The organism is Vibrio penaeicida (genome assembly GCF_030689305.1).
Taxonomy (GTDB): Bacteria; Pseudomonadota; Gammaproteobacteria; order Enterobacterales; family Vibrionaceae; genus Vibrio; species Vibrio penaeicida_B.
Window position 1 is genome coordinate 173,014 of the sequence record NZ_JAUYVM010000003.1, and the last position, 115,343, is coordinate 288,356.

Annotated in this window: 96 protein-coding genes and 2 pseudogenes (2 of these 98 only partly in view); 42 read left to right on the forward strand and 56 right to left on the reverse strand. The window is 45.0% G+C overall.

Features of this window, described 5'->3' with window-relative positions; all coding sequences use genetic code 11:
• The 3 genes from Q8W40_RS06755 to Q8W40_RS06765 form a co-directional block, all read left to right on the forward strand.
• Positions 1–833, forward strand: the 3' portion of a protein-coding gene (locus tag Q8W40_RS06755) for a hypothetical protein (protein WP_305396446.1). The gene continues 487 nt to the left of window position 1, outside the view; only the last 833 of its 1,320 coding nucleotides appear in the window; its start codon lies off the left edge, out of view; it ends in the stop codon at positions 831–833.
• Between the two features lie 288 nt (positions 834–1,121).
• Entirely contained in the window at positions 1,122–2,495 is a 1,374-nt protein-coding gene (locus Q8W40_RS06760) for an MATE family efflux transporter (protein ID WP_305396447.1), read from the forward strand.
• Positions 2,485–3,495, forward strand: a complete 1,011-nt coding sequence (locus tag Q8W40_RS06765) for an AraC family transcriptional regulator (protein ID WP_305396448.1) — start codon at positions 2,485–2,487, stop codon at positions 3,493–3,495. Before Q8W40_RS06760 ends, Q8W40_RS06765 begins: the two co-directional genes overlap by 11 nt.
• Positions 3,496–3,498: 3 nt before the next feature.
• Here Q8W40_RS06765 and Q8W40_RS06770 read toward each other — a convergent pair whose 3' ends face one another.
• From Q8W40_RS06770 to Q8W40_RS06785, 4 genes are all read right to left on the reverse strand, one after another.
• Positions 3,499–4,782 carry a patatin-like phospholipase family protein gene (locus Q8W40_RS06770; protein WP_305396449.1) on the reverse strand — a complete coding sequence of 428 codons (1,284 nt, stop codon included), beginning with the start codon at positions 4,780–4,782 and terminating at the stop codon, positions 3,499–3,501.
• Between the two features lie 3 nt (positions 4,783–4,785).
• Positions 4,786–7,911, reverse strand: a complete 3,126-nt coding sequence (locus tag Q8W40_RS06775; RefSeq protein WP_305396450.1) for a hypothetical protein — start codon at positions 7,909–7,911, stop codon at positions 4,786–4,788.
• Between the two features lie 402 nt (positions 7,912–8,313).
• The gene (locus Q8W40_RS06780) at positions 8,314–8,637 is read right to left on the reverse strand and encodes a membrane lipoprotein lipid attachment site-containing protein (protein WP_305396451.1); all 324 of its coding nucleotides are present in this window, start codon (positions 8,635–8,637) and stop codon (positions 8,314–8,316) included.
• A gap of 72 nt (positions 8,638–8,709) precedes the next feature.
• Positions 8,710–10,095, reverse strand: coding sequence for a multicopper oxidase family protein (locus Q8W40_RS06785; protein WP_305396452.1), 1,386 nt, complete (start codon positions 10,093–10,095; stop codon positions 8,710–8,712).
• Positions 10,096–10,235: 140 nt separating this feature from the next.
• On the opposite strand from Q8W40_RS06785, the gene Q8W40_RS06790 reads away from it, so the two are divergent.
• The gene (locus Q8W40_RS06790) at positions 10,236–10,757 is read left to right on the forward strand and encodes a DUF2058 domain-containing protein (RefSeq protein ID WP_126608572.1); all 522 of its coding nucleotides are present in this window, start codon (positions 10,236–10,238) and stop codon (positions 10,755–10,757) included.
• Positions 10,758–10,844: 87 nt separating this feature from the next.
• Here Q8W40_RS06790 and Q8W40_RS06795 read toward each other — a convergent pair whose 3' ends face one another.
• Together Q8W40_RS06795 and Q8W40_RS06800 are read right to left on the reverse strand one after the other, a co-directional pair.
• On the reverse strand, positions 10,845–11,042 hold the full coding sequence (locus Q8W40_RS06795) for a hypothetical protein (protein WP_305396453.1): 198 nt from the start codon (positions 11,040–11,042) through the stop codon (positions 10,845–10,847).
• A 353-nt stretch (positions 11,043–11,395) separates the two neighbouring features.
• Positions 11,396–12,286 (reverse strand): LysR family transcriptional regulator, encoded by an 891-nt coding sequence (locus Q8W40_RS06800; RefSeq protein ID WP_305396454.1) that lies wholly within the window; start codon positions 12,284–12,286, stop codon positions 11,396–11,398.
• A 160-nt stretch (positions 12,287–12,446) separates the two neighbouring features.
• On the opposite strand from Q8W40_RS06800, the gene Q8W40_RS06805 reads away from it, so the two are divergent.
• Together Q8W40_RS06805 and Q8W40_RS06810 are read left to right on the forward strand one after the other, a co-directional pair.
• Positions 12,447–12,854 carry a hypothetical protein gene (locus Q8W40_RS06805; RefSeq protein ID WP_305396455.1) on the forward strand — a complete coding sequence of 136 codons (408 nt, stop codon included), beginning with the start codon at positions 12,447–12,449 and terminating at the stop codon, positions 12,852–12,854.
• Positions 12,818–13,591: an amidohydrolase family protein gene (locus Q8W40_RS06810; RefSeq protein WP_305396456.1), complete on the forward strand. Its 774-nt coding sequence runs from the start codon at positions 12,818–12,820 to the stop codon at positions 13,589–13,591. The genes Q8W40_RS06805 and Q8W40_RS06810 overlap by 37 nt, the downstream gene beginning before the upstream one ends.
• A gap of 58 nt (positions 13,592–13,649) precedes the next feature.
• Here Q8W40_RS06810 and Q8W40_RS06815 read toward each other — a convergent pair whose 3' ends face one another.
• Complete coding sequence (locus tag Q8W40_RS06815; protein WP_305396457.1) at positions 13,650–14,855, reverse strand: acyltransferase family protein; 1,206 nt, start codon at positions 14,853–14,855, stop codon at positions 13,650–13,652.
• A 388-nt stretch (positions 14,856–15,243) separates the two neighbouring features.
• Between Q8W40_RS06815 and Q8W40_RS06820 the strand changes: the two genes are divergently transcribed.
• Entirely contained in the window at positions 15,244–15,804 is a 561-nt protein-coding gene (locus Q8W40_RS06820; RefSeq protein ID WP_305396680.1) for a sugar O-acetyltransferase, read from the forward strand.
• A gap of 95 nt (positions 15,805–15,899) precedes the next feature.
• Positions 15,900–16,856, forward strand: a complete 957-nt coding sequence (locus Q8W40_RS06825) for an alpha/beta fold hydrolase (RefSeq protein ID WP_305396458.1) — start codon at positions 15,900–15,902, stop codon at positions 16,854–16,856.
• Positions 16,857–16,936: 80 nt separating this feature from the next.
• Here Q8W40_RS06825 and Q8W40_RS06830 read toward each other — a convergent pair whose 3' ends face one another.
• Complete coding sequence (locus Q8W40_RS06830) at positions 16,937–17,488, reverse strand: TetR/AcrR family transcriptional regulator (protein WP_305396459.1); 552 nt, start codon at positions 17,486–17,488, stop codon at positions 16,937–16,939.
• A 115-nt stretch (positions 17,489–17,603) separates the two neighbouring features.
• Here Q8W40_RS06830 and Q8W40_RS06835 point away from each other — a divergent pair, with 115 nt between their 5' ends.
• Entirely contained in the window at positions 17,604–18,059 is a 456-nt protein-coding gene (locus Q8W40_RS06835) for an HPP family protein (RefSeq protein WP_126608588.1), read from the forward strand.
• Here Q8W40_RS06835 and Q8W40_RS06840 read toward each other — a convergent pair.
• Complete coding sequence (locus Q8W40_RS06840; RefSeq protein WP_305396460.1) at positions 18,056–19,261, reverse strand: MFS transporter; 1,206 nt, start codon at positions 19,259–19,261, stop codon at positions 18,056–18,058. The two genes, Q8W40_RS06835 and Q8W40_RS06840, sit on opposite strands and share 4 nt — an antisense overlap.
• 42 nt (positions 19,262–19,303) lie before the next feature.
• Positions 19,304–20,194 carry a dihydrodipicolinate synthase family protein gene (locus Q8W40_RS06845; protein ID WP_305396461.1) on the reverse strand — a complete coding sequence of 297 codons (891 nt, stop codon included), beginning with the start codon at positions 20,192–20,194 and terminating at the stop codon, positions 19,304–19,306.
• A gap of 166 nt (positions 20,195–20,360) precedes the next feature.
• Here Q8W40_RS06845 and Q8W40_RS06850 point away from each other — a divergent pair, with 166 nt between their 5' ends.
• Complete coding sequence (locus Q8W40_RS06850) at positions 20,361–21,659, forward strand: aminotransferase class I/II-fold pyridoxal phosphate-dependent enzyme (RefSeq protein ID WP_305396462.1); 1,299 nt, start codon at positions 20,361–20,363, stop codon at positions 21,657–21,659.
• 154 nt (positions 21,660–21,813) lie between these two features.
• Here Q8W40_RS06850 and Q8W40_RS06855 read toward each other — a convergent pair whose 3' ends face one another.
• From Q8W40_RS06855 to Q8W40_RS06870, 4 genes are all read right to left on the reverse strand, one after another.
• Positions 21,814–23,304, reverse strand: a complete 1,491-nt coding sequence (locus Q8W40_RS06855) for a serine hydrolase domain-containing protein (protein WP_305396463.1) — start codon at positions 23,302–23,304, stop codon at positions 21,814–21,816.
• Positions 23,305–23,677: 373 nt separating this feature from the next.
• The gene (ileS, locus tag Q8W40_RS06860; protein WP_305396464.1) at positions 23,678–26,848 is read right to left on the reverse strand and encodes an isoleucine--tRNA ligase; all 3,171 of its coding nucleotides are present in this window, start codon (positions 26,846–26,848) and stop codon (positions 23,678–23,680) included.
• A 275-nt stretch (positions 26,849–27,123) separates the two neighbouring features.
• A complete protein-coding gene (locus Q8W40_RS06865; protein WP_305396465.1) occupies positions 27,124–28,449 on the reverse strand; it encodes a trypsin-like serine protease in 1,326 nt (441 codons plus the stop codon).
• A gap of 291 nt (positions 28,450–28,740) precedes the next feature.
• Positions 28,741–29,622 (reverse strand): alpha/beta fold hydrolase, encoded by an 882-nt coding sequence (locus Q8W40_RS06870; protein ID WP_305396466.1) that lies wholly within the window; start codon positions 29,620–29,622, stop codon positions 28,741–28,743.
• A 329-nt stretch (positions 29,623–29,951) separates the two neighbouring features.
• On the opposite strand from Q8W40_RS06870, the gene Q8W40_RS06875 reads away from it, so the two are divergent.
• Positions 29,952–32,840: a cellulose-binding domain-containing protein gene (locus Q8W40_RS06875; protein WP_305396467.1), complete on the forward strand. Its 2,889-nt coding sequence runs from the start codon at positions 29,952–29,954 to the stop codon at positions 32,838–32,840.
• A 155-nt stretch (positions 32,841–32,995) separates the two neighbouring features.
• Here Q8W40_RS06875 and Q8W40_RS06880 read toward each other — a convergent pair whose 3' ends face one another.
• Complete coding sequence (locus Q8W40_RS06880; protein WP_305396468.1) at positions 32,996–33,847, reverse strand: SIS domain-containing protein; 852 nt, start codon at positions 33,845–33,847, stop codon at positions 32,996–32,998.
• 228 nt (positions 33,848–34,075) lie between these two features.
• Between Q8W40_RS06880 and murQ the strand changes: the two genes are divergently transcribed.
• The gene (gene murQ, locus Q8W40_RS06885; RefSeq protein ID WP_305396469.1) at positions 34,076–34,990 is read left to right on the forward strand and encodes an N-acetylmuramic acid 6-phosphate etherase; all 915 of its coding nucleotides are present in this window, start codon (positions 34,076–34,078) and stop codon (positions 34,988–34,990) included.
• A gap of 174 nt (positions 34,991–35,164) precedes the next feature.
• Here murQ and Q8W40_RS06890 read toward each other — a convergent pair whose 3' ends face one another.
• The 4 genes from Q8W40_RS06890 to Q8W40_RS06905 all read right to left on the reverse strand — a co-directional run bounded on the left by Q8W40_RS06890 (position 35,165) and on the right by Q8W40_RS06905 (position 39,431).
• Positions 35,165–35,998, reverse strand: coding sequence for a carbohydrate ABC transporter permease (locus Q8W40_RS06890; RefSeq protein ID WP_305396470.1), 834 nt, complete (start codon positions 35,996–35,998; stop codon positions 35,165–35,167).
• Positions 35,999–36,007: 9 nt separating this feature from the next.
• Entirely contained in the window at positions 36,008–36,961 is a 954-nt protein-coding gene (locus tag Q8W40_RS06895; RefSeq protein ID WP_305396471.1) for a carbohydrate ABC transporter permease, read from the reverse strand.
• Between the two features lie 9 nt (positions 36,962–36,970).
• Positions 36,971–38,059: an ABC transporter ATP-binding protein gene (locus Q8W40_RS06900; protein ID WP_305396472.1), complete on the reverse strand. Its 1,089-nt coding sequence runs from the start codon at positions 38,057–38,059 to the stop codon at positions 36,971–36,973.
• Between the two features lie 151 nt (positions 38,060–38,210).
• Entirely contained in the window at positions 38,211–39,431 is a 1,221-nt protein-coding gene (locus Q8W40_RS06905) for an extracellular solute-binding protein (protein ID WP_305396473.1), read from the reverse strand.
• A gap of 246 nt (positions 39,432–39,677) precedes the next feature.
• Here Q8W40_RS06905 and Q8W40_RS06910 point away from each other — a divergent pair, with 246 nt between their 5' ends.
• Both Q8W40_RS06910 and Q8W40_RS06915 read left to right on the forward strand, forming a co-directional pair.
• The gene (locus tag Q8W40_RS06910) at positions 39,678–40,562 is read left to right on the forward strand and encodes a BadF/BadG/BcrA/BcrD ATPase family protein (protein ID WP_305396474.1); all 885 of its coding nucleotides are present in this window, start codon (positions 39,678–39,680) and stop codon (positions 40,560–40,562) included.
• Entirely contained in the window at positions 40,563–41,321 is a 759-nt protein-coding gene (locus tag Q8W40_RS06915) for a GntR family transcriptional regulator (RefSeq protein ID WP_305396475.1), read from the forward strand.
• A gap of 177 nt (positions 41,322–41,498) precedes the next feature.
• Here Q8W40_RS06915 and Q8W40_RS06920 read toward each other — a convergent pair whose 3' ends face one another.
• Both Q8W40_RS06920 and Q8W40_RS06925 read right to left on the reverse strand, forming a co-directional pair.
• The gene (locus Q8W40_RS06920) at positions 41,499–42,008 is read right to left on the reverse strand and encodes a hypothetical protein (RefSeq protein WP_305396476.1); all 510 of its coding nucleotides are present in this window, start codon (positions 42,006–42,008) and stop codon (positions 41,499–41,501) included.
• Positions 42,009–42,176: 168 nt separating this feature from the next.
• Complete coding sequence (locus Q8W40_RS06925; protein WP_305396477.1) at positions 42,177–43,022, reverse strand: LysR family transcriptional regulator; 846 nt, start codon at positions 43,020–43,022, stop codon at positions 42,177–42,179.
• A gap of 197 nt (positions 43,023–43,219) precedes the next feature.
• On the opposite strand from Q8W40_RS06925, the gene Q8W40_RS06930 reads away from it, so the two are divergent.
• Positions 43,220–44,011 (forward strand): DUF1338 domain-containing protein, encoded by a 792-nt coding sequence (locus Q8W40_RS06930; RefSeq protein ID WP_305396478.1) that lies wholly within the window; start codon positions 43,220–43,222, stop codon positions 44,009–44,011.
• 140 nt (positions 44,012–44,151) lie between these two features.
• Here Q8W40_RS06930 and Q8W40_RS06935 read toward each other — a convergent pair whose 3' ends face one another.
• Entirely contained in the window at positions 44,152–44,508 is a 357-nt protein-coding gene (locus Q8W40_RS06935) for a RidA family protein (RefSeq protein ID WP_305396479.1), read from the reverse strand.
• Between the two features lie 140 nt (positions 44,509–44,648).
• Here Q8W40_RS06935 and Q8W40_RS06940 point away from each other — a divergent pair, with 140 nt between their 5' ends.
• Positions 44,649–45,593, forward strand: a complete 945-nt coding sequence (locus Q8W40_RS06940) for a LysR family transcriptional regulator (protein WP_305396480.1) — start codon at positions 44,649–44,651, stop codon at positions 45,591–45,593.
• 103 nt (positions 45,594–45,696) lie between these two features.
• Here the strand turns inward: Q8W40_RS06940 and Q8W40_RS06945 are convergent, their stop codons facing one another.
• The 5 genes and pseudogenes from Q8W40_RS06945 to Q8W40_RS06965 form a co-directional block, all read right to left on the reverse strand.
• A complete protein-coding gene (locus Q8W40_RS06945; RefSeq protein WP_305396481.1) occupies positions 45,697–46,050 on the reverse strand; it encodes a nuclear transport factor 2 family protein in 354 nt (117 codons plus the stop codon).
• A 15-nt stretch (positions 46,051–46,065) separates the two neighbouring features.
• Positions 46,066–46,525 (reverse strand): annotated as a pseudogene (locus tag Q8W40_RS06950) (VOC family protein).
• Between the two features lie 453 nt (positions 46,526–46,978).
• Positions 46,979–47,866: a DMT family transporter gene (locus Q8W40_RS06955; RefSeq protein ID WP_305396482.1), complete on the reverse strand. Its 888-nt coding sequence runs from the start codon at positions 47,864–47,866 to the stop codon at positions 46,979–46,981.
• On the reverse strand, positions 47,847–48,998 hold the full coding sequence (locus Q8W40_RS06960) for a cysteine desulfurase family protein (protein WP_305396483.1): 1,152 nt from the start codon (positions 48,996–48,998) through the stop codon (positions 47,847–47,849). The genes Q8W40_RS06955 and Q8W40_RS06960 overlap by 20 nt, the downstream gene beginning before the upstream one ends.
• Positions 48,998–49,753, reverse strand: a complete 756-nt coding sequence (locus Q8W40_RS06965; RefSeq protein ID WP_305396484.1) for a hypothetical protein — start codon at positions 49,751–49,753, stop codon at positions 48,998–49,000. Before Q8W40_RS06965 ends, Q8W40_RS06960 begins: the two co-directional genes overlap by 1 nt.
• 801 nt (positions 49,754–50,554) lie before the next feature.
• Here Q8W40_RS06965 and Q8W40_RS06970 point away from each other — a divergent pair.
• The 4 genes from Q8W40_RS06970 to Q8W40_RS06985 all read left to right on the forward strand — a co-directional run bounded on the left by Q8W40_RS06970 (position 50,555) and on the right by Q8W40_RS06985 (position 55,333).
• Positions 50,555–52,729, forward strand: coding sequence for a LodA/GoxA family CTQ-dependent oxidase (locus Q8W40_RS06970; protein WP_305396485.1), 2,175 nt, complete (start codon positions 50,555–50,557; stop codon positions 52,727–52,729).
• Positions 52,730–52,731: 2 nt separating this feature from the next.
• Complete coding sequence (locus tag Q8W40_RS06975) at positions 52,732–53,853, forward strand: NAD(P)/FAD-dependent oxidoreductase (RefSeq protein WP_305396486.1); 1,122 nt, start codon at positions 52,732–52,734, stop codon at positions 53,851–53,853.
• Positions 53,854–53,857: 4 nt separating this feature from the next.
• Positions 53,858–54,349 carry a hypothetical protein gene (locus tag Q8W40_RS06980; protein WP_305396487.1) on the forward strand — a complete coding sequence of 164 codons (492 nt, stop codon included), beginning with the start codon at positions 53,858–53,860 and terminating at the stop codon, positions 54,347–54,349.
• 441 nt (positions 54,350–54,790) lie between these two features.
• Entirely contained in the window at positions 54,791–55,333 is a 543-nt protein-coding gene (locus tag Q8W40_RS06985; RefSeq protein ID WP_101110177.1) for an outer membrane beta-barrel protein, read from the forward strand.
• Between the two features lie 638 nt (positions 55,334–55,971).
• Here Q8W40_RS06985 and Q8W40_RS06990 read toward each other — a convergent pair.
• The 7 genes from Q8W40_RS06990 to Q8W40_RS07020 form a co-directional block, all read right to left on the reverse strand.
• Positions 55,972–56,550, reverse strand: a complete 579-nt coding sequence (locus tag Q8W40_RS06990; RefSeq protein WP_305396488.1) for a hypothetical protein — start codon at positions 56,548–56,550, stop codon at positions 55,972–55,974.
• Between the two features lie 424 nt (positions 56,551–56,974).
• On the reverse strand, positions 56,975–57,373 hold the full coding sequence (locus tag Q8W40_RS06995) for an SMI1/KNR4 family protein (protein ID WP_305396489.1): 399 nt from the start codon (positions 57,371–57,373) through the stop codon (positions 56,975–56,977).
• Positions 57,373–57,945, reverse strand: coding sequence for a hypothetical protein (locus Q8W40_RS07000; protein WP_305396490.1), 573 nt, complete (start codon positions 57,943–57,945; stop codon positions 57,373–57,375). The genes Q8W40_RS06995 and Q8W40_RS07000 overlap by 1 nt, the downstream gene beginning before the upstream one ends.
• A gap of 116 nt (positions 57,946–58,061) precedes the next feature.
• Positions 58,062–58,370, reverse strand: coding sequence for a DUF7716 domain-containing protein (locus tag Q8W40_RS07005; RefSeq protein ID WP_305396491.1), 309 nt, complete (start codon positions 58,368–58,370; stop codon positions 58,062–58,064).
• A gap of 98 nt (positions 58,371–58,468) precedes the next feature.
• A complete protein-coding gene (gene comJ, locus Q8W40_RS07010) occupies positions 58,469–58,948 on the reverse strand; it encodes a competence protein ComJ (protein WP_305396492.1) in 480 nt (159 codons plus the stop codon).
• 352 nt (positions 58,949–59,300) lie between these two features.
• Positions 59,301–59,672 carry a hypothetical protein gene (locus Q8W40_RS07015; protein ID WP_305396493.1) on the reverse strand — a complete coding sequence of 124 codons (372 nt, stop codon included), beginning with the start codon at positions 59,670–59,672 and terminating at the stop codon, positions 59,301–59,303.
• Positions 59,673–59,682: 10 nt separating this feature from the next.
• Positions 59,683–60,414 (reverse strand): RHS repeat-associated core domain-containing protein, encoded by a 732-nt coding sequence (locus Q8W40_RS07020; protein ID WP_305396494.1) that lies wholly within the window; start codon positions 60,412–60,414, stop codon positions 59,683–59,685.
• A 195-nt stretch (positions 60,415–60,609) separates the two neighbouring features.
• Here Q8W40_RS07020 and Q8W40_RS07025 point away from each other — a divergent pair, with 195 nt between their 5' ends.
• A complete protein-coding gene (locus tag Q8W40_RS07025) occupies positions 60,610–61,572 on the forward strand; it encodes a transposase (protein WP_305396681.1) in 963 nt (320 codons plus the stop codon).
• Positions 61,573–61,860: 288 nt separating this feature from the next.
• On the opposite strand, the gene Q8W40_RS07030 is transcribed toward Q8W40_RS07025, so the two are convergent.
• On the reverse strand, positions 61,861–62,469 hold the full coding sequence (locus Q8W40_RS07030) for a hypothetical protein (RefSeq protein ID WP_305396495.1): 609 nt from the start codon (positions 62,467–62,469) through the stop codon (positions 61,861–61,863).
• Between the two features lie 71 nt (positions 62,470–62,540).
• Positions 62,541–64,718: an RHS repeat-associated core domain-containing protein gene (locus tag Q8W40_RS07035; protein WP_305396496.1), complete on the reverse strand. Its 2,178-nt coding sequence runs from the start codon at positions 64,716–64,718 to the stop codon at positions 62,541–62,543.
• On the opposite strand from Q8W40_RS07035, the gene Q8W40_RS07040 reads away from it, so the two are divergent.
• The gene (locus tag Q8W40_RS07040; RefSeq protein ID WP_305396497.1) at positions 64,673–65,470 is read left to right on the forward strand and encodes a Mobile element protein; all 798 of its coding nucleotides are present in this window, start codon (positions 64,673–64,675) and stop codon (positions 65,468–65,470) included. The genes Q8W40_RS07035 and Q8W40_RS07040 overlap by 46 nt on opposite strands.
• Positions 65,471–65,696: 226 nt before the next feature.
• On the opposite strand, the gene Q8W40_RS07045 is transcribed toward Q8W40_RS07040, so the two are convergent.
• The 4 genes from Q8W40_RS07045 to Q8W40_RS07060 form a co-directional block, all read right to left on the reverse strand.
• Complete coding sequence (locus tag Q8W40_RS07045) at positions 65,697–65,849, reverse strand: hypothetical protein (RefSeq protein WP_305396498.1); 153 nt, start codon at positions 65,847–65,849, stop codon at positions 65,697–65,699.
• A 96-nt stretch (positions 65,850–65,945) separates the two neighbouring features.
• Positions 65,946–66,536 (reverse strand): hypothetical protein, encoded by a 591-nt coding sequence (locus tag Q8W40_RS07050; RefSeq protein WP_305396499.1) that lies wholly within the window; start codon positions 66,534–66,536, stop codon positions 65,946–65,948.
• Between the two features lie 147 nt (positions 66,537–66,683).
• Positions 66,684–67,097, reverse strand: a complete 414-nt coding sequence (locus tag Q8W40_RS07055) for a hypothetical protein (protein WP_305396500.1) — start codon at positions 67,095–67,097, stop codon at positions 66,684–66,686.
• Between the two features lie 11 nt (positions 67,098–67,108).
• Positions 67,109–67,495 carry a hypothetical protein gene (locus Q8W40_RS07060; RefSeq protein ID WP_305396501.1) on the reverse strand — a complete coding sequence of 129 codons (387 nt, stop codon included), beginning with the start codon at positions 67,493–67,495 and terminating at the stop codon, positions 67,109–67,111.
• A 138-nt stretch (positions 67,496–67,633) separates the two neighbouring features.
• Between Q8W40_RS07060 and Q8W40_RS07065 the strand changes: the two are divergent.
• Positions 67,634–68,595, forward strand: a pseudogene (locus Q8W40_RS07065) (transposase).
• A 499-nt stretch (positions 68,596–69,094) separates the two neighbouring features.
• Here Q8W40_RS07065 and Q8W40_RS07070 read toward each other — a convergent pair.
• The 11 genes from Q8W40_RS07070 to Q8W40_RS07120 form a co-directional block, all read right to left on the reverse strand.
• Positions 69,095–69,736, reverse strand: a complete 642-nt coding sequence (locus Q8W40_RS07070) for a DUF1963 domain-containing protein (RefSeq protein WP_305396502.1) — start codon at positions 69,734–69,736, stop codon at positions 69,095–69,097.
• Positions 69,708–74,582: an RHS repeat-associated core domain-containing protein gene (locus tag Q8W40_RS07075; protein WP_305396503.1), complete on the reverse strand. Its 4,875-nt coding sequence runs from the start codon at positions 74,580–74,582 to the stop codon at positions 69,708–69,710. Before Q8W40_RS07075 ends, Q8W40_RS07070 begins: the two co-directional genes overlap by 29 nt.
• A complete protein-coding gene (locus tag Q8W40_RS07080) occupies positions 74,579–75,517 on the reverse strand; it encodes a DUF4123 domain-containing protein (protein WP_305396504.1) in 939 nt (312 codons plus the stop codon). Before Q8W40_RS07080 ends, Q8W40_RS07075 begins: the two co-directional genes overlap by 4 nt.
• Entirely contained in the window at positions 75,510–76,511 is a 1,002-nt protein-coding gene (locus Q8W40_RS07085; protein ID WP_305396505.1) for a DUF4123 domain-containing protein, read from the reverse strand. The genes Q8W40_RS07080 and Q8W40_RS07085 overlap by 8 nt, the downstream gene beginning before the upstream one ends.
• On the reverse strand, positions 76,511–77,104 hold the full coding sequence (locus Q8W40_RS07090; protein WP_305396506.1) for a hypothetical protein: 594 nt from the start codon (positions 77,102–77,104) through the stop codon (positions 76,511–76,513). Before Q8W40_RS07090 ends, Q8W40_RS07085 begins: the two co-directional genes overlap by 1 nt.
• Complete coding sequence (locus Q8W40_RS07095) at positions 77,101–77,958, reverse strand: ankyrin repeat domain-containing protein (protein WP_305396507.1); 858 nt, start codon at positions 77,956–77,958, stop codon at positions 77,101–77,103. The genes Q8W40_RS07090 and Q8W40_RS07095 overlap by 4 nt, the downstream gene beginning before the upstream one ends.
• A gap of 120 nt (positions 77,959–78,078) precedes the next feature.
• Entirely contained in the window at positions 78,079–78,999 is a 921-nt protein-coding gene (locus Q8W40_RS07100; protein ID WP_305396508.1) for an ankyrin repeat domain-containing protein, read from the reverse strand.
• Positions 78,999–80,540: a PAAR domain-containing protein gene (locus Q8W40_RS07105; protein ID WP_305396509.1), complete on the reverse strand. Its 1,542-nt coding sequence runs from the start codon at positions 80,538–80,540 to the stop codon at positions 78,999–79,001. Before Q8W40_RS07105 ends, Q8W40_RS07100 begins: the two co-directional genes overlap by 1 nt.
• A complete protein-coding gene (locus Q8W40_RS07110) occupies positions 80,540–82,588 on the reverse strand; it encodes a type VI secretion system Vgr family protein (protein ID WP_305396682.1) in 2,049 nt (682 codons plus the stop codon). The genes Q8W40_RS07105 and Q8W40_RS07110 overlap by 1 nt, the downstream gene beginning before the upstream one ends.
• 34 nt (positions 82,589–82,622) lie before the next feature.
• The gene (locus Q8W40_RS07115; protein WP_305396688.1) at positions 82,623–82,790 is read right to left on the reverse strand and encodes a hypothetical protein; all 168 of its coding nucleotides are present in this window, start codon (positions 82,788–82,790) and stop codon (positions 82,623–82,625) included.
• Positions 82,762–83,280: an Hcp family type VI secretion system effector gene (locus Q8W40_RS07120; protein WP_104401603.1), complete on the reverse strand. Its 519-nt coding sequence runs from the start codon at positions 83,278–83,280 to the stop codon at positions 82,762–82,764. Before Q8W40_RS07120 ends, Q8W40_RS07115 begins: the two co-directional genes overlap by 29 nt.
• A gap of 1,295 nt (positions 83,281–84,575) precedes the next feature.
• Here Q8W40_RS07120 and tssB point away from each other — a divergent pair.
• The 17 genes from tssB (at position 84,576) to Q8W40_RS07205 (ending at position 108,260) form a co-directional block, all read left to right on the forward strand.
• Positions 84,576–85,097, forward strand: a complete 522-nt coding sequence (gene tssB / locus Q8W40_RS07125) for a type VI secretion system contractile sheath small subunit (protein ID WP_101110157.1) — start codon at positions 84,576–84,578, stop codon at positions 85,095–85,097.
• A gap of 35 nt (positions 85,098–85,132) precedes the next feature.
• Positions 85,133–86,611, forward strand: a complete 1,479-nt coding sequence (tssC, locus tag Q8W40_RS07130; protein ID WP_101110156.1) for a type VI secretion system contractile sheath large subunit — start codon at positions 85,133–85,135, stop codon at positions 86,609–86,611.
• Positions 86,611–87,051 (forward strand): type VI secretion system baseplate subunit TssE, encoded by a 441-nt coding sequence (tssE, locus tag Q8W40_RS07135; RefSeq protein ID WP_101110155.1) that lies wholly within the window; start codon positions 86,611–86,613, stop codon positions 87,049–87,051. The genes tssC and tssE overlap by 1 nt, the downstream gene beginning before the upstream one ends.
• Positions 87,051–88,814, forward strand: coding sequence for a type VI secretion system baseplate subunit TssF (gene tssF, locus Q8W40_RS07140; protein WP_305396510.1), 1,764 nt, complete (start codon positions 87,051–87,053; stop codon positions 88,812–88,814). The genes tssE and tssF overlap by 1 nt, the downstream gene beginning before the upstream one ends.
• A 32-nt stretch (positions 88,815–88,846) precedes the next feature.
• Positions 88,847–89,830 carry a type VI secretion system baseplate subunit TssG gene (tssG, locus tag Q8W40_RS07145; protein WP_305396683.1) on the forward strand — a complete coding sequence of 328 codons (984 nt, stop codon included), beginning with the start codon at positions 88,847–88,849 and terminating at the stop codon, positions 89,828–89,830.
• Positions 89,831–89,879: 49 nt separating this feature from the next.
• Positions 89,880–91,475: a type VI secretion system-associated FHA domain protein TagH gene (gene tagH, locus Q8W40_RS07150; protein WP_305396511.1), complete on the forward strand. Its 1,596-nt coding sequence runs from the start codon at positions 89,880–89,882 to the stop codon at positions 91,473–91,475.
• Positions 91,476–91,486: 11 nt separating this feature from the next.
• On the forward strand, positions 91,487–91,948 hold the full coding sequence (tssJ, locus tag Q8W40_RS07155) for a type VI secretion system lipoprotein TssJ (protein ID WP_370693370.1): 462 nt from the start codon (positions 91,487–91,489) through the stop codon (positions 91,946–91,948).
• Between the two features lie 2 nt (positions 91,949–91,950).
• Positions 91,951–93,285, forward strand: coding sequence for a type VI secretion system baseplate subunit TssK (gene tssK / locus Q8W40_RS07160; RefSeq protein ID WP_305396512.1), 1,335 nt, complete (start codon positions 91,951–91,953; stop codon positions 93,283–93,285).
• Between the two features lie 2 nt (positions 93,286–93,287).
• Complete coding sequence (gene icmH, locus Q8W40_RS07165) at positions 93,288–94,067, forward strand: type IVB secretion system protein IcmH/DotU (RefSeq protein ID WP_101110150.1); 780 nt, start codon at positions 93,288–93,290, stop codon at positions 94,065–94,067.
• 95 nt (positions 94,068–94,162) lie between these two features.
• Positions 94,163–96,760 (forward strand): type VI secretion system ATPase TssH, encoded by a 2,598-nt coding sequence (gene tssH / locus Q8W40_RS07170; protein ID WP_305396513.1) that lies wholly within the window; start codon positions 94,163–94,165, stop codon positions 96,758–96,760.
• Position 96,761: 1 nt separating this feature from the next.
• A complete protein-coding gene (locus tag Q8W40_RS07175) occupies positions 96,762–98,312 on the forward strand; it encodes a sigma-54 interaction domain-containing protein (RefSeq protein ID WP_305396514.1) in 1,551 nt (516 codons plus the stop codon).
• On the forward strand, positions 98,312–99,004 hold the full coding sequence (gene vasI / locus Q8W40_RS07180) for a type VI secretion system-associated protein VasI (protein ID WP_305396515.1): 693 nt from the start codon (positions 98,312–98,314) through the stop codon (positions 99,002–99,004). Before Q8W40_RS07175 ends, vasI begins: the two co-directional genes overlap by 1 nt.
• Positions 98,998–100,473 carry a type VI secretion system protein TssA gene (gene tssA, locus Q8W40_RS07185; protein WP_305396516.1) on the forward strand — a complete coding sequence of 492 codons (1,476 nt, stop codon included), beginning with the start codon at positions 98,998–99,000 and terminating at the stop codon, positions 100,471–100,473. The genes vasI and tssA overlap by 7 nt, the downstream gene beginning before the upstream one ends.
• A 15-nt stretch (positions 100,474–100,488) precedes the next feature.
• A complete protein-coding gene (tssM, locus tag Q8W40_RS07190; RefSeq protein WP_305396517.1) occupies positions 100,489–104,034 on the forward strand; it encodes a type VI secretion system membrane subunit TssM in 3,546 nt (1,181 codons plus the stop codon).
• Between the two features lie 100 nt (positions 104,035–104,134).
• Positions 104,135–105,445, forward strand: coding sequence for a type VI secretion system ImpA family N-terminal domain-containing protein (locus Q8W40_RS07195; RefSeq protein ID WP_101110144.1), 1,311 nt, complete (start codon positions 104,135–104,137; stop codon positions 105,443–105,445).
• Positions 105,442–106,443 carry a hypothetical protein gene (locus Q8W40_RS07200; RefSeq protein ID WP_305396518.1) on the forward strand — a complete coding sequence of 334 codons (1,002 nt, stop codon included), beginning with the start codon at positions 105,442–105,444 and terminating at the stop codon, positions 106,441–106,443. Before Q8W40_RS07195 ends, Q8W40_RS07200 begins: the two co-directional genes overlap by 4 nt.
• 260 nt (positions 106,444–106,703) lie before the next feature.
• Positions 106,704–108,260 (forward strand): EAL domain-containing protein, encoded by a 1,557-nt coding sequence (locus tag Q8W40_RS07205; protein WP_305396519.1) that lies wholly within the window; start codon positions 106,704–106,706, stop codon positions 108,258–108,260.
• A gap of 44 nt (positions 108,261–108,304) precedes the next feature.
• Here the strand turns inward: Q8W40_RS07205 and Q8W40_RS07210 are convergent, their stop codons facing one another.
• The gene (locus tag Q8W40_RS07210; protein ID WP_305396520.1) at positions 108,305–108,949 is read right to left on the reverse strand and encodes a hypothetical protein; all 645 of its coding nucleotides are present in this window, start codon (positions 108,947–108,949) and stop codon (positions 108,305–108,307) included.
• A gap of 1,114 nt (positions 108,950–110,063) precedes the next feature.
• Here Q8W40_RS07210 and Q8W40_RS07215 point away from each other — a divergent pair.
• Positions 110,064–111,044, forward strand: coding sequence for a S1 family peptidase (locus tag Q8W40_RS07215; protein ID WP_305396521.1), 981 nt, complete (start codon positions 110,064–110,066; stop codon positions 111,042–111,044).
• A gap of 93 nt (positions 111,045–111,137) precedes the next feature.
• Positions 111,138–112,160: a S1 family peptidase gene (locus Q8W40_RS07220; RefSeq protein ID WP_305396522.1), complete on the forward strand. Its 1,023-nt coding sequence runs from the start codon at positions 111,138–111,140 to the stop codon at positions 112,158–112,160.
• An 86-nt stretch (positions 112,161–112,246) separates the two neighbouring features.
• Here Q8W40_RS07220 and Q8W40_RS07225 read toward each other — a convergent pair whose 3' ends face one another.
• The 4 genes in view from Q8W40_RS07225 to Q8W40_RS07240 are tightly spaced (at most 8 nt apart) and all read right to left on the reverse strand, a layout consistent with a single transcriptional unit that may run on beyond the window.
• Entirely contained in the window at positions 112,247–113,230 is a 984-nt protein-coding gene (locus Q8W40_RS07225; protein WP_305396523.1) for a phosphotransferase, read from the reverse strand.
• Complete coding sequence (locus Q8W40_RS07230; protein WP_305396524.1) at positions 113,227–114,117, reverse strand: hypothetical protein; 891 nt, start codon at positions 114,115–114,117, stop codon at positions 113,227–113,229. The genes Q8W40_RS07225 and Q8W40_RS07230 overlap by 4 nt, the downstream gene beginning before the upstream one ends.
• Positions 114,104–115,162, reverse strand: coding sequence for a radical SAM protein (locus tag Q8W40_RS07235; RefSeq protein ID WP_305396525.1), 1,059 nt, complete (start codon positions 115,160–115,162; stop codon positions 114,104–114,106). The genes Q8W40_RS07230 and Q8W40_RS07235 overlap by 14 nt, the downstream gene beginning before the upstream one ends.
• Positions 115,163–115,170: 8 nt before the next feature.
• On the reverse strand, positions 115,171–115,343 hold the final stretch of the coding sequence (locus Q8W40_RS07240) for a hypothetical protein (protein WP_305396526.1). Its footprint extends 445 nt past the window's final position; only the last 173 of its 618 coding nucleotides appear in the window; the start codon falls outside the window, past its right edge; the stop codon is at positions 115,171–115,173.

Below are 115,343 nucleotides of genomic sequence, written 5' to 3' on the forward strand. Positions count from 1 at the left end.
TCGATACTTACTGGGTAAGAGGAAATGACTCTGCATCCGGCAGCCAATCCGATGAGAAGCCTTCTGTGGACCTTTACTTGGAGCGAGTTCAACAAGCGGCAACAGACTTCCCATATTTTGTGGTTCACAATCACGCATTACGTATCTTTGAAAGCGATAAAACAGACACCGGAATTGCAGCAGAAACTTATGTAGGCGGTATATTTGGCGGTTTCAATATCACAAATGGTATGAGCAGCGAGTCGATAGTTGGAAATCAAGGAACGACATTTGGGTTTGACCACACACACGCAAATGGCTACGACTTAACTCAAGGGTCTATTAAGTTTGGTCAGTTTCATTGGTTGGAGCGGATACATTTGGATTGGCCTGCGAAGTTGAGCTCTAAAAATCGTTTTCAAGTTAATGGCGATTCGCTAACGCTGTCTTCCGATATTTCTGAGGAAACCATTAAGTATGATCGTTTGGTTAAATCCGCCAAAATTGAAGATCTTAAAAATACAGAGTGGGTGGGGAACATCGCAAGCGAGAATGTGACGGCGAAGTTTGCGAGCCACTCGCTGGAAGAGATGCTCGTGAGTTTTGAAGGGATTGGTTCTAGAGCTTTAGTTAAATTGAGCGCAAACGACAGCGGTTCATTTAGCAAAGCACAAGTTGTGGGTGCAACCCACCAACATGCTTTGGTATCAACGCTGAGCAACGCATTACCGGAAGTAAAGTCGGTTGTTTTGGATTACTCTGACGCGAATAGCCGTAAGCTTCATATCATTACAGAAAGTGAAATATTCTCGCTAACAGAGAAACGCGCGGCGATTGCTATCACTTTTAATTAAGATCGCTTTTTAGATTAATACTACCCCCCGATAGCCCGGCCGAATCAACGGTTGGGCTTTTTTGTTTTTCTAGTTTTGATTCTTTCAGCGTGTTTATCCAAAGCTGAGTATATGTGGATAACATTTGTAACATCAGTTGCATTCACGCTCTACAACCTCAAGATGCTAACTCCGATACCCACAGTTTTAAGCTACATAATCTGGCAATCGAATCATCGCAAGAATTGAAAATTCTTTTAGTCAGTTAACACCTAGAATGGCGACCAAGCTTAATAAAAAGGAATCAACATGTCCGCAAGGAACACCAGTAAAGAAGCATCGACTCAACAATTAGCGAATACGCCCATTTTCCCTCTGTTTATGCAAACTGCCATTCCCATTTGTATCGGGATGTTGGTGATTGGCTTGTACAATTTGGTGGATGGTATTTTCATTGCGCGATGGGTAGGGGCTGATGCGATTGGCGCGGTTTCGATGGTGTTTCCAATGCAAATGCTGATCGCCTCCGTGGGTGCGATGATTTCCTCGGGCACGGCAGCGATACTTACGCGGCTTATCGGAGAAGGGAAACTGTCGGATGCAGGAAACGTGGCTGGGAACGCCGTTTTTCTTACTGCTACCCTTAGCGTGATTTTTTTTGTTATCGGGTGGCAGCACCTAGACGCTGTGCTTGAATTCCTTGCCGTTTCACCCGCCTTTTATGATCAAGCATTCCAGTACGCGCAACCCATTGTTCTTACGGCTATCGTAGCGATGATGCTCCCCGTTTTTGGCGATGTATTCCGTGCCGAAGGTAAAGCGCCGATCATGATGCTATTAATGCTGACCTCTTCCGTTTTGAATATTGTGTTGGACTACCTGTTTATCGTCGTCATGAATTGGGGGGTATCTGGTGCGGCTTGGGCAACGGTACTCTCTCAAGCTGTTTCCCTGAGCATAGGGATCTACATGTATTTAAAAGGAAAAACCTTGGTTCGCTTTTCCTTTCAATTCAATGTTCGGCTTTGGGGTTCTATTGCCGCTTTAGGCGTACCTGTGTTGGTCGCTCAAATGGGGATGGCGATTCAAACGGGCTTGGTGAATTTTCAATTTACCGAAATAGCATCTAAAGATTGGATCAGCGCTTACGGCATTTTGGGAAGGCTGTCGATTTTCATTATCCTGCCTATGATAGCGATGCTGATTTCGTTTCAAACCATATGTGGCTTTAACCTTGGTGCGAAGGCGATAGACCGAGTTCAGCAAAGTATTAAAGTTGCACTTACGGCAATGGTTGCGTATTCCAGTTTCGTCACGCTCCTATTGATTACTGTGCCTGAGTGGTTGATGGGCGTGTTTACAACGGAACAGGAATTGATTTCTTACGGGAAAATTATCATATTTGCCACCATTTGGGGCTTACCATTGGCTGGAATCAACATGCTGGCGACAGGGTTCTATCAAGCAAAAGGCAACGCCAAGCTGGCAACGATGTACAGCCTGTTGCGTGTTGTGTTTATTATGAGTCCATTGCTGTTTATTTTGCCGTACTTTTTTGATTTGGAAGGGGTATTCTTGGCGATTGTAGCAAGTGATGTTCTGGCAGCAGGTATTACGTTAGTGCTGTGTTTTAAAGAGTACAAAAAACTTTCTGAACCGGAGTTGAGTTACGTTGACGTTTAGTGTGAACTCCCTGTCAGCCAGCAGTTGGCAGGTTTATAGTGAAAGGCTCGAGCCCGTTCTAGCCTATATTCATCAGCATTTGGATAAGCCACTGACGCTTGAGAAAGCGGCAGAGCTGAGCCACTTTTCCAAATATCATTTTCAGCGAATCTTTAGCGCGATTATTGGTGAAAGCTTATCTCAATACAGCAATCGATTAAGGCTTGAGAAAGCAGCAAACGCGTTGCTTTTTCACGAATCATTGTCGATTACTGATATCGCCATGCAATTTGGTTTTTCCAGCAGTGCGAATTTCTCTCGCTCATTTAAAGATCATTTTGGTATCTCGCCCTACGGTGTAAAGAGTGGTAAGCCCAAATCGTTGAATGGCGTAAAAACCCCGCTTAAGCAGCCAATCGATACGGCTATTTTGCAACACATTCATACGTTGCGAGCCGAAGCCAAAGTTTGTCCACCTAGTGAAGCGATTACCCCCGACAGGATATTTGAATCGCCAGACACTGAGCTTTGTATTTTGAGGTCAGAAGAAGGCTATTTATTGCCAAGTATATTCCAGTGCTGGAATACGTTGATTGATTGGGGGCTAGAGAACGACATAGGGGCCATGGATCAGGTTCGGCTTGCAATGTGCCACGACAATTTGCTTTTTACCCCCAGAGAAAAGTGCCGATATGATGCGGCACTTATGATCACGCCAGAGCAGCGAAGTAAAATCCACGAACCATTCGAACTGGGCAAGTTAAGTTCAGGTCGGTATGCGGCTTTCAGGTATCAGGGCAAACCAGACAATGCTGCGAAATTTCAGATCAGCTTGTACGCGAAATGGTTGCCGTATAGCGGATACGAGCCTGATATCGCCCCCCTCATTGAGCGCTATGATAGACCGATCTCTTCATTGGATAAGGACGGTAAGCCAGAGTGGATTGACTTGGAAGTGTGGATCAAAATAAAACCGCTCAGAACGTTGAACGAACTGAGCGGTGGTTGTTGTAGCGACTAGATATTAAGGCGATTGACTAAAATACGCGTCGACGGAACGTTCGGCCTCGGCGATTGGTGTCGCGCTTTTACTCGCGGGTGGGGCAAACTCTGTTGTCGCTAAATCGTAGGTGTAGAGATCAATGGATTGATCCCGCTCATCCTGATTTCGAATTTGTCCCTCTTCAGACGGGTAAAGCACCGTACCGAGTACATCCCCCAAGTGGCTTAGCAGTACATCAAACGTGCCTTGTTGCGGTGTGGCACTGCGCCTGCGTTGCGATGGCGGGTAACCATCCGTCAGTCGCAAACCCAAAACGTTCGCGTTTAACGGCTTAAGGTTCGGGTGCTGTGCCGATACCGAAGGCGATAGAAAATCAAACGCATGAAGGGGGAAGTTGTTTAACACCCCACCGTCCATCCACATTCCATGATAGTCATCTGCTCTTTGGTTGTATTGCCCTGTAGGCACATTCGCTTCCACGTGAACCGGTTTAAACAACACCGGTAAATTCATCGAAATTCCCACGGCTTCTGCAACGGGGAAATCTGGGGTTTGCCGCTTAGAAAATACCGATGGTCGGTGCTTGGTAATGTTAGAACCGGTGATCACTAAATCGACGCCCGTGAGGTCAAAGAACTCACGAAAGTTAAGTTCCGAACCGTTTACGGCGTAGATAAGCGGCGCTTGCCCTTGCGGAGTTCGCCGGTTAACCAACCTTTGCCACAAAGTGCCATAGAGCGCACTTTGCAAGAAGTTTCGGGCTGCCACTCCCGGAAACATGCCTCGGTCGAACAATATGTTAAACAAGTAGTGTTCGGGGTGAGCAATTAACCTACGCACAATGGGATCGGATGTGGAGCCAAATGCCCCATTCCTCGCCAGATTACCGACTGCGCTCGCCAACATCGACAAGCCACGAATGCTTTGGCTTTGCTGGCGAATATGATCGATAGGTCGAACCCCATTTGGCGCGCTGGTGTGCAAATCGGGGCGATTGTTCCGATCTACCGAGCGAGACAGCCCAATGCTTGGCCCATCAAAAAAGCCAGTAAAGGTACTGGAATTATTAAGCACCTGTTGCAGCTGGGTGGAGTTATAGCCCATCGCTAAAAACATGGCGGTGATGGCGCCGGCCGAAGCTCCACTGATACCCCGAATCTGGTTTTGCCCGGGCGTATCAATGTTGATAGGTAGAACACCGTGCCGCTCCAAGGCGCGAATGGCACCGAGGTAAGTCACCCCTTTGCCTCCGCCACCTTCTAGCGCGAGATAGTGTACATCCGCTGGATTAGAGATTCGTGCCATGGCTTAATCTCCATCCAAATCTTCAACCCACTCTCCGTCTTCATTCTGTTTCCATTTCGGCAACTTGTCGTCGGCTCTTAAATGCACCAGTGAGGTTGGGATTCGGACATCCCAAGGGTCACCTTGTGGCACTTCTTCTCCGGGTCTATCCAGACGTTCTGCAATTTCGTCTGCAATTGGGAGATAGAGTGGGTTTGAAATGGCAGGCAGCGGACCACCATCCCACAATTCACCGAAGGTAATGAAGTGGTCGACTGCACCTTCAAAACCCGGACGGATTGGCACAGAGACACGGCAATAACCCGCTTTAAGGAATTGGTTGAAAAGTGGGTCGGTATCTTCATAAGCGATACGTTCATCCCATAGAGGTTTTCTTCCCCAGAAGTATGGGTAAGTCACCCATGTCACATGTTCCCATTCGAATGCTTGTTCAAAGAACCTTACGTAAGGACCTTCTGCTTCGTTTTCAAATATATTGATTTGGGGGAAGCCTTCGCCGCCTGTCTCAATGGAGTTAAACAAGTCGAAGTGCTGCTCGGTAAGAATACTCACGCAATGCTTTTTAAGTTCATCTTTCATGAGCTCCAAGTTAAGCGCCGGGTTTTTCCCTTCTATGGCGACACCGGCTTGCAGTTCGGCCGCGGAGAGTTTCTCTTCGTATTCGGATAGGCGGGCTTTATAGGCGTTAGTGAGTTTAGCGTGGGTGTCTAGCCGCCATTTCATCATGGCGCGGTCGGTTCGCTGGCACTTCACTTCGACAATTGCAGCAATGTCGGATACTTTCCATGTTTGCAAACCAAATGGAATACTCTCTCTTTCACCACTGAGGCTGGTACTCCAAACCCAGTCACCGTCCTCGAATCGATGAGCTCGATTACCAATGACGATATCAACAACAAAATTGTCTTCCCAGATATTCACGACATTACCCACAACCCCGTGAATAGCCTTATAGCCTTCGTCTATCTGAATGGTGCCAGAATGGTTGTAGTGTGTGTCGTCATCGCCGCCGCCAGCTTTAAAATCCAGCGATTTGGTGATGTAAATTTCTGGTGGCGCACTGACGTCGGTCGCACCGTACTCTTGAACCCACGAATGGTAGTTGTATTCTGTAATTTGATCAGGGCGCAGGTTAAATTCCATTGGTTTTTCGATGTGCAAGGCACTGGCGTGAGCATCGGATAGTGTTTCAATCAGGAAAGCTCCGGGCTCTGGCACCATAAAATCGTACATGGTGCGAATGCCATAATTGTACATTTGCGCTTGATAAACCTTATTCACCCATTGGTACACGCCAGCGATATGACCATCGCCATCGACATTATCAATGCCGTGTGCCGATGTTTCGGTGACTTCATTGGTGACTCTTAATGAAGACCGTTCCAATACACGCTCAGTTATCTTATTGGCGCTTCGTTGTGTCACATCTTGCGAGAAACTGGCCGCGGTTTTAGTGGCTTCCTGCTTACTTCGAGATATCGAGCCTTCTGCACTGGCAGAAAATTCCACCACTGGGCCATATTTCCCCGACACGCTCAAACCGGCTTTAAGCGACGAGTCTTGCTTAATGGTTTCGCTGGTTTCTCGGCTCATTTCAAAACGGCTGGTGGATTCTAACTCCCGCTCTTCACTGGTTGTGATTTCGGTTTCTTGGAATAAGAGTTCTTCGGTTTCCCGACGCCTGATGTGTTCCCTTTCTTTGGTTTCGCCTTTGAGCACATTTTCAATGTGAGCAATATCGGTGCCCTCGTACGCTTTGAGTTGTTGCTTAATCACCAACAAATCGGCGATGCCTGCGGGGGCAATACTGCCATGTGTTCTCGGTACACGGTTATCCACGAGCAGTGGTGCCATCCAGTTTCCTAAGTTCCCTAAAAAGCCAATGGTAATGTTGTTCCAAGCCGTCGCGATGGGTGTTTTGGTCATAACCAACGCTTTACCCATTCGCTTAAACGATTTCTTCATGGGGCGGCCGAGCAAACCATCCAAGTCGCTGGCAAGCATGTCGATTTCTTCTTGAAGCTTTTGAACAATTTCGTCGATTGGATCTTTCGTTATGTCCAATTTACGTGACGACAGAATTTTTCGGGTGCTGTCGGTGAGCTTATTGCCAGCTTGCTGAGTGGCAAGAAACCCGACTTTTCCTAAATCGACGGGGGTAAACGCTTGAGTTCCGCTTTTGAAGTGTCGGGCTTTTTCTAGTAGTGACGTAAGAGATTTGCTTTCGCTGCCAACATCAATAGAAAACTGACCTACTTTTGCTTCTTTTAAGTTGTCGTCGATGATCTTAGACCGACTCAGAATACCTTTCGTGAAAGCCCTGACCAAGCTGTTTTCTCGCTCGAAGGCGGCCGTGGGGCGCAATTCCGCAGCAACCATAAAGCCTTTTTTATTGTCTTGCTGAATATGAACCAAAGAGTGACCTTCTAACCCTGAAAGTTCTTTAACGGCGTTGTTCAGCCGAGTGTGAAGGTTTAATTGACTCTCAGCCTGTTTTCTCTGACGTTCCAAGGCTTCTTGCCTGAGCTTTTCCCTCTGCTTTTGCGCCTCTACGGTAGAAAGTGACGATTTCAATTGAGCGTCGGTGGGCATTTTTAAGGATCGTCTTCGGTAGCGCCTTAGTGCTGTGCCGGTTCCGGGAAATGCATTGTCATCATCTGTTTTCGCTATGAGTTCAAGATCGCGCAGCATCTGTGACAAGATTTCGATTGGCTTGTTGTGTTCCTGCGGGAGGTATTTGATGGCGAGAACGCTGTCACGCAGTTGTTCTACTGCCTTCTTATACTCTCCCTGACCAACAATTTGATTGGGGTCAGAACCAAACGCTGCTTTGATGGCGTCGGACACTTGCTGGTTGGTGACGGCATCATTCGGTTCTAGCGAATCTAAAGAAGACGCGAGTGCTTGCCATGGTTTATAGATGTCGTGATTTTTGGGGGTATGGACAAAGCGCTGACCTTGTACATATTTGTTGGCTGCGGTTTTTAAAGCCTTGCGAGAGTCATTCTGCCCCTCTGCTTGCCCTAGTTCGGCTTGAAAATCCGTTGCTTGTGATAATTCAATGCTTGGGGCGTCTTCACTTTGTGATACTGCCGGACGTTTAAGCACCAATCGAAATAAAGTTTCCATTTGATTTCTCCATAAATCGAAATGCAAACTGCGTTTTACTTTCCACGACTGCTCTTTTAGCGATAAATGCCTAGCATCGCTAAAGCCGTTTTATTCGCGCAATCGGTTTTAATTCCTGCACGCGTAAAACAGAAAGATCCGGCAACTTGCAAATGGTCTTCATACATAAGGTGATGAAAGGAGCAGTGCAAGACGACTGATACAAGTTGCTCAGTTTTTATAATGAGGTGAGTTAGTTATAAATTGCTAATGCATTTATAACTAAGGTGTGATGTTGATTCCGGTAACGGTGTGGAATGACTCGGATTCTAGATTGGCGTCTAAAGGGTGAGACAGATTTGGTGCCACTCGAGTTCTGGTGCCACCTGAGATCGGATTACTCAGGTGGCTTTAAGCGGGTGCTTAATTGAATTTGCCGTCCGCGCCGAACTCGATATCGGTCAACTCAGTGAAAATGTATTCGTTGTTCACGTATTCGCCTTTCTCTTTTGAGATTAGAACGTTATCGACAAAAGTGAATGCGTACATATATTCACCAATTTCATAAGTGTATGAAATTTTTCCATTTTCTTGGTCGATTAACGTGGTGGATTGACCGTATTCTTGAATCAGTTGTTCTGGTGTGGTTTCACCGACAATGGCGTTTCGGTATTTGTAACGATCACCTAGGTTTGAACAGCCCGTAACAATCAATGTTGCTACCAGCGCAATCAATAACTTCTTCATATGATTTTCCTATTCAATTTGCGCCTGATGCTATCACTTGAAAATAAATAGGGGTGTAAGCCAGTGTAAGAGCTACACCACTTCTATGTACCCCATCAACCCTGTTTTCATGTGCTCGATAACGTGGCAGTGATACATCCACCTTCCTAGGTTGTCGGCAACAAAGGCGGCGCGCGCTTTACCGTTCTTACCAAGCAACACGGTGTCGGTATGGAAGGGTTCATCCAGTTTTTTTCCGTCCAATTCCAACACCGTAAAGGTATGCCCGTGTAAATGAATAGGATGATGGTATTGGGTGACATTTCTTAAATTGAATATATAGGTTTTTCCAAATTCTAATGTCGCGAGTGGCGCTGGAATGGAGTCTTTGCTCATGCCTTCCCATGCTCGTTTGTTCATCAGCCAAAATTTGGTGTCGACTTTGCCGTTTTTCTTGGTGGGTGAGATAGCGCCTTCCCATTCGAAGACAAAATCGATTTCCGTCGCGTTGGCTAAATCCAGCTCAGGTACGGGGTTGAGTGGCAGCTTAGGAAACGGTTTTCTTTCTGCAATATCAGAAGCAATGGACTCGAATTCACACAGCGGAAATGGGAATTTTCCTTTCAAAAATCGAACGTAAAATCGCTCTCCTTGTTTAGGTGCATGCACAGCTAAATCGACTCGCATTCCGGGGCTAATTTTATGTGCTTTAAGTTTGTAAGGTGTTTTGATGGGGTTGCCATCAATCGCGATCACCCAAGCGTCAGCTCCTTCAACCACAATAGGGTAGGTGAGCGTGTTATCTACGTTCGCAATGCGCAGGCGAGTAGTCGCGTTTTCTTTCAACTGATAAATCGGTTCATGTTTACCATTAACGGTGCCCCATTCTCCGGGGGTGCCCATTCGGGCGCTGTAGCGCGGGATCATCAGCTTTTTCCATTGACCTTGTTTGTCTATGTGCCAGTGCTTGAGGATCAGCGTATGTTCTTCATCAAAAACAACGGGCTCTTCTTCTTCAACAATTAAGGCACCGACCAACCCTTTACCAAGCTGAACCACACTGTTCACGTGGGGGTGATACCAAAATGTACCGGCGTCTGGTGGCGTAAAGGTATAGGTAAAAGTTTCACCAGGCATAATAGGCGGCTGGCTTAGGAAGGGAACACCATCCATTTCGATAGGAATGCGCAGCCCATGCCAATGGATCGTCGTTGGTTCTTTCAGTTTGTTCGTGAAAATAATGGTAACGGGTTCGTTCTGGCGGCAGCGAAGGGTAGGGGCAGGAATGCGTCCATCGAAACCCAATACGTCGGTTTGGAATCCATCCACTAATTCGGCCGTGGTTTCTTCTGCGGTGAGCTCGTAAACCCAACCTTTCTTTTTACTATGAGTCGCTTTGGTCACGGTACAAGCGGGAAGCGCAAACAGAGAAGAGATTGCGAGCCCTGCTTGAAGCAATCTGCGTCGACGGATATCCATAATTTCATTCCTGATAATAGCCTGATATTAGGGTCTGTTGGTTTTTCGTGATTATTTTTGCGTGAAACCATAACACATTTGGTTTAAATCCCCTGATGGCTTCGTTAAACTGGCAGTAGTTTAATTAGATTGGATTGGAAATGGCTAAATTAACGCTTCAAGAGCAGATGTTGAAAGCTGGCTTGGTAAATGAAAAGAAGCTGAAGAAAGCGAAAAAGAACTCGAAGAAATCGCGCGTGCAAGCGCGTGAAGCTAAAGCGGCGGCAGAAGCGACAAAAGCGGCGCAGCAAGCGAAAGATAAAGAACTCAGTCAGCAGCAAAAAGAACTTAAGTTATCAAAAGAGATCCGCGCTCAGGTTAAGCAGTTGATCGAAATGAATAAGCTTGATCTGAAAGATGGCGACATTAAATATAACTTTACAGACGGTAAGCTGATTAAATCTTTGTACGTTGAGTCACTTGTACGTGACCAATTGCTAAAAGGCATTTTAGCCGTGGCACGTTATGAAGATGGGTATGCAGTGATTCCTGGCGTAGTAGCGACTAAGATCGCAATGCGTGATGAGGAGTCCATCATTGAGAATAAGTCGACGGAAGAAGAGATTCCGGCAGAAGACGATCCGTACGCTGATTTTGTTGTACCGGATGATTTGATGTGGTGATCGCCCACACTTTTTCAACATATCAATCGGTTAAAAGCAGCGGAAACGCTGCTTTTTTATTGCGCGCGATTGGCATCGATTGAGCCTTCAAAAAAGCGGTATCGTCTTAATGTTTAGCCGCTGGCGTATATGACTCACCGCTTGAGTCGGCGGTTCGGCTACGACTTCGCTGTTGGTTTCGTTTAGGGTTTTAGGTTGCTGATTCTTCACAAGATAAAAACCGTAAATCACCACGGTGGAGTAAATCGTAATCAGCAGAATAAGGATTTGTGTGGATTTCGCCATGTTCAGCCCCCTTGCAGAATCAGAGTGATCACCCAGAGACGTCCTTAGCGAAAAAGGTATCGGAAAATCAATTTGTTGCATAAACGGTTATGAGGGGGAAAACCTAACATTCAGGCGGCAATCTTACGCACTAATGATGGGTTTAACCTAACGAAATGTAATTTAATGCATCAGTAAGCCCTGCTAAGTTGATGAGTATTCGATTTCGTCGACTTTTTCACAAGGTTTAGACGTCCTAAATCATCAGAAAAAGTGCCATTAGTTAGGGGTTAATATGAGACATTCTTTGTTAGCTTTCGCGACAGCCCTCACTCTTTCACCTGTTTTTCAGTCACTCAAACGGGCAAGTAGCCTTAGATAAAGTGCTGTCTTGCGTATTGCGATATCACTTCCTTTATGTGAAGAAGCTCTTTTTCTTTTTCTAGAGCGATAGGGTAATAGAAAGCGACACCGGATTTTGGTGGCGAGATAGCTTGTTCAATCCGAACTTCCTTGAGTACATTTTTTTCTAAGTACGGATGAGCTTGCGCTTTACTCAGAATTGACCAGCCATCAATTTTTAGCAGCTCGATTAACACATCATTATTGCTAACAAATCGAAGGTCTGGCGATACACCAAACATATCGGGCAGCGCATCATAAAGGTTTTCAGTAATGTATTGTTTTTCGAGCTTCAGTTCATCAAGGGAAGCGACTTTGGCTTTGGCAAGTGGGTGCTTAGGGTTACAACAGACGACGAAGCTTTCAGCCCCCAGATTTAAAAAGCGATAGGGCACTTTAATATCACTGGTTAAGCGATATTGCATTAAGGCCAGTTGGTGCGTCCCCATGGATACTTTATTGAGGATTTCTTCTCTGTTCCGATGAAGCCAATTCAGCTTAATGTGCGGAAATTGCTGTGTAAATTTGGTTTCCACGTGGGCAATCATGGTCGTTGGAACCAGCGCGTCGTGATAAATATCAAAATGTGTAAACCGATTCTGGTAGCTATTTATCATATGGGATTCTAGCGCTTCGCTGCTGCGTAATACCAATTTGGCTTGTTTATAGAATGCTTCGGCTTGTGCCGTCATCACCGCCTTTTTTCCCTCAATATTGAACAGCGTAACTGCATAGCCATCCTCCAGTGCTTTGATTTGCTCACGCACCGTTGTTCTGTCTTTCTTGAGTTTACGAGCAGCTTGGCTGTAACTGCCTTCTTCTGCTGCGGCGCAAAATGCAGCTAGGTGTTCATAGGAAAACATAATAACCCTAATATGTTGGATAACCCCCCTCATAATGCATTACTTCGAACGGGATTTCATTGGCACTTTATTCCTATAGTGCTCTGGATTGCTTAATACGGGACACAGTTCTCATTATGTGTTTTAAGGCATATTAAGTTTCTGATAAGCAGGTGTCCAAATGAACAAAACAATCAAATATTCTGCAATCACCATCAGCTTAATAACCGTACTAGGCTGTACCTATAAAGAGCAAGATATAACGAACGTAAACAATGGCCTGACAGCGAGTGGCGCGATAACGGTGTACGTGTCGAATGATCTGATCACGTTGGCAGACAATACACCAAAAGGCAGTAATGCCGTTGCGGTACAAGATGGCAAGATACTCGATGTGGGGCTGAAGAAAAACTTGGTGAACAAATACCAAGCGCATCCAGGTTTTTCCATCAATGATGATTTTGCCGACAAAGTCATCACCCCAGGTTTTGTGGAACCACATATCCATCTTTGGCTGAGTGGTTACAAACTCCCGAGGAACTGGAAGACAGCATGCGCCCCTGCTGGGAAGATGATTATACGGTGGTGATTCATGCCAATGGGGACTTGGGCTTTGAAAGTGCTATCGAAGTGGTCGAGAAGCTCAATTCGGAACATCAACGTGAAGATCACCGCACAAGCTTTCATCATTTGGGTATCACTGACAAAAACGACATTCCTAGAGCGGTTGAATCGGGGGCGAATTTCAGCGTAAACCCTTTCTATACGCATGTTTTGGCCGAGCTACATAGTGAGTTTGGTGTTGGTCAGGAAAGGGCGGAAGTGATGTCACGAGGGCGTTCATTTATTGATGCTGGAGGCGTACTTTCTTTACATTCTGATGCTCCGATGGCACCTGCTCAGCCTCTGTATTTAGTTTGGGCTGCCGTAAATCGCATTGGTTTGTCTGGTTCTACAGTGATGGGACCACAGGAAAAAATCACTGTCGATGAAGCTATGCGGGCGATAACGATTGATGCCGCCTATACCGCTAGATTGGAGAACCAAATTGGAACAATTGAACCGGGAAAATACGCAGATTTCACCATATTGGATAGCAATCCGTACAAAGTGAACCCGAAAAATATTCATGAAATAGGAGTGGAAGCGACGGTATATCGAGGTGTACCAGCCTTTATTGAAAACAGCAATTCTGGTCTGGCGCTTAGTGCAACCAATCAGCACGTCATGAGAACCTTGGCTATGCTTCCTGGTCACAGTCATAGCGATGAGTTTTGTACCACCAGTTTAATGTTTCAACAAGCCCTGACCGAAGCGGCTAAATAAAGTAAGTAAATCAAAGAGGCAGCGAAATCGCTGCCTCAATTCTTATGTGTGACATGCTTTAATTGTCCGCTGAGGCTTTCGTCAATGTCGAACGCTTTTCTTTACTTATTCCTCGTAACCAACGCTGCGCTGGGCGCTCGATACCGTGGTAACTCAACGTAGAAACAACAACGGTTATCGCAAGGAATACTGTGATGCCGATTAGTCCGGCTGTCCACGATGTCTGCTCATACCACCATGCTAGCGTTTCTGGAGCGATGTAATGAATCAGCTCTGTGCCCGCAAGCAGCAGTGCGGCATGCCATAGATAAACAGAGTAAGAAATATCGCCAAGGAATTGGGTGAATCGGTTGTCCAATATTCGAATAAACATTTGCTTGGGTTGCATTTGAACAGCGGAAATACCCACCAATAACGTCATAAAGACGTAAGTCGACATAAGGGAAAGCTGGCTGGAACGAAAGTGCATAGAAAACACCACTCCTGCAATCATTGCCCAAACCCAGAATCCGCCCTGACACCTTGCCATCCAGCTCTTATTGATGTTGCTGCACATCCAAGCGCCCAACATAAACCCACTAGCTCCTCGAATTAGCGCTTCAGCAGACTTGGTGTGATCCAAACTGTTTGATTGTGCCACCAAAGCGTAAACCATAAGTAAAGCGAGAACGGGAATCGCATAGCTTCTGCCAAATGGTTTAAGTAACGAAGCTGCCATGGCTGGGAAGCATAAATACACTAACCACTCGATACTGAGTGACCACGACGATATGTTCCAACTAAGCCCGCCAGACGTTTCCATACTTTGCAGCATAAGTAGGTTTGAAAGAATAGCATCGCCACGATTATAAGGCCCTTCAAATGGTGCTTGTCCAGCGAGCCCCCAGCTTTCTGCCAACGGACCGGCATAAAAGAGAATGCCTTCACTGGCTTTAAAGCTTTCCCATGCAATGAGCGTTAATAAAGTAATAAGGAACAACGGATAAATACGGCTGAAACGGAGCCACATAAACTGACGCCAGTTGGTAAGAGTCACGCCATTCTTAAACGTATTCCGGTAGACATGAATCATCACGAATCCACTTAGGATGAAAAACAGATCGACCCAGATATAGCCTCTTTCAAGGAAGTAGGTGTAATCCTTTATAGGGGATTTCCATTGTGGGAATAAAACAAGCCGCGCGTGATAGAGCACCACAAACAAGGCAGCAAAACCTCGAAGTGGAGTCAGCAAAGGTAACGGACGTAAAGATGACGTAGCCATAAAGACACCGGTTGTGTTTCTTATTGAGTAAAGTCAGTGTCTTACATCTAAGAAAAAGATTGCTAGTGGAGATTAGTTAAGCTTTGTTAATGTTTGGAGTTGCTTCGCGTTTCTATAAAATTAACAAGAAACTGGCGAAGTGAATTATTAGGAAGTAGGTTCGCTTCTCTGAGTCCATCGGTAGCATCGCCCTTTGTGTTTTGCGATTGCGCAATAACCTCTCGAGAACTGGAGACAGGATATGTTCGTGCCGGAACTGGAATCGTTTGAAGTTAGCCAACCGGTGAGTTTGTCGGGTAATAATAATCCACAGTTAATTGATGTAGTTGATATCTTTAAGCATTTAATTTCCTATAATGCCCTATTACTGACAATGATGGTGATCGTTATGACTGAATTTGAAAAGATGTGTGCGGGTGTCGATTACGACGCTTTTAGCCCAGAGTTTGATGAGCTGAGAAATAACGCGTTCGAATTACTTCAAAAAATTAACCGCACGCAGTTCGAAGCAGGTAAACCTTATGTCGCTGAACTTCTAAATAACGTAGGGGAAAACAGTATTATTTGCCCTCCTTTTCATTGTGAGTACGGAAAAACAATATCCATTGGTCACGATTCGTTTTTAAACATGGGCGTGACAATGTTGGACAACGCACCAATAACTATTGGTAATCATGTTTTAGTCGGTCCCAACACGCAGTTTTATACTCCAACTCACTCCCTTGAATACCAAAAACGCAGAAAATGGGAGATTATCTGTTTGCCTATCGTAGTTGAAGATGATGTATGGATCGGAGGGAATGTTGTGATTTGCCAAGGCGTGACTATTGGAGCGCGCTCAGTGGTTGCAGCAGGTTCAGTTGTGACCAAAGATGTTGCACCGGATACACTTGTAGGTGGGACGCCTGCAAAAGTAATCAAAGCGCTGAATGTTGAAGAATACGGCTAACAAGTTGAGCTAAACCCCATTTGGTATTGGATTGGTTGTTCTACACATTGGATTAGCAGTAATGTAAGCGTCTGACGTGAAAAAGGAACCACGGCATGAAAAAAATCCTTCTACTTTCGTTTTCGGGGTTCGTGTTAATCGCCATCATTGCCTATACGGTTACGCCGATTCCGACACTCTTTCGATATGTGGCTAGTGCAGAACGAAGCATGGCAGGTCTAGAGCTTAAGAAAATCCAAGTTGGTGAACTCGATATCGAGTACCTTCGTGGGGGAAGCGGTCCTCCTCTCGTGCTGCTTCATGGCTTTGGCGCAGACAAGGACAATTGGGTTCGAATATCCGGCGATCTCGTGAGTGACTTTGATGTTATCGCGATTGATTTACCAGGCTTTGGGAACAGCACGCAGAATATCGCATTGGATTATGATGTGCTCTCGCAAGTTAAGAGGGTGAAGCGAATAACAGAGGCTTTGAATCTCACAGAGTTTAATCTAGCGGGCAGCTCAATGGGTGGATACATAGCAGGGAACTTTGCGGCTCAATACCCCAATACTGTGGAACATTTATGGCTTATTAGCCCCTTTGGTGTAGAAGATTCGGAGGTTAGCGAGATGTTTGTTGCTACCAAGAAAGGGCTTAACCCAATGGTTTTACCCCGAACAGAAGCCGAGTTTATGGAACTGCTCGATTTTCTGTTTGTTGAACCGCCATTTATCCCTTCACCCATCGTGCACCATTTGGCAGGTAAAGCGAAAGAAAGAGTCGAGATAAACACCAAAATCTTCGAGCAAATACATCGAATGAATGATGGCGAGCCCCGCCCTGATTTACCGTTGGATAGTGTTTTAGAAAATTACGGTGGTTCAATACTGATCACATGGGGCGAGAAAGACAGAGTGCTGCACGTTTCGGGTGCGTCGGTTTTGAAGCAAGTTATCCCGCATGCCCAACTGGATATCGCCTCTGACGTTGGCCATTTGCCTATGGTAGAAACCCCTTCAGAAACCGCACAATCGTTCCTGTCTTTTGCTACAAGCACGTATACAAATTAATAGAATCAAGGGCAGTCCGTTGTTGGCTGCTTTTCTTCTTTTCATCAGAAGCCATAGAGAAACTAAAATATATTGTGTTATTAAGAACAAAGTACTTTTAAAACAGCTTTGCTTTTCGCGCACACTTCGGTGCCTTGGTGAGTCATGTAAGCGGTAGTGATAGCACCTTCCTTCATAATGCAGATCGCAGCAAGGAGGTGGGGATTTTCATTGCTGAGTTTACTTTCTATGAGTTGTTTTACTTCCCTTTTATGGAAGGTGCAATACTGCAGAATATCGCTCTCAATGTTACTGAATTCTGCTGAGGTATTGATAAAAAAACAGCCTCTAAACTTACCTAAACCTTTTGCATTTCCGTCAAACCATTGCGCTAACCCATCAAATAAATCATCAATCAATTCTTGGTCGGACTCTGCCTTTTGTAATACCACCTCTAACCACTGCATAAAGCGTGAATGCCTTTGCTCTAACGCAGCAAGAATCAATGCGTCTTTGCTTTCAAAATGGCTGTAAAGCGTTCTTTTGGCGACACCAGACACTTTTAAAACTTCATTAATACCAATCTCATGAATGCCTTGATGGTAGAAAAGATCGAGCGCGGTATCGATCAGCAGTTGACGTTTTTTACTCATAACTCGCCTACGTGGTTTCAAAGAGAAGACAAAAAGAGTTTGACAAAAGTAGACAGAGTTGTCTATTTTATTTTGTAGACAAGTCGGTCTACTTTTTTGTTTTTAGTGAGATGATATGAACAATTCTTTAATTTCTTGTATAGCGGGGGTGGGGGCAGCATTCGCTATTGGTGTTTTAACGCACATGGAAGCATCAATAACCGAAGTTGCGTTGGTAATGGCGCCTTTCGGGGCGACAACGGTCCTCGTTTTTGGCTTACCCAATAGCCCGTTAGCCCAACCTAAAAATGTTGTACTGGGGCATTTGATTACCGCCTTAATCGGGGTGATTTTTACGCAATGGATTGGGGTAACGCCATTAACGTTAGCGATAGCGACGGGGTTAGGCGTGTCTATGATGTTACTAACGAAAACGACTCACCCGCCTGCTGGTGCGAACCCAATACTTATTATGTTATCTGGGCAAAGCTGGTGGTTTTTGATCTTCCCTGTTCTGAGTGGGGCGTTGATCATTGTCGCTGTAGGTAAGCTGTTTCAATTACTGCAAGGTCGCTTACTCAACAGACCCTAGTGCTTGCCATAATATCGGTGAAGCTGGCTAATAGCAGCGACCCCCAACACGATGAGTAAACTAGCCCATAACGTTGTTTGGGGAGAGCGCTCTGCCAACACTCCAGCGAGATAGCTACCAATAGAGACAGCCCCAATTTTCATTGCGGCAATCCACATAAAGACCTGAGAAGCACTTTGTGGAGGGGCATATTCCGTCCTTGCTGCCAAAGTTGCAGCAAAGAAAAAGGCGTTGGCAATGCCACAAATCAGAAAAGCCCCGAGCCCTAATGAATAGGACGAGGCAGTCACGATAAGCAAGATCCCTCCAGCAACACCGAGGGCAGAGGTTGTCATGCTAGGATCGGCTTCCTTCTGATTTGGTCGTCGGATTAAAAACAGGGAACCTAGCAAGTTACCGATTCCATAACCACTCACAAGAGTCGCGGTACTGGCTGGGTCTTGCTGCCAGCCAGACACCAAAAAGATGGCGCAAATGGGTAACGCCGCCAAAGAAAAAGAAGTGGCCATGGTTAGGTAGAGGGTTCGGCTCAACGCACCGTTTTGAAGGATTTGCTTTGCGACAACGGCAACGGTTGGCACTGTTTGCCTGTCGTTGGCTTGTTTTTCATGTTTAGGAAGCCTCATCACCAAAAGGGCGGTGATCAACGGCAGTATTGCGATGGTCGCCACGGCTACCTGAGCATTGAAGTTTTTGGTAAGTAGAGCCACCAGTATGGGACCAATGGTTGTGCCTATGGCATAACAAGCGACATCCCACCCTTGCGCTTTTCTTCTTAACTGCTGGTTGGCTTTAAACAGGTGATTAAGTTGTCCGCTAATACCGCCCATCAAAAAAGGAGCGGAACCACCGCAAACAGCTAAAATTACAGCCAATATAGGGTACGGAAGTGTAGGGAAAAGTAGGGCTGCCAACAGTAAAAACGCACTGTAGCAGCAAGCGGCAAAAGCGATTAACTTGCGTGAATCGGTCACTGTATCCAAGAAGCGTCCCCAGATGGGACCCAGTAAATGCGGAGCCGTAAGGCACGCGGCAAATATGCCTATCTGTTGACCGTTAATCCCATTTTCGGCAGCCAAAATCAAAATGCCGACGGTCGCGGCACCTGTCGCTGTTCGCGCAAAACTGGCAAGAATGGCGAAAAGAGTAAGCAGAGCAGAAGTGTTATTAAGCTCAGGGTGTTTTTTGCTTATACCGTCCATACTTTTGCTCCTACTCTTCATTTTTTTCTTTTTTCTTGAGTTTTATATCAGTTCTAACTCTGAAATAAGCTTGTGAAGGATTGCCTGCGACTCGGTGTTAAGCCCAGTGAGTGGTGCGGGCAAACACGGCGTTTCGGCATACCCTAATATTTCTGCGGCAGATGCCATCACTCGCATTCCGCCCAGATTTTCAGAGAATAGATCCCACAAAGGATCAAATTTCTGTGAAAGCTCTGTGGCTTGCTTGGAATTACATTGTTGAGCTCGATAGAAGATATGCTGGGCAGTACGAGGGAAAAGCCCCGCCAGCACGGAATACCAGATATCGCAGCCCGATTGGATACCTGAAGGGGCAAAAACATCACCGCTCACACCAATAGTTACATCGGAAGGCAGAATAGCTTTGAGCTGCTGGATTCGTTGTTCTCCATTTTTTTCAAATGGCATACCCGGGAACTTGATCGATTTGATCATTTTCAACTTTGCGATTTCAGTGTGAAGTTCGTCAGTGAAAGTGAAGTGGGTTGCGGGTGGATTATCGTAAACGCAAATCGGTACAGACACTTGTTCTGCAACCTGTCGGTACAATTCATACACTTCTTCTTGGGTTAATCGCTGATAAGAAAGGGGAGCAAGTAGAAGCCCTTTCACACCCAAATTTTCGGCTTGCTCGGCATTGGCGAGTACATCCCTTAGCCTCAATGAGCCAATGCCTGCAAGTACGGGTATATGACCAGCGTGTTCTACAGCTATTTGGATTGCCTGTTCTTTCTCCTTAGTATTCAAATAAGGGTATAAACCAGTCGAACCGAGCGCACAGATAGAATCAATTTGAGCGTCGGCCAAGCGATTAATAAGGTTAGCGTAGGCTGAGTGATCTATTTGGTCGTCAGTAAAAGGAGTGATAGGGAAGCCACTTAATCCAGTAAACATATCGCGTATTCCTTTAAGCGTTAGTGGTAGAGAGGAATTTAAATGTTTGAACTCATGCATAAAGGGATACACAGCATCCTGCAAAGGAAAGATCAGAGTGGTATCATTGTCCTAGTGCGAAACATTTATTGTCATAGTTCAATAAGTATATTGTCATAGGACAAAGATGAAAATCAAGATAAAAGGACAAACTGGCCAAGAAATTTTTGAGTCGGTTCGATCGCTCATTGCTTCTGGAGAGCTTGAAGAGGGCTGTGCTTTGCCCCCAGTTAGGGAACTGGCTCAAGAAGTGGGCGTGAATAGAAATACGGTTGCTGGTGTTTATCAACGCTTGGTGAAAGCGGGCTTGGCGGAAACCAAAGGCCGGTTGGGAACTAGGGTAAAAGCTCGGCAAGCAGCCGGTCAGCATGACGGGGTAACCGAAACTCAATTGGTGGATCTGGCGGATGGAAACTTAAAACGAGAGTGGCTCCCCGATCTAAACCAAGTTGCCCAACAAAGTAATTTTAAGCAGTTTGTTTATGGTGAATCCCCTATTTTGCCGGAAATGGAAGAATATGGCAGAGGGTGTTTTAAAGCGGATTGCCCTGAAGAAATGGGGTTCTCGATAACAGGTGGAGCCGTCGACTCATTAGAGCGTTTGTTGGCTACCCATTTGCTACTCGGTGACAAAATTGCCGTAGAAGACCCGTGTTATCTCGGGTCAGCTAATGCTATTCAACTTGCGAGTATGGTTGCCGTCGGAGCCAATATGGACGGCGATGGTATGCTGCCGGATGAACTCGAAGCCCAGCTAAAAAAAGGAGCGCGAGCGGTGCTCTTTACGCCTAGAGCGCAAAACCCGACGGGGTGTTGCTACAGCGAAAAACGCGCCCAAGAAATTCGTGATGTGCTTACTCGTTACCCCAATGTGCTTGTGTTGGTGGATGATCACTATGCGCTACTTTCTACCAGCGAATACCAGAACCTGATCCCAGATAATGCACAGTATTGGGCTGTGTACCGCTCAGTTTCCAAAGGGTTAGGTCCAGATATTCGACTGGCATTTGTTGCCGCAGATTTGGTGACGACAAAGCGGCTACAAAGTCGTTTGATTCCGGGTATGACATGGGTAAGTCGCATTTTACAATCTATGGTTCTCACCGCATTACAGTCTGAGTCGGTTCAAAAGCAACTTGTTGATACGAGCGAGAAGTGTCGTCAGAGCCGATTATGGTTGATCCAAGCGTTGGCGAAACATGGATTATCCATTCGAGAGGATATTGAAGGAGTGAATGTTTGGGTGCCAGTGAAAGGTGATAGTCAGGCTTGTGCCTATGAATTGTCTAAATTGGGTTGGTTAGTCAGACCAGGAAGTTTGTATGATATCGATAGCCAATCGAAAGGGTTACGAATTACAACGGTAAAACTGAATAAGCAACAAGCCCAGCAACTGGCGAAAGATATCGTCTCGGTTTGCCTGTAACCATTTCCTACGGCGAGAGTATTGCCGTAGGAAATACAAAAGGAGCTTAGCGGTAAGCTAAGCTCCTAATGAATTTTCTGTATTTAAGGTATTGATAAAGCGAAATTTTGAGGCGACTAAGGTATGGCGGCTAATCTATGTTTCCACCATCCCATTAATTGAATATTGGGATAATATCGTTTTTCATTAGGTGCATTGCGTCATTTCGATTGGCGTAGTTTGTTGCGGTTTTCACCACAACCAAATCCAAATCTTTCACAATAGAGATCATTTGCCCGCCATAGCCTAAACCGTAAATGGTTTTATAGACTCGACCATCAACAAAGTGATCATCAAGCCACCAGTAATAGCCATATGTACTGGCTCCGGGGCTGGTATACAAATAGCCACGGGTCGAATCTTTAATCCACTCTTTTGCAAGAATGGGTTCACCTTGCCAATTTCCGTCGTTATTCACCAGCATACCCAGTTTGAGCATGTCTCTTGGACGTAACATTCCACCACCAGCGGTATTACTTACGTCGCCCATTTGCGCCGATATATAGGCATTTTTAAAACAGAGCTTGGATAGACCAGAATCGACTACAGCACCTGCGAATCGCTCTTTTTTATAGCTGTTGGCAAGGATTTCCCCAGCTACGGTAACAATACCGCCATTGTAGTTGAATTGGGTACCGGGTTCGGATGTTAGTGGGCGATCTAAAGTGAATTTAACAGGAGTGTGGCTTTGCATTTCTTGATAGCGGATATTTTCAGGGCTGGAATAAGGCACTGTCCATTCATCCCAGTCTAAACCAGCACCCATCATGAGTAAGTGCTCTAAGGTAATTTTGCTCTTTTCACCTTGCAGATACTGAGAGTGGTTAGGTAGCAGCTCGCCGAGTGGCTGCCGAATACCTGAAAGTTTGTTCTCATAGATGGCGACCCCAGTCATGAGTGACGTAAGGCTTTTGGTGACAGACTGAATCGAGTGCGGATAAGATTGCTTCCAGCCATTCATGTATTCTTCAATAATTAACTGCCCATCTTTCATCACCAAAAAGCTGCTTGTTTTCTGATAGAAGTTGTCATTGTTCTTGAATTTATTAAGCAGTTGATTGAGCTTTTCTTTATCGTATTCGACGTCTTCACTTTTGGCCAACCAATCTTCGTGGCATTCAGATTGCGTTTCCATGCTGTTGAACCAGCTCGATTGGTAGATCTTGTGAACCAACTCGTCGCCGCTGGCATCTTCCGCTCTGGCAAAGGTATGGTCGACCCCCCAATAAGTGATGGTCGCGTTGACGTAATTTCCGTTTATGTCAGAACCAAATTTGCCTTGAGTTCCCGTCCCCGTTTCCAGAGAGCGGAAGTGCCCTTCTGCATCAATGGTAATGGCTTCATGTCCCCATGCTGTCAAGATATAGTCTTGGTCATCATGTTGATAAAACTTAACGTGCGGAAGCCCTCCAAAGTTGGATGAAAACAAGCCTAAGTGCTTATTTGAAGAGACGGTATCCTGTGAGGTGGCTCCCTGAGAGATAGTTCCCTGAGTGATGGTATCGTGGGTAATGTCATCCTGAGCGACAGAAGTGAAAGGTGTGGTGATTGCGAGTGTTGCGGCAATGGTGTAACTCAAACGAGTCAAAGGCAAAGATAAACGCATAGTTAAATCCCTATAAAACCCGCCCTGATTGAAGTGGTAACAGTAGATGCTGCCACTTCAAGCAGCTTGGGTATGAAATTAAAGCCTTATTCAATTTATATTAAACTTATCCCACATTTTATATAAGGTTTCTAAAATGCGGCCTAGGAATAAGAATTAAATAAAATGATGGTGCAAACAGCCATATGAGTTATTTAGTGAAAGAATTTGTCGTACTCATTTTGTTTCGCCTATTTAATGTGCCAGAAATAAGGTCAATGGAAGTTTGAGGTTTTGTTAAGGATTGTTAATGCAGCCAGTCAGTTTTACGGCAGGGAAATAAAAAAGGTTGGCTAATCTTGATTAGCCAACCTTTTTAAGGAGTAGAGAGGGGTTATTTGCGAACGTCGATACGAACGTCACCCATCTCCAGGGCGTGTTTTTCACCAGCATCTTCGGCTAACGAGAAATCCAATTGGTTAGCTAGCGTTTCTTCTTGCAAGTAGTCTTGGTGTTTCTTGATCCATTGCTGAACGTCTGGTGAGGTGTGAATAGAAATAGAGATAGTATCTGTTACTTCTAGCCCCATGGTCTTACGGGTTTTCTGAATCCGGCTGATCACTTCTCTCACCATGCCTTCTGCAATAAGTTCATCGGTGAGATTTGGGTCGATTTCCATGGAAATGAATCGATTGGATACCGCGTTAAACCCTTCTTTTGCTTTACGGTAAATGACGATCTCTTCTTCGGTGAAGCTCTGACCATCAATGTCGATTTGCCCTTGCTGCTGCAAGCGATCAATGTCGTCTGCGGTTAACTGATCAATTAAACTGGCGAAGTGCTTCATTTGCTTGCCAAGTCGTTTACCCAATACAGGGAAGTTCGCCTTGGCGTACAAGTCGATAAACTGGTTCTCTTCAGTACTGAATTCGAGGGTTTTGATATTCAGTTCCGACTTGATGTAACCGGCCAATCGTTCCACATCGCGCAACTCTTCCGGATCACGGTGAAGGACCGTAGCGCGGCTAAGAGGTGTCTTAGTTTTGACTTTCATCTCGTTACGCTTCTGGCGTCCCATAACGACGAGGTGTTTGAAGCGCTCGACACTGTTTTCCAGCTCCAGTTTTTTCGCTTCGGTGTTCGGCTGCGGGTAATCGCACAAATGCACTGAGAGTGGCTGTTCACTTTCTTGCGAGTAGCCTTTGAGTTCTTGGTATACATGCTCCGACAAGAAAGGCGCAAATGGTGCCATCAGTGTTGAGAAGGTATTCAAGCAGTAGTAAAGCGTTGCGTAGGCGCTGTCTTTGTCTTGGTTCATTTCAGATTGCCAAAAACGTGCGCGGTTTAAACGGATGTACCAGTTGGTTAAGTCGTCCAAGAATTCAAACAAAGGTGGTACTACTTCGTACAAACGGTACGCCTGCATTTCTGTGTTTACTTTCTGCTTTAAGCTTTCCAATCGAGACACGATCCATTGGTCTAGGATGTTATCTGTGTCCAGTTTGCCCGACGCTTTCCAATCGTCGATATCAGCGTAAGTCTTAAAGAATTTGAACCCGTTGTACCAAGGAAGCAGCACTTGTCGCACCATTTCTTGAACGCCGCTGTCTGCGAATCTTTGTTCTTCCGCTTTTACCAAGCCGGAATTGATCAGGTACAAGCGCAAGGCATCGGCACCATACTCTTCCATCAGAATGTCTGGAGCGGTGTAGTTCTTCAAACGCTTAGACATTTTCTTACCATCTTCCGCCATCACAATGCCGTTAACGATCACGTTGCTGAACGCCGGCTTGTTAAATAGGGCTTCGCTGAGTACTTGCAGGGTGTAGAACCAACCACGAGTTTGATCGACCCCCTCAGCAATGAAGGAGGCTGGGAAGTTGGATTCAAACTTCTCTTTGTTTTCAAACGGGTAGTGAGCTTGAGCGTAAGGCATGGAGCCAGACTCGAACCAGCAGTCGAACACTTCAGGAATACGGCGGTAAACCCCTTCTTCGTTTGGCAAACTAAAGGTGAGGTCGTCCACGTGATCACGGTGTAAATCAGACACTTCTTTACCCGTCAGTTTGGTTAGTTCCTCAATCGAACCAATACACACGTGGTTACCGGTTTTTTCGTTGATCCAGATTGGAAGCGGAGTTCCCCAGTAACGGTTTCGGGAAATCGCCCAATCGATCGCGTTTTCCAACCATTTGCCCATTCTTCCTTGCTGGATATGTTCTGGAACCCATTTGATTTGTTGGTTGTTCTTGACCAGATTGTCGCGAATTTCTGTCACTCTTACATACCAAGAAGGCACGGTACGGTAGATGATTGGTGTATCGGAACGCGGGCAGAATGGGTAGCTGTGCATTAGCGTTTCTTGGCGATACAGTAATCCTTTGTCTTTAAGAGCGTGAAGAATAGGTTTGTCGGCATCTTTCACATAGGTGTTGGCAAAATCATCGACTTCTTCAGTGAATCGACCCCGTGTGTCTAGTGGGCAAACGCTGATTTCTACGCCGTGTTCACGACATACACGTTGGTCGTCTTCACCAAAGGCGGGTGCCATATGAACAATGCCTGTACCGCTATCTAGGGAAACATAACCATCCGCAAGCACTTGGAATGCGCCTTTCTCACTGTGAGCGGAGAAGTATGGGAAAAGTGGCTGATAGGTTTTGCCTGTTAGCTCGCTGCCTTTTGCTTTGGCCAGTACTTCGAATTCGTTGTTTTTCAGAACCGCTTCCATTCTGGCTTCGGCAAGCCATAGGGTTTTATCCGCGGTTTTGTCCTGTACTTTTACGTAGTCAATATCTGGGTTAACACAGAGCGCTAAGTTAGAAGGTAACGTCCATGGTGTGGTTGTCCATGCGGCGAGGTAAGCATCTTCATCATCGAGTTTGAATAGAACGGTTGCTGCCGGATCTTGAACGTCTTTGTAGTTGGAAGAAGCTTCAAAGTTAGAAAGAACTGTTTCCAGTTCGGTAGAGTAAGCAACCACTTTCTCGCCTTGGTAAACCAAACCTTTATCCCAAAGCTGCTTGAAGACCCACCAAACGGATTCCATGTACCACGGTTCCATGGTGCGATAGTCATTTTTGAAATCGACCCAACGACCCAAGCGAGAAATGGTTTTTTCCCACTCTTGGGTATAACGCTGTACGATGCCACGACATTCATCGTTGTATTTGGTGATGCCAAATTTTTCGACTGTCTCTTTCGCAGACATACCCAAGGCTTTATCGATTTCGTGTTCGATGGGTAATCCATGGCAATCCCACCCGAATCGGCGTTCCACGTGATGACCTAGCATGGTTTGGTAACGAGGAACGATGTCTTTGATGGTGGAGGCAACAAGGTGACCATGATGAGGCAGACCCGTTGCAAACGGAGGACCATCGTAGAAGATAAACTCAGGCTTGCCTTTGGATTGTTCAAGTGACTTTTCGAAGACTTGGTTTTGCTGCCAAAAACTCAATACATCGTGTTCAGCTTGTACGAAAGAAAACTTCGTTGACGAAGTTGATTGGGTCGATGAAGCTTCTTGGGATGACGAAGCTGTTTGGCTAGGTTGTCTCGACATACTTACCTCTAATGAGTTTTCCTAAGAGGTTAAGTAAAAAACCCACCTCTTAGGTGGGTTTTTTTAGATTCTTAGCTGCGTAAGCGCTATCCCACCATTCCGATTGAAATGATGATTATAATTCGTTGGATACCAGCTTGCGCGATCGTGTTCATAAATGCAGCATCGCAGAATGTGCTTTACCTGTCAATTAAGTTGGCTATGTAATATTCAGGTTGATGAACATATTCTTCACGTTGACTAAATACAGGCTAGCCAACGCGAAATTTAGATCATTACGCCCCAGTGCAAGTATCTGCACCTTGATCTAGCCAAGTACCAAACTTTCCAGTGTCTGCCGGTTCTGTTTGGTTCCAGTATCTGGCTTTCCAGATTCTGCCATTCCAGCTTACTAAATCGCCAGACTGGTATGCCTTTCCGCTTTGCCAAGCTTCTGCACAGCCATTCCCTGGGTTAGTTGGGTTGGAGGAGTCTGTAACCGTCGCTTTTATTACAGCGGTGTGAATCTTCGTGCCTGTTCTGTCGGTGGTGAAGTCAAGCTTCACTTCTGCGGTACCTGCTGCCGTAGCACCAAAGGTTGCTTGAATGGAGCACGCTCTTCCAGCAAGTAGCGGCGCGGTCGTGCATTTATCGATTGTCATCGCTGGCGTTTCGGCAACGCCCGACCCGGTTAAGTTTGCCGACGTAATATTGATGTCTGCAGTGCCAGTATTACGAATGGTAAAGAAGTGCTTTTTGCTTTGCCCAAGCTCGAACCCTTCAACCTGAATCGATTTCTTGTAAGTGAGGGCGACTTGGTCGTCTGGATGGGCGATGACTCCTTTGATCCAATCATGGTAATGAGTCACATCGCTGTACACGCCGTATTTGCCTGGACGAGCACAACCGACTCCCCAACTTACTACACCAAGTTGGCTGACCTGCCCTCCTTGATTGACGACGATTGGACCACCGCTGTCACCAGAGCATGAGTCTTTCCCACCTTCAAGATAGCCTGCACAGAATGCTGATTTTCCGATATACCCATTTTGATAAGCACCACCAGCGGCGTTACAGGCTTCGGTTGATACCAAAGGTACGTCCACTTCCTGCAATACTTTTGGAGACGGACCTTTTTCAAGCGTACGACCCAGTCCAGCGACAGTCAGCGGATCGCCTACTCGAACGTACTGGCTTAAATTGGTTTGCCCCAAGCTTACAGCACTAAAGCCAGCAGGGACGGTTTTCAATTCGATCACGGCGATGTCGTTTAAACCATATGCGGATTCATATTCAGGGTGCATAAATACGCGTTTCACCTCAAAGCGCGTGCCTTCTTTATTTTCAAACTTATAGCCACCCAGTTTAACGTCAAAAAAAGCGGTATGTTTGTTTCGTAAGCAGTGGGCAGCCGTGAGCACAAAGCCCTCACCAAGGTAGCTACCACCGCAAAAAGAGCGCTCGCTGTAAGACGGAACGATCTGAGCGAAGAATGACCAGTCGGCTGGATTTGCGTCGTTGCCGTTCACAATTCTGGGGGTAATGTCTGAAGCGCTTGCCGTTATAGGCAGCATAAGGCTGGTAGCCACTGCCAGCATGCTGAGTTTCATCTGTGATTTCATGCTTTATCCTTTTAATTTTTGTTGTCCCAAACATTCGAAGATTTGGGTATATGCCTCGCGGGGCATAAAGCATGGTAGTCGCCTATTTTTTACTCAACAAATTGATATCGAAAATAAATAGCACTTAATAAATGTTATGCACTGGGTGTCAAAAGGCTGGCTGAAACAACACAGTGATCGGACGAGTTAGGGTGACTTTTATCTGAAATTATTGATAGTTAACGTATTGAATTCGATTAAGAAAATTCTTTAAGTTCTATGAACTCTCTATCTTGAGGGAGTGTGGCTCCCTCAATTGAAAGTGCGTTCTTGCCAGCGATGAATGTGTTCAGCAACTCGTTCAGGGTGGTTGACCCAGCGGAAATGACAGGGTTTATTAAGACCGACTTCATCGGGAGCTAGAGTAACCTTATCTACTTGGGCAGATTTCAGTTTGCTCGCCAAATAGTGGCTGCAATTTGGCGTAACATAGCTGTCTCCATAGAGTGAAATAAATAGGACAGGCAATTTACTCGTATTGAGCAGCTGTTCATAGTCTAATGAAGACCCAGTAACTTTATACCTGCCTGTTAGAGATTCATGTAGCCAGTCTGAGATGACATTTTTGAATTCTGTCCCTGCAAATTTAAAGCGTTCCCCAGGAAAATAACCGTACACCTTGCTCAGTAATTTAATGCAGTGATAACCGACATAGCGACCAATCCTCGCTTTTAACTTCGGCAAGTTTTTGTACCAGTTTGAGCCGCTGGCAATCAGAATGGTGCCTTTGACGTCTTCAGACTGAACTCCGTACAACAAGCCAAGCTGACCACCAAGGCTATGCCCTAAAATAAGCACCTCTTTGCACTGTAAGCGATGCTTAACGGCGGCTATGATCCCCGGAATATCCGTGGATAAAACATCGTTATAGCCATAGTTGCGGTGACGACCTGCGCGAACAGAGCTTTTGCCATGCCCCCTTAAATCACAGGTAACAGCGGTAATACCTTGCCCAGCAAGCTTTGTGGCAAGCACGCCATAGTATTCAGCACGCACTCCCATTGCTGGCAAGCAAATACAAACGGGAGCCGAATCTTCCTCTGCCGTGAATATGCTCACTTCAATGGAGGTATCGTCATGAAGCTCGACGCGTAAAGTAAACTCATCTTCAAACGGTTGGCTCTCTTTGTTCATTTACTTATTCTCTTTTTACTGAATGCTCCGCGGCAAGATGAATCATAGCTTTCATAACATCTATCACAATTCTGATGATCATATAAAAAATCACGAGATTTATGACACCGCTGGGCAAAGTGCAATTCTGTTTTCTCAAGTATACATCTCCACTGTGTTGTCACTCGAAAAGTCTTGCTGTTAAGTAAATACTCATTTGAGTGCGGCGACTTCTCTGAGCAACATACAGATAGATCCAATAAAGCGGCTTCGGGTTACTTATCTTGAACTCTGGGTAACTAAGAAGCTCGCGACGTTAAACATCCTACATCTAAGGTGCGAAGTATTTAATGACTATATTTAAGAAAAACAAGCTCATCTTTGCCGTTTCTTTAGCCGTTGGCGCAGTTAGCCCTATCAGTGCACTAGCCGCAGATGCTTGTGCCAATATCAATGAATATCCTAACTGGACTCATAATGACTGGGCGGGTAACCCGAACCACGCAAAAACTGGTGCTCAGATGCAATACCAGGGTAAAGCGTATACCGCTAACTGGCACACTACGTCTATTCCGGGTTCCGATGGTTCTTGGACATTTGCTTTTGACTGTGCGGGTACGGATCCAGGTACAGGAACAGGCACAAACCCTGGAACAGGAACTTCAAACGCTTCACTGTTAATCCGTAAAGACCTAGTGAACCTGAAAATTGCAGGTTGGCCTAGCACTCTCGCAATGGGTACGTTTACCAACAATTCAACCGCCTTAAACGGTGCAATAGCGAGCGCGAATGTTGATTCTGTCTTCAGTGTTGTAACCAATGCTGCTGATGCTTTGGCGACGCTTAAACAAGCAAGAGACGTTGAAAAGGCAAATGGTGGTGAAGCCATCGTGCCAGTCGCAGCAGTATCTACCGCTTCTGGTTTGGGCGACACCGACATTCTGACTTACGCTAATTTGGTTGCCCATTACCAAAACCTCATTCAAATCGCAGCACAGGTTCAAGTATTTAAAGACGCTGCGCATGCCTCTCCAGGTTCTATTGTTCTGAATGAAGATCTATTGGCAACGTGGCAAGCAAACAAAGATACGACATTTGCTACTGCATTCGGAACAGACACAGCATTAACAGAAGTACAGGTTAAACGAGCACTGCGTGAAGCGATTACTAATGTATCGGCGCTCACTGTGACTAACGCAGCGGGCACATCACAAAGTATTTCTAGCCTATACAACCTATCAGCTATTGATACGGCAGTCGCTAATCTAGCCGACAATGTGAAAGGCTGGGTTGCTTCTCAGAACTTTGTGATTGAGCAATTTGCGAAAGACGTTTCTTACGGTTGGTCGCTTAGTGTTTCTAACCCAGGTACAACGAATTGGGTTCACAAAGATTACGCTGGCTTGCGTTCAACTTGGAATGCAGCATCACAATCTGTTGTTTCATTCGTTAACTGGACTGGCGCTTACGCAGATGCAGCAGCGAAACCCGATTTCTTAGTATTTAAACAAAGCGGCAATAATGGCCTTTCTACAGCAGGCCGTGCAGAGCACGCATTTGGTCCTATCGCATGGGATAACTACCTTGTTTACGTTAAGCAAGTGACGGATTCTATTGATGTACCTGCAATGCTCTACAAACTGCCGGGCGCTCACCTTGCTACTACGTCACAATCCGGTAATTACGACGCAGCAACACAAGCAGGTACAGCGGCGAGCTTCTTCATGGGCGACAAGTCTTTGGGTAAATCGTCTGCAAACTTGCGTAGTGATGTAGCATCGATTGCACTAGACAGTGCAACTTATGGTGTGTCTTCCGTCGCTTCTTTGGTTGAACAAGAATCCCACGATTGGGGTGTAAGCCAGCTTCGTCGTGCAGCGCACAGCAACGTGTTCTCGATTCTTTGGGGTAGTGACAGTGCTACACCTGTCGTATCTGCAACGGCAAATACGGATTGGTTGAAAGGCAAGGTAGCTGCTTACCAAGCGAGCCCAATTCCTCTGTACTATGTGTCTGAAAGCCTTGTTGCGACGCCTCTAACTAGTGTTGCTGCTCTAAATGCAGATTTAGAAGGCGCTGAAACTGTCATGAATAACGAAGCTTTCTTGTATGAGCTTGCGGGGAACAAGTGGGCTCCTTCTACTATCTACAAGTGGAAAGATTTCCTTAAAGCCCTGAATTCAATGCATAACGTAGGTGTTGCGGGTAACCAATTCTGGCTTATCGATCCTAATGCCGACGTTGAAACCAACAAGAAATACGCGAAAGTAGCAATTGCTGCGTTCTTATCTCAAAGTATGCAGGAAACCATCCGTTACAATGCGTGTGATGAGAACAACTGGGCAGAAATCAAATACGGTGCACCAGCGAACCATCCGAACAGTGCTTCTTGTGGTCAGCTAGATCAGAAATACGCCGACTACGGTTACAACCCAGTGACGGGGCAAGATCATCCTTACTCGTGTCCTCGTAACAACAAGCTAGAGCTTTCTGCGAATACTCACGCTTCTTGGTACGGTGCTCCAGCGCCAATCTTCGTCGCACCAGATGCGGTTCTGAAAGAAGAAGGCAAGATGGCGGCAAATGCAGCAGGTCGTTGGGACATCAATGGCGAACACTGTATGACTAGCCCTCAAACTATCGACGAGAACAAGCAAGTTTGGGAACGTTCGAAGTGTGAAATCTACGCAGGTCAAAAAGCAGGTGCATTCTTGTGGGATGGCAGCAGCAAGCAATCTATCGAAGGTTGTGGCTGGTGGGGTCGTGGTGTAATCCAAACGACGGGTCGTCAAAACTTCGGTACGTTGAACCACTTCATTGGTCGTAGCCATGTTGACCCAGAAACTGTTGGTCAAACCATCGAAGGGACTTTAGTTGAAGCAGCACCAGCTAACCCACTTTATGCTGACCTTGACTTGTGTTCTAACCCTCAGTTGATTTGTTCTACTGAAGAAAACACAGAGATCAAATGGATCGCAGGTCTATTCTTCTGGATGACATCTGTTCAGAACTACAGCGATGTTGGTGGCCCATACGCGGCTTGGAATTACCATGATGAGCTAAAAGCGTACGTTGATGGCGGCATGGTAGGTACTAAGTTTGTTGATGCGGTTTCCGGTATTGTTAACCGTGGTTGCCCAGATGATGCATGCCCAGTAAGTGGTAAAGTTCACGCAATTGCGGAGCGTCGTGCAAACTTCAACCTAGTACTTCAGAAGCTTGGTTTAAATCCACAATAAACCAAATAAAATGCAATAAATAGGTAACTTACATACCTAAATTGGTACAAAGGGGAGCTCTTACTAAGGGCTCCTTTTTTTCATTCAACAATCACTGTTTAACTCAGGCTCTTTAGGCAACGTAATCCCAGTAAAAAGCTAAACCCAATAAAGCGTTATGTCAGAATCTGATTAATATCTGTTCCAATATCACTAAACAACTCGCGAGCCTGCTCGTCCCTTTGCTGCAACAGTGTGATGAACAGTAAATCCGTGATGACGTTTTGCGCGGTACGTGAGGCAATGGAAGAGCTTCGATGACGAGTTTCATCCGCGATGGTGTCAAAGATAATATCCGCCGTGTCGCGAAGGTGGCTTTTTCGGGGGGAGGTAATGGCAATGACTTTTGCGCCTTGTTCTTTGGCGGCTTCTGCGGCAACCAGAATTTCTTTTCTGTCGCCTGAAAATGAGATGGCGATTTGCACATCCTCGGAAGACAGGGTTCTTGCCACAGCAATTTGCACGTGGCTATCTTGCTCTACCAGAGTGGTAATGCCGAGTTTGAGTAGCTTATAACTCAGGTCTTTGGCGGTTAACGCAGAAACGCCAATCCCCACCACTTGCACCCGTCGCGCTTCATCGAGCCATTTCACTGCCTGATAACACGCTTCATAAGACAACGCGTTAGTGGTCTGAAACATAGCGTCCGTCTTGGTTTTAACGAGCTTCTGAGCGCTAACGCCTAAAGGATCATCTGCCAGAATATTACTGTGCAAAGGCGTTTGCCCCAGTGCCTGCTTGCGCACGATTTCTTCATTTAAAGCCAGTTTGAAGGCGCTGTACCCTTTGTACCCGATGCGTTGGGTGAACTTAACAATACTCGACTGGCTAACGTTTACCTGCGCCGCGAGCTCCTGGCTGGTGAGTGACGCCGCCTTTTCTGAATTCTCAATAATCCAGTCTCCAACCAGACGACCACTTTGGGAAAGTTGAGTGCGTCTGGCGACAATTCGGTGGATAACGGACATAACAAAAAAATCCTAATAAATTATTCCAACTAAGAAATAATGACCGCCATTCTAATGTAATGAATACTGGAAAATAATCTAAGTATCAAAGGTGCTCTAGCTGAAAAGCTTGTCAGTTATTCCAATGTTTAGCTGTACAAAGAATAACCTTTATTGTGATTTTTATCACTATGGCTGAATATTTTATTCAATAAAATTGGGGCGAATTTAGGATGCAGAGATCAAGGAATGAACCGCGACGAATTAAGCCGTTTGACGACGGAAAGCCGCAACCCGAACAGTGCCGAGATTGACACACTATCCACTCTAGAGATGGTAACGGTGATCAACAACGAGGATCAAAAAGTCGCACTGGCAGTCAAAGATGTTTTGCCACAAATCGTTGAAGCGGTGGACGCCATTACTCACGCGTTGGCGAATGATGGGCGGTTGATTTATACCGGAGCGGGGACGTCTGGTCGGCTGGGTATTTTAGATGCAAGCGAGTGCCCGCCAACTTATGGCACCTCACCAGACTTGGTGGTGGGAGTGATAGCTGGAGGCCGTCAGGCAATTTTGAATGCGGTTGAAAATGCGGAAGATAACGTAAGCATGGGCAAGCAGGATCTGATGCAAATTAAACTGAGCAATCAGGATGTGGTCGTGGGTATTGCAGCAAGTGGTCAGACACCCTACGTGCTTAGCGGTCTGGATTACGCGAATGAACTAGGTGCGACCACGGTATCGATTTCCTGCAATGCGGCGAGTGCAATGGCTGATGTTGCCGACATCGCAATCACACCCATTGTAGGGTCTGAAGTCGTCACAGGTTCATCGAGAATGAAGGCGGGGACTGCACAAAAACTGGTGCTGAATATGCTTACCACAGGAGCAATGATCCGCAGCGGAAAAGTGTTTGGAAACCTGATGGTCAATGTTGAAGCCAACAATGCCAAGCTGGTTCAAAGGCAAATTAATATTGTTGTAGAGGCTACTGGGGTTTCGGTAGACGAAGCCAGTCTGGCGCTTAAGCAGTGTGGTCGTCAATGCAAAACCGCCATCTTCATGATTCTCGCAGGGCTGGATGCAGAACAGGCGAAATCGCGTCTCAAAGAGCATAACGGCTTTATTCGCTCTGCATTGGCGGCACAGCAAAGCCTTTAATGCGAAGCCGATTTAAGAATTAAAACCATAAGAAAGACATGAAATTTTTAAGCTAACTCATTCACCCTCCTCCCCCTGATATAGGAATGAAATAGCTCACGCTCTTGATGATTCAAGAGCGTTTTCTTTTGTTGCCTATATAAACCATAAACTGAACTCAGGTTAAATAGCCGGTTACTTAATCGCCCCTGCTGTCATCCCTGCGATAAAGCGACGTGATTGGACGATAAATATGACGATCATCGGCAATGCCGCAAGCGTTAATCCGGCATAAAGAACGCCATAGTTGATTGAATACTCGCCAAAGAACGCGGTTAAGCCTTGCGCCAGTGTTTTCCATTCAGGTGATTGGATGAAAATAAGCGGGAAGAAGAAGTCATTCCAGATGGGCACCGCGTTGTAGATACCTGCAATCACCAACGCAGGGGTAATCAATGGCACCATAATCTGAATCATGATCCTCAGTTCACTTGCGCCATCGATTCGCGCACTGTCTTCCAAATCCTTGGGCAGAGTTCTCAAGAACCCAGTCAGAATAAATACAGTGGCAGGCAAACTCATTGCGGTGTATATGCATATCAGCCCAATTAAGCTGTCCACCAGCCCCAGATATTTAAGCTGGATAAACAGAGGGATAATCGCCAGCCTTAGTGGCAGCATCAGCCCGGATAAAAAGAACAGAGATACCATCAGAGAGCCACTGAATCGGTAGCGCGCAATCGCATACGCCGCCATAGTTCCCGTGGTTAAGAGAAAAACGACCGAAAGCAGCGTTACAATGATTGAATTGATAAAGTATTTTGGCACATCCGTTTCGTTCCAGATGACTTTGAAGTTGTCCAGATTAAAGCTGTTAGGCAGAGAAAATGGCGTAGAAAAAATCTCCGGATTGGTTTTGAATCCTGACAGAACCATCATCAATATCGGATACAGCATGATGAGTGCACCTGCACCCAGAAAGAGATGAATAAGCCATTGTTCGAGCGAACTCGTGTTTGCCTGTTTCATTTCTGCCTCCTAATCCATCTTAACTTCACGCGCCGTCAGTAATTTGGTCGCGATGATTGAGAAGACAAAGATAAAAATAAAGATCAGCACGGCAAGTGCAGACCCAGCTCCAAACTCAGTGCCACCAGCGCTTACCGAGCCAAATGCTGTTCGGTAGAAAAGCAGTCCCAGCATGTCGGTCGAATAAGAAGGAGAGCCTTCCAACCCAGACATGATGAATGGCAGTTCGAACCAGTTAAACGAGCCAATAAAGGTCAGCACCACAATAATGGTGACAGCAGGTGCCATCAGAGGCCAGATGATGTCTTTGGCGATTTGCCATTCGCTCGCACCATCCAGCCGAGCGGCTTCAATAAAATCTTTGGGGATACGGTGAATCGCTGCCAGAAATACCAGAGTTGGAAAACCGACCCAAGCCCAGGCATTGACCAGTAACATAGAGGGCAGGGCAGTTTCTGTTAGGCCTAGCCAAGGCAATGCCCAGTCGTTGAGTCCAATGAAATTCAGCCCTTTGTTTATCAAACCAAAAAACGGGTTAAGGAACATTTTCCATTGAAAACCGATAATGACAGTGGAAAGAATCACAGGCAGGAAAAACACCACCTGATAAAACCGCCCGCCTTTTGGATCGCGTGCCAACAGCAGTGCGAGGATCAAAGCGATGCCATTCTGAATGATCATCAGGGTGACAAACACAATCACATTGTTCTTTAACGCATTAAACAGGTACCAGTTGCGGTTGGGATCAAGCAGCACGTCTTTGAAATTTTGAAGCCCGACAAATTCTCCTTTTATCAGACCGTTCCAGTTGTAAACGCTGTACCACAGCGCCGAGCCCATTGGCAGAAAAACGAACACAAACAGAATCGCCGCAGGAGGAAAAAGCAAAAACGCGAGCCAGAGCCTGCGATTACGTTTACGCCGCGCTATTTCACGCTTTATAACGAGATCATCTTCTCTCATGAATACCCCCTATCGCACTGCGTTGTCATTGGAGCCAAACAGGTGACAGTTTTCGATCAGGAAACCGATCTTGATGGTTTCACCAACATCAAACTCCTGATCGCCGGGCGCATGAACGGTGATATCTTGCCCCGTCGGTGACATGGCATACAGGTAGGTTTCTCCGCCGAGTCGTTCAACGGCATACACTTCGCCGCTGACCTGACCGTCGGATTGCCCTTCCAGTACCACGTGCTCTGGCCTTACTCCAAACGTGACTTTATCGCCCGATGTGAGAGAGCTTGGGCCGGAGCACGGGAACTGAAATGTGTCATCGCAATCTTCCAGTTTTAATGTCACTCCACGATCAGTTTTGCCCAAGATCTCCGCCGGAAAGAAATTCATGGCTGGTGAACCAATAAACCCGGCAACAAATCGGTTGTTGGGCTTTTTATAGAGCTCTAATGGAGGACCCACCTGCTCAATGACGCCATCTTTAAGGACCACAATTTTGTCTGCCATGGTCATGGCTTCGACCTGATCGTGGGTCACGTATATCATGGTGGCATTGAGGCGTTTATGAAGTTTGGTTATCTCGATGCGCATTTGCACGCGCAGCTTGGCATCCAAATTAGACAGGGGTTCGTCAAACAAAAATACTTTTGGGCTGCGAACAATCGCACGGCCAATCGCTACACGCTGACGTTGCCCGCCCGAGAGTGCTTTGGGTTTACGGTCGAGGTAGTCGGTTAACTGCAAAATCTCTGCGGCTTGCCGAACTTTCTGGTCTATTTCTGCTTTGGGGGCTTTTGCTACTTTCAGCGCGTAAGACATGTTCTGATAAACCGTCATGTGCGGGTAGAGAGCGTAAGTCTGGAATACCATTGCCAACCCGCGTTTTGACGGAGGAAGGTGGTCGACTCGGTTGCCATCGATCTCAATTGCGCCGTCTGTAAGATCTTCTAACCCTGCCAGAAGGCGTAATAGAGTGGATTTTCCGCAGCCTGAAGGTCCTACAAATACCACAAACTCGTTGTCTTTGATGCTGAGGTTTGCCCCCGGAATGACTTCAACATCACCAAAGCGCTTTTTCACACTGCGCAATTCAATACCTGCCACTCATTTCTCCTTACAGCAAAGCTATCGCCTCAAATTTGGGTAATCTTTTTAGAAAACGAGTCTGACTTTCCAGCGACATGATGAGTGTTTTTCATCAGCTTCGGCAAAGTGGAAAGCCGGACTACGTTTTATTTGTTTTGTTTTATGTGTATTACTTCGACGCTTTAATGCCGTCAGACACTTCTTTTGCCACAGCAGCCGCAGATTTCTTACCTGCCATCAGCTCTTGCAAACCATTTTGTAACAGTGTGGACCCCGTTGGTTTCTTAAAGCGATAACCTACCAGCATGATGTAAGGCGTTGCGCTGCCATGAAACTCGGAGATCTTCGCCAGCATCGGGTCGGAAGACACTGCGCCGTCTACTGCAGCAACATTGGCCAGTTTGTCGGTGAGCATTTGTCCAAATTCTTGCGTCGCCAAGAAGCGAGCAAATTTGAGTGCAGCCTCTTTGTTTTCAGAGCCAGAGTTGACCGCGTAGCCCCCGTCGAGCCAAGTTGCGACCATTTGAGGTTCTCCTGCTTTGGATGCAGGTCCGGCCATGATATCGAAATTGATTCCTGCTTTTCTAAAGCCTGCAATCTCCCAAGAGCCGCCAACGAACATGGCTGCTGCTCCAGAATTAAATAGCTGCTTCATGGTGGCGTAATCGACGCCTTCATGACCCTGAGGTAGGAACTCTCTCAGTTCGCCGAACTTCTCCATGGCACCGACGTAACGCGCATCTTCAAAGTCGGTTGAACCTGCAGTCACTTCACCAAAAAACGATTCGCCGTAAAAGTTAGGCATAAACGCGCCCGACATGACTTCCACCGTCCATCCGTCTTTAGTGCCGTTGGCTAAAGGCATGACGCCTGAGCTTTTCAGTTTCTTAGCTGCTGCGACAAACTCGTCCCATGTAGTAGGTGGCGTAATTTTCTGAGCTGCCAGCAGATCTACGTTGTAGTAAACAAGAATGGTCTGCGATGCCATGGGCACGGAATACACCTTGCCATCAGAGCGAAGTGTCACACCTAACAGTTCGTCTTTGGAAAAGCCGGAAAGATCCACTTTGCCGTTTAATGGCTCGAGGTAACCGGGTGCGGCAACACTTTCAAATGCGCCGTAGGCTCGGGTGTGGATAATGTCGGGCCCCGCTCCGCCCGTGAGCGCAGTAGTTAACACGGTGGCGTAGCTTTTCGCTTCATGGGCGGTGTAGTTAATTGAAATATCTGGGTTGGACTTTTCAAATGCTGCGATGATCTCGTTGTAGGCTTTGGCGTCTTCTTGTCGCCAGCTCCAGAAATCGAGTTCAGCTTTAGCAAAAGTCGAAGCGCTGCATAACAGGGCGGCAGCAGCAAGTATGGTGCGAGTAGTCAATTTTGATCGATTCATTTTCTACTTCCTTGTTCAGACAGCTAATTCAGCGACTAGCCGATTTTCTTTCATCCAACTGCGCGACGTTTGTGACGGCTTTACTAGGTCAACAGACCTTAATACGTACACGCAAATTTGACTCCCTTTACTCTGTTTTTGATAATACCTTTAAAATACCATTTGTCTATTTTTTGATCGAATTGGCGTAAAAAGTGTGTTAAACATCATATTTGGTATTGTTATAGGTATTAGGAAAGGAGCGATATGCCCATCATGGATTCCCCCCTTGTTATTGCCGTCGATGGTGGTGGTACGAAATGTATTGTGCGGTTATCAGACCAGAATGGTCGTGTACTAAGTCAGGTGCAGACAGGCTCAGCTAATGTGGCGTCTAATTTTGAGGTCGCAAAGCAAAACATCACGGATGGCATTACTCAAGCCTATGCTGAAGCCGGACGTGCACTCAATCAAAGTAAAGGGGATATCATCGGGCTCGCCCTTGCAGGAGCCGAAAGCAGTGATCGGGTTGGAGAACTGCGAGACAGTCTGAATTTTTCTCAGGTGGTGATTCGTTCCGATCTTGAAGCCACATTAAAAGGGGCTTTAGGCAATGAAGATGGTGTTGTCGCCAGCATTGGGACTGGGTCGTTTTTCCTGTCGCAGCAAAACGGGGTTTATCAGCGTGTTGGTGGGTGGGGGCTATTTCTTTCTGACGATTGCAGTGGTGCAGCGTTAGGAAAAGCACTTATGCGCTATGTTGCAAATGTTCACGACGGTATGTTACCTTCCAGCCCTTTGGTGGATAAGACGTTTGCGAAATTTAACAGCGAAATTCGGAATTTGGTGAACTTCTCTCTTCAGGCTTCTCCTAAAGACTGCGCCGAGTTTGCATCCGACATTGTGTCCGCCTATCAGAAGGGGGATCCGGTTGCACGGCAACTGGTGCGTTCTTCTGTTTCAAGGCTGGTTGAAATCCTTGAATTTCTGAATGCGCCAAAAACAGGGAACCTATGTATGAATGGTGGTTTAGCCGCTTTTTATCAGTCTGTTATGCCTGAGTCCTATAAAGACACCTTTGCAAAGCCCAAAGGAAATGTTTTGGATGGGATAACCTCTATAGCCTTGAATACCTCAACGGGAGCACTTTGAATGAACGTGTCGGATGTCCTTGAACCTTCCAATTGGCTGACTGAAAGTGGTGGGCTTCGTTACCTGCAGCTGAAGAAGGTGCTGGAACGTGCGATTCTGGATCGGTCATTGCCTCCGGGTACTCAACTGCCCTCGGAACGTGAAATTGCAAAGATCACCGGCCTTTCACGTGTCACAGTAAGAAAAGCCTTTGCCCCTTTGGTTGAAGACGGATACCTCGATCAGCGTCAGGGTGCTGGTACTGTGGTTGCAGAGCGAATGACACGCGTGGAACAGTCGCTCTCTCGACTAACGTCTTTTACTGAAGACATGGCAAGTCGTGGTATGAAAGTCAGTTCAGCCTGGTTGTCACGGCAAGTAGTTCAACCGTCACCAGAAGAAATCATGACGCTGGGCATCAGCCCTTCGGAATCGGTAGTACGTTTAGAACGCTTACGCTTTGCCGATGGACAACCAATGGCAATAGAACGGGCTGTGTTGCCTTGCTCCATTCTGAATGACCCCATGAAAGTACAGCACTCCCTCTACGCAGTGCTTGATGAGCTTGACCAAAAGCCTGTTCGGGCAATTCAACACATCATGGCATCCAACCTGAACGAAGAGGATGCCCAGTTGCTGGAAGTGAATGAGGGGGTGGCTGGATTGCAGGTAACGCGAGTATCTTATCTGGCTTCGGGCTCGGTGGTGGAGTTGACTAAATCCATTTATCGCGGCGATGCGTATGACTTCGTTGCGGAATTAAATCTTCAAAGCTCTTAATCGTCAAAGCTCTTAATCTTCCCAAAGATGCGCACAAATAAAAAATGTCAGAGCCAAAATGAATCTGGCTTTGACATCTTAATGCTGTGTCTTCTAGCAATTTTCTCGTCTTCAAGGAATTAGGTTTGAGCTTATCAGCCGTTGCTTAAACTCATAAATTCAGCTTTCCAGACAACGTTAACCGCATTGTCCGAATTTTATGCTGATGACGTCTGCTTGTTTATCTTGAATCACTTCACCACTTTGATTTAACGCGCTGAGTGCGCCATCGCCTTCCCAGCTTCCGATATTGGATGCTTTCAGCAGGCTTTTGAACTCTTTTTTATTGAGCGAACATTGGCCTGAATCTAACAGTGCTTTTTTAAGATTCTCTGTGGGTTTAGGTACACTTTTATCCCCTCCACATACCACGGTTTTTGCCAAGATTTCGTCGTTGTTTCCTTGGGCTAGAACTGTGCCCTGTGCGATTAGATAGTCCTTCATTAAATGAAGAGTTGGGCGTACCCTTATACCTAAGCTTTGCGAAATGGATTGTGATGTTTCTAAATCGGATAGATCTACCGAACAATCGCTTTGCTCGACGTGTTGTACAAAGCTGGCAACCAAATTATCGATGGTATTGGCATTAACCGAGGGAGAAGCAAAAGCGATAGCTACAAGAAGCATCGCGGGTCTTTCGAGTTTCATTTTTATATCTCATTAGGGTTTGGAGGAAAGGTCTAATGATGATGGGGAAGATGAATTTATCTTTTACGAGTATGTAAATTCTTAGTCAATAATCAAAATTGAGAAGAGTGTGTTCAGGCAAAGGTGATTGTCTGAAACGAAGCCATAATTCACGAAGTATAATCGACATCATACTGTATCGCTAAATCGGCGGCAGCTCGCTATCACTTGTTTCATTAGCGGAATTGAGCGCTGACTTATATTGACCGCCATACCAACAGAGAGCGAACAGTCGAAACCTCTGATTGACCTGAGTACGATGCTTTCGGAGCTTGTAATTTCGGTCCAGTTGGGCAGCAATGCCGCTCCTACACCAGCTTGAACTAGGGGCCATGCATAATCGATAGTTCGGATGTTGGCTCGGGCATTAAACTGAATTCCTCTTTGCAAAAGGCTATCTTTCAGCGTATCGAGTGCCATGCACGGTTCTCTGCGAATAAATGGCATGCCATCCAAGTCTTCAAAATCCAAACAACGCTTTTGTGCCTTAGCCCAATGGCGTGGGAGAGCCAGTTGGTAGACGTCTTCCCATATTGGTACAAATTGATCCTCACTGACATGAGAGGAACCAGCCAAGATTCGCGCATCACAGGGTTCATCAGTATCCACCAGTGTGAGCTCTAAGTACTCAATATCCTCGCTCAAGTGTTGCAGCAATAAGCTCATTCTCTTGGCACCTAACGAACGCATGATCCCGAGCCTTAGCGGTACGGTTACGGGTTGATCGCGAAAGGTTTGAAGAATGTTCTTCTCGCTGTCGATCATCCGCTTCGCTTCTGGATAAAGCCGTTTCGCTGCTGGTGTTGGCACTACGCCACGGGCGTGACGAACAAAAAGTGCGGTATTGAGTGCCAATTCTAAATTCTTTATCGCAGCGGTGATCGAAGGCTGCGAGACAAAGCAGTGTTTCGCCGCGCCGCTGACACTGCCTACTTCATACACTTTCAAAAAGTAGCGTAATGTTCTGAGTTCCATTTCTGCTCACTTCAATATACAAGAAACTGCTAGCTAGTAGATAAGGTATAGGAAATACCTATAGTTAACATAAAAATAACATATTTCACACGGATGCACATGCGGAGTAAGGTTTGCGATAAAACATCGCTCGCTTTCGCCGAGTGTTGGAAGTTCGTATTACTTTAATTGGATCAGAAACTTAATAAGGAGGCGTCATGTCGCCGAATAGCTTATTCAACTCACTTTGGCAGGATTACGTCGAGCGCCTTTGCCCTTCAGCACAAAAAGTTCATGACTTGCTGCAAGAAGACGAAGTGCTCATCAATGACCATATTGCGCTACGAACATTTGAAGGTAGTAAAGTAGGAATCGATGTTCTTGCCAAGCCGTTTTTAGCAGTGGGTTATCAACCAGCAGGTGACTATGTGTTTGAGTCGAAAAAGTTGATTGCAAAGCACTTTGAACACCCCGATCCAAAATACCCTAAAGTGTTCATCAGTGAATTAGAAATCCATAAATGCTCGGCTGAACTGCAAAGAATCGTGGGTAAATTACTGGATCAGGTGGATACATCAACCTTAGAAACGTCTGATTTTTTATGCAGCGGTCGCTTATGGGAACTGAATTATGCTGATTACGTGACCTTAGCAGCAGAGAGCGAATACGCCTCTTGGCTTGCGGCGCACGGGTATGGCGCGAATCACTTTACGGTGAGTGTGAATCAGTTGAATCAATTTGAAGAGGTGAAGCAAGTTAACCAACACCTGCGAGAAGCCAGTTTTACCATCAACGAGTTTGGCGGAGAAGTGAAAGGGTCGCCAGAGGTTTTATTGGAACAGTCTTCTACAATGGCGGATAAAGTGCCGGTGCACTTTGTTGAGACAACGGAAACCATTCCTGGTGGATTCTATGAGTTTGCCAAGCGTTATCCAATGAATAATGGTGAGCTCTATTCCGGATTCGTTGCTGCCTCCGCCGACAAAATTTTTGAAAGTACAAATGGCTAGGTAGTGAGCTCAGTAAAAAAATGAGGGAAGCGCGCCGACTTGTAAAGTCAACACTGTGTCCCTCGTCTATATACTCAAACCACCTCAAGATGCCGCTGAACCTAGCATCTTGAGGTGGTTTGAGTATAATTCTTATTGGATTACGATTTCTTTACCGCTGCCGTCACAATAAGCTCAACTTTCAGCGTTGGGCGAGCCAGTTTTGCTTCGCCACACGCACGGGCAGGGGCTTCACCTTCATCAAACCATTCATCCCAAACCGCGTTCATTTCTTGGAAATCGGACATATCAGAAAGCCAGACGATAGTTTGCAATACATGATGTTTGTCGCTGCCCGCCTCTTCAAGTAAAGCCTCTACGCGCCTAATTGCTTCGCGTGTCTGGTCGGCTACACTCTCTTCGGCAATACCAACCTGGCCGCACAAATAGATCGTATCGTTATGTTTGACTATTTTACTCATACGCTGGGTAGTGTGCAGCCTTTCTATGTCACTCATGTTCATTCCCTTTACGTTATCTTGATGGGTTCCAAACCTAAAATCTTACCGTCACTATATTGATAAAGCTATGACTCTTCATTAGAAATGCTATTGTTGAAAATAAATCAACATTCAATAGTGAACAACCAAAGGTTAGCATGTCTCATATCACCGCTATTCCCGTTTTTACCAGTGTGATTGAAGAAGGCAGTTTTTCTCAAGCAGCCAAGAAGCTCGGTATCTCGAAATCTGCAGTTAGCAAACGAATAAGTGGTTTGGAGGATCAACTTGGTGTTAAGTTACTTCACCGCTCTACACGAAAATTAAGCCTGACCGAAGCCGGTGAACGGTATTATCAGCATGCGTTAGAAGCACTGAGCGCAGCACAAAACGCCGAGAATGCTGCAACTCAACTACAAAGGATTCCGCAAGGGACATTACGAATCAGTGTGCCAATGTCTTTTGGCAGGCTTCACGTAGCCCCCATTATTCCAATTTTTTTGAAACGCTACCCCGAAATTCATATCCATATGGATATGAATGACCTTTCCCGTGATGTCATTGCCGACGGGTTTGATGTGGCTTTAAAAGGCGGTGACCTGCCAGATTCGTCTTTAATTGCTAGAAAACTCGCCCCGCTACACAGTGTTCTCTGCGCCTCTCCTGAATATATTGAACGATATGGTAGCCCAAAAACACCGCAGGACCTGACGGGTCGAAACTGCATTTTGTTCACTCACCATACTGTGACAAATGAATGGGTTTTTATCCAAAATGGTGAGGAAGAACGAGTACACGTGACGGGAAATTACCAAGTCAATAATAGCGAAGCCTTACGCGAGTCACTTATTCAAGGGGTGGGCATAGGTCGATTGCCTACTTTTGCTGCAGGTGAAGATATAAAAGCAGGGAAACTTGTTCCCTTATTGGTTGGCTATGTGATGCCACATAAAACCATTTATGCAATTTTCCCGGAGAGGCAATATCTTCCGGAAAAAGTGCGGGTGTTCATCGATTTTCTGATTGAAAATCTGGGAGGGAATGCTCCTCACTGGGATAATTTTCTAGAGACAAGTAGTGAATATGGAAAGGTCAATAGATAAAGCCCTGCGATTCAAACTGGTGAACACCACTGTTTTCGAGCGGATTCAGGGCTCTTTCTTTTCTGCTTTTCTTTGTTCAACCTGCTGTTTACTCAGAAGAGCTCTACAATTGTGAAAGATCGGCATAGACAAGATAGTCTTTGATCTTGTTATTGCTCACATGAAGAATTGTAGCAAAAACAGCTGAATGCGTACTACCATCGAGCCGGATGTATTCAACAGAACCATGGCAAATTACATCGTTCCCTTTAGACCATATTGAGTCAATCTGGTGTGCCATACTGGAGATACTGGCGAAAAAAGTTTGGTTTGCTTCTACGACCGCCGTTTTCCCAATAACCGGGTCAAAGTTGCCAATCCGAAAGCGCACATCGTCGGCTAAAAAGGTGGAAAGGTGCTCCACATCTTTGCTATCGACTGAGCTGTAAAGGTTTTTAATTAAGTCTGTCGCGTTCATAAGTGTTTTTCCTCTTCATATTGCTGGGCTTATGCGTTTAATTCCCGATGTCTCACCGCCATACATGTTTTTCTCTTCCGGTTTCTCACTCAAATACTGTATGAATTCAAATTCAAACCCAGACGGGTCAACGAAGTAGACAGTTTTTCTAAACGGATGATCTGCACCGATAGTTGCTATTTGATGCCCTTTGGCTTGCAGTCGGCGCGAGATACTTTCCATGTCATCAACCGCCAAGCCAATATGCGCAAGTCCAGGTGAATGTGATTTCAAGTCGCGATTATCCCCCCCCTAAGCCTTCATTCAGCGTGATATAACTGTCATCGGTGCCGACGTGTAACCATTTGCGCTTCTTGCTATACCATTCACTTTCGCCCTGTCCCCGAACTTTCCATTCAGGAAAGGCTGTTTGTATAAAATCCAGAGTCAATTCAATATCTTTAACAACCAAATTGACATGTTCCAATCGAACCATTGCTTGCTCCTGTCATACTTTGAAGATGTACTTAAATCTTATTTCGTTTCTTTAAGGGTTATAATCCCGAGTTTTGGAATAATATTGTTGAGTAATAGTTAACAGTGAGTGATTGAATGAAACAGGTAAGATGATAAACAGTATAAGGAAGGTAGTTAACCTCAGCTTTGGATAAGAAATAGCATAAATTGTTGAATTTAATGAAAACTATATTTCCTTTCTAGTCAGAGGCTTTTGTTGATAACAAGGCGAATTTACGCGTCAATAGTTAGCCTATTGCAAGTGAATTCAACGCAGCTAGCGGCAAAACAACGACTAGAAAGGTGTTCTGTTATCCAGATCTGAGGTTAGTTTAGTGGAACGAATTGGTATGGCTAGCCTGAAGGCACCAGCGGTTGTACTTAGCAGTACTTGCTCTTAACTAAGATTAAGTACTGCTGTCGAATCACTGGTTCATTTTACTGGAACAGTGTCTGTTGAGTTGAGTTTTAGAGACCGGTGAAAAACAGGATAAATCGTAGCCAATACAATAAGCCCTCCTCCCAACATCGCAGACAAACGAAGTTCTTCATTTAGAATGAATGCCGCAAAAATGGCTGCAAACAATGGCTCTAGACTAAATATCAGTACAGCTCTATCTGCAGTGGTCTGCGTCTGGTACTTTGTCTGAACCCAAAAAGCAAGAGCGGTTGCCAGTGATGCAGTAATGACAACAGTAGTGACTAACTGTATTGAGAAATTTTTAGGTAGCAAATTATCCGAGAAACCCGCAATGCATACTGACAATATAGCCATTACTAATAGCTGAATGAAAGTCAGCACCGTCGAGTTATGGTGACTTGCGAATCTATCAATAACGACGATATGAATTGAACTAACAACAGCGCCAGCTATAACCAGACTGTCACCAAATCCAATCCCTTCGATACTGAGTTCACTGATCACGGCCAGACCCAGAAGCCCCAAAAGTGAGCTAATCCAAATGTCTAACCTCGGTAGTTTTCTATGAACTACTGCCAAGATGATAGGAACAAATATTATGCCTAATCCGGCTAAAAATCCCGTATTTACAGAAGATGTATAATTTAGACCAACGATAAATAAGGAGAATGTAATGAACAGCAAAACTCCTAACACGCTCCCAATCAACAGTGTTTGTTTGTTTATTTTTACGCTATCGAAAATAACAAATGGTAGGAAGAGCAATGCTGATAAAGCAAAACGCATCCATAGTACAGTAAACGTATCGTTATCATCTAATACGAGCTTCATCAAAGGAAAACCTAGTCCCCAAGAGAAAGCGACATATAAAAGCAGTAACTCAGCTTTCCAACTTTTCACACTCACCTCCACTGATGCTCATCCTCGCTGCTGCGATAATATCTTGAGCTGCTGCTTCGACATCTTCTAAGGTAGTATTTCGACCAAAGCTAACGCGTATAGTTGAGTTTGCTAAGTCACGACTTAGCCCCATTGCCATCAATACATGTGATTCCTTCTGATCCCCTGAATTACACGCAGAACCCGTTGATAATATGACCCTTTTTAGACGAGGAAGCATTTTCTGCATGTTAACACCCGTCAACGACAAACTAACACAGTGTGGCAAGCTATCTTCAAGGGGAGTATTGCAGACATAATCAAGTTCACTCACCTTACCTAAGAACTTAGCTCGCAAGTGTTTTAGCCGTACATACTCTCTTTCTTGCTGGCTCATTGACAACCCAAGGGCGGCTTCCAAGCCAACAATCCCAGGAAGATTATAGGTTCCGCTTCGCAACCCCTTTTCTTGCTGACCTCCATGAATCAAAGGGATTAGCTTCGTAGGGTTCCTTACATAAAGAGCCCCTACGCCTTTCGGACCATAGATTTTATGTGAGGAGAAGGTAAGTAGATCTACGCCTAATTCTTGAACATGTAATTTCAGTAGCCCTATGCTCTGGGTTGCATCGCAATGCAATGGCACTCCGTACTTCTTAGTAATTGCAGAGATTTTTTGAATAGGGTGAAGTACGCCAGTTTCATTGTTCCCATACATAACACTCACCAAAACAGTGTCTGTAGAAATCTCTTTCTTTAGCTGTTCAAGACAAACAAACCCATTCCGGTCTACATCTAAATACACGATTTCGAAGCCTAGTCGACTTAAATTAGAGCAAGATTCGAGTACACATTTATGCTCCGTCTTTACAGTAATCACTTTACCCTTGCCTGCGACACTGGCTACCCCTGAGATAGCCAAGTTATTCGACTCCGTAGCACCACTAGTGAACAATATCTCTTTAGGTTTAGCTCCAATATGACGTGCAATCTTTCGTCTTGATGATTCTACGACAGACGCATTTTCTACGCCTAATTCATGAGCACTAGACGCGTTAGCGAAATGGTGGGTAAGATAAGGCATCATTTTGTCTAGAACGGAAGAATCTAAGGGGGTTGTAGCTTGGTAATCCAGGTAAATATGCCCAGTCATTAGAAGTCCTCCGAAGATACAGACGTAACAACAAACTTATTTGCATATTCATTCGTTAAGATTGGAAATATCGAAGTCGATTTACTTCTCAAAGTCTCACCTAACGAAAAGCCCCTAAGAGCAACCTCGGCACCTTTCTGAACTTTATCTCTATCGCTAAAAGAGCAGAAATCAATCACTATTGAGTCTAATTCCGAGTCAATATCTTTCATGCAACCTAAGTAGTAGGCTCCCATGATGGTTGGACACTTTGCTATCCAGCTTTCACTCTTTTCTTGAAATAGTAGTATGTCTGTATCGAGTTCTGATTGATGGAACCAATCCTTATGAGAGGGGCTCTGTTCTACCGAATAGAGTAAATCTGATTTAGCAAGATCTCGCTTAAGTATTTTCTTTATTTTTCTCAGGCCTCTGTTTTTCATGTGCTTCTCAGTCTTCACATGATCAGAAAATGCAGGGTACTTCTCGCAAAAGCTATCTACTAATTTTTGAATCCCGACATCATTGTTAGAACTCAATGTGCAAACATCCGTGCCACAAACCATCCCGAGGTCGCTTACCAGCACACCTAGTGTGACATTATGCTCGGCGTTATAACTTCGAAAATAATCCGCTAGCTCAATAGCTCGCTCTGCAGTACGTTCTGAAAATTGGTCAATTCCGCTATCACCTTCAAAATAGCCTCCTTGAATGAAAATATTCTTTTTCGTGTTGAAATCTACGTGCTCTTTGAGCTCTTCAATTATGGTATTCATACTTAGCCAAACTGTACTGTTTATTAATATATAGTGTAATTAAATGCATATTCATTCGAACTCATTGATGCATGCAAACAAAAAACAAGTCAATAGCAAGAATGCCATTTAATAAAAAAAACGCGTTTCAATGTAAAAGAAGCTAAGCACGCCCAAAATTCGTAATCGTTCACAAGTAGGTGATTGACTTTCTGTTCGAAGATCAGAGCGTTTGGGTATGGCTTATGGGCGGTGACCGATTGCACTCAACTGGGTCCCCTTCCTTCAGGGACTGTCTCTGTGGGATCCTCACGAACTCAGACTGTAACCCTTTGATTATTCTATAGGTTACCCAGTATTTTTCCGATCATGTTTCTCCAAACATCTATTGATATGCGCAACAATGGCTTTTGATAAATGCGTAACCCTAGATTGAGGTAACTCAATACTCGTCGTTCTTTAATCGTATTCGCTTGAAAACGATGGTGAGCCCCTGCTTTTCTGCCAATAAACATAATAATATCAAAAGGGTATGGTCGATTGTGCCTGGACCGGTGTCACGCTTGGGTTTGTGTCGCACGAGCAACAGACTTTGATGTGTTCGAGTTGCTTCGTTTTTTATATGGGTACTTATCAAAAACTGAAACTGACACCAAAGTGAGCTCAACGATGGCTTTCCTTTTTGCCATGCTTGTTGGCGATCAAATAAAAATAAAAGTAGGTGAGATCATGGTTGGGATAATTGCGATTTCGACTGAAGCTCTACCCTCAATTCGTCAATGAACATAAATAGTCAGCATAAACATAAAGGATACTATTAATATGCCAAAGTACTACGTCTACCCAGCGATTGGCATCGCAAGGCTAGGAAACTCTGAGTCTGAATTTTTTGTCGGTCCAGAAGTTCCGTATCAGGACATAAACCCAAATTTTACAGGCAATAATTTCAGCGAATGCTACGAAACTTACAGTTTAAACAATAGTGCAGATCAAGAGCTCAATTTCAAAGACAGCAAAGGAAAAGTAAAGCGGCAAGCTGCGCGTTTTCGAATCTTCGAGATAGATGATAGTGATCAAATTGTCCGAGAAGTGACCGCTAAAGAAGCAACGATAGAGTGGGAAGTTCATATAGCGAACCGGAAATCGATCAACTACCAATTTAACAATGCCATGGACTTAGGAAAGCTCTCTCAAAATTGTGAGTTACGGAACGCCTTTGTTACCGATCTTCAGGAGCGAAAAGACAAGTTACTGATTGAGCCTAGCGTGCGAAACATTCAAGGCCGTGACAGGTGTGGGAAAGATTATCTGTTTGACGATGGCACCTTTTTTGGTGGAACAAGCCAAGAAAGAAAGGTCTATTTGGGCGAATTGAGAACTGATAGTGAAGGGCGCTTACTGGTGCTTGGTGGACGCGGCAAATCGGACAGTTACAACAATAGCCCCATCACGACGTTTGCAAACAATGACAATTGGCATGATGACATTAGTGACGGCACAGTTCGAGCTACAATCACTATTGATGGCGAAACGCATGACGCTGAACCCGCTATGGTAGCTGTAACGCCACCAAACTTTGCTCCGGGTATGCCCGGTGTCGTTACTATGTATGATGTTGTAAGCGACCTGCTTAACGATAAGCCTCAAAAAACTCAGTTCTATCGCGATATCTTCCCAATTCTGAATAGCTTAGTGGAAAACCAAGGCGTCAACTTGGGCTACTTTATGGCATTTGGTGACAATGCACCTGCGAACTTCACCAAGCCTTCCATTTTAGAAAAACTGGAATCTTCAAGTGTTGATAACCTAGCTTTACGAGAGGCGGTGTTCAAACAATTCCGTATCACACCAGAGCTCACCGTGGCACAGAGAGCCGAAGAAGTTGAGAAGCTACTTAATTCACCGAACATTTCTGAATTGGATGACAGTTTAAAATTGGACTTAGCAGGCACATTTAACGAAGCCATCAAGAAAGCACAAGTGCAAGTACAAGCCGATAAACTTCCGCCAATTTTTGGAGACAGCTACGGTGACGCGCCAGATTCACCTCTTGTGGGGTTGAGTCTAACTTCCACTCAATATCAACACATGCACAATTGGGCGATAGGTGAATTTGAGTTAGACACTAATCCCAAAGAAAACCCTACACCGCTAGATAACATCAATGACCCACTGGAAACAATTTTCTCTGCAAAAGAACGCGCACATACACTTACCAAAACTAACCTACAAGAGTGCCTCGGTGGACCGTTCCATCCCGGTATAGAATTAACGTGGTTTTTGCGCCGTGAGTCTATGTGGAATGTGTCTGATAGCGTCGACAGAATGCGCCTAAACGTTATAAACAGGGGAGAGGAAGTACAAGATTATTTTGGTCCTATTTTAACTCCAGAAGTGGCGTTAAAAGATATGTTTAATGTTAGTGGTCCCGGCACACTAACGCGTTTTATGGGCGTGCCTTGGCAATCGGATGAAGGGAGCTGCCGCTCGAACCAAGACTACGATACAGCGCAATACTTACCAACGATCACTTTCTGGTCTGCGCGTGTCCCCAATCAAGTGTTGAGCCAACGTTCTTTCCAGCAGACTCAAAACACAGATCTATCTGCTGCACAGCGTCACAAGTTCTTCAGTTACCGCCAAGACTGGTTGCGATTCTTACGCGAAGGCGGACAGAACCCGAGAGTTACCATGGTCGATAACTGGGACAAAATTGGGATTGTTGTTAAGAAGCCTATTGATGACTTCGAAATAGACAGTGACGAAGTGAAAAGTGCTTGGGTTGAATCACAAGTAAATGTGCGTTATTTGGCTCACGACGCAAGTTATCGACAATTGCTTAATTTAGAAACCCTGTCACCTGAAGAAATATTGCACAGTGCAAATAGCCTATCCAAGACAAAGGAAGACATTGAAAAGCTAAATGAAGATGACAAGGAAGTGTCTGAATTAGGTCTCGCGCCTAGAATAATCCCAAATCGCGAAAAGTTGAATTAGCAATGAAGGAATCACACTATCAAGTTGTGGTTCTTGGTGCAGGTGTTGCGGGTTTGTCCACAGCACTTGCGCTGGCACAACAAGGCATCAAAGTCGCTGTATTCGATAAACAAACCGCACAAAAACAGAGTTTTGGTGAGTGTGTTCATGGAACCATGCAGCCTATTCTGGCAGAGCTGAAATTATTCGATAGTTTTATTAAAGACGCACACTTTGAACTTCAAGGATATCAAATCGATTGGGATAAATTAGGTCATCATGAACGGAGTTTGATCACCAGCCCATACGGGACAGGCTGGATCCTGAACAGAGAAAAGTTTGATACGAGTTTGATAAGTGCGGCTATAGAAGCTGGTGTCGATATCTTTTGGCAATCTCGTCTAACTGAATTCTCAGAGCAAAGTGATGGGTGGCAGCTTCATTTCATGCAGCCTGATACCAGCCAGTATGTGGTGGAATCCAATTTTATTGTTGATGCAACAGGGCGTGCCCGAACGCTCACCCGAAAGTTGAACATTGCAGAGAAAAAGGGCGACAGCTTGGTAGCTTGCTGCGCACATCTAAATCACAGCGGTTCAGGGGCTATAGCTAGGCAAGAAGCGGTAATTCATAGCAGCTTAAATGGGTGGTGGTACCTAGCTCCGTTTTCTAATAGCAAAGCGACATTGTGCTATTTCACCGACAATGATTTGGATATGCCCAAGACATTTTCTGAACTTGTCGAGCTGGCATATGAACATGCTTCGTTAGCCCCCTATTTGGATAGCTGCGATTTAAACGATAACGCTCAAATGAAAATCACCCCAGCTTACTCATCTTGTATCGCAAAAAGCGTAGGCAATAACTGGTTGGCTGTTGGGGACGCATCTTGTAGCTACGACCCCCTATCTTCATACGGCATTACGTCTGCTCTTGGAAGTGCATTCTATGCCTCGAAAGCCATTACCCATTGGTTTATCGGCCAGCCCCAATATCTGAAGGAATATGAAGCGCTTATGCAGGATAGCTTTCTTTCATATTTGCCAAAGAAAAATGAGGAGTATGAAAAAGTGACACAGTTCAACTCTCCATTTTGGCAAAGAAGGAACCTCAATGAACCATTTCATCATTTAACAAAGGAATAATCTGATGACACGTATTTACTTCCTATTCACTCTCATTTTTGTATTGGCAGGGTGCCAAAGTACCAACGTCCAAACAGAAAAAACGGGCTTGTCTGAAAATGAAGTCATTACTGAGTTGCAAAGCAGGCTTAAAACCACTTCCTACCTTTTAAAAGAATCGCAGTTTGTTGAAACAAATCAAAAAGTAGTATGTAAAGGTGTCGATTTTGCACAAGGTAAGTGCTTTGCCCCAGCATGCGCCCCATGCGAACCTTCTGCACTTTCAGTAGCACACAAGTCAGGTTGCCTAGATCCTGGTCCGCTAGGCACAGGGTTATTGTGCCAAGTTACGAATGGCGAGGTTTCGGATAAACCTTGCTGTATTGATGGGCAAAGTTGTGAACTGGAATCCGTACCTCCGGTTTCAAATTCAAACGAGAAGAGCATGAACTACCAACTGTTTCCACCTTTGACTGATCGTAAGTTTGAAGATAACAAGTGCGTTTCATTGAAGTGATATGTTTTGCAAACCCGCTTATAAACCGATTTGTTAATACAAGTCGGTTTTTGTTTTTAGGCAGTATGAGCAAGCGCACGCTAGAACGAAAAAATGTTAGGACGCCCACTAAAACTGCATTTCATCGATATTGCCCAAGAACTCGAAGTGCTAAAAAGTGAAAGGTTGGTTCCTTTCTTAATGCGAGTGTCCCACTAATGGGTAATTTGTAATTTATACGCAATTAACAGTAAATATTATAGAGTCACTGCCGTTAAAGAATAGCTGGTTGAATTATGTTAACAGTATTTGAGCGGTATTTTATGAGTGCTTTTCTGACCTCATTTCGCTTTCCAAAAGCACATGTTAAGCAAGTTTTTCTGGCTAAACTGATAATTTAACATTGGTTGAATGTACATCGTTTCAGATAGTTACGAGACGCCTTGCTAGGAATAAATAGATATGAAAAACATCACTTTTTTGCTTGCCGCACTTTTATCTACGTCCACCTTCGGAGCTAGCCACCATCTGGGTATTAAACTTGGCGGTGCTGCTATTAATAATGACGACACTGGCGATGTTGGGGTTGCAGTCCAGTTTGAGTATGCCTATCAATTTCACCCCAATTTCTCTGCTGAAATAGGTTATGCGACCGCTTCTGGAGTGACAAACGCTATTGTGACTGGCGTACTTACCGACAACACAGAAACGTTTGAATATGATGCGACCTTCGCTGGTTTGAAAGCTAACATTGCTCCGATGGACTTTTTTAACTTTTACGCGATGGGCGGAGTCAGCCATTCAGATCTACAACGAACACTCAAACCCAAGTCAGGGGGAGCTGAAACGGTTGAACACCACAAAGGGGTAAACCCATATTTTGGGGGCGGAGCAGAACTCATCTTGCTGGATACTTTTAGCCTTAGTTTGGACTATCGTCGCTTCATGTTTGAAAGCAGCTATTACTCCGATACCATCTTAGCTGGGCTCAACTTCCGATTCTAAAATCTACCAAGCTGCATTGATGATCCCACAGCTGCCGTATCATTGGTACGGCAGCTTCATAATCAGTGCATATCTCTTTAAGGCAATAAACGGCATAGCTGATGAACTAGTCGTATAGTCACTGTAAGCTCGAATTTTATCGATATATATAGAGTTTGCTCTTAGTAGTAAGTTATTGAATAAAAAATTCAAATCGTTCGCCAAATAATTTGGTACGCATTAACAATATGAGCAGTCATCATCAGGGCTGTAGTAGAAGTACTCTGATTTGGTGGAATCCCACCGAAAATATGAGATATGAGTATCAATGCATTGTTTAATGTCATCTATCACATCTTGCACTTGGTCTTTCTTGATGATTTGAATGTTAGCAATTCGATGGTAAAAAACAGTCCAGGAAACAACAGCGTGATCCCATCGAACGCCACCATCGTCACTGGTTGTGAATATGTAGCGGGGTGGATCTATTTTCCCTGTGTGCTCCCACTCTTTGGCAATTAGTCTGTCTAACCCTTGGCTACCAGCTTCACAGGAAGATAATGATACAAAGACTTCTCCGTCCTAATCATTCATGTCCGTAAAGATTGGCTTCATTGCTTCGAATACTTCTCGCCATCTGAGAAAGTCGCTGCCAAATTCTACCCAAAGAAAAAGTCCATAAAAGCACACAACTGGTCTTCTGGAAGGATCTCGCGAAGATTTTGATTGATATCAGCTAGATACTCTTCCTTATACTCCAGAGTGTCTTCGTTTAATACTTCAAAGTTGTATTTCTTGTATTGAATATCAATAACGGTATGTATGGATTGGAAAAAGCCTTCCAGGTTATCGGCGATTAACTTCGGATTTCCGCTCTCATATGACGTCCAAACCGCAGCCTGTTCACTTGTGGTATTCACCATAACGGGTTCATCGTCAAACAGTGCAATTACAACACAACCTTGATCCCACCCAACACATGGCTGCCCATTTGCAAGAGTGCGATAGCCCATTTGTGCTTCAACTAGCTTAGAAAAGGAAATGAAATACAAAACTGAGCTTCCAACTTCTAAGCATGTGCCAAATGTTGGACCGTAGGTCGTAAAATATTGTTTTAGCCGATCATTTGATGGCAGATCTGGAAACCATTCAACAGAATGATTTTCTTGAAAGCCGCCGCGTTGTTCATGAGAATGCATCAATTCGTTTATTTTGTCTAAAGTAGAGTTGATTGGCACCTGATTGACCCCTATAACGTTATTCACTGAAGGTGAAGAAATTATCGTTTTCTAACCAAAAGTTTGCAGCAATAATAATGTTTTCAACAGTTAGTGGTACATCTTGAGTTCTTAAGTTATTAAGTTATTAAGTACATCAACAAACTGGTCTCCGTAATAAATCAACTCTAGGTTATGTTCTATTACAAAATCTGAAAACAAATCTTCTCCTTCTTCATCTTCGGTAGGGTAGTCATCGATATAGATATCAGTCGTTTCATAAATCGTTACATCTGAATTGGTTGTATATATACAAAAAGAACCTAGATTCAATTCGTTAGATTCTATAATGATTTTTGAAAACTCACAGAAAGTTAACTTGGTGTGTTTGGGTAAATACATGGTTATTTTATGGTTTCTTTGGTTTTTTAATTTATCTGAGATTTTATTCTCTAAAATCCAGCGTCTTACCTTTAAATTCGATTAAAAATTGATGTAAGTTGTCTGCTGATTTATGCATAGATTCTTCGTCCATTACACCCATATCTACTTCATATAAACACTCATCTCCCTCTTTCATTACAAGCGCAATTCCACACCCGTTATCACCTATCATGACGTAATTAGGTAGATAAATTTGCACTTCATAGTCATCATTTCTCGATTTCAGTACCTCAATTTCTAGCAAAGCCAAGCTATCTTCGCTATAAAGCCCGTTAGAAATTAGGAGAAGTTCTGTATAGGAAGGATGAAGAGGAAACGGAAGTTCATTGACACTATTTCTTAATACCATAGTACTGACTCCCTGATTTAGCTGATACAGTTGACTGAGCGAGTTTTTCATCAGTTAGCTTCTATTTCACTTGAAAAATCAAACCCAACAAGACCTGAACACTTCACTCTTTCGACGAACTTATCGGTTACAAAAACGCTGCTAATATCTTCTTCTATTGTAAATAAATATTCGTCCTCAATATTGTCTTCAATCAATGAGTGTTTTCTAATCAATAACCCGTTTGGATATTCTCGGTACACTGATTTTTCTCGGTCAAAACAGTTTTTTAAAGGGTTTGTAGGGTAGTAACCGAAGAATTTATTTTCTTGACTATCGGTCATGATATCTAATACTTCCCCTCTTGGTAATAATATATCGCTAAGTTCATCTATAGCTTTTTCACTAAAAACAAAAAAGGGGCTAAGAAAACCGCAAATATCAAAATTAAATTCTTTCTTACCGGTGTCGCTAGCTCCGAGACTAACTACTATTGGAGAATATTCAAGCCCAAAAGATCTCCATCTATTTTTTTCCGAAAGTTGCATTATACTTTCTTTGTTTTCAGGTATTTCCTCAATAAATACACCATAGTTCACTGTGTCAGATTTTAATGTGTAAAAACTCATATTATTCAATGCCATTTCTTAAAGTGTGTATCCGTTTTATTACTTTTTTCTTGAAAACACTTATAGATTTTTTTAAATACGTGTGTCCTACTAACCTCTTCGGTACCCCGAGAGGCTTTTGACTTTAGTTGTTAATACTTAAAACTATCGTTTTCAAAGTAAAAAATTAGTGCATTTAATAGATCATTTAACCCACATTGAGCTACTGATACTTTTGCATTTTCAACTACGTCTTCTATGCTCGCATTATCTAGAACTTCTATCCAATCCTTGTACTTTCCTGAAATCTTTGCTGCAACATCACTCTCAATGTCGTAAGAGTCTTCGATGAATATACCCATCGTGTTAATATTCCAATCTTCTTTTTTGGGAGGAAGAAATAACCAACCCTCTGGGAGAAGATCGGGTTTAGACAACACATCCGATAATTTAATTTCCATTAACTTTACTCAAACAATTTTATTCACTGCCTTTGTTTAACTTCTTAAGATTACTATACAAGAAAAATAAAGTAGTTAGGCGAATTTAATCTATATTTTCATTGATTTCCCAACTTTAGTTCTTTATTTCTAATGCCACCAAAATCATCATCGATAACATAAATAGATTTTTCTTTTCCTAAAGAACTGGGAACTAGCGTAAATTGATACTCTACTTCCTCTTTCTCCATTATTTCAAAAAACAAGGAATATCTACCACTTTGGATGTCGCAATTGATGTTAAATTTCTCAAACGCCGAGCTAACGATAAGAGGTTGCTCTGATGAGTAGTCAAAATGAGTAGATATGCATCTTAATGTGTCATGGTCCATATGAAACTTATCCGAAATTTTTATATTTACATTAGCTCCAAAACTTCCTTCGACGATGGGGTCAAAGACGACAAATCCATCATGTATGATGCATCCTTGTGATAAGTTTTCTTTACCCCATTCACAATATGAGTCGTGAAATTCTCTATTTTCTAGTCTAATTTGCTGATGGGAAATTAGTAAATCGAAATTGTGGTTTCTTAGCATTGTCAATACACCAAAATCAGATATTGTGCAATCTATACGCTTTTCAGACGAATCTCATCGATATGAGTAAAACTTGTTATGAGCGACAAGAAGACACTTAAAACATTTCTAAAAGTGTGTGTCCCTTTTATTCTTGCCACTTTGGCGTTTTCACATACCTAAAATTCAAAGAGATAAGGGATATTCACCACTTTCTCAGCAGATACCGCACATATTGTACTCAATTTCATCAATACGAGTAGCGCTTGGTATAAGCGACAAGAGGTAACTCAAGATTTTTCAAAAACCGCCTGTCCCATTTACTTTTATTACTTTTATTACTTTTATTACTTTTATTATTATTTCCTAGTCCTTAAACGAAGGCAATATCGGCAGAACCCACTTTTTTTATCTCAAAATCTTCCAATTTTATTCCCAGACCATGCTCTATATCAATTCCTAGTCTGAACATTAGCCCAAATGTACCAATATCATCTTCAATATATATATAGATATGCTCTAGCTCGTAGTCCTTTGAATCTTTGGAATAAACTCTGTTTAAATATTCCGATATATGTTCTTCAATGTTTTTAGTTGATTGGTGCCAGTTTTTAGTAAGCTCACTAATCCATGCTTTGCAAGTATCATCTAGGTCGAATGCGTCAGCAAAAATGACAGTTACCATGTCTTTCTTACCAATATTAATTGTGCATTCTACACCTTCATCAGTAACTTCGTAGTCCATTTTATAGTCCTTATTTAAGACACTTAGGTGGTTTATTATCATAAGATTTTGTTATTTGTTTGGCTTCACTAGAACCATATTTAACTCCATGATGTCCTTCAAACTGACTTACAGATCCAGAATGAGGGAATGTTGCTTCATGAGCTGATGTTTCTACAAGCTGCATTGTAGTGGTATTTGTGACAGGGTCATAGTCGTCCAAGTGGTGCCATGTGTAATTTGAAGGGTGAGATCTTTGTGTAAAATTGCCAGCTTGACTCTTAAATCCGGCAGCTTCGTTTGCTGCTTTGAAATCAAGTCCCCTGCTTCCTTCCATTTTAATTTTCACGATATTTTTCTGGCCATTAGATACTGGGTATAGTGCGTCTGAACCAGTAAAATCTACTCCCGGATATCTTGATAACCCAAACGGATCCACCCAGTCCATCGGATTGTGCACATACGCTTGTGGTCTTAAACCACCAGCAAAACCGATGGGGTCTGAGCTTAAATACTGCCCGCTGTCTGTATCGTAGTAGCGGTGCCGGTTGTAGTAAAGCCCTGTTTCTCGGTCGTAAATCTGCCCTTGGTAACGCAAGTCACATTCAATCGGGTCGTTAGCCGCATCGCTGGCGTATTTCTTTAACAAGCCTTGTTGATGTTGCTGCTTATAGCCGCCCCAAATTTCATGCTGCCCCCGCCAGATGATATCGCCTTGTTCGCTGCACAGCTCACGCGGCGTACCAGCGTGATCGGTCACCACATAGCTGAGTGCCGAGGAAGAGCAAAACAAGGACCGAGGAAGAGCAAAACAAGGACAGTCATATCAAGAAAAACCGACTTCTATCAATTACACAGCCATGATTGCACAACCACAAATTCGGCTATGAGTACTGTTCTCTTCGGCGCAATAAGAATAATGTGGCACTTATATACTCTCGATATCTCCATTCTGTTTATGACCAAAGCGCGCTCTCAATTAATCAGCCTTGATGCCACCCCTTATTACCACTGCGTTTCTCGCTGTGTTCGTCGCTCATTCCTTTGCGGATATGACTCTGAGAGAGAACAGTGCTATGAACATCGGCGGGGTTGGATTGAAGAACGGCTACTTCAGCTTTCCCAAGTATTCTGTATTGATGTCTGTGCCTACGCCATAATGAGCAACCACTACCATTTGGTTCTTCATATCAACATTGAACGTGAAAAATCCCTTTCAGACCAAGAGATATGTGACCGATGGTTAAGTTTTCACACGCCGCCCTTGTTGATTCAAAAGTGGTTGAAACAAGATACCCTCTCAGAAGCAGAAGAAGTCAAAATCCAAGAGATTATTGATACGTGGCGAGAGCGTTTAACCAGCATCAGTTGGTTTATGCGCTTGCTGAATCAGTTTATTGCCACTCAAGCCAATAAAGAGGATAGCTGTACAGGGCATTTCTGGGAGGGGCGATTCAAAAGCCAAGCGTTATTGGATGAACAAGCCCTTACGGCAGCGATGGCTTACGTCGATTTGAACCCAGTTCGAGCCAACATGGCGAATACTCCCGAAGCATCAGAATACACCTCTGTAAAAGCGCGTATTCAAGCGCTGAAAGAACATAAAACAACGGCACCTTGCTTACACCCTTTTGTCGGGTATCCGAGAAAAGATATCCCTACTGGCATTCCTTTTCGGCTAATGGATTACCTAGAGCTGGTTGACTGGACTGGAAGGCAAATTCGTGAAGACAAACGTGGCTCTATTCACTCGTCCCTTCCTTCCATTCTAAATCGTTTGGGCATTGACCAAACGACTTGGATGAACGCTTGCACTCAACTGGAAAAAGGCACGGTCGTTGGCTGTGAAGCTACCATCAAACACGTTATGCCGAAGTTAAACCGAAAGCGAATATCTGGCTTTCGGTTACCAGATAGCTAATATTCCTTTCAAGCTAGACAAAACACCTTAAACTCCTAATCCAATAACCACATTGGTGGTTTTGCTTACCTAAAATTCAAAAAGATAAGGGAAATTTGCCACTTTCTAGGCAAATACTTCATGTATTGGACTCAATTTCATCAATACGAGTAGCGCTTGGGGTGAGCGACATAAAAATACTTCTAGGTTTTTTTAAAGTGTGTGTCCCTTTTATTTTTATTAATACCTTGGTGCTGACTCCCTGATTTAGCTGATACAGTTGGCTGAGCGAGTTTTTCATTCTTAGCTCTAAGATTGCAATACCATATATATTAGCTGACTTTGCTTCTCTCCAAAAAAGAAAACTGAGTTACCTGCAAAAAGCGAATAATCATCAATGTACGAGTCTCGAGTACCACTCGATGCTTCAAAGTTTTCTATTGTTTGTCTTGCAGACGTATCTAATTTTGGGAAGTCTATATCGAGGTTTATCTGGAATAAGAAATCAAATTGGTTGCTACTGTCCAGCGTTAAAGGTGTTTCGTCTTCTAGTAACCAAAGGGGTTTATCTCCTATAAAACCAAAACTACTTTGTTCGGTTTCAGATATCATTAATGGCTGATATGTAAGAATTTCTTTGTAGTCCTCTCTGATAGAACAAGAATTATAGTCAGATACTATAATGCGAAAATAATCTTGATTGGACTTAATGAAACTGCTGCTCACGTCGTATCCATACTCATTGTATGTGACCATTTCTGGAATCATTTTATCTGAGACATAGTCGTCAGTTACACAAAAAACTGATATCAGCTTACCATTCCATGTGTGATTTTCTGGCATTAGGATCTGGAAGAAAAAGGTCATTGAACTCCCAGTTTTGGGGTGTGCTGGTATCGCTAATCCACTTGGCAACATCGGCTTTCCACCAATATAAGAACACGAATTTAAGCTATTGGATGAGTATGAAATGTACACGTTTTATCCTCTCAGTTTCCAAACTTGCGAAACATTGTTGTACCATCGTCAAATACTGCTTTGTATTCTAAAGATGATGGTCTAGTTGACAAGCCCTCATAGTTTGCTTTTAAACTCAATTTGGCTGATTGACCCGTTTCAGTTACTCGACCTGCAATGGATTTTTCCATAACTCTAAACTGCCCTCTGTTTACCCTCGGAGCCTGAGGGAATATGTTGTCTGTGTCAGTTCCCGTTCCGCCTAATTTGCTCCCAAGAGCATGACCAGCATCGTCATTTGCGTTGCCAAGAGAGCGAGCATAATCTCTAGCTTTTTGATTTGTAGGTGTACCAGTACCTATGTCTTCAGGTGAGACTTCTGAATCCCACTGCGTTATTCTACCTTGAGAATCTTTAGTTATTTTGGGGCATTTTGCTAAACCAAACGGATCCACCCAATCCATCGGATTGTGCACATACGCTTGTGGTCTTAACCCACCCGCAAAACCGATAGGGTCTGAGCTTAAATACTGCCCGCTGTCTGTATCGTAGTAGCGGTGTCGGTTGTAGTAAAGGCCTGTTTCTCGGTCGTAAATCTGCCCTTGGTAACGCAAGTCACATTCAATCGGGTCATTAGCCGCATCGCTGGCGTATTTCTTTAGCAAGCCTTGCTGGTGTTGCTGTTTATAGCTGCCCCAAACTTCATGCTGTCCCCGCCAGATGATGTCGCCTTGTTCGCTGCACAGCTCACGCGGCGTACCAGCGTGATCGGTCACCACATAGCTGAGTGCCGAGGTGCCAAGCACGTTATCGGTATTGATTTGCGCCAGTGGTCGGAAACTGTCGGGTTCATACACCCATTCAATGGTGCTGAGGGCCGTGCCATCCGCACACACTTTCTGCTGCTGAATCAGGTTGTCGCCGTCCCACAGATAATTCAGATTAGCTTGTTCGGTTTGGCTTTGCTCGCACTCTTTTGCGATTCGCCTTCCAAAAGGGTCATAACGGTAACGCCAACGTTCTTGGTTGGGCAGCTCGACTCTAATTAACTGATCAAAGGCGTTCCAAATGAACTTGGTACTTTTCGCCCTGTATCCATTCTGCTGCTCGATTTTCTCTATAACCCGACCGCACTCATCGTAGCGATAGGTGTAAGGACCTTTTTTCTCAACCCTGCCTGCACGGTCGTATTGATGTGTGTTCTTCTCTTCGCGCTTTTGGGTGAGGTCAATCACGTTGTCGGCTAACGGTAGAGTGCTTTGCTGGTTGAGGTTGAGCTCGCTGTCGTAGCCGAAAAGCTGAACCTGAGTCGCCTTATCTTTCCAGGATTTGGTTTGCCGCACTTCGCTGATTTGTCCATTCGAATTCAAGCGAAGGTCGGTTTTACCGAAATAAGACTCATCAATGCCCACTAGACGGTCTAGGGCGTCGTATTGATACTTACGCAGTAAATATCGGTCTCTGGGCTGCGCGGCAAGGTCGGCGGTTTGCTCGTTTAAAAAGCCAAGCTGCTGGTGTTCCAGTAAGCCTGTTTTGCTCCACTGATGGTGTAGCCTGAATCCGTTCTGGTTGTCTCTTAAGGTTTCAAAGCCCGTATTGTTGTGGCTGAAATTCAGCGGTTGGTGGCTGCCAATGCCTAACTGTTGGAGTTGTCCTTTCTGCCAAAGCAGCTCTAACGGTGTGTTTGCCCCTTCTAACGATTGGCGAATGCCCGCACTGTCGTAGTGGTGTGTCAGGGTTTGCCCATTCAACGTTTCTTTAATGACCTGTCCGGAAGCGTTGTATTCAAACCCAACCCAAGCGTCGCCATTCTCTGCGCTAAGAAGGCGAGAAGCCTCATCGTACTCAAACCATGTTTTACTCGTGGCATTACCCTCGTGGTCGAGCGTTTGTATCTCGGCAAGCTGACCGCCTTCGTTGTAGTCGTATTGCAGCACATGGTCATTGGGTTTGGTTTGAGAAACAATTCGACCCGCGGCATCGTAGCCGAAATGGTGTTTGCGCCCGTCGTAGTGACGCTCGGTTTTCACTCGCCCTAGGGCATCAAATTCGTATCGCCATTGGTGCCCCTTACTGTTGGTCACACCCGCGAATTCGGTTTCCACGTTGTAATGATAGTGGGTAGTCGCGCCCAGTGGGTCAGTTGCAGACGCCAATTTATCGAATGCGCCATAGTCATATCGAGAGACATTACCAAGGGCATCCGTCATTTAAAGCGACTGTCCTCGTTATTTTTATTGAACGTGAAAAATCCCTTTCAGACCAAGAGATATGTGACCGATGGTTAAGTTTTCACACGCCGCCCTTGTTGATTCAAAAGTGGTTGAAACAAGATACCCTCTCAGAAGCAGAAGAAGTCAAAATCCAAGAGATTATTGATACGTGGCGAGAGCGTTTAACCAGCATCAGTTGGTTTATGCGCATGCTGAATCAATTCATTTCCACCCAAGCCAATAAAGAAGACGGTTGTACAGGGCATTTCTGGGAAGGTCGATTCAAAAGCCAAGCCTTGCTGGATGAACAAGCCCTTGCGGCAGCGATGGCTTACGTCGATTTGAACCCTGTCCGAGCCAACATGGCGAATACTCCCGAAGCATCAGAATACACCTCTGTAAAAGCGCGTATTCAAGCGCTGAAAGAACATAAAACAACGGCACCTTGCTTACACCCTTTTGTCGGGTATCCGAGAAAAGATATCCCTACTGGTATTCCTTTTCGGCTAATGGATTACCTAGAATTGGTTGATTGGACGGGCAGGCAAATTCGTGAAGACAAACATGGTTATATCAACACAGCTCTTCCTTCCATTCTGAACCGCTTAGGCATTGACCAAGCAACTTGGATGAGCGCTTGTACTCAATTGGAAAAGGGCACGGTCGTCGGCTGTGAAACCACTATTAAACACGTTATGCCAAAGTTAAACAGAAAGCGAATATCTGGTTTTCGGTTACCAGATAGCTAATATTCCTTTCAAGCTAGACAAAACACCTTAAACTCCTAATCCAATAACCACATTGGTGGTTTTTCTTACCTAAAATTCAAAAAGATAAGGGAAATTTGCCACTTTCTAGGCAAATACTTCATGTATTGGACTCAATTTCATCAATACGAGTAGCGCTTGGGGTGAGCGACATAAAAATACTTCTAGGTTTTTCTCTTCTAGATTTTTCTTAAAGTGTGTGTCCCTGTTATTTTTCTCCTTTAGACCACTGAACTTCGTTAATAAACTCAAGTACAGGGGCTAAAGAAGTAAAAGTTGGTAATGAGCTTTCCCATGTTTTCCAATCTGATACACCTTCAGGCGCAGATTCTATGTAATCTTTAAAATTTGAAATATTCATACAGAGAATCAAGCCCCCTAGCTATCTAATAGTGCTCGGTTATATTACGTAGTTTAGATGTCTAGTTTATCTCTAAAACTTTTTTGATTGTAATTCTTACTCTTTGCTCCAAACTTTCTTTTTATAATCTTTCGGAGGCGGCGCTAATTCTGGGTAAAAAATCGACTTCTGTTTGTCCCAGTTTATTCTCGAGCTAAAATAGGTGAATATCCTATCTCTTATTTTGTCAGCTTGACCTACCATCCCAACATATTCATAAGAGTATAGAATGTCTTTATGAAATTCTGGGTCTAAGTCTTCTATCAATATTTCAATGTTATTAGGGTCATATACTTCAGTATGCTTAATTAAAGATAAAGTAGGTAAATTAGTCGATTTTCGGATATTATTGCTCATCTTTAAAGCTACCAGTTCCCTTTTTCTAGTGTTTGGGATTACTACTGATGTAACATCACTGTTAAATAGTTTTAGCAAGCGATGATCAGCTACTACGATTGTAAACAGCATCTTAGCTTCATTCAGATTTTCTTCTTTCCACTCATCTTCAGTTCTAAGATTATCAAATACATCCATTCTGCAATTGTCTCGCAACTGAGCTAAAACATAGCCGAAGTTACCAACCTGTATCGAGAAAACTTTTCCTTCTTTTAATTCTTTCTTTCTAATTGTCACCTTATGATTTTTCAATAGTATCTGTCCCCCTTATTACTTCCCTAATTTAGTGATATATAGGTGCCTGACCTCCTTTATTTCTTATTTTTATTTATGTAAGAAGCCTAAGGGAAACTTTCATATGTGTCCCTTAGGTGTTTTAGTTAATATATTATTAGAGACTTATACATCTAAAAATGACAACGCATTTTCAATGTCAATCTTTAATGATTCAATATCCCCGTTCTTTTCAATCTTTTCTGATTTTTCAAGTATAAGTACGATACATTGCCTTACTTGTTTGATGACTTTATCTTCGAGTTCTTTTTTATCAATGTTTTTCCAGAAACTTTCAGGAAAAACTAAATCTATAGTTACCTCAGAGTCTTTCTTGTTGTGTTTTATTCTTTCTGGTCCCTCTGAACCGAAATCTCTAACTTTTCCAGAAACTCGAAATACTATTGAAAACATATTAATTGTTTCAAAATACTCGCCATCAATATGTTGTTTGAAATTGTCGTTTAGTGTTTTCTGTATCGGCCAGAAAAGACTATCTGCCTTAGGGTCACCATATTGACCACTTACTTGAATCATCATTATATACTTTCCTATTTTGGTCGCTTTGAACCTGCCCAAGGTTCCTTGTTTTTGGGACCTGGGAATCTCTCAACCAATCTTCTTTCTTTATCTAGCATTTGATCTCTAGGTCCTCTACGATACTCTTTAATCCTTCCTCCGGCTAACTCTTTAGATGAATATCTAGTGGAGGTATCTTGTGAAATCCCCCATTTTTCAAAGTTACCATCCGCATCGAATTTTCCGTACAAAGTTGCCTCTGTATCAGGAGTTCTTGTGTTGCAGTGAGAAGAGTTAGATGCGGTTTTTTTCGGACCACCATCATACGCATATGTACCATCAGCATTTCTTAGTCGACCATCTGCTGACCTTTTTGTTCCTGGACAGCCTGCCAACCCCAGCGGATCCACCCAGTCCATCGGATTGTGCACGTACGCTTAGTGTAAAACAAGGACAGCCACATTAAGAAAAACCGACTTCTATCAATTACACAGCTATGATTGAACTGCCACAAATTCGAATATGAGTTCTGTTCTCTTCAACGCAATAAGAATAATGTGACCAAAGCGCGCTCTCAATTAATCAGCCTTGATGCCACTCCTTATTACCACTGCGTTTCTCGCTGTGTTCGCCGTTCATTCCTTTGTGGGTATGATTCAGATAGAGAACAGTGCTATGAACATCGGCGGGGTTGGATTGAAGAACGGCTACTTCAGCTTTCCCAAGTATTCTGTATTGATGTCTGTGCCTACGCCATAATGAGCAACCACTACCATTTGGTTCTTCATATCAACATTGAACGCGAAAAATCCCTTTCAGACCAAGAGATATGTGACCGATGGTTAAGTTTTCACACGCCACCCTTGTTGATTCAAAAGTGGCTGAAAAAAGACGCTTTATCAGAAGCAGAAGAAGTCAAAATCCAAGAGATTATTGATACGTGGCGAGAGCGTTTAACCAGCATCAGTTGGTTTATGCGCTTACTGAATCAATTCATTGCCACTGAGGGCAACAAAGAGGATGGCTGTACAGGGCATTTCTGGGAGGGGCGATTCAAAAGCCAAGCGTTATTGGATGAACAAGCCCTTGCGGCAGCGATGGCTTACGTCGATTTGAACCCAGTTCGAGCCAACATGGCGGATACCCCTGAAGCATCGGAATACACCTCTGTAAAAGCGCGTTTCAAGCACTGAAAGAACATAAAACAACGGCACCTTGCTTACACCCGTTTGTGGGGTATCCGAGAAAAAATATTCCTTCTGGTATCCCTTTTCGGCTCATGGATTACCTAGAGCTGGTTGAATGGACTGGAAGGCAAATTCGTGAAGACAAACGTGGCTCTATTCACTCGTCCCTTCCTTCCATTCTAAATCGTTTGGGCATTGACCAAACGACTTGGATGAACGCTTGCACTCAACTGGAAAAAGGCACGGTCGTTGGCTGTGAAACCACCATCAAACACGCGATGCCGAAGTTAAACCGAAAGCGACTATCTGGCTTTCGGTTACCAGATAGCTAATATTCCTTTCAAGCTAGACAAAACACCTTAAACTCCTAATCCAATAACCCCATTGGTGGTTTTGCTTACCTAAAATTCAAAAAGATAAGGGATATTTGCCACTTTCTAGGCAAATACTTCATGTATTGGACTCAATTTCATCAATACGAGTAGCGCTTGGGATAAATGACAAGAGGCACCTCAAGGTTTTTCAAAAAGTGCATGTCCCCTTATTTTTACATACGTCAAACTCTTAAGCCAATAGCCACTTTGGCGGCTTTGCATCCCTAAAAATCAAAAAGATAAGAGATATTTGCTAAATTTTCGGCAAATATCCCATATAGTGAGCTCAATTTCGACGATATGAGTTGCGCTTGGTACAAGCGACAAGAGGCAACTTGAGATTTTTCTTAAGGTGTGTGTCCCTTTAATTTTTTCTCTCCCTTAATTCATCAAGATTTTTCAAAAAGCGCCTGTCCCCTTTATACTATTTAAGCAACAAAGCCGTTACGTTCATAAATCATGCTGACTGCACAAAAAACAAACCAGCATCTGATGAATTTGAGATATCTCTTTTAATAAACAAATATCCATTCGCATCCGACAAATAGAAAGCTTCACCATTTTTCACAGGAATATCATTTGAATAAAACTGAGCCACAAAATAGTATTCATCCAATAGTTTTTCAAAACCTATCAAACCATTAGGTATATTATCAGAAATAAATGAAAATGCGGGAAAGGCATCTTTAGGAAGGTCAACACTATTAACTTCAGCATCAATTCCATTGGATAGCGAAAATTCATCACTATTAGAAGCTATCACTTTAGTGAAACCACTCTTTATATAATTAAGTTCATCTTCCCCGCCAAAGAAAGAAATATCATCCAAAAAATAATCATTATCTGAGTATGTTGATAATATCGAAAATACCCTCCCTTTAGGGAATAATTCTTTAGAAAGAGTTTCATTAATTTTGTCACCATCAATAGATGCGATTAATAACAACTCATCTCCTGCTGGATTATGAAACTTACCCATCGAATCTGGGAGATCTCCCCCAAACATAACACCAGTATACTCAGAAGACTCATTACTGGTTACTTTATGCACAACACTCATGTTCATCCTTTTATTTACAAGATTTACTAATTTGTTCATAAAACTCTTCAGAGTTTTTCCTAAGTTGAGAAACTGACTCTTCAGGGACGCCAGCTCTACGCATAGCCTCACTTGTAATATCTAACTCTTCCGCAATCGTAGATTTAAATTGGTTTTTCCCTAATCCATGCTCTCCCCTAACAATGTTTTCATGGTAATGGACACCACCTATACCACGACTATCCTTCCTAGGCCCTCTAGTATGGTGATCTAAATCAAGTGCAATTGATGGGTTTCCACCTAAACGAGAATCTCCAGCCAAGCCCTGCTGTTTCAAAAATTCGTGTCTAATTAACTCGTGAGCCTGTAATCCATCACCTACATGAGCACCACCATTCAAACCACTATAAGTCCCTAAGTCGAATAAAGATGCCAACCCCAACGGATCCACCCAGTCCATCGGATTGTGCACGTACGCTTGTGGTCTTAAACCACCAGCAAAACCGATGGGGTCTGAGCTTAAATACTGCCCACTGTCTGTATCGTAGTAGCGGTGTCGGTTGTAGTAAAGCCCTGTTTCCCGGTCGTAAATCTGCCCTTGGTAACGCAAGTCACATTCAATCGGGTCGTTAGCCACATCGCTGGCGTATTTCTTTAATAAGCCTTGCTGGTGTTGCTGTTTATAGCCGCCCCAAATTTCATGCTGCCCCCGCCAGATGATGTCGCCTTGTTCGCTGCACAGCTCACGCGGCGTACCAGCGTGATCGGTCACCACATAGCTGAGCGCCGAGGTGCCAAGCACGTTATCCGTATTGATTTGCGCCAGAGGTCGGAAACTGTCAGGTTCATACACCCATTCGATGGTGCTGAGCGCTGTGCCATCCGCACACACTTTCTGCTGCTGAATCAGGTTGTCGCCGTCCCACAAGTAATGCAGGTTAGCTTTTTTGGTTTGGCTTTGCTCGCACTCTTTTGCGATACGCCTTCCAAAAGGATCATAACGGTAACGCCAACGTTCTTGGTTGGGTAGTTCGACTTTAATTAACTGATCAAAGGCATTCCAGATGAATTTGGTGCTTTTCGCTCTGTAACCATTCTGCTGCTCGATTTTCTCTATAACCCGACCGCATTCATCGTAGCGATAGGTGTAGGGACCTTTTTTCTCAACCCTGCCCGCACGGTCGTATTGATGCGTGTTCTTCTCTTCGCGCTTTTGGGCGAGGTCAATCACGTTGTCGGCTAACGGTAGAGTGCTTTGCTGGTTGAGGTTGAGCTCGCTGTCGTAGCCGAAAAGCTGAACCTGAGTCGCCTTATCTTTCCAGGATTTGGTTTGCCGCACTTCGCTGATTTGTCCATTCGAATTCAAGCGAAGGTCGGTTTTACCGAAATAAGACTCATCAATGCCCACTAGACGGTCTAGGGCGTCGTATTGATACTTACGCAGTAAATATCGGTCTCTAGGCTGCGCGGTAAGGTCGGCGGTTTGCTCGTTCAAAAAGCCTAGCTGCTGGTGTTCCAGTAAGCCCGTTTTTCCCCACTGATGGTGTAGCCTGAATCCGTTCTGGTTGTCCCTTAAGGTTTCAAAGCCCGCATTGTTGTGGCTGAAATTCAGAGGTTGATGGCTGCCAATGCCCAATTGTTGGAGTTGTCCTTTTTGCCATAGCAACTCTAACGGTGTGTTTGCCCCTTCTAACGATTGGCGAATGCCCGCACTGTCGTAGCGGTGTGTCAGGGTTTGTCCATTCAACGTTTCTTTAATGACCTGTCCGGAAGCGTTGTATTCAAACCCAACCCAAGCGTCGCCATTCTCTGCGCTAAGAAGGCGAGAAGCCTCATCGTACTCAAACCATGTTTTACTGGTGGCATTGCCTTCGTGGTCGAGCGTTTGTATCTCGGCAAGCTGACCGCCTTCGTTGTAGTCGTATTGCAACACATGGTCATTGGGTTTGGTTTGAGACACAATTCGACTGGCGGCATCGTAGCCGAAATGGTGTTTACGCCCGTCGTAGTGACGCTCGGTTTTCACTCGCCCTAAGGCATCAAACTCGTATCGCCATTGGTGTCCCTTACTGTTGGTCACACCCGCGAATTCGGTTTCCACGTTGTAATGGTAGTGGGTAGTAGCACCCAGTGGGTCAGTGGCAGACGCCAATTTATCGAATGCGCCATAGTCATAGCGAGAGACATTGCCAAGGGCATCAGTAATGGCGGTGATGTTGCCTTCAATGTCGTATTCGAATTGGGTTTTCGACCCGTCTTCATACTCTACTTGGTAAGGAGATAGGCTGTTGCCTTTGTAGTACCAGCGTCGGGTAAGTTGCTCATCACTGGTGCGTTTTACCAACCGACATTGTTTGTCGTAGTAAAAGGTAAATCCAACGCTGTTGTCGGGGGATACGCGTTCCAGCATCCCCTGAGGGTTATAGCCATAGCGTGTTTCTGAACCATCGGGCAAAGCTGTCAGTGTCCGCTGACCTAGCGCGTTGTATTCATGTCGCCACTCACGGGAATCGGGATCTTGTACCGACACCAGAGAGCCTGCCGAGTTATAAGCGTAATGCCACGCACTCGCCAGTGGGTCTGAGTAGCTCAGCAGTTGTCCGTTTTCATCGTATGAATAGGTATGAACCTGCCCATTAGGCTCGGTGACCTGAGTGACGTTACCCCAGTCGTCGTATTCGTATTCGGTGCGCTGACCTAGTGGGTCGGTGACTGCTGTCAGGTTATCAAAATTCCACTCTTGATCGGTTCGGTTACCTTCTGGATCGACAATCGCAATGATGCGGTTTTTATCGTCTTTGAAGTACTGGGAGATCCCACCAAACGCACTTTTGTGCGACGTGATGTTATTGTCGTCATCGTAGTGGAGTTGCCCTTCCCAATAACCACCTGAACAGCGAGTTTTTGTGGCGCGTCCTTTTTCGTCGTAGTCGTGTTCTACCCAAGTATTGGAAAGATCATCCCAACGGGTCAGCCAACCTTCATCAGAGTATTGGTAGTCGAAGTTCCGACCTTCACTGGCTCTGACGGAAAGCAATCGACCACGCTTGTCATATTGGTAAGTCGCCAAGGTTTGGATGAAGTGTTTGTCTCGTTCCAATAAATCGAGCTTCTGGATACGGCGGTTTTGAGTGTGTACCTCAATCAATTTTTGATCCGACAGTACTACCCACTTCAATGTACCCATTTCATACAAGAAATGGGTTTGATTACCGTAGCTGTCCGAGATTTTGGTTAAGCGGATTTGATTACCAACTGCATGAGCAAAGTGCAGGCGTTGGCGGTCTTTGTTTTGAAGAACGAATTCCTCATTGGTGCGGTAGAGTCGCCACTCAGGCTTGAGCTCAGATTGGGTTGGCTTCTCGTCTGTCGGTGTTGGGAAAATACCTACGCTGTAGTCTTGGTCAACAAAGGTAATAATCCCTTCTTCAAGGGTGAGGGAGGTGTCCCAAACGCTTCGCCACGCAGAGCCGAGTAACCCGACTTCCATACGCCCAACCGAGTGATAGTAACGGCTGTGCGTGATGGGTAAAAAGCCGGGTAGGGCAAAGTCGTCCCTTTGTTCAATGACCTTACCTGTCGCGGTACTGATTGGATCATCGACGCAAGGTCCATCCGAGTTACAACTTTGTTTGTCGTTGGCATCACTGCTTTTATCGCTGTTACCTTGTCCGTTGTTACCGTCTCGGTTCGCCCCCGCATTGGTGTTTTCTGCTTTGTTCGCCGACCCTTTCTTCTTCGCCGTACCTGTCACGCGCGTCACGACTTTCCCAATGAACTCCTTCACTTTATTGGTAAGCCAGGAAACCATGTCAGCTACTTTTTCCGACAGTTTTCTCATGGCATCAATCATGCCTTGAAAGGCGTCTTTCATTAGCCTGATGATCCACGATGCCCCGTCTTTGAGAGCTTGAACAAGACCTGCGATGATTTTGTCGATCAAATCGACCGCTTTTTTGCCGTATTCCTGCAACTTAGACCCAAAATTAGAGAGGTACTTAACCACGTTTCCGTTCGACAAACTTCGAATGGTTTTAATGGCAAGTTGAATAGCAGCTGAATCGGATTTACGCAGCGCATCAATCACTGCATTACCGGTTTTTTTGACAGCATCCCCTAAACCTGGAACAAAGCCGATACCAATTAATGCGCCAGAAGCCCAGTGCCAAGTATCAAGATCGTTGCCTTCGTAGGTTTTCCAACCCCAATCACCGAGGTCGTACAGATCCATCGCCTGCCCAACCACGGGAACAAAACCAAGTGCTATTTGGCAAAACAGCAAGATGGTAGAGTTGTCCTGAGACTGACCAGCAACCTCTGCCGCTAGGCTGGTATGAATGTTCTGAACGGCAACGCGAAGATCTTTAGGTCCTTTGTTTATTTTCTCATTCAACGCCCAAAAACGTTTGTATGCCGGGTCGTATTTATCTTCCACACTCCAAGTGCCGAACCACCCTTCGTCGTCAATATCAATGAAGGCATCAGAGCTGTCATCTTTGTCGTAGGTTAGGATTTTTTCTCGGCTCAGAATGCTGTAAAGCGAGAAGTATTCTCCCGCAATAGCGGCATGAATAGGGTTATGTTGAAGAGAAGGGTTATTAGCGATCGCTTCCTCAGGGCTGAATTCATCACTGCCTTCATCAAGCAATAACTCAAATCCACCACAGCCCATATTTTCGATCTTGCAAAGCCCTTTATCGTCCGTGTTACCCTCGATCTCGGTACCGTTGCTATCCTTCAATATAAAGGGGGCATTAGGAACCGGCTTTTCGTCGTCGTAGTGATAGCGAATGAACACCTCACAGCCACACTCAACACAACCGCCAGAAAGCACATTGTCGGTCGAGAAATTCTGCTCGGCAGCTTCTGCGCTGCTCATAAGCTGTGTTTTTCTGTCCTGACTCATCCTTTTGGCTCCTTATCCAATTCTTCTATCGCTCGTTGATACAGCATGTCCATGCGAGAATGAGTACCAATCGCCGCAGGTTTCTTGAGTTGTTGCTTTGCCCAAGGGGTGTCGACAAAGTCTTCACGGAAGACGGTGGCTAAGCTCAAATATCGGATGACATCTTTTTCCGTCGTGAATTTAAGTTGATTTGCAGTATCGATATTGCGCAGTAAAAAACTGGTGAGTTCTTCGTCACTCCAGTCCTTCACTTCACTGTGATGTTTCTTTAAATGATCAGCGTACTTCTTATGCTGGTGACGGTTCGCAAAAGCTCGCAGTGCTGAATTCTGGGTTTCACTAATAAGCTGCGGTGAGCGGTGCGCTAGTCTTTCTTTCTGCCTTTCTTTCAAGGTAATCTGCTGGACTTCTTCTTGATCTTTGTGCCAATACGCAAAGGTTTTAATTGGACCAAATAGGGAAGTAAGCTCGACCCCGTTACTGGCGCTGAATAAGACCTGTAATACATCCCAATCGGATAGGCGCAAAAGCATAGCACCCTGATCGTTATTCTCTTTTGGTGGTTCAATAAACGTCCATTCACGTAGATGATTTAAGAGGTAAAATTGCGGGTTCTCATGTTTTGCGATCTCTTCATTCAATGTGAGAATGATCCCCCAGCTTGGTTGAAAAGAGATGGTTTCGACAAAGTCTTTCCAATCTTCAAGCTTGAGAAGGTAAGGGGAAATTGATGCGTGAACTTTTCCCATCTCTCCCCAATACAGACTGTTTTCCTCGTTTTTAACTTGGCTCTGTTTCAGGGCTTTGTCGGCTAACGTCCTGACCAATGGGTTGATCACAGATTCAGCCAATACATATACTTGAGAGTCCTGAATACTCTCTTGCCATTCAGCAAGCGGAACTCTGTCATAGAGTAAATACTGGGAATCAGTCATTAAGAAACTCCGCACGACCTTCAATACCTAACCAACCTTCTTGTTTATATTCATGAAGCAAGTCGGGTTCTCGTTGGAACCGCTCATGAAAAAACTTGATGGCTTCACGTAGCGGGTATTGGCGAAGTAGTATTTGAAAGTCGGAGTGATCATCAAAATGGCTACTTAAATAAAACCGATACATAGCGTAGGTTTCATGAGCGAGTTTAGACTCATTGGGGTATTTCTCCGCGGCGATAGCCAACCCTTCCCAGAAGCGTGCTTTGACATTCACATAGGGCAACAGCCATCCGTATTGCGGTGCAAGATCTTCATGCAGCTTGCAAGCTAACGCATTCACGCGCTTTTCATAAAATAGGGCATCATATTGAGCTTGAGAGAGTATTAGCTTTGTGAAATTTTGTTGCGACTCTATCTGTTGTTCGTTTAACCAAGCTTGATCGGATATTTTGATCAGTGCCTGATTTTTTTCTGGAGTATGTGGGCCATATAAAGCATTGTGCTGACCACAAAAAGCCGACTGCTGATGTGCAGTAAAGACTCGCCACAACTTTTGGAGCACTGAAAAGTCGTAGAAACGTAAGATAGCCTGATCCCCATTCGGGTAAATACAGGTTAGCCACTTCACCCAGTGTGCCTGGATATCGCGCAGTGAACCCGGATAAACGCCAACCAAGCCAAAGCGAAGAAACGCGTCGCCTTGCTCGAGCAGCCAGTGGAAAAGTGTTTCACCCGGATTGCCATTTTCAATTTCGATGAGTAATGGTGAAAACTCAAGAAGCTGGTGGTATTCCGTATCTCGGTATAGGGGAATAGAGCGAGCATCATGACGACCAGAAAATGCGCCCCAAAACTCTTCCAAATTTGGAAATAACTGTTTGTCGACCAGCAGATACAAAGTGTCCGATGTATCCGACATTACCTCGAATAGCGAGAGGGCCTCAGCGTTCATTTCGACTTCAGCACCCTTTTCATTGTGGGGAGATTGTGGCATCACACGTTGTCCTTCTTCTCGGCGCTTAGGCTTAACAACTTCCGGACAGTTTTGTTAATCTCTTCTTTCGAGATTGCCATCAAAGATGCCTCTATCTCAGGACCATGCTTTTCCATCCAATCACTCACAACATGCCCGTCTTCCCCTTTTTTGTTGTAGAAGCGCCTAGAATAAACCACGGAAACGCCTATCCCTTCTGATAGCACCAAGCGATTCGCTGAAAATTCAAACGAATCAGGGCTAATGAACAAGTATGCAATGAAGTGTTCTGCGGGCTGATCTTTACTGGCTGGTACTGAATCGGTTGCCATTAACATGCCTTCATGTGTTTTATAGGTAGCAAGTGTCTGGTTGGCGATAGCAGCAAGGGAATCTCCATCATTGATGGGCTGGAATAGGACGAAGGAAACCATGGTTTGCCAGTTCTTAAGATCACTTTGAGCTTCGGGAGTTAACTCAAACAGTTGACCATCATTCCAGCGCAGAATATAAGCTTCATTTTTAAAGGTAAAACTGGCGGCATGAGTGGAAATGGAATAACCCAAACCTAGTAATAACAAGGTAATGATTAGTGAAAGTTTCAACCGACTCATGCGGCACCCTTAAACTTATACTCGATGCCAAAACGTTCTTTGAGGATCTTTTCATCTAGGCGCTTTTCTTGCTCGGTTTGTTCCCTTAGGTATTCATTCACGCCTTCCACTTTGCATTCTGCTTTGGGCATATAACCGTGTGGCTCCTGGCAAAATACAATGTTATTGCGAAAACGTTCACCGAAAGGCGTCAGTGCAGGGAACTTGACCCCTTTTTCAATAAGTTTCTGCTGGATTTTGAGCATCTTTTGGTAAGCTTCGGTGGATGGATCCATATGCTCTAATCGCTCTTGAACGCTGTAGGAAACAGAAATACCTAAATTATTCATTGCGTATGGATCTGCTCCATGGTTGAGCAAGTAGAGAGAATCATCAAACCGCACTGGAAGAATATGTATCAAAGGTGTGTTACCAAGAGTATCTCGGGCATTCACATCGGCACCGTATTCGACCAAAAGCTTCATAGCATTACTTTGCTCAAGCGTAGGGGTGTTGAAAATTAACGTATCTTCCTGATCACGTAGATTGGGGTCCATGCCACTTTCAAGAAGAGCCTTTAAGGGTTCGTCACTTTTGCGCCACATGGCGTGGTAAGCCACGCTGCCTAGTTCCGGTAACTCAATAGATGGATCGGCACCTAATGCCATCAAGGCTTTAATGGCTACTGGGTTTTCATCATTTACGGCAAAACCAAGCAAGGTCATGCCGTGTTTCCCTGGGGCATCGATATCTTCAAGCGCTTTCCCAAGTTTGGTGATCTTTTCACCGTCTTTTTTCTTTATCGCCTTGGCAATGTTCAGCATGTCCCCTTCAAAAAAGGCATCAGCATAAGGTTTGCTGCGAAAAATGTTCATAACACCTCCTGTTGTTGCAATAAATGAAGTAAACAGTACTGCAATCAATAACCATCCCCACTTTTTCACCTAATTTCCACCTAGGGTTCAGAGTATCTAAGCCTTTCGAGTGTGATGCCTCTAAAACCGATGCTCGATGCCAAAACGTTCTTTGAGGATCTTTTCATCTAAGCGCTTTTCTTGCTCGGTTTGTTCGCCCAGAAACTCGTTGACACCTTCCACTTTGCACTCTGCTTTGGGCATATAACCATGAGGCTCTTTACAAAAAACGATGTCATTGCGAATACGCTCGCCAAAAGGTGTCAGTGCAGGGAACTTGACACCTTTTTCAACAAGTTTCTGCTGGATTTTGAGCATCTTTTGGTAAGCTTCGGTGGATTGATCCATACGTTTGAGAGCTTGCTGCACTCTGTAGGCAACGGTCATGCCGCTGTCGGTCATTGCAAGTGGGTCAGCTCCGTTATCTAACAAGTAAAGCGCCTCATCAAAAGCCACGGAAATAATGTGTAATAACGGGGTATTTCCTAACGAATCACGGGCATTCACATCAGCACCGGATTTCACTAAAAGCTTCATGGCATCACTTTCCTCAAGTAAGGGGGTGTTGAAAATCAATGTTCGTAGGCTGCCTTCATTCGCAGTATTGGGGTTCATACCACTTTCAAGGAGAGCCTTTAAGGGCTCGTCACTTTTACGCCACATGGCGTGGTAAGCGACACTGCCTAGTTCCGGCAACTCAATAGATGGATCGGCACCTAATGCCATCAATGATTTAATGGCTACGGGGTTTTCATCATTTACGGCAAAGCCAAGCAGTGTCATCCCGTGTTTTCCTGGGGCATCGATATCTTCAAGCGCTTTCCCAAGTATGGTGATCTTTTCACCGTCTTTTTTCTTTATCGCTTTGGCAATGGTAAGCATGTCCCCTTCAAAAAAGGCATCAGCATAAGGTTTGCTGCCAAAAATGTTCATGAAATCTCCTTTTGCAACCACAGAAAAAAACAGTATTCCTGCAGCGAGTAGCCAGCCCCACTTTTTCATTAGGTGCCACCTTTAGTTAGTGTGTGTAAGTCGTTCACTTTACGCTCTTCTAGGGCTAAGCGCACTTGATCCATTCCGTGCATATCGACTTTTTCTTTGGCTTTTACCACACCATAACTGATAGGAGCAGCAATCGGTGAAACTAAGCCCGTCGCCGTTGCCGCCCCTATCGCTTGGGGGGTAAGAGACTTGGTTTTTGGCAACGTTGTGTCTAGGGTTTTGTCACGCACCGCATCTGGCATAACGTGCTTTAATATAAAGTTCTCTTCTTGAACGTAGGTCAACATATCCCCTTCAGTTCGATACCCCTTAATCAATGTATCCGGACCTTGCTTGGCTTTAGGGACGCCATATCTTGCTACCGTATTGCTATGTAATCCAGCGGCGTTAAAAGTGACACAAGGCATTCCACTTGCCTTACAAGCAGCGCTACCCATACCGCCGCCAAGAGAATGACCAGCGACTTCAAAAGGTAACCTGCTATCATCCATCTTCGTCCCTATTTCGACAGCTCTTCGGTAATAGGCGGATTCTTTGTCTCTGCCTTGCGCTGCATTGTTTTTCCAATCATCCAGCTTGGTCATTTCTGTGCCTCTGAACACCACCACGGGTTTGGCGTTGGGGCCAAATACGTTTTGATCGGGCATGTATACTTGCGCGCGAAAGTTACTGTCTGGAATGGTTAAATCTTCTGGGAACAACCCTAACGAAGACAACTGTTCAGGTGACGCTTCAGACCATCCTGAATCGCCTTCAAAGTCCTTCCTTAGCTGTAAACGCCGTTCGTCTAGTTTGTTATCTGGTTTGCCAACAGTGTAAACATGGTCAGATAACATGGCTTTCTCAGCGGCATCCATATCCATAGCAAATCGGTCTGCAGCTACGGGGTTAGAAGATTTACCCATTTCTGTAATTTCTTCCCGCGCTTTTCTTCTCTGTGCTTTTGTGGTGTTGGTTTCGAGCACGTCTAGCATTTTTTGTTTGTCTGCACCATTGTCGACTGCCGCAATAATGGACTGAGCCAAAGTGCTCATTTCTTGCAGTTCTAAGGCTTTGTTGAGCAGCGCGATATCTGCCTGCACCGCCATTTTCTGCAATGCAGATTTGTAGAACTCTGGGGTGAAGATGGAGCTTCCCCAGCCGCTACCCAATGGCTCCGCCAAAGGCGTAATCTTTAAAAACGGCGACTTGCTTGCAGCCGCGCCTTCTGCACATTTGTGCGCCGGTGAAGAGTAGGGGGTATCCCCAATGAATACATCACCAGACCCAGCGGCAACAGAGCCTCCACACCCAATCGCATCGCCCACTCGGGAAGCGGGTTTGCCATTGATGGATACGGTAGAAGAGCCTGCCGAAATGCTTCGACCATGGATACCATGGGGCATTTTGGGGCAAGGGCATGCGTGCAGCAAAACCGTATCACCTTGTCGTGCAGCGGGCTTACCATTGACAAACACATCACCACTGCCAGCAACAATAGGTGTGGCGGGAAAACAGCCGTGTCCTGCACAGCTGTCTCCAAGTCGAGCGGCTGCTGGCATTAGGTTCTCCTGTCCGGATCGTCCGGCTCTTGTGGTTTCGCCGGCGGTTGTGGTTCAACGGCTTTGGGCGCAGTGCCACTTCCTGGTGAACCACCTTCATTAATTTTCACCACGTTTCCTGAAATGGTGATCCCACCGCCATCAATTTTGACAAAGCCTCCCGGACCTTTGATGGTCAGTTCTTGTTTGGCTTCCAGCACGATATTGGTGGCATTCAGATAGCTTTCATTGTTCACCGCAATACGTTGATTGGCGCCGATCTCTTTTTCTTCAGACGCAGACATCGATGTGACGCTGCCTCCTTCAATTTTGGTTACCATGCCCCCAGAGATAAACCGGTTCACTGCCCCGATAACTCGTTGAACTAGGTTACGACCGACTTTGTAGTGGTGATCTTGCCCAAACTCTTCGGTGACGTTTTTTCCTACCAAGCGGTGTGTATTCTCTGTCACCATTTGGAAGAAGTGCTGACCGATTTTTTGATGGAAGTCGAGGCCAATAGATTCTCGGCTGATATTGTTGATCACCACATCTTTGTCTTTCTGAGCATGTACATAAATCTGTTCGCGAGACGCTTCATCTTCAAACCTCAGCTCATTAAAACCTTCTCCCAAATGCGTTTGGGTTTTTAATACCGTTCTGGTTTTGTGGCTGGGCAAGATATACGGAGTCACGTTGGTGGCGTGATAAGTGCGCCCTGTAATTATCGGCTGATCAGGGTCACTATTTAAGAAAGAAACAATCACCTCATGCCCAATGCGTGGAATGGCGACCATGCCATATTGTCCGCCGGCCCAGCCCTGCGAAACGCGCACCCAACATGAACTGTGTTCATCTTGTGAAGACTCTCGATCCCATGGGAAATGAACTTTTACGCGTCCGTGTTCATCACAGAAAATCTCTTCGCCGGGAGGACCAACAACCATAGCGATCATCGGACCATCTACTTGTGGTTTAGGGAGCGGTTTTGCTCTCCACTGGCGATGCGCAGGGATAACTGTAAAGTGGTTGCTGTAAGTAGTTGCTCCGCTCCCGCCTTCTTCTTCTAGCGCTTGAGGCTGAGTACCTTTATGACTGGCGCTGATTACCAACCACGATCGATTGCATTGCGGGTCAAGATGGTCAGTAAGAGCAAACTTTACGCCGGCTTGCAAACCTGCATGATTGCTTTGCCCGCTTGCTATGTGGGACTCTCGGCGGAGGTAGTCCAAACGATATTGGCTAAATGCCTGACCACTTTCATCATCTTTGTAACGGGTCGGTGCATCATAATGTTCATACCCATCCCGTTGATAGGTCATTTCCTTGCCAAGTTGCTCCTGTTTAAACGAATAGGAGGGCTTCTTAAAACTGTATTCTTGAAACGTTACGTTGGTGACATCTGAACGCACTCTTTCGGTTAATCCGAAAACATAGGGTGTATCGATTTGACCACCAGCCAACGCGTTATATGTAACTGGACGTGGCAGAGCGTCGTAGGTTTGGCTGTCATCACTAAATACGATGGTGTGTTTCCCAACCTCATGCGTAAATCGGTACACCAAACCTTCTTCTGCCGCCAAACGGTGCATAAATTCAAGATCGGTTTCGCGGTATTGAACACAAAACTCCCTTGGCTGACAGGATCGTTTTAGGGAAAAAGCATAATCGTTGATGCCCATTTCCTGAAACAACACCGACAATATATCGGGAACATTTTGGTTTTGAAAAATTCGGCTATTTTGTCGTAGAGATAATCGTTCGATCGAAGGGACGATTGTCAAAGAGTAAAAAGTGTGTTGACGGCCGGTATCCCCTTTGTAAAAAGCACGTACAACGCCGTGCACTATTTGCGTGACTTCCCCATTTTGAATGATGCTCAACCAAGCACTTTTATCCACGATCTGATCGGGTGTGATATCAGTTCTGCGGCTTGCTAATTCGATCTGGTATCGGAAACCATGGCAATTGCCATAGTCTGAAAGTGACTCCTGACCTTGGTATTCTCTAACGATCAACGTTTCTGGCGCCAACCCTTCCACATCCAGGTTGAAATTTAAGGTGCCCATGCATTCATTCCGTTTTGCCGTGTAATCTGCGCATTCACGCAAGTTCTTCAAAAAACGCAAAGCCACGCAATGTGACTTTGCCATCATGCGAACAACCTAATCCGTAGGGGGAGAGCACCAACAAAATGGGGAGCAAATCATTGGTGCGAATACGGTGTTGGTCGATTGCTTGATTATGCTTCGACGGGTTTACGCCAATCATCTGAACCAGATGTACCTGCGTTAACGTGGTCCCAGTTGATCTTACGGTAAGACAGAGACACCGTAACGTTCTGAGTAAAGTCAGACTTTGTCGGATCTTGGCAGTGAGGCATCTCACAGTGAATGTCTACGATAGACGCACTTTCTAATACGGTGGTGAAGAAGTTCTCTTGCTTACCTTCGATTGAAGTGCGGTACCACTTAAGTTCAACTGAGCTCATCTTCTCGCCAGAAGCTAGGGCGTTATACAGTAGCGGTACTGCTTTGTTCAGCGCCACAGTGAACTGGAATGGTTTGTGAACACGTTGACCTGACGGCTGACCAGACTGAGGATCCGTTGGAACCGTCACGTTGTGGTTAAATTCTTGAACCAGCATTTGGTCTTCATGACCTTCAACAAACGCATCACCGATAGAGTCGGTAGACAGTGCGCCAGCAGTAATAAGCCCCTGTGTTTCACCTTCAATGGAGATATAACATGGAGTTGGCATATTTAATCCTCTTGTAGAGTTGAATGTTACTGGTCCAGTCGCTCCCCAACCTAAACTTAATATGTAGGTTGACCTAGGCAAGCGGCTAAATCCTTTTATAGCAACAAATAAATAACAATAAATTATGAAGCGCTTTTTGCGCGATTTAGTGTCGATAGACAAAACTAATACAGCAAACAGCATGCCAATTAATAAATTTATTTAAAAACAACCAGTTATAGTCTTTGAGTTATTTTTCAAGCAATAGATTGCTATATTGTGGGCAATTTATTGCTCGAACAGCAAATTAATGCCTGGATCAGAGTCACATCAATATATATTTCATGGTTCTTTATCGATATTTTTGTTTTGTGATGTTAATACAATAATTAATATACTCATCAGTTTCTTTGTTTGCGGGAATGTCTCATTTTTGATTTTATACATGCCCATAAAATATAGGCTGTCTCGAATATATGAATGATGGATGAAGTATCAATTTGTTTTGGCAAATTAATACGTTTTATAGTAAAGGCGAATAAGGGATATCAAATATTCCATATCAAACAAAGACGGATTGTCTTGAACGTTACTCACTGATATTAAATGAAATTTATAGCTATCTATTGCATTGAAATCTAACTATTAGGTTTGATGATTAATGATTGTATTTTATACACTTAGGGCTATGGCTGTCTTTTAAATGAGAAATTCATCATCTTGTTTTTGTGATGACAGTAACGGTTTTACTTTATCCTGATATAGTAGGTTAAATACGTAAATTGAATAATTAAGAACAGAGAATAAAAAGTGATAGTCGTTCTTAAAAATATAAAAAATAATCTTAAATATGAGAATTTAATTACATTTTCACTTTGGCTAGTGGATTTCTAGACTAAAAAATTAAAAATTTATTCTATTAGGCTTTAATGGTGTATACAGATATATCGTACATAAAATGTACGCGCTTTCTTGTACCTTTCTTATACGTCATCCTGTCAAACTTGACTCCCCTAATTAGAAGCTCACAAGCAGAATTTAATAATTTTTGCTCTGATTGTCAGAGCAAAATGGTGTTTGTTTATTGCTATTTAGCCTGATTTGGAACTGAAAGTCGTTGTTATTGGAAAGCTTCATTATTGGAATTTTTCTTTTTGGAAGCAGTGGTATTTCTGAAAAACAGCGGTTAATTCCAAGTCTTGAGCACAAGACTGATATGCCAAGTTTAAGTGCAAAATCTGGCTCGCTCAAATAAGCGCTTGCTCGTAATAAATTCAACATTAACAGCAGTTGGGACAGACGAAGGAGACCGTAATATGTCCAAAGAAGGCAGTGTTGCCCCGAAAGAAAGAATCAATATCAAATACATTCCTGCGACGGGCGACGCTCAGGCGGAAGTGGAATTGCCGTTGAAGACATTGGTGGTTGGAGACTTTAAAGGACACGGTGAAGAAACCCCTTTAGAGGAACGCAAACCCGTCAGCATCGACAAAAACAATTTCGAATCCGTCATGAAGGAAAGCAAGCTAACGCTTTCTACCTCGGTTTCAAGCAAGTTAGTGGATGAGGACGACGCTGATTTGCCAGTCGAATTGTCATTTGAGTCTCTTGCAGACTTCTCACCAGACTCCATCGTTAAGCAAGTTCCTGAACTAAATAAACTGATCGAATTGCGTGAAGCACTGCTGGCTCTTAAGGGGCCGCTAGGTAATGTGCCTGCATTCCGTTCTCGTTTACAAGAGCTGCTTGCTTCTGATGACTCACGAGAGAAGCTGTTGGCGGAACTCGATCTTGTGGCAACTGATGAGAAAGAAACGTCTGATCAGGGAAATGAATAACCAGCGTGAAAAACAGGAACGAAAGGATAATTCCGATGACAACAAATGAAGTCGCTGTAGAAAGAACGATTGAGCAGCAGCAAGGTAATTTACTTGATGAAATCATGGCGCAAACGCGCATCGCACCGAACGAAGAAGCATACGATATTGCTAAAAAAGGTGTGGCAGCGTTTATCGAGAACCTCGTTGGTTCGAACCGCACAGAAGAACCAGTAAACAAAGCGCTGGTTGATCAAATGTTGGTTGAACTCGATAAAAAAATAGGCGCTCAAGTTGATGAAATTCTTCATGATGACGGTTTCCAAAACCTAGAATCATCATGGCGCGGTCTGAAGTTAATGGTAGACCGCACCGATTTTAATGAAAACAACAAAATCGACTTATTGCACGTTACGAAAGCAGAGCTTTTGGACGATTTCGAATTCGCACCAGAAACGACGCAATCTGGCTTGTACAAGCACGTTTACTCTTCTGGTTATGGTCAGTTCGGTGGTGAGCCAACAGGTGTCATCATTGGTAACTATTCCTTCACGCCATCAACACCAGACATGAAGTTACTTCAATACATGGGTTCGTTGGGTGCGATGGCGCACGCGCCATTTATTTCAAGTGTGGGTCCTGAGTTCTTTGGCATCGACTCGTTTGAAGAACTGCCTAACCTGAAAGATCTTAAGTCTACCTTTGAAGGGCCTAAGTACACCAAATGGCGTTCGTTACGTGAGTCGGAAGATGCACGTTACCTAGGTTTAACCGCGCCGCGTTTCCTTCTTCGTGTCCCTTACGATCCAACGGAAAACCCGGTTAAGTCCTTCTCTTACGAAGAAAATGTGAGCAACTCACATGAAAGCTACCTATGGGGTAACACAGCGTTTGCTTTTGCTACTCGTCTAACCGACAGCTTTGCGAAATACCGCTGGTGTCCGAACATCATTGGTCCTCAAAGTGGTGGTGCTGTTGAAGACTTGCCTGTTCACGTTTACGAGTCAATGGGTGCACTGCAATCTAAGATCCCAACCGAAGTTCTGGTCACCGACCGTAAAGAATTCGAATTGGCTGAAGAAGGCTTTATCGCACTAACCATGCGTAAAGGTAGCGATAACGCAGCATTCTTCTCTGCAAACTCTATCCAAAAACCAAAGATCTTCCCGAACACCAAAGAAGGCAAAGAAGCCGAAACCAACTACAAGTTGGGTACTCAGCTGCCTTATATGATGATCATCAACCGCCTTGCGCACTACATCAAAGTGCTTCAACGCGAGCAAATTGGTGCTTGGAAAGAGCGTCAAGATCTTGAGCGTGAACTCAATGGTTGGATCAAGCAATACGTTGCCGACCAAGAGAACCCGCCAGCAGACGTGCGTAGCCGTCGTCCACTTCGTGCAGCCGCTATCGAAGTGCATGACGTTGAAGGCGAGCCAGGCTGGTATCAGGTGTCGCTGTCGGTTCGTCCTCACTTTAAGTACATGGGTGCGAACTTTGAGTTGTCTCTGGTAGGACGCTTGGATCAAGCCTAATGGGATACATCGCCCCAGAAGAAAGTGTTTATGGTGTCAGCCTCTTTGAGCGTTTAGAGGCTGACGCTAAACCCATGTCACTTTCGAAAGGACCCGATTCCGCTGAGGTGCTTCGTTCCATTAAACGGAATGTGTCTAACATTCTGAATACTAGAATCGGAGAGTCATTGAGCTCTCCGAATCTGGGCTTAGTGGATTTTAACGATGCCACCATGGCGATGCTGGACCTTTCCATTCGAGTGAAGCTGTCTATAAAGCGATGCTTAGAGGAATTTGAGCCAAGGCTGAAAGAAGTCGACGTTCTTGTGATTCAAGACGAAGCGGAACCGCTTAATTTGCGATTTAGCGTGGCAGCAACCATAGACACCTCCGCCGTTCATGAAAGAGTAAAAATTAATTTACTCCTTGATAATAATAGAAAATACCGAGTAGTAACCTAGTGGCACAAGACAAATATTTCAGAGATGAGCTGGCGTTTTTAAAAGACCAAGGGAAACAATTTACTGAGATTCATCCTCAACTTTCTCGCTTTTTGAATGGTCGGAACACCGATCCAGATGTCGAGCGCCTACTCGAAGGCTTCGCGTTTCTAACCGGTAAGCTGAGAGAGAAAGTCGAAGATGAATTTCCAGAGTTAACTCACTCCATCATCAACATGCTTTGGCCGAACTACCTTCGTCCAATTCCCAGCATGAGCATCCTAAAGTTCAGCCCTAAAGGCAACTTCAGCACACGTCAGATCATCAAGAAATCCACAACAGTGGATTCTATTCCCGTGTTAGATACAGCGTGCCAATTTCGCACATGTCGAGATGTCGAGATTTACCCTTTAGTGTGCGATCGCGTCTCTGCTGTGCACACGAAAGACGCCAGTAAAGTCTCGCTTGAGATGTCGATGATCAATAAAGACGATTCGGTTAAGTCGATAGAGCTAGATTCGTTGCGTTTCTATTTGGGTGGCGATACCTACAGCGCACAGAATCTTTATCTGTGGCTTGGGCACTATATCGATTCCATTGAAGTTGAATATGAAGGTGGCAGCGTTAAGGTGCCAACCGATGTGTTTGATGTCGTCGGGTTTGATAACGACGGCTTACTGCCATACCCAAAGAATGTTTATCAGGGTTATCGCATATTTCAAGAATACTTGGCGTTTCCAGAGTCCTTTCATTTCTTCGAACTCAAGCATATCGGTCGTTACATTCCGGATCATGTAGCAGGCAAATTTACGATTCGCTTTAACTTCACCCAAACCTTGCCTGGCAGCACGCAAGTGACCAATGAAAGTTTTACGTTGTACGCCACACCTATTGTTAACTTGTTTAAGCACGATGCCGACCCGATTGATTTAACGGGAAAACGCCCTGAATATCGTTTGTCACCATCCAGCCGCTACCCAAGGCACTATGAGATTTTCAGTGTTGACCATGTAGAAGGTTGGCAAGAAACCTCCGACGGTCGAATCCGTGGTCAGCGCCGAGTTTACACCCCGTTTGAAAGCTTTCAGCATGAAATTGAATTGGCACGTAAGCGTCTCGCTCTTTACTACCGTGTTCGAGTAAAAGACAGCATTCGCAAGGATGGATTCGATCATTTCATCTCGTTCGTACGGGGTGATGAAACCACCGGCTACTTGCAGGATGAAGCGGTTACGTTAGAGCTCACGTGTACCAATCGCCAGTTACCGGCGGAGTTGGGCGTTGGCGATGTATGCGTAAGCACCGACACCTCTCCTCCGTTTGCTGATTTCGAAAATATTACGATCCCCACGCAAACTTTACGCCCGGTATTGGATGGCAGTTTACTGTGGACATTGATCTCAAATTTATCTCTCAACTACTTGTCGCTTCTTGATAAGAAAGCGTTGTGCTCAGTGCTTCGTGCTTACGATTTTCGCTCCTTAGTGGATCAGCAAGCCGCGCGCATTTCTCGCCAACGCATGGAAGGCATTGTCTCTATCGAATCCGAGCCGCTCGACAAGCTAATTAAGGGCATGCCTGTTCGGGGTTTGCTCTCAAAAATCACCATGAATCCAAACGCGTTCGGATCCGAAGGGGATTTGTATTTGTTTGGCACAGTTTTGAGTCAGTTTTTCGCTTTGTACGCCAGCATCAACTCATTCCATGAATTAGTGGTGGTGAATGCAGAAAGTCGCGAAGAGTACAGCTGGGGTAATCAGCATGGAATGCAGCCACTGATATGAGATCGACAATGGTTGAGTCAATTCGGGATGAAATGACAGACATAAACGAAGTAACAGACATCGATCTAACCAACATTGATGTAAAAAGTTTCAACTTCTATCAATTGGTCGAATTGCTGCTGCAATTGAGCGAGCACGATCCAGAAGATGAAGACTGGGAAAGGCAATGTCAGTTCGTGTTTAAGTCGAATCCGAGCTTGGGTTTTTCTACGTCAGACGTGTCTGGCTTGGACCAAAAACACGACGACCGATTGGAGTTAGAAACCACCTTTTTAGGGTTAACCGGCTCGCAATCTCCTTTGCCCGGGTACTTGCTGGAGCAAGTGTTAACAGAGGGCGAATTTGGTTTAAGAGGACCGTTTCTCGACTTCTTTAACAATCGAATGATCACGCTGGTGTACCGCATTTGGCGGAAGTACCGCTACTACATTCGATTTCAAGAAGGCGCGAGCGACGACTTTTCGGCTCAATTATTTGCTTTGGTTGGGTTGGCGGATCCGGACATGCGCGGCGAAACGCCGATCAACTGGTGCAAGATGCTCTCTTACGCCGGAATGCTGGCAGGACGCAGCCGTTCACCGCAAGTGGTGTCGGGGATCATTGCTCATTGCTTCGATATTGAAGACGTCGACATTCGCCAGTGGGTGCAAAGAAAAGTGGATATTCGCTTGAACCAACAAATGCAGTTGGGCATGGCAAACATGAATTTGGGCGACAACACCGTCATCGGTGAACGAGTGACAGAGTGTAACGGTAAATTCACCTTGGTATTGAAAGGGTTGAGCCAAGAAAGGTTCAGAGATTTTCTACCAACAGGCAAAGAGTATCAGCCACTTTGCAAAGTTGTGGAATTCGTGCTGCGAGAGCAAATGGCGTACGACCTAGAACTGCAGCTCGAAGAAGGCGCGGTGTCTGCCATGGTATTGGACAGCAAGGTCGACATGCCTTTGGGATGGTCGACGTTCTTGGGTGAAGGTGACACCAAACAGAGTGTCACGATTCAAGTCCGACAATAGAAAGTCAGTCTGATAATCGATAGCCAGGTTAGTTAATAGAGGCATGGAAGTGGAACAGAATAAACGTCTTAATTTGATGGTTTCAAACACCAAAGAATTGGAACCAGGACTCACCCCTTCCTGTGAATTTACGGAAGAGGGCGGGGTGATTGGTTCGAGCCCGAGCGCGTTTTGGGTTTTGCAAGACCAAAGCCGAGACGTGCAAGGTAGCCATTGCGAAATCTTGGTGTACGACAGTCATTTTTGTGTCAAAGACCTCAGCGGAAAAACCTACGTTAATGGCGCAACGATGCCGGTTGGCGTGGGGAAAATGGCGCAAATCACCACCAAAGACTCCCTTAAAATTGGTGTCTATGAGCTGATGGTGGTCAGCGGGGTTAGCCACTCTAGCATGTCGTCACACAATCAGTCTCTTGAGCAACTGTTTATAGAAGATGCCGCCTTAGTGAAAGGCGATCCTGACTCGGATGAAAGCCTATCCGTACCTGAAGAAATTACGTACATCGACCCACTCGATGTATTAGACGGTGGAGACACCGCCGCGAAAAGCGAAAGGCTATACGCCGAAGAAGAAGAAAAACTGTCAGACGACCAAATTGAAGCGAATAGGCTGCTGGCGGATGAAGAGCCAGAAAGCCGTGAAAAACCGACCCTTCAAGCCGACAGTGAATATGAAATTTCTTCTGCAATAAAGCTGAAAAAGCGCAGTCGATTTAATCCATTTTCATTTTTTTCCAAATCAGATCCTGCGGAATCAGAGCAAGAGTCTACGAACTCAAAGTCAGATGCAGAAAAGTTAGAACCAAACATTTCAAACTCCTCACCCGTAACGGGAGCGGAGTCAGCAGCAGTGTCTGCCAAATCGAATCCGGTTGAGACATCTCAGCCTTCAACTCACACCTATGATCAGCTCTTGGCAGAAGAGACTGGTGCACAAAACGCGTTCAGAACAGAGGGCTACAAGATGGACGATAAAACCCTAGATTTATTAGAAGAAGAAATCGCCCAAAATGAACAATTCAAAGCGGATATGCCGCTTGGCGATGAAAACAACCACCTATTGTCTGGCCCGTTATTTCGTGGGTTAGGTGTATCGGTGACTCCTTCGCACCACTCTGGTGATGTGCAAATGACATCCGAAGAAATGGGGGCAGCACTGCAAGCCGCAGTGAAAGGTTTACTGGATTTGCACCAACACGTGGATAACAGCCGCTACGGAGTGATCAACAAGAACCTACAACCGATAGAAGACAACCCGCTTCGTTTAGGTATGTCTTATGAAGACACGGTGAAAACCCTATTCAATACCAACCCTAGTGCGGTTCACCTATCAGCGCCTTCTGCGATATCTGAAAGTTTGAAAAACCAGAAAGATCACAACGATGTCGTGCAAATGGCGACCACGTTAGCGCTCGGGCAAATCGTACGCGCATTTTCACCAGAAGTATTGATGAAGCGATTTGAAAATTACCGCCGTTCTTACCAAACCCCAGAACAGAACACCGACGCGTGGGCCTGGGAAATGTACCAAAGCTACTACAAAGAACTGACTTCCGATCGTCAGCAAGGCTTTGAGAAGTTGTTCTGGGAAGTGTTCGATCAAGCGTATGACCGCTTACTTCGTGAGAAACAGATGGAGTCGTGATCGTGAGACAAATGCTGTCCATATTTTTGGGCGTTTTGCTGCTAGTAGGGTGTAGCTCTAGTGAAGATGTTAGAGAGCTACCATCTGTCGTGTCGTTCAGCATGGTGGCAGATGAAGGGGTGAACCCCAATGTGTTTGGCGAATCGTCCCCCGTTGAAGTTCAGGTCTTTGAGCTGGTGGATGACTCCATGTTCATGTCTGCGGATTTTGATCAGATCAATGAAGATCACAAAAAGGTACTTAAAAGCAATTACATACAGGTATACGACTACGTATTGACGCCAGGTCAATTTAAGTACGTCGACGATGTAGTGGTGGATGAAGACACCCGCTACATCGGCGTGTTAGCGAAGTTTGCCGAGCCAGAACTGAGCGAATGGAAAAAAGCAGTGAAGATCATCAATTTAGGTCGGAAGTACCACTTGCTGATGCTGTTTAAAGATTACGACATTAAGTTAGATAAGGTTGAGTGAGTATGTATTCACGGAATAGAGTCGTTTGGAGCGAAGGATTATTCATTAAGCCACAGCATTTCCAGCAACAACAACGTTACATGGAATACGCGTTAGATGAGCGAGTGTCATCTGCCAGCCAATACCTATTTGGGGTGTCAGAGCTGTCGTTGAATCCGGAATACCTAAGCTTTGGTCGAATTGCTATAGAGCGAGCGGTTGGCGTGATGCCCGATGGCACCGTTTTCCGAATTCCTCAAGAAGATCTCATGCCTGAAGCGCTGGAAATCACCGACGATTCTCTCGCTAACCAGATTGTGTATCTCGCGTTACCACTTCGCAGTGATTCATTAGCTGAAATCAGCTTCCCTGATTCTCAAGGAACGGGGCGATATACCGCTCGTAAGCAAGAAGTACGCGATGTGCATACGCCTCAAGGGGACAGCACCGTATTGGATGTGTCACCTGTACAGCCGCGCTTAATGTTAGAAAAACAAGATCGAAGCGCATTTGCATCTGTTGCTATTGCGCGGATTCTAGAAAAGAGACCCGATGGCAGTGTCATGCTGGATCCGGACTTTGTGCCTTGTCATTTCAATGTTGTCGGTGTTCCGCATTTGCACCGATTCATCAGCGAAATGTCGGGATTAATGCGCGAACGTGCAAAAAATATCGCTCAGCGAATTGGTTCACCAAGCCAAGGTGGTGTTGCCGATGTCTCCGATTTTATGTTGCTTCAATCGCTTAACCGTTTGCAACCGCAACTTCAACATTTGTCATCGCTAAGAAGCTTACACCCAGAACGTTTATACGAATCGCTCAGTGCCATTTGTGGTGAGCTGGCCACGTTCACAGACGAAAGCCGAATGCCTCCCCAATTTACGGTGTACCAACACGAAATGCCGACCGAATCATTTCAGTCTTTGATGCTCAAATTACGCCAGTCTCTCAGCATTGTGCTGGAACCAAGAGCGGTGTCGATTCAGCTACAAAAACGCCGTTACGGGCTTATGGTTGCGCCTATCCAAGATCAAAGCTTGCTGGATTCTGCCGATTTCATTTTGGCCGTTCGCGCGCGCATGCCTTTGGAAGATTTGCGTCGTCTGTTTGTGCAGCAAACCAAAGTCGCGTCGGTTGAAAAAATCCGCGAGCTTATCTCATTGCAGCTTCCGGGCGTTCCCGTCAATCCATTACCCGTTGCACCAAGGCAATTGCCATACCACGCAGGTTACACCTACTACCAATTGGATAAAACCAGCGAAGCGTGGCGCATGCTGCAAAACGCCAGTGGGTTTGCTTTCCATGTTGCTGGTGAGTTTGACGAATTGGACCTGCAGTTCTGGGCCATTAGGAGTTAATCATGATCGTCACTGAAGAATTCAATAAAGACCGTTACGACGAACTTCTGTTTGATGAAGTAAAGAGCATCGATGCGGATCAGGATTACTGGTTCAAGCTGCGTGGTGACAACCAAAACAAAATGGTCGATGCGGCTACCCCTTTGCTGGGTTTGTCGCTTCGTATTCGCTCTTTGGCGCAATGTGAAAACATTGAAACCATCTATAAACAGGCACAAGAAGAAATCAAAGCCATCGAGATGGAGTTGGTTCAAGCCGATATCGAACACGCCATGATCATGGCCTATCGCTATGTGCTCTGCGCTGTGTTGGATGAAGCGGTCATGAGCACGCCATGGGGTGCAGACAGCTCTTGGGCGGAGCATTCGCTGTTAACTCGTTTTCACAACGAAACATGGGGTGGGGAAAAGGTCTTCACCATTCTGAATCGCTTACTGAGCGATCCACCAAGATATCGCGATTTGCTGGAGTTTATTTACCTCTGCCTGATGCTTGGGTTTGAAGGCAAATACAAAGTGGTGGAAGGCGGGAAAGAAGAACGCGAACGCGTCGCCATCAAGCTTTATGAAACGCTTTCAAGGCTGGATGACAAAGAGCCAGAAGAGCTAACCAGCGCGACAGATCACGTGGTAGCCACCAAATACCGACTAAGCCGCCAAATGCCGATATGGCTGATTTTCGCAGGCTTTGCTGGGCTTTGGGCTGTGGTGTTTTTTGTTTATCGCTATCTGCTGCACAGCAAGTCACTCGACGTACTGAGCCAGCTAAACCAAATTTTATAAAACAAATGCTATAGCTAAAACGTTATATCTCAACCGTTATAGCCCAAAAAGACCAATAGATTTTATTTTTAATTTTCAATGTCAAAGGTTGCGCCGTGATTCGAATCGAACTCCCAACATTAATCAGTAAACTGAACGAACAGAGCAAGCTAGCCCTCGAACAAGCGGCTTCACTGTGTTTAGAACATGAACACTCAGAAGTGACGTTTGAGCATTACCTGCATGTGTTGCTGGATAACCCACTGAGCGACGTACGTGAAATCCTGCGCAGCAGCGATACCGATCATCATGAAATTCAAGACATGGTGCATGGCGCTTTTCCGCGTGAAACGGGTCACGATACGTACCCTGTTTTTTCTCCGCTCCTGATTGAGTTGTTGCAAGATGCGTGGTTGTTGGCGTCGACCGAAATGAACCTTGATCACCTTCGTTCTGGCGTTATCTTTTTAACCGCCATCATGCGCCCCGATCGATACTTACCTGTCACCTTATCTAAGCGATTTGATCGTTTAAACCGTGAAACCATTCGTCGCGAATTCTTCACTATTCTTAAAGATTCTTCCGAGACGCCTGTTGAGGCTTCTGGGAAAAAAGGCAAAGCCCCAGTATCGAATGATGGAAACCGTGCACTAGACAAATACTGCGCCAACGTCACGGCACAAGCGCGAAACCAAGAATTGGATCCAGTGTTATGCCGTGATGAAGAAATCAATTTGATGATCGACATTCTTTGTCGCCGCCGAAAAAATAACCCGATTGTGGTGGGCGACGCAGGTGTTGGTAAAAGTGCTGTGGTTGAGGGTTTGGCGCTGCGTATTATTGATGGAAAAGTGCCGGATAAGCTGAAAAACATCGAACTGATGAGCTTAGATCTTGGCCTACTTCAAGCAGGCGCAGCCGTGAAAGGCGAATTTGAAAAACGCCTTAAATCCATCATTGATGAAGTGAAATCTTCACCGACGCTCATTATTTTGTTCATCGACGAAGCACACACTCTAATCGGTGCGGGCAATCAGGAAGGAGGCGGCGACGCTGCTAACCTGTTAAAACCAGCGCTGGCAAGGGGTGAATTGTGCGCTGTAGCCGCCACCACGTGGAAAGAATACAAAAAATACTTCGAGAAAGATCCAGCGCTTAGCCGTCGTTTCCAATTGGTGAAACTAGACGAGCCTTCGGCAGATCAAACCGTCGATATCCTTCGTGGATTGTGCGAAGTCTATGAGAAAAATCATCAGGTACTCATTTCAGACAGCGCATTGAAAGCGGCTTCTCATTTGTCGGCAAGGTATGTGTCTGGTCGTCAACTACCGGATAAAGCGATTGATGTTTTAGACACCGCCTGTGCGCGTATTTCCATTAACCTCAGCACGCCACCCGCCCGAATGTCTGAGCTGGAAACACTTCAACATCAATACGAGTTGGAGCGAAAAATGCTGGAACGCCAACTTCAGATCGGGCAATCGATTGATGAAGAGCGCCTTGCCACGCTTATTGCTAAAGACGAAGAATGCCAAGCCGAATTCCACGAAACCGAGCGTGCGTGGGTAAAACAGCGCGATTTGATCAACCACATGATCGAACTTCGTACCAAGCTGCTTTCTGATGAATTAGCACCAGAAGAGCTTGAGGAAACGAAGCAAGCACTTGAAGTCATGTACGAAGAGCTCGAGCAGACACCGTTTAATGATCGCCTCATTCACCCAGAAGTCGACGAGCAGCAAGTCGCCGAAGTGATTGCCGACTGGACAGGTGTGCCGATCGATCAAATGAACACCGATGAGCTGACGAAGCTGACTCATTTACCCGACATTCTTGAAAAAGCCATTAAAGGTCAGGATGTGGCGATTCAGCGAATTCACAAACACCTACTAACGGCTCGTGCCGACTTAAGAAGACCCGGCAGACCGAAAGGCGCGTTCCTACTTGTAGGTCCAAGTGGTGTCGGTAAAACCGAAACCGTGGTGCAACTTGCTGAAGAGTTATACGGCGGCAAGCGATTCCTTACCACGATCAACATGTCTGAGTACCAAGAGAAACACACAGTATCGCGTTTAATTGGTTCTCCTCCGGGCTATGTAGGCTTTGGTGAAGGCGGCGTGTTAACGGAATCCATTCGTAAAATGCCGTACTCCGTTGTATTGCTTGATGAAGTCGAAAAGGCACACCCAGAAGTGCTGAACTTGTTCTATCAAGCGTTCGACAAAGGCGAGTTAGCGGATGGAGAAGGGCGTCTGATTGACTGCCAAAACATCGTGTTCTTCTTAACGTCTAACCTTGGTTTCCAAACCATTGTCGATTACGCCGACCGCACCGATGAAATGGACGATGCGTTGTACCCAGAACTCGCCGCGTTCTTTAAGCCAGCCCTACTGGCGCGTATGGAAGTGGTGCCTTACTTGCCATTAGGCGAAGAGGTGATGGAGAAAATCGTGCGCGGCAAATTGGCTCGCCTTGAGTCTGTGCTTACCGAGCGTTATAAGGCTACCGTGGATATTGCCGCTAGCGTTATCGACGAGATCTTGTCTCGTACCACTCGCTCCGAAAATGGTGCGCGAATGCTAGAAGCCATTATTGAAGGGCAAATGTTGCCACCGATTTCATTGGCATTACTGGAAAAGTTAGCCAACCAAGAACCTGTATCGCACATCAGCATTTGTGCTCAAGATGGCGAATTCATCGGTAAGGTGGAATAGCATGACGGATTGGCTTAACGTTTCCGACAAACTGGTCAATGCAAGAGAAGCCTCCGGTCTGGTACAGGTTCTGCTCGATACGTTAGAGCAAGATTTGCAAGTCGACAAAAGCTTTTTTGTTGCTGTGACACCGGACGGTCGCCAGTTGGTGACCCTAAACCGTGTGCCTGATCTTTGTTGGAATGTCACCGATTTTGAATGCCCATTTGCGCATGTGTTGCAAAATGGCGGGCAAAAAATCATTAATCACGAGCACCTTGTGTATTGGCAGGGGGACAGCAATTTCACCTCACTGATCGAAGGCTGCCGACCGGATCAAAAAATCGTCGTGACCCCTTTGCCTAGTCGTCATGGCGTGGTTGTGGCTTTGTCGGTGAACTTGGTTCACGTCGATAGTTGGAAAAACGCCCTTGGGCAATCTCACTACGACCGCTTTTTGGCGTTGTTTACTCGTCATTGGGAAAGGTTAAGTGAATTGAACGAAGTCTCTGTCTCGAAGAGTAATCTTAAAGAGTCACTGTCCTACGTTGAAAAAACGCAAACCATTTTAAAGCAGTCGGATGCGATCAAGCACAAGCTTGTGGGTGACAGCACGGCAATGAAAAAGCTGCGCGAGCAAATCGCCACAGCCTCTCAATCTGACATGACAGTATTGATTCAAGGTGAAACGGGAGCAGGTAAAGAAGTCGTCGCGTCTGCGATTCACGACCTTTCTTCTCGTCGTGATAAGTCACTGGTGGCGATTAACTGTGCTGCCATCCCTGAAAACTTGTTAGAAAGTGAGTTGTTTGGCTACACCAAAGGGGCGTTCTCTGGTGCCACCACCAACAAACCGGGCTTGATTGCACAAGCCGATGGCGGAACGCTGTTTCTGGATGAGATCGGCGATATGCCTCCCATTCTTCAAGCGAAATTACTGCGGGTGCTAGAAACCCGAACTTACCGCCCTTTGGGGGCTGAAAAAGAGCAGAGTTCCGATTTCCGTTTGGTGGCGGCAACGCATGTCGAGCTGCGTCAGAAAATTGAAGAAAAAAGCTTCAGACAAGACTTGTACTACCGTTTGTACCAATTCCCTTTGTCTGTCCCAAGCCTCAAAGAGCGCATGGGCGATGTTGAGATTCTGGCGAAACATTTTATCGACCAATTCAACCAAACCCACGGCACTCGCGTTCGCGGTATTCATTTCAAAGCGCTGGATATGCTCATGCAATACCCGTTTCCTGGGAACGTGCGAGAGCTTCGCCATTTGATCGAATTTGGCTGCGCGCACCTTCACAACGGTCATGAACTTATGGCTGATGAATTGGGGCGTTACATTCAAGATTCCCCAGGAATGGCGGCCAATGAAGACAATGTTCATGACGTGCCGGATGAAGAACAAACTCTGCTTTCCATCTCAGATTTACGCTCTGCCGTGAAAAGCTACGAATCCAAAATTATTGCGCTGCGTTTGCGTCAGTACAAAGGAGACCGATCTCGCGCGGCGGAGAGTTTAGGCATACCCAAGCGAACATTGGCCGACAAATGTTCCAAACTGGAGATCAATATCTGATGGTTAAACGCACACTCACGATCGCCAGCTTTTTGCTTAGTTGCCTCGGTAGCCTAGCGTTTTCAGGTTACGCGTTAGCACAGGAAGTGACAGAAACGTCGCTGGTGGAGCGAGCGCAAACTTGCCGCGCCATTTCAGCCAAAGTTGATCGCTTGGCGTGTTTTGATGGGCTGTTCGGTACGCCAATTACCCAAGCGCCTACCACAAAGGCTTTGGTGCGCCCAGAACCTTGGCAGCGAGCGGTGAAAAGTGAAGCGCGCCGCTCAGATATTCAAAACGGCGACGAACCTTATGGGTGGATTCGTAACGAAACCACCGACGGTAATGGTGATAAAGCATTGTGGTTTACGTTGAACTCCATGCCTCGAGTCGACATCGCAAAAGCACCTGTGATTCTCATGGCGAGCTGCATTAAGAAAATTTCTCGGTTAGAGATCATTTTTCCAGAGCAGCAAGAAGGGGCTCGCGCCGATGTTTCGCTAGGGTCGGAACGCCAACGCTGGACGTTCGATGAACAAGGCATGGTGCTTCGTTCGGGGCGTGGATTGGCGGCGATCAGCATTTTGAAACCTCTGGTTCGCCAAAAACAAATCCACGTTCGTTCGAATTCAGAACGCATTGATGGCTTAGTGTTTGAGACGCCGTATTCAAAAGACACCCTTTCGGAGTTAAGGGAGCTTTGCCGATGGTAGCCATGGATGAGCAACACACGAACATCATGGATGATAACTTGGCGAATGATAAGGCGATCCGAGCCAAGCTGAGTGCCCCAATTTCTGAAGAAAGCGCGGTCGGGGAAAGAGTCTTAGACGATCCGGTTTTCGATTTTGTTGAAAGCCAGATGATGAAAGTCGGTTCTTTGTCGCACGCTGACGTTCGTTGGGAAGAAGTGGAGACAGGCATTCTTTCCTTGATGGAAAATAAGACCAAGGATCTCAAGTTACTGGCGCATTTGCTCCAATGTTTTCACCACAGTAACTCTGTTTCTCGTTTTAACCTCTCCATTCAAGTGACAGCGGACTTTATGGCGGCGTATTGGGAAACCTGTTTCCCGGCACCGGGTGCTCGTGGATTGTTGCCAAGAAGAAAGTTCTTTAGCCAGATTTTGCAACGATTTGATGCGGCACTAGACAAGTTGGTGAAAGGGACGATTCCTGTTTCAGAGGCGCAAAACGAATCCATAGCGAAAGCAAAAATTGCTTGGAGTGCTACCGCGGAATCTCTGTCACTCGATGATGAGAATTTTATTGCGTTCATTCGCAAGCTAGAACGTTGGCTGGAATCGAATAAGCTGCAAGATCTGCCGTCTTCACCGAGCCAGCCTGCGACGCAAGAAACGGCTTCCGCTTCGCCTTCTTCTGGTGGTACGTCGACATCGCCTCGCGCTGTTTCTATTGATACGGGGAATGACAAAGCGACGAAAGCGTCGCTGCAAAAAGTGGCGGACTTTCTCACCGAGTTTGAATACGGCCATGCACTGAGTATTCGAGTGCGTCGCTTTGCGGTTTGGTCGACCATTAGTACACCGCCGGATGCCAATCATAAAGGTGAAACTCAACTTCGTCCTATGGTGGGCGAGCGTGTGAGTGATTACCTCGAACAACTGCAACGTAACCCAGACTTGGCGTTATGGCGCAAAGTAGAACAAAGCCTCACCATCGCACCGTATTGGTTTGATGGTCAGCATCTCAGTGCGCAAATTGCGCTAAAGCTTGGGCAACCCACTTGGGCCGCCGCCATTTTGGAAGAATCGCAACATTTTCTCGAGCGCATCCCAGAACTCGCCACCATGAGTTTTAAAGGCGGCGTTCCGTTCATAAATGAAGAGACAAAAAACTGGCTGCGTTCTAACGAGCGCGTTCAATCGGCTTCGTCTGTTAACAGTTGGGATGATAAACGTGAAGAAGCGTTTGTGATGGCCAAAGAAGCGGGGCTTTCCGTTGCTATGGCAATGCTTAATGAGGGGCTGGCGTCAGCAAAAGAACCAAGAGACATGTTTTACTGGCGGCTGCTAACCGCCGATTTATTAGCAAACAACGGGCTAGAAGCGATGGCGCATCAGCACTATCAATCCCTTTACCAAACGGTCATCAAATCCAAAGTGGAAGACTGGGAACCATCGCTCATCAATCAATTACAACAATTCGTCGTAACGGAATAACACAAGGTAAGAAACATGGGGAAGTTTATCAGCGGCTTGCTTAAAAAAATGGGTCAGAGCTTCAAGTCGGCCATACCGATTTTAATGGTCGCATTGTGTGTGTTGATCATCGTTGCCATTTGGTGGGCGGGTCCCATGTTGGAGTATCAAGAAACCAAACCGCTCTCGACCATTATGTCGCGCGTGATCGCCAGTGTGATCTTCTCGCTGATCTGTGTGGCGTTTTGGGGAATGTACCAATGGAAAGCGCTCAATCGTTTTAAAGCCGGCATTAAACGCGACGAACAGTTGAAAGCCGATCCGATTCTTCAATATGAAGAAAGGCAAGAGGTTGAGCTAAACCAAATCATGGTCAACATGAAGGAGAACCTCAACAAGCGCAATCATTTGTATGCGCTGCCTTGGTATTTGGTTATTGGATTGGAAAACGCCGGTAAAACCAGTTTGATTAACCGCTCTGGTCAGAATTTTGTGTTCTCCACCGTGATGCGCGCCTCAGGTAAGAAGACGGAAAACCCATACAGCTTTGACTGGTGGATCGGCGAAGAATCCGTATTGATAGACCCTGATGGCGAACTGTTAACTCAGGGGTACAACAATGAAGATAACGACGGTCAAATGGAACGTCGCTTATGGATGCACTTCATCGAATGGTTGGAGCGCACGCGCAGCCGCCGCCCACTAAACGGTGTGGTGATCGCCATTGATGTTGCTCAGTTAGCATCGGGCACAACATCGAGCCGTAAAGCCTATGCAAGTTTGCTGCGCACACGTCTTAGAGAATTGATGGAAACCCTGTCGACTCGAATGCCTGTGTACGTCACGCTAACTAAAATGGACTTGCTGCACGGCTTCGAACCTTTCTTCCGTCATTACCCGAAAAGTAAGCGCGACGAAGTCATGGGCTTTACCTTCTCGTTGGATTCCGTCGACAACCTTGATAAATGGCTACATGAATTTAGTGAAGACTACAGCCGCTTTGTCGAGCGCATTAAAGAGTCGTTGCCTTTGTCGTTGCTTGAAACGATGGATAACGCAGAGCGTCGCAGTATTTATGGCTTTACCCGCCAAATTTCGGGTTTGAAAGAAGTGCTCCATGAATTCTTGCAAGACGCGTTAGGGAGCGATCAATTTTCAACCTCGGCACTGGTTCGCGGTGTGTACTTTACCTCGGTATTCCAGCAAGGGGTGCCTTCGAATGCGTTCGACGATGCCGCATCACGTCGCTATGGCTTAACCCACGCGATCAACCGTGCGCAAGATGCCAAAAACTCCACCGTTTACTTTACGCAAAAGCTGTTTAACCGAATTGTGTATCCCGAGGCTGGCTTGGCATCGGATAACTTCCGAGTCGCGAAGCAAAAGCGCAGAATTGTGTTCCTTTCGTGCGTGGTGTGTTTGATTGCCACCTTTATGCTGTTCGGCAGTTGGCATGGGTACTACATCAAAAACGTCAATCAAGCCGATGCCGTATTGGCCAAGGTGAACGAGTTCAGAAATAAGTACCCAGAGGATCTTTCGCAGCTGAATCAAAAAGAGATCTTAGAACCGCTGGATACCATTCGTGAAGCGACACTGGAATTTGGATTCTTCCGTGAAAAACCCGAATACATTTCCGATATGGGTTTATACCAAGGGCACATGATTGGTCCTAAGGTGGAACAAACGTATTTGGCGTTGCTGGAAAGTCGTTACCTACCTTCACTGATGAAAGACATCGCCTTAGAGCTCTCGAATGCGGAAAACGAAGAGCATCAACTGGAAGTACTTCGTGTATTCCGAATGATGATCGACAAAAGCGGTCGTTATAAAGAATTCGTGATGGATTACTTTTCTAAGAACTGGCAAAAGCAGTTTGTGGGTAATCGTGTCACGCAAGAACGTTTGTTGGAGCACTTAGACTACGCCATGAACCACACCGATTTGGCGACTCAATATAAGGAAGGAAACCAAGCGGCTATCGCATCGGTTCGTCCTTATGAAGGGATGATTTCGAAGGCGCAGCGTGATTTGAGCGCGATGTCTATTGAACAGCGTGTTTACCGTAACTTGAAGTCCAATTCATCGACGTACCTTGGCGCACCTATCAATCTGCGCAACCAAGTTGGACCGGTATTTGATGTGGTGTTTGAGGAGCGTGTTATCGACAGCGATAACCTGATGATCCCCCGTATGTTGTCTAAACAAGGTTTCGATAGCTACTTCATCGAGCAATCGGATTCGGTATCGGAACTCGCTTTGATCGACAGTTGGGTACTTGGGCAAACGCAAGTGGCGGAATTCAGCGCTGCAGACAAAATTGCCCTGAAAAACAAGATCCGCTCTCAGTATGTGGTGGACTACACCAACACGTGGCGTAATGCGTTGAACGAAGTGGATGTGAAGTACTTTGTTGATATCAATAACGCCGTATTGGTGTTGGATAACTTAACAGGCAGTACTCAACCTTTCACGCGCTTGCTTCAAGCACTGGAAGACAACACACGCTTGTTCAGCGAATTACCGGAAAATGAAGAAGCCAAAGAAGAGTTGCTGAAGTCGCCAAAATACAAAGTGGCGTCCATGATTCACGCACCGTTTTCTGAGTTGAACTCCATGCTGCATGCACAAGGTGCGCAGCCGGCGTATTTTGACGAAGTGCAAACCGCCGTTGTGCAACTGCTGAATTACTTGAAGGCCATCCAAGATGCACCAGACGTTGGCCGTGCAGCATTGGATGCCACCAAAGCGCGCATTAGCCTAAGTAACGCTGATCCAATTTACACCCTAAAGCGCATCGCGTCTGGCTTGCCGAGTCCCCTCGACAATATGGTGACCAAAATCGCCGATGAAAGTTGGTATGTGGTGAAACAAGAAGCCATTAAACACCTAGAGATTCGCTGGCAGCGCGACGTGTATTCGGTGTTCCAAGAGAAATTTGCGGCTCGCTATCCGTTCGATCAAGGTTCGCGCAAAGATGTAGCGTTAGAAGACTTCGAAGAGTTTTTCTCGCCTAGCGGCACGCTTGATAGCTTCTACAACGAACAGCTGAAAATGTTCATTGAAGAAGGCATTTCGATATCAGAAGACTCGGCGCAGCAATCACTGATTCGCCCTGAAGTATTGGCGCAACTAAAGCAAGCGAAAAAGATCCAACGTGCGTTCTTTAACCGCAAAGGCATCTTGGATGTCGCGTTCTCGTTGGAGCCTGTGCGATTAACGTCGAACAAGCGCCGCGCGGTCATCAATATCGATGGTCAGTACGTGGAATACAGCCACGGACCTCGACAAACCGTGGAATTGATTTGGCCTAACACGCTACGAGGAAGCTCGGTATCGAAAGTGACCTTAGTGCCGACGAAGCGTAATTTGTCGCCGAGAAGTTTGGAAAGAAAAGGACCATGGGCATTGTTCCGCTTGTTAGACAAAAGTGAAGTGGTTGGGGGAAGCTTGACCAGCGTGGATTACAAGTTCGCGATTGATCGTGGAGATGTGTCTTATCGCTTGTATTCAGAGGCATCGGTTAACCCGTTCAAAGAACGGTTGTTTGATTCGTTCCGATTGTCTGGAACCTTGTATTAGGCCAATAGGCCCTAGGGCTACCCCTTTAATGGGGTAACACCCTTAGATTTTTTAGTCGTACGTGGCGCAGCCGTTGCGCCATCAATAAAAAGGTATTCTGGTGTCAAACAGAATTTATATCGACCATGGAATTTTCACCATACTGAGCGACCAACCGTCGCTCAGGGATTCCGAACGTTATCAGAAAATTCGCAATGAAATAAATGGTCGAATGGGGTTTCTTTCTGGTTCGACTCAATGGGAATCGGTTTTTAATGAATGCGTAAAGCTGGGTACAGAAATCGGTATGGATTTTCTTCTGACCAGTTATTTCTCAGTTGCGGGCTTTAAAGTGGAAGGGATCAAAGGGTTTGCCTCTGGTCTTGAACTTATGCTTGGCGCGTATGTGGAAGACAGCGAGCACAAGGCGTTATCTAGCCGACACAAGCAAGAAATTATCCAGTGGATGACCAGCAAGGTCACGTCGGATCTAAAGCTGATTAAGCCCAATAGGGATCAGATCCGCGATTTGTATCGCTGTGAACGCGCATTGCAAGATTTGCACGAACTGTGTGAGCGTTTTCAGCCAGAAGAACTTCCGAAGTTTGAAAGTATCGCCTTCTCCATTTTCGAGCACATTGATCGCATTGAAACGGTGACAAGACCAAGTGCATCGGTGTCAGACTTGCCTATCGATAACTCACCAAAAACAAGCCGAAATATTTGGATGTTTTTGTTTGTTTTAGCGTGGGCGCTGACCCTCGGTGCCGCGTATTACTATTCAATTGAGCGGTTAAAAGTTTGCCATGCTTTCGAAGGCATGAAGAATACCGTGTCAGCACCAACTGAAGAATTGCTGTCGAAGATGACAGAAGAGTCGGTTGCAGAATTGCCTCTGGATGAACAAAACATCATTCGTTCGGCGCTGGTGGATGCGATGGACAAAGATCTTGAGATCACCGTTTATCAGCAATACATCAATATTATTATGTTGATAGATAAGGCGAAAGAGTTGTTCCCAGATAACTCTGAAGTGGAAGACGCGATAGAACGTGTAGAAGCCCAAAGCCAAACCTATAAAGTGGAATTGGAGCGTGATTTGGAGCGTTTTTATTCGGCGAGAACATTGGCTGCTAACTTAGTCGGTGGTTCTAAACATGCGAAGAATAAGGAAAGCGCTGAAAGGTTAGAGCAATACATTTTGAGCCTATCCCCGATTTACAGCCGAAATGCTTACATTCAGGAGCAAATCGATAAGCAAAACTACGATCTCGCCAAAGAGGAACTCGCGGTGCTGCAAGAGCGTGTTGCACGTATTGTTTGGCAATTGTCGTCTTATCAGAAAGCGCTTTCAGGCGTGGCGCAATATCCTGCGGTTGCCGCTAAAAGTGCAGATGACACGGACCAAGAAGAGACGGTGGTAGGGCAATGAAAGGGGTGATCCGTGTTTTGTGTGGAATGCTACTTGGCGTGTCGCTGAGTAGCTTCGCCATCAATGAAATCGAGGATATCTCATCGCAAGATGCATTTGAAAAAGGCAGTACGTTAAGGTTGCAATACCACAACGAGCAGGCGCTGCATTATTTGAAGTACGCTGCCGATGAAGGACACTCTATGGCGGCGTTGCTTTACGCCGATGAGTTATCTACCTTGTCTCACGCGGCAAGGCGTCAGGAAGAGATTATCCACTACACGTTACAAGCAGCAGAAGCTGGAAACATCTGGGCAATGGAGCGATTGGCAAATACCAACCGATCGGGCAGTGAAGAGAGTCGGGTTAAATGGCAGCAGCGCTTTTTAACCTCATTGGAGCAAGAAGCCGAAAACGGCAATATCAAAGCCATTCTGACGATGTTTTATCTGAAGAGAGATGAAAAATATAAGCAAGCCAAAATCTGGCTGACCAAAGCATTGGAACAGGATTCTGAACAGGCAAAGCTGGCAGAAGTAGAGCTGGTTGAGCAGGGATACGAAGAGTGGTATGTACTGCCGGGAAACCGAATGAAAGAAAGTAAACAGCGATACGCCGAACTGGCTGAAACAGGCTATTTGCCTGCTGTGAAAAAAACGATTCAGTTATTGATCGAAACCGACAAGACCCATCAGGCGGTGGTTTGGCTTGAGGAAGCAGTTCGAATGGGGGACGCGACGTCTTTGGCTCTGCTGGCTAAAGCGTACGCGGGCAATTACCCCAAAACCCGAGTTGAGAAAGACCTGGTGAAATCTTATAGCTACTACCTTAATTATCTAGATGCGATGGGATCAGATAAATTAGTCGGAACCCGCAAGCGGATAGAGAAAGAAGAGCAAGCGGTGAAGGAACAGCTCTCTGAGACGCAAATTTCTGACGCAGAAAAACTTCATCAAATATACAAGGAAAATCATACTGTGATGTTGTTCGAAACACCTTGGAAATATGCAATGGAGTAAACGCTTTTTATTGGTATGCAATTCGATATGAAGCTATTCAAAAATGAGATTTAAGTAAGGAAGTGCTAATAGTGAGAATGATGAACTGAGCTCATACTAATACACAGACTTTGTTAACATTGCGGACAAAATAGTTACTGCAATGTGCTAAAAGTAGTGATGGATAAGTTATTAGATCAACAGAATCTAAGTCTAAATCTATGATGTGAGAGTAGATACGACTATTTCACTATTTTTGAACAACGGGCTAAGTCGACACAATGAAATCAAAATCAAGAGAGCAACGCCTTTTCTTAAAAGCTTTCGCGATATCATTCGTGATCTCTCTTTTAAGTTATTTCTCTATTCAAGGTACCGTTAACTACTATTTGTGGTTGGAACAAAACGACGAAGCAGAAAATGTTCTCGAAACGATCGGGAATGTTCACAGCGAAGTTATTGACGTTTTAACACGCTTAAATCGCCTCAATCTACGCAGCTGTTCAGAAGAACACAATTTAATGATGCGCAAACTTCTGTTCACCTCAGACTACGTCAAAGATATTGGCTATCTAGAAAAGCAAACGTTGTTTTGCACCACAGGTAAAGGAAAGTTATCACCCCCGTTTGTTGGCGGTGCAACGCCACACCTTGAAACAAAAACCGGCTTTAAGTTTTGGCGACACGTTAAGCTGATCATTCTGGACAATACCTACGATTCTTTGGTGATTCGAAAAGGCAATTATAATGTCGTTTTGGATGAAGGTGCACTACGCGAATTGATTGATGATCGGTTCTTATGGGAACTGGTATACCTAAGAAACAACAAGCCGGTTTATTTCGATGGCTTGGAAGGATTGTACGCAAAACCTTTACCAAATACGTTCGATTTTCTGGCAGGGGAAGATCACAACGTTGTTAAGCATTGCGATAAAGTCAGTCGATTTTGTCTAGCAATTAAATATGACCCTGAGAAAACCGACAGCGACTCCGTGGTGCTTCAAGTCTTCACTATTGCAACCAGCCTGTTAATAGGACTGTTTGCCTACATGATAAGCGCTAAGTGGCTGCGATACCTCTCTTCAAAGCTCTACCGTATTCGCGAAGCCATCAAACAAGACAGCTTTCACTGCGTTTATCAACCTATTGTGGATCTGAAAACCAGCAAAATGATTGGTGTTGAAATGCTGGCTCGTTTTACGGATCGTCAGGGCTGTATATACCCCACGGAGTTTATCCCGATCATCATTCAAACAGGGCAAACTTGGAAATTCACGCAGAATATGATGAAGAAAGCCATCGGTGAGCTTCATCAAATAGAAGACCTGTCGATCGATTTCAAACTTAACGTGAACATATTCTCCACCGATGTGAACCAGAAGTCGGTTTTGGAACTTGCAACAGTGGAAAGCGAATACAGCTTTAAGGGTATTTTGGTACTTGAAGTAACAGAAAGTGAAGAATTAGAAGACAGCTCGGCACTGCACAAGCTTCGTGTATTAAGGGACAAAGGTATTCAAATTGCTATTGATGACTTTGGTACAGGTTATTCTAATTTACACCAATTACGTAAGATGAATGCGCATTGTCTGAAGATAGATAGAAGCTTTATCCAGGAGATGGAAGATGCCTCCATTCGTTCGTCGCTGATAGAGCATATTGTTGCTATCGCGAAGCAAGAAAACTTACTTTTAGTGGCGGAGGGCATTGAAAACTCTATCCAACATCGGATCCTGACTGAAATGGGTGTGGAGTATGGTCAGGGCTGGGCGTTTTCAAAAGAGCTGCCTCTAGCTGAATTGATTGAGTATTGCGAAACCGAATTTTCGCAGAAGTAATCCTATACCCAAGCATCTTGAGGTCACTTGGGTATATCGCTAAATCACTTTTGTGCGAGTTTGCTTTCAAGATCAGCAATTCGAGCTTCGAGCGATTGAATGTAAGCCATGACATTTCTTCCGCCTATGATGGCCATTGGTGTCATTACCATTTTGTCTGCCTCTACCAGTGATGTGGTCACAGACTCAGCATTCACAGTTGTAGCGCTTTGTTTACCGTAAATGGATTCTTCAAACTTAAGGCTGCCTGCTCTAAGAGACGTTTCCGTGCGTCCAACCGAAAATTTGTTCTTTAGAGTAACGTCTGTTGCTCTCACCAGTGTCTCATGCTGACCACCTTCCATCTTGTTGGCGACATACACAATATTAGGGTTTATCTCGGTGTAATTGGTCATCCCATCACCGGAAAGAATACGTTGTGACGTTATGCCATTGCGGAATCGTTGAGGGTGGTCATGCAGCACGGTTGTTAAGCCTCTACGACATTCTGGAATGCTTTCCCAAAACCATGAACTGCTCACATCTGTGCCTTTCTGCGGGTCATTTTTAGCTTTGTAAAAAGCGCCATCTTTCTGAATCTCATCTCCGTTAATGTATTGCTTGTATTCACTAAAGTTTGGGCAATTATCAGCAAGAGCAGGGAAGCTAAACAATGCGATTAGCGTAGAGGTTAATAGCTTAAGTTTCATCGTGTTTCCTCACGTAGTGTATTTATACTCAAGCACCTGAAGTTGCTTGGGATATGAAAATATTGAACCTATTGGAGATATAAACTGATTTTATATAGTTATCAGTTGTTTATATTTTATTCGAGAGGTCAATGTTTCGACAGTTAGGAATTGCGACGTGATTGGCAAAGTAATGTAATCAATTTGTTAGGCAATAATGTTATTTATGCGATAAATCGAAAAAATGGATAGAGAGTCAAGTTTTTCAGAGTTAAATTACATTCATAAAAATATGCAAAAGAGATGAAATACCAAGATGATAATACGATACTGATTCCATTGAGCTAAAAGTAGAATTATTTAAATGGAAAAATACCGCATATAACCTATTGGGTGAAATTGGTGAAGGTAATACCTTAGTCAGTAATTTATTTATGTTTTCCAAGATGCTTTAAACTCTCTCTCTTTTTTATTCACATAACATAAAACATATTTATATGAGTGGAATGAGCTTGAAATCCAATGTGTATATTAAAGTCATTAAATACAGTAGCTTATATTTGTTTATTTGAACTGTTGTAAATGAGTTAACTATTAAATAATGAAAAATATGTGATTTCTATTCCGCTAATGGCTGCTATTGGTGGTTATTGTGTGATTGTGCTCACATCGAATTAATGATTGACGATTTGAGTATGTACTTAGATTTAATTTTCGATAATTTAATTGAACGGTTAATTTATAAATTAAATGAAATTGGAGGTGTTATTTAAATGGAATAATTACTCACTTTAAATATATAAATAGTAGATATAAATATCAATTATAGTCCTTGGGTTCAGCCTCTAGGATTTAGGGTTATATACCCCTAAAAATATTGATTAAAAATTAAGACTAAATAACTTAAGTGTTGATTCGCTTAAGGCGCGTAATTATGCCTGAAATTCTTTATTTATAATCCGGGCATTTGTTATATCACTAAAGCCAATCTGGCTTTTTTTAGTGATTGATTTGATTTGAGTTGTTCCACGTGAAGTACAGATACTACCCGCCAAGAACTTGATGAGATTTGATTGAAAATATTATGGGTGATTTGGCTGGGTATATAGGAATTAAATACATTTAAGGAATTAAAATGAAAGTACAAGTAAAATTTCTCAGCGTATTAATTGCAGGTGCACTCAGTTCTGCTTTTGTTCAGGCAGACGACAATCCAGTTAGCCCTCGCATCATTGGTGGTTCAGAAGTAGCGCATTCTACCGTTCCATATCAAGTCGCACTTCAAACACCTTCCGGTTTCCAGTTTTGTGGGGGAACCATCATTGCCCAAGACTGGGTATTGACGGCAGCTCACTGTGTTCAAGGTAAATCGGCAAATGGCGTACAGATTCGAATTGGTGTGTCTGATCTTAGGACATCACAAGGTGAAACACACAATGTCTCTCAGGTTCATGTCCATGAACGCTACAACTCGTCTAGGCTAACCAGTGACATTGCGTTGCTAAAACTTTCCACTCCAGTTTCGTCGAAATACCAAATTGCCAAACTGCCAACACCGCAGTTAAAGGCTCAGCTTGCTTCCGTTGGGAAAACGCTCAAAGGGTCTGGGTGGGGTAGGTTTAGTACCTCTTCCAATGCTGGTAGCCCAGTTCTTAAAGCGGCAGACTTACCCATCATTTCAAACGCAGAATGTCAGCGTGTTATGGGCACAGGACCTGTAAGCGACGACTTTATTTGCGGTTATAAACCACGAAACAGTGTCTGTAATGGAGACAGTGGCGGTCCGTTTGCAACGAAATCTGGCAACGACTACTACGTATTTGGGGCGGCAAGCTGGGTAACCGCAAATTGTACGACGGGCAGCGCCTACACCAACGTGACTAAGTTTGTTCCTTGGATCACGCAAAAATCTGGCGTGACTCCGGATGGCGGAACCACGACACCGCCAGCAGACGCCTGTTCAGGCGTCGCTTCATGGGAGCTGTACAAACAATACAGCCAAGGCGATCGCACGATTGCAAATGGCACTTTGTTTGAAGCGAACACCAACCATTGGGGCATCAACCCATTCAGTGATTACTGGGGTTACTGGGACATGATTCAAACCTGTAACTAGTACATTTGAGCCAGCTTCATATTGAAGCTGGCTACCCAAATCTCGTTAACTCGCTCGAAAGAGCACAATCAATCGTTTGAAAGGATAGTCAAAATGAAAGGAAAACAAAAACTGCTCGCGGCTTTAGTAATGGGGGCATTAGGGGCTACACAAGCTTACGCAGCAAAAGCCAATTCTGTAGAAGCTAGTTCTGTGGAAGACAGTGTTCAGCCAAGGATTATTGGTGGTTCGGAAGTGTCACATTCAACGGTGCCTTATCAGGTTGCATTAACACGGAACAGAAACCAATTCTGTGGCGGTACCTTGATTGCACCGAACTGGGTGCTGACTGCCGCACACTGTTTAGATGGAGTATCAGCAAGCCAAATGCAAATTCGCATCGGTGCTACAGACTTGCGTACCAATCAGGGTGAATACCACAATGTATCTCGCATTCACGTGCATGAGCAGTGGAGTGGCAATGTCACCCGTGGTCGAGATATTGCTTTGTTGAGATTGTCTTCATCGGTGAGTTCTCAATACAAACCTGCGAAATTACCGACTCCTGCATTGAAGGCACAGTTGGCATCTCCTGGTAGCGATGTAAAAGTGTCTGGCTGGGGGCGTTATACGCGATCTTCCAGAGCTGGGAGTCCAGTTTTGAAAGCAACAAACTTGCCGGTGATCAGTAATGCTCAATGCAGTAACTTCATTGGTCACAATACCCCTACTGGGCAAGTTCCAAGCGATAATATTTGTGGTTACGATACGCGCTCAACAGCATGTCATGGCGACAGTGGTGGTCCGTTTGTTAAGCAATTTGGTAACGATTTTTATGTATTCGGTGCCGTCAGTTGGGGTTCACCACAATGTAATAGCGCGACGGCATTTGCAGATGTCACGCAATTTGTTCCTTGGATCACGCGTAAATCGGGCATTTCACCAGATGGCGGCACCACGACACCACCTGCAGATGCGTGTTCAGGTGTGGCATCTTGGGAACTGTACAAGCAATACCGTCAGGGTGATCGTGTGATTGCGAACGGGTCTCTGTTCGAGTCCAATGTTAGCCAATGGGGTGTGAACCCATTCAGCGATTACTGGGGTTACTGGAACCTAGTCCAAACGTGTAATTGATTCGGCACGTCTTGAATTCTCAAGCGAGACAGTTTTAGTTCACGCTACGAGAATCAGTACACTATCGGCTTCTTCGGAAGCCGTTTTTAGATCTGCTTGCAAAGGGATGATAAGAGTTGTAACCCTTGCTCTATTTTATGTGCAATATTTTTATCGGGTATCGCTTGATACTTCTGGTAGTGCAAATTGAGCCACCAACACTGACGAATCACAATAAGCAAAGGCAATACACTGAGGTCTATTTCTTCTGGTGCTTGCGCTTGCTCTAAATACCCTGAAAGCCCAGCATGCCAGAGTGGGGAAGACAGCCGTTGCGATAGCGTCGACCATATCATTGTCGCAAGATCATATTCCCTTGGCGCTAAAACCGCATCTTCAAAATCCATCCAAAGCCATTCATGTTGCGGCGTCACCATGCAGTTAAGGCGATGCGCATCACCAATGCAGACCTTACTCTGCGTTTGCTTTAAGTTGGGATCTTGTTGCAGCTTCTGATCTCCTTGTAATAAAGACGAATGGTAAGCACGCCATATGCCATCGAAAAGGGCTGGTGCGTTGAAAGGGAGTGCATGGTTATGTACCGCGTTTGTCGAATCGGATCGCACAAATTGCTCACATTGTTGGATTTGCGCTTTTGTGTTGAATTCTGAGCAACGAGTTTTTAGGGTAGGTATTCGGTCAAAATGAGCGTGCAGTTCAGCAAGAGACTGCCCCAATAGGAAAAAATCGCTGGGTGTATTGTCTGGGTGTTTGCCTTCAATAAAAGGGCGAACCAACACATAGCCTTGGTTTGTAGATTCTCCGAAGGGGCTTTCTCTATTGATGACACTTACCCATGAATTTCCATGAATCGTGATTTTAGGGGCGCAATAAGACAGCCCCATACATTGGTATATTTCGGCTTCGTGGGAAAGGGTAAAAGGGGGCGAGCTTTGGTATTTCACAACCCATTCACCGTGTGCATCGCGCAATTTATAGAGCTGCGCTCTGCCCTTGGTAAGCGGCTCGATCGCTTTGATCTCCAATTGGTAATCGGAGATCAAAGCGTTAGTGAGCGACGGCGGAATCATTCAGTGCCAAACGCTGAATACAAGTGTGCTGCACAAGCGCTGGGCATTTCAGGATACCGAGACGTGCCTATACTCTTATCTTGCTCATTGATAGGAGGACCTTGCGTTGCCCACTGGTTGATAAGATCTTGTGATTTGGGGTTGCTTAACAAGGTTTCTTCCAACGGTTGGTAGATGTCGCCTAAGCAAAACTCTTCCAACCCGACCAAGCTCATGCACGGGTAAATTAATCCATCGTCGTCCACACACAGTTTCATTCTTCGAAAACACGCCATCATGGTGTCTGTGTTATTACCCATTGTTTCGTTTACTTGAAACCACTCAATATTCCCTCTATTCAGCCACTGCTCATCAAAAATATTGAGTTGGCTCATCACCGAATACGACGCAATAAAGGCGATGTTTTTGTCTCGTGATAATGCTTCCAGCCCTGCTTTTATCTGGCTTGCCTTTTCTGGAGTATCAACGTCTGTTGCTAAGATAACCAAACAAAACAGTTCAATGGAATCCGCTTGCTGCATGCGCCTTAGGAGTGTTGAATCGGTGTGAAAAGCGGCGGCTTCAACTGTTACGCTAACACCAAATCCAGCTTGATGAATACCCGAACTGACGTTGATAATTTCGTCTAGCCTAGGCACCACACTATCGCCAGAAAAAGTCACGTCTCTGTCGTACATACAATGAATATTGCGGTTTTTCGAAATACCGACACTTTCCTGAAAAAACTGATCGTAGGTTTTCAGCCATTTAAGGAAATCATCGTAGGGAGCAACTTCATAATTTCTCTGAGATATCATCACTAATGACCGAAGCCATTGCATGGGGGTATCACATTTCCAAGGTTGCGCACTGATTGGGCTAACCTCCGTGATTTTAATTCTGTCCATAATTTGCCTCTTTCAGCTCTTCTAAACTTTGTAGCATTTTAGATAGCGCTAATTTTGTACTGACGTCACTGATACTTTTTATAACTTCCACTGCCTCGGGGTTAGAAAATATTTTCCAACACAGCTGGCACATATTGGTGAACTTATCGCCTACCGAGATACCCGCTGCTTCTAATACAGGAAGAAATGTTCCTGGTCCTGAGAACACCAACATTCGAATGATCGGATCTCTATTCATCCTGTTTGTGATGTTCACGATGGACTCTTGGTTAATATTCCCTAGCTTGTAAAGCTGAGTTTGATCAAAGCCCGCACAACAAGGAGAAACATAACCTGCAGCATTAATGGTTAAATTTAACGAGCTGTGGCAACTCCCTGATTCTGCATTTTCAGATTCGTATATTTCCTCACTTTCGATTTGTTTCTCTGCCCGTCCTGTTCTGAACACGGGAGATGAGGTGATGCGATTTACTCTCGATACCGCATCTGGCGCGAGCAGTTCCAGAGCTTCTCCTACGTGGTGTTTCTTAGTGGTGAGCAGCCGAAGATTGATATCGATACCCGCATTAGATAAAGCGACGAGCGCATTTGATACGGCGGTAGGGTTGATGTGTTCTAAATGCCAATAGTCCCAACTGATTTCTGCACTGGTAAGCCCTGCTTCTTTCAATTGGTCAGCGACGCGTTGGGCTTTTTTCGCATTCTCACCCCAATACGCGTTGGTCGTTACGGTGATATCGAGAAAGCCAGCCTCTTTACCGGTTTCGACGAGCGAGAAAACATCCTTATGGCGCAAGAAGGCTTCACCCCCTGCGATATGTAAGCGTCGAGTTAATGTTTCAATTTTTGGGGCTTCACGTACAGCCTGAAGGAGCTTTGCCATCGATATAGAGTGAAGACCTAGCCTATCCGAGCCTTTAGGACCGGAACTTTGATAGCACATTGCACACTGAGCGTTGCAGCGGTTAGTGGTTTCGACCACTAAGCCGCTGTATCTTATTGGCATCCAGTGAACAAGTGACGTGATAATGTCTTCTTGTTGCATGGAGCCTCCTAGCGCATAAATGCACCTCGGTTGATGCTTCTCAGCCTTGTGACGTCTCTAATTCCAGTTCGATCATGGAACTTGATTCGACCGGGTAAAAACGTACCTCTTCCTAGCCCTTGCAACTCGTACAAATCGGCAGCACGACCTGCTCTGACAAGGGTAACCACCATAGTTACAA

Bases quoted from the DNA above. Each gene is read 5' to 3' on its own strand.
- Q8W40_RS06760 (WP_305396447.1), top strand. From the start codon at position 1,122: ATGTCCGCAAGGAACACCAGTAAAGAAGCATCGACTCAACAATTAGCG.
- Q8W40_RS06770 (WP_305396449.1), bottom strand. From the start codon at position 4,782: ATGGCACGAATCTCTAATCCAGCGGATGTACACTATCTCGCGCTAGAA.
- Q8W40_RS06775 (WP_305396450.1), bottom strand. From the start codon at position 7,911: ATGGAAACTTTATTTCGATTGGTGCTTAAACGTCCGGCAGTATCACAA.
- Q8W40_RS06780 (WP_305396451.1), bottom strand. From the start codon at position 8,637: ATGAAGAAGTTATTGATTGCGCTGGTAGCAACATTGATTGTTACGGGC.
- Q8W40_RS06785 (WP_305396452.1), bottom strand. From the start codon at position 10,095: ATGGATATCCGTCGACGCAGATTGCTTCAAGCAGGGCTCGCAATCTCT.
- Q8W40_RS06790 (WP_126608572.1), top strand. From the start codon at position 10,236: ATGGCTAAATTAACGCTTCAAGAGCAGATGTTGAAAGCTGGCTTGGTA.
- Q8W40_RS06795 (WP_305396453.1), bottom strand. From the start codon at position 11,042: ATGGCGAAATCCACACAAATCCTTATTCTGCTGATTACGATTTACTCC.
- Q8W40_RS06800 (WP_305396454.1), bottom strand. From the start codon at position 12,286: ATGTTTTCCTATGAACACCTAGCTGCATTTTGCGCCGCAGCAGAAGAA.
- Q8W40_RS06805 (WP_305396455.1), top strand. From the start codon at position 12,447: ATGAACAAAACAATCAAATATTCTGCAATCACCATCAGCTTAATAACC.
- Q8W40_RS06810 (WP_305396456.1), top strand. From the start codon at position 12,818: ATGCGCCCCTGCTGGGAAGATGATTATACGGTGGTGATTCATGCCAAT.
- Q8W40_RS06815 (WP_305396457.1), bottom strand. From the start codon at position 14,855: ATGGCTACGTCATCTTTACGTCCGTTACCTTTGCTGACTCCACTTCGA.
- Q8W40_RS06820 (WP_305396680.1), top strand. From the start codon at position 15,244: ATGACTGAATTTGAAAAGATGTGTGCGGGTGTCGATTACGACGCTTTT.
- Q8W40_RS06825 (WP_305396458.1), top strand. From the start codon at position 15,900: ATGAAAAAAATCCTTCTACTTTCGTTTTCGGGGTTCGTGTTAATCGCC.
- Q8W40_RS06830 (WP_305396459.1), bottom strand. From the start codon at position 17,488: ATGAGTAAAAAACGTCAACTGCTGATCGATACCGCGCTCGATCTTTTC.
- Q8W40_RS06835 (WP_126608588.1), top strand. From the start codon at position 17,604: ATGAACAATTCTTTAATTTCTTGTATAGCGGGGGTGGGGGCAGCATTC.
- Q8W40_RS06840 (WP_305396460.1), bottom strand. From the start codon at position 19,261: ATGGACGGTATAAGCAAAAAACACCCTGAGCTTAATAACACTTCTGCT.
- Q8W40_RS06845 (WP_305396461.1), bottom strand. From the start codon at position 20,194: ATGTTTACTGGATTAAGTGGCTTCCCTATCACTCCTTTTACTGACGAC.
- Q8W40_RS06850 (WP_305396462.1), top strand. From the start codon at position 20,361: ATGAAAATCAAGATAAAAGGACAAACTGGCCAAGAAATTTTTGAGTCG.
- Q8W40_RS06855 (WP_305396463.1), bottom strand. From the start codon at position 23,304: ATGCGTTTATCTTTGCCTTTGACTCGTTTGAGTTACACCATTGCCGCA.
- ileS (WP_305396464.1), bottom strand. From the start codon at position 26,848: ATGTCGAGACAACCTAGCCAAACAGCTTCGTCATCCCAAGAAGCTTCA.
- Q8W40_RS06865 (WP_305396465.1), bottom strand. From the start codon at position 28,449: ATGAAATCACAGATGAAACTCAGCATGCTGGCAGTGGCTACCAGCCTT.
- Q8W40_RS06870 (WP_305396466.1), bottom strand. From the start codon at position 29,622: ATGAACAAAGAGAGCCAACCGTTTGAAGATGAGTTTACTTTACGCGTC.
- Q8W40_RS06875 (WP_305396467.1), top strand. From the start codon at position 29,952: ATGACTATATTTAAGAAAAACAAGCTCATCTTTGCCGTTTCTTTAGCC.
- Q8W40_RS06880 (WP_305396468.1), bottom strand. From the start codon at position 33,847: ATGTCCGTTATCCACCGAATTGTCGCCAGACGCACTCAACTTTCCCAA.
- murQ (WP_305396469.1), top strand. From the start codon at position 34,076: ATGAACCGCGACGAATTAAGCCGTTTGACGACGGAAAGCCGCAACCCG.
- Q8W40_RS06890 (WP_305396470.1), bottom strand. From the start codon at position 35,998: ATGAAACAGGCAAACACGAGTTCGCTCGAACAATGGCTTATTCATCTC.
- Q8W40_RS06895 (WP_305396471.1), bottom strand. From the start codon at position 36,961: ATGAGAGAAGATGATCTCGTTATAAAGCGTGAAATAGCGCGGCGTAAA.
- Q8W40_RS06905 (WP_305396473.1), bottom strand. From the start codon at position 39,431: ATGAATCGATCAAAATTGACTACTCGCACCATACTTGCTGCTGCCGCC.
- Q8W40_RS06910 (WP_305396474.1), top strand. From the start codon at position 39,678: ATGCCCATCATGGATTCCCCCCTTGTTATTGCCGTCGATGGTGGTGGT.
- Q8W40_RS06915 (WP_305396475.1), top strand. From the start codon at position 40,563: ATGAACGTGTCGGATGTCCTTGAACCTTCCAATTGGCTGACTGAAAGT.
- Q8W40_RS06920 (WP_305396476.1), bottom strand. From the start codon at position 42,008: ATGAAACTCGAAAGACCCGCGATGCTTCTTGTAGCTATCGCTTTTGCT.
- Q8W40_RS06925 (WP_305396477.1), bottom strand. From the start codon at position 43,022: ATGGAACTCAGAACATTACGCTACTTTTTGAAAGTGTATGAAGTAGGC.
- Q8W40_RS06930 (WP_305396478.1), top strand. From the start codon at position 43,220: ATGTCGCCGAATAGCTTATTCAACTCACTTTGGCAGGATTACGTCGAG.
- Q8W40_RS06935 (WP_305396479.1), bottom strand. From the start codon at position 44,508: ATGAGTGACATAGAAAGGCTGCACACTACCCAGCGTATGAGTAAAATA.
- Q8W40_RS06940 (WP_305396480.1), top strand. From the start codon at position 44,649: ATGTCTCATATCACCGCTATTCCCGTTTTTACCAGTGTGATTGAAGAA.
- Q8W40_RS06945 (WP_305396481.1), bottom strand. From the start codon at position 46,050: ATGAACGCGACAGACTTAATTAAAAACCTTTACAGCTCAGTCGATAGC.
- Q8W40_RS06960 (WP_305396483.1), bottom strand. From the start codon at position 48,998: ATGACTGGGCATATTTACCTGGATTACCAAGCTACAACCCCCTTAGAT.
- Q8W40_RS06965 (WP_305396484.1), bottom strand. From the start codon at position 49,753: ATGAATACCATAATTGAAGAGCTCAAAGAGCACGTAGATTTCAACACG.
- Q8W40_RS06970 (WP_305396485.1), top strand. From the start codon at position 50,555: ATGCCAAAGTACTACGTCTACCCAGCGATTGGCATCGCAAGGCTAGGA.
- Q8W40_RS06975 (WP_305396486.1), top strand. From the start codon at position 52,732: ATGAAGGAATCACACTATCAAGTTGTGGTTCTTGGTGCAGGTGTTGCG.
- Q8W40_RS06980 (WP_305396487.1), top strand. From the start codon at position 53,858: ATGACACGTATTTACTTCCTATTCACTCTCATTTTTGTATTGGCAGGG.
- Q8W40_RS06985 (WP_101110177.1), top strand. From the start codon at position 54,791: ATGAAAAACATCACTTTTTTGCTTGCCGCACTTTTATCTACGTCCACC.
- Q8W40_RS06995 (WP_305396489.1), bottom strand. From the start codon at position 57,373: ATGAAAAACTCGCTCAGTCAACTGTATCAGCTAAATCAGGGAGTCAGT.
- Q8W40_RS07000 (WP_305396490.1), bottom strand. From the start codon at position 57,945: ATGGCATTGAATAATATGAGTTTTTACACATTAAAATCTGACACAGTG.
- Q8W40_RS07005 (WP_305396491.1), bottom strand. From the start codon at position 58,370: ATGGAAATTAAATTATCGGATGTGTTGTCTAAACCCGATCTTCTCCCA.
- comJ (WP_305396492.1), bottom strand. From the start codon at position 58,948: ATGCTAAGAAACCACAATTTCGATTTACTAATTTCCCATCAGCAAATT.
- Q8W40_RS07015 (WP_305396493.1), bottom strand. From the start codon at position 59,672: ATGGACTACGAAGTTACTGATGAAGGTGTAGAATGCACAATTAATATT.
- Q8W40_RS07025 (WP_305396681.1), top strand. From the start codon at position 60,610: ATGACCAAAGCGCGCTCTCAATTAATCAGCCTTGATGCCACCCCTTAT.
- Q8W40_RS07030 (WP_305396495.1), bottom strand. From the start codon at position 62,469: ATGTTGCCAAGTGGATTAGCGATACCAGCACACCCCAAAACTGGGAGT.
- Q8W40_RS07040 (WP_305396497.1), top strand. From the start codon at position 64,673: ATGCGCCATAGTCATATCGAGAGACATTACCAAGGGCATCCGTCATTT.
- Q8W40_RS07035 (WP_305396496.1), bottom strand. From the start codon at position 64,718: ATGACGGATGCCCTTGGTAATGTCTCTCGATATGACTATGGCGCATTC.
- Q8W40_RS07045 (WP_305396498.1), bottom strand. From the start codon at position 65,849: ATGAATATTTCAAATTTTAAAGATTACATAGAATCTGCGCCTGAAGGT.
- Q8W40_RS07055 (WP_305396500.1), bottom strand. From the start codon at position 67,097: ATGATGATTCAAGTAAGTGGTCAATATGGTGACCCTAAGGCAGATAGT.
- Q8W40_RS07060 (WP_305396501.1), bottom strand. From the start codon at position 67,495: ATGGACTGGGTGGATCCGCTGGGGTTGGCAGGCTGTCCAGGAACAAAA.
- Q8W40_RS07070 (WP_305396502.1), bottom strand. From the start codon at position 69,736: ATGAACAAATTAGTAAATCTTGTAAATAAAAGGATGAACATGAGTGTT.
- Q8W40_RS07075 (WP_305396503.1), bottom strand. From the start codon at position 74,582: ATGAGTCAGGACAGAAAAACACAGCTTATGAGCAGCGCAGAAGCTGCC.
- Q8W40_RS07080 (WP_305396504.1), bottom strand. From the start codon at position 75,517: ATGACTGATTCCCAGTATTTACTCTATGACAGAGTTCCGCTTGCTGAA.
- Q8W40_RS07085 (WP_305396505.1), bottom strand. From the start codon at position 76,511: ATGCCACAATCTCCCCACAATGAAAAGGGTGCTGAAGTCGAAATGAAC.
- Q8W40_RS07090 (WP_305396506.1), bottom strand. From the start codon at position 77,104: ATGAGTCGGTTGAAACTTTCACTAATCATTACCTTGTTATTACTAGGT.
- Q8W40_RS07095 (WP_305396507.1), bottom strand. From the start codon at position 77,958: ATGAACATTTTTCGCAGCAAACCTTATGCTGATGCCTTTTTTGAAGGG.
- Q8W40_RS07100 (WP_305396508.1), bottom strand. From the start codon at position 78,999: ATGAAAAAGTGGGGCTGGCTACTCGCTGCAGGAATACTGTTTTTTTCT.
- Q8W40_RS07105 (WP_305396509.1), bottom strand. From the start codon at position 80,540: ATGCCAGCAGCCGCTCGACTTGGAGACAGCTGTGCAGGACACGGCTGT.
- Q8W40_RS07110 (WP_305396682.1), bottom strand. From the start codon at position 82,588: ATGGGCACCTTAAATTTCAACCTGGATGTGGAAGGGTTGGCGCCAGAA.
- Q8W40_RS07115 (WP_305396688.1), bottom strand. From the start codon at position 82,790: ATGATTGGCGTAAACCCGTCGAAGCATAATCAAGCAATCGACCAACAC.
- Q8W40_RS07120 (WP_104401603.1), bottom strand. From the start codon at position 83,280: ATGCCAACTCCATGTTATATCTCCATTGAAGGTGAAACACAGGGGCTT.
- tssB (WP_101110157.1), top strand. From the start codon at position 84,576: ATGTCCAAAGAAGGCAGTGTTGCCCCGAAAGAAAGAATCAATATCAAA.
- tssC (WP_101110156.1), top strand. From the start codon at position 85,133: ATGACAACAAATGAAGTCGCTGTAGAAAGAACGATTGAGCAGCAGCAA.
- tssE (WP_101110155.1), top strand. From the start codon at position 86,611: ATGGGATACATCGCCCCAGAAGAAAGTGTTTATGGTGTCAGCCTCTTT.
- tssG (WP_305396683.1), top strand. From the start codon at position 88,847: ATGACAGACATAAACGAAGTAACAGACATCGATCTAACCAACATTGAT.
- tssJ (WP_370693370.1), top strand. From the start codon at position 91,487: ATGCTGTCCATATTTTTGGGCGTTTTGCTGCTAGTAGGGTGTAGCTCT.
- tssK (WP_305396512.1), top strand. From the start codon at position 91,951: ATGTATTCACGGAATAGAGTCGTTTGGAGCGAAGGATTATTCATTAAG.
- icmH (WP_101110150.1), top strand. From the start codon at position 93,288: ATGATCGTCACTGAAGAATTCAATAAAGACCGTTACGACGAACTTCTG.
- Q8W40_RS07175 (WP_305396514.1), top strand. From the start codon at position 96,762: ATGACGGATTGGCTTAACGTTTCCGACAAACTGGTCAATGCAAGAGAA.
- vasI (WP_305396515.1), top strand. From the start codon at position 98,312: ATGGTTAAACGCACACTCACGATCGCCAGCTTTTTGCTTAGTTGCCTC.
- tssA (WP_305396516.1), top strand. From the start codon at position 98,998: ATGGTAGCCATGGATGAGCAACACACGAACATCATGGATGATAACTTG.
- tssM (WP_305396517.1), top strand. From the start codon at position 100,489: ATGGGGAAGTTTATCAGCGGCTTGCTTAAAAAAATGGGTCAGAGCTTC.
- Q8W40_RS07200 (WP_305396518.1), top strand. From the start codon at position 105,442: ATGAAAGGGGTGATCCGTGTTTTGTGTGGAATGCTACTTGGCGTGTCG.
- Q8W40_RS07205 (WP_305396519.1), top strand. From the start codon at position 106,704: ATGAAATCAAAATCAAGAGAGCAACGCCTTTTCTTAAAAGCTTTCGCG.
- Q8W40_RS07210 (WP_305396520.1), bottom strand. From the start codon at position 108,949: ATGAAACTTAAGCTATTAACCTCTACGCTAATCGCATTGTTTAGCTTC.
- Q8W40_RS07215 (WP_305396521.1), top strand. From the start codon at position 110,064: ATGAAAGTACAAGTAAAATTTCTCAGCGTATTAATTGCAGGTGCACTC.
- Q8W40_RS07220 (WP_305396522.1), top strand. From the start codon at position 111,138: ATGAAAGGAAAACAAAAACTGCTCGCGGCTTTAGTAATGGGGGCATTA.
- Q8W40_RS07225 (WP_305396523.1), bottom strand. From the start codon at position 113,230: ATGATTCCGCCGTCGCTCACTAACGCTTTGATCTCCGATTACCAATTG.
- Q8W40_RS07230 (WP_305396524.1), bottom strand. From the start codon at position 114,117: ATGGACAGAATTAAAATCACGGAGGTTAGCCCAATCAGTGCGCAACCT.
- Q8W40_RS07235 (WP_305396525.1), bottom strand. From the start codon at position 115,162: ATGCAACAAGAAGACATTATCACGTCACTTGTTCACTGGATGCCAATA.